Annotated in this window: 93 protein-coding genes (1 of these 93 only partly in view); 35 read left to right on the forward strand and 58 right to left on the reverse strand. The window is 57.0% G+C overall.

Features of this window, described 5'->3' with window-relative positions:
- The 5 genes from SVU69_00555 to SVU69_00575 form a co-directional block, all read left to right on the forward strand.
- Positions 1–540, forward strand: the 3' portion of a protein-coding gene (locus SVU69_00555; protein ID MDY6941484.1) for a tetratricopeptide repeat protein. The gene continues 1,677 nt to the left of window position 1, outside the view; 540 of the gene's 2,217 nt are visible here — the last part of the coding sequence; its start codon lies beyond the left edge, outside the window; the stop codon is at positions 538–540.
- A 106-nt stretch (positions 541–646) separates the two neighbouring features.
- Positions 647–1,855, forward strand: coding sequence for an HDOD domain-containing protein (locus SVU69_00560; GenBank protein ID MDY6941485.1), 1,209 nt, complete (start codon positions 647–649; stop codon positions 1,853–1,855).
- Positions 1,856–2,110: 255 nt separating this feature from the next.
- On the forward strand, positions 2,111–3,292 hold the full coding sequence (locus SVU69_00565) for an acyl-CoA dehydrogenase family protein (GenBank protein ID MDY6941486.1): 1,182 nt from the start codon (positions 2,111–2,113) through the stop codon (positions 3,290–3,292).
- A 12-nt stretch (positions 3,293–3,304) separates the two neighbouring features.
- A complete protein-coding gene (locus SVU69_00570) occupies positions 3,305–4,441 on the forward strand; it encodes an acyl-CoA dehydrogenase family protein (protein MDY6941487.1) in 1,137 nt (378 codons plus the stop codon).
- Positions 4,442–4,777: 336 nt separating this feature from the next.
- Positions 4,778–5,860 (forward strand): beta-galactosidase, encoded by a 1,083-nt coding sequence (locus SVU69_00575; protein ID MDY6941488.1) that lies wholly within the window; start codon positions 4,778–4,780, stop codon positions 5,858–5,860.
- 41 nt (positions 5,861–5,901) lie between these two features.
- Here the strand turns inward: SVU69_00575 and SVU69_00580 are convergent, their stop codons facing one another.
- Positions 5,902–6,483 carry a hypothetical protein gene (locus SVU69_00580; GenBank protein ID MDY6941489.1) on the reverse strand — a complete coding sequence of 194 codons (582 nt, stop codon included), beginning with the start codon at positions 6,481–6,483 and terminating at the stop codon, positions 5,902–5,904.
- Positions 6,484–6,605: 122 nt separating this feature from the next.
- Here SVU69_00580 and SVU69_00585 point away from each other — a divergent pair, with 122 nt between their 5' ends.
- A complete protein-coding gene (locus tag SVU69_00585) occupies positions 6,606–7,010 on the forward strand; it encodes an MAPEG family protein (GenBank protein MDY6941490.1) in 405 nt (134 codons plus the stop codon).
- Between the two features lie 357 nt (positions 7,011–7,367).
- On the opposite strand, the gene SVU69_00590 is transcribed toward SVU69_00585, so the two are convergent.
- The 4 genes from SVU69_00590 to SVU69_00605 all read right to left on the reverse strand — a co-directional run bounded on the left by SVU69_00590 (position 7,368) and on the right by SVU69_00605 (position 12,595).
- Positions 7,368–10,055 (reverse strand): cation-translocating P-type ATPase, encoded by a 2,688-nt coding sequence (locus tag SVU69_00590; GenBank protein MDY6941491.1) that lies wholly within the window; start codon positions 10,053–10,055, stop codon positions 7,368–7,370.
- Between the two features lie 45 nt (positions 10,056–10,100).
- On the reverse strand, positions 10,101–10,685 hold the full coding sequence (locus SVU69_00595) for a hypothetical protein (GenBank protein MDY6941492.1): 585 nt from the start codon (positions 10,683–10,685) through the stop codon (positions 10,101–10,103).
- A 21-nt stretch (positions 10,686–10,706) separates the two neighbouring features.
- The gene (locus SVU69_00600; protein ID MDY6941493.1) at positions 10,707–10,970 is read right to left on the reverse strand and encodes a DUF211 domain-containing protein; all 264 of its coding nucleotides are present in this window, start codon (positions 10,968–10,970) and stop codon (positions 10,707–10,709) included.
- Positions 10,971–11,356: 386 nt separating this feature from the next.
- Complete coding sequence (locus SVU69_00605; GenBank protein MDY6941494.1) at positions 11,357–12,595, reverse strand: macrolide family glycosyltransferase; 1,239 nt, start codon at positions 12,593–12,595, stop codon at positions 11,357–11,359.
- A gap of 511 nt (positions 12,596–13,106) precedes the next feature.
- On the opposite strand from SVU69_00605, the gene SVU69_00610 reads away from it, so the two are divergent.
- Positions 13,107–13,799 (forward strand): hypothetical protein, encoded by a 693-nt coding sequence (locus SVU69_00610; protein ID MDY6941495.1) that lies wholly within the window; start codon positions 13,107–13,109, stop codon positions 13,797–13,799.
- Positions 13,800–14,234: 435 nt separating this feature from the next.
- Here SVU69_00610 and SVU69_00615 read toward each other — a convergent pair whose 3' ends face one another.
- The 5 genes from SVU69_00615 to SVU69_00635 all read right to left on the reverse strand — a co-directional run bounded on the left by SVU69_00615 (position 14,235) and on the right by SVU69_00635 (position 19,242).
- On the reverse strand, positions 14,235–15,002 hold the full coding sequence (locus tag SVU69_00615) for a TIGR01458 family HAD-type hydrolase (protein MDY6941496.1): 768 nt from the start codon (positions 15,000–15,002) through the stop codon (positions 14,235–14,237).
- 547 nt (positions 15,003–15,549) lie between these two features.
- Entirely contained in the window at positions 15,550–16,293 is a 744-nt protein-coding gene (locus tag SVU69_00620) for a CsgG/HfaB family protein (protein MDY6941497.1), read from the reverse strand.
- Between the two features lie 137 nt (positions 16,294–16,430).
- Positions 16,431–17,027, reverse strand: a complete 597-nt coding sequence (locus SVU69_00625) for a hypothetical protein (protein MDY6941498.1) — start codon at positions 17,025–17,027, stop codon at positions 16,431–16,433.
- 56 nt (positions 17,028–17,083) lie between these two features.
- Positions 17,084–17,863 carry a TerC family protein gene (locus SVU69_00630; GenBank protein MDY6941499.1) on the reverse strand — a complete coding sequence of 260 codons (780 nt, stop codon included), beginning with the start codon at positions 17,861–17,863 and terminating at the stop codon, positions 17,084–17,086.
- Positions 17,864–17,940: 77 nt separating this feature from the next.
- Positions 17,941–19,242: a succinylglutamate desuccinylase/aspartoacylase family protein gene (locus SVU69_00635; protein MDY6941500.1), complete on the reverse strand. Its 1,302-nt coding sequence runs from the start codon at positions 19,240–19,242 to the stop codon at positions 17,941–17,943.
- A 250-nt stretch (positions 19,243–19,492) separates the two neighbouring features.
- Between SVU69_00635 and SVU69_00640 the strand changes: the two genes are divergently transcribed.
- The 5 genes from SVU69_00640 to SVU69_00660 are packed head-to-tail and all read left to right on the forward strand — an operon-like array spanning position 19,493 to position 22,582.
- Positions 19,493–20,563, forward strand: a complete 1,071-nt coding sequence (locus SVU69_00640; protein MDY6941501.1) for an FAD-binding oxidoreductase — start codon at positions 19,493–19,495, stop codon at positions 20,561–20,563.
- Complete coding sequence (locus SVU69_00645; GenBank protein ID MDY6941502.1) at positions 20,553–21,146, forward strand: class I SAM-dependent methyltransferase; 594 nt, start codon at positions 20,553–20,555, stop codon at positions 21,144–21,146. The genes SVU69_00640 and SVU69_00645 overlap by 11 nt, the downstream gene beginning before the upstream one ends.
- Before the next feature lie 56 nt (positions 21,147–21,202).
- Positions 21,203–21,565 (forward strand): hypothetical protein, encoded by a 363-nt coding sequence (locus SVU69_00650; protein ID MDY6941503.1) that lies wholly within the window; start codon positions 21,203–21,205, stop codon positions 21,563–21,565.
- Between the two features lie 14 nt (positions 21,566–21,579).
- Entirely contained in the window at positions 21,580–22,293 is a 714-nt protein-coding gene (gene sfsA, locus SVU69_00655) for a DNA/RNA nuclease SfsA (protein MDY6941504.1), read from the forward strand.
- Between the two features lie 31 nt (positions 22,294–22,324).
- On the forward strand, positions 22,325–22,582 hold the full coding sequence (locus SVU69_00660; GenBank protein MDY6941505.1) for a hypothetical protein: 258 nt from the start codon (positions 22,325–22,327) through the stop codon (positions 22,580–22,582).
- Positions 22,583–22,726: 144 nt separating this feature from the next.
- Here SVU69_00660 and SVU69_00665 read toward each other — a convergent pair whose 3' ends face one another.
- Entirely contained in the window at positions 22,727–24,475 is a 1,749-nt protein-coding gene (locus SVU69_00665; protein MDY6941506.1) for a class I adenylate-forming enzyme family protein, read from the reverse strand.
- A gap of 185 nt (positions 24,476–24,660) precedes the next feature.
- On the opposite strand from SVU69_00665, the gene SVU69_00670 reads away from it, so the two are divergent.
- Complete coding sequence (locus tag SVU69_00670; protein ID MDY6941507.1) at positions 24,661–25,224, forward strand: DUF99 family protein; 564 nt, start codon at positions 24,661–24,663, stop codon at positions 25,222–25,224.
- A 63-nt stretch (positions 25,225–25,287) separates the two neighbouring features.
- Here SVU69_00670 and SVU69_00675 read toward each other — a convergent pair whose 3' ends face one another.
- Both SVU69_00675 and SVU69_00680 read right to left on the reverse strand, forming a co-directional pair.
- Positions 25,288–25,608, reverse strand: a complete 321-nt coding sequence (locus SVU69_00675) for a hypothetical protein (GenBank protein MDY6941508.1) — start codon at positions 25,606–25,608, stop codon at positions 25,288–25,290.
- A 126-nt stretch (positions 25,609–25,734) separates the two neighbouring features.
- Positions 25,735–26,415 (reverse strand): rhomboid family intramembrane serine protease, encoded by a 681-nt coding sequence (locus SVU69_00680; GenBank protein MDY6941509.1) that lies wholly within the window; start codon positions 26,413–26,415, stop codon positions 25,735–25,737.
- Between the two features lie 236 nt (positions 26,416–26,651).
- On the opposite strand from SVU69_00680, the gene SVU69_00685 reads away from it, so the two are divergent.
- Positions 26,652–27,557 (forward strand): alpha/beta hydrolase, encoded by a 906-nt coding sequence (locus SVU69_00685; protein MDY6941510.1) that lies wholly within the window; start codon positions 26,652–26,654, stop codon positions 27,555–27,557.
- A gap of 102 nt (positions 27,558–27,659) precedes the next feature.
- Here SVU69_00685 and SVU69_00690 read toward each other — a convergent pair whose 3' ends face one another.
- The 7 genes from SVU69_00690 to SVU69_00720 form a co-directional block, all read right to left on the reverse strand.
- Positions 27,660–28,406 carry a DUF72 domain-containing protein gene (locus SVU69_00690; GenBank protein MDY6941511.1) on the reverse strand — a complete coding sequence of 249 codons (747 nt, stop codon included), beginning with the start codon at positions 28,404–28,406 and terminating at the stop codon, positions 27,660–27,662.
- Positions 28,407–28,467: 61 nt separating this feature from the next.
- The gene (locus tag SVU69_00695) at positions 28,468–29,376 is read right to left on the reverse strand and encodes an OmpA family protein (protein ID MDY6941512.1); all 909 of its coding nucleotides are present in this window, start codon (positions 29,374–29,376) and stop codon (positions 28,468–28,470) included.
- A 79-nt stretch (positions 29,377–29,455) separates the two neighbouring features.
- The gene (locus SVU69_00700) at positions 29,456–30,610 is read right to left on the reverse strand and encodes an ABC transporter permease (protein ID MDY6941513.1); all 1,155 of its coding nucleotides are present in this window, start codon (positions 30,608–30,610) and stop codon (positions 29,456–29,458) included.
- Positions 30,607–31,761 carry an ABC transporter permease gene (locus tag SVU69_00705; GenBank protein ID MDY6941514.1) on the reverse strand — a complete coding sequence of 385 codons (1,155 nt, stop codon included), beginning with the start codon at positions 31,759–31,761 and terminating at the stop codon, positions 30,607–30,609. Before SVU69_00705 ends, SVU69_00700 begins: the two co-directional genes overlap by 4 nt.
- Positions 31,758–33,734, reverse strand: coding sequence for an ATP-binding cassette domain-containing protein (locus SVU69_00710; protein ID MDY6941515.1), 1,977 nt, complete (start codon positions 33,732–33,734; stop codon positions 31,758–31,760). The genes SVU69_00705 and SVU69_00710 overlap by 4 nt, the downstream gene beginning before the upstream one ends.
- Positions 33,731–34,840 (reverse strand): efflux RND transporter periplasmic adaptor subunit, encoded by a 1,110-nt coding sequence (locus SVU69_00715; protein ID MDY6941516.1) that lies wholly within the window; start codon positions 34,838–34,840, stop codon positions 33,731–33,733. Before SVU69_00715 ends, SVU69_00710 begins: the two co-directional genes overlap by 4 nt.
- A 35-nt stretch (positions 34,841–34,875) precedes the next feature.
- Positions 34,876–36,228: a TolC family protein gene (locus tag SVU69_00720; protein ID MDY6941517.1), complete on the reverse strand. Its 1,353-nt coding sequence runs from the start codon at positions 36,226–36,228 to the stop codon at positions 34,876–34,878.
- A gap of 314 nt (positions 36,229–36,542) precedes the next feature.
- Between SVU69_00720 and SVU69_00725 the strand changes: the two genes are divergently transcribed.
- Entirely contained in the window at positions 36,543–36,734 is a 192-nt protein-coding gene (locus SVU69_00725) for a hypothetical protein (protein ID MDY6941518.1), read from the forward strand.
- A gap of 10 nt (positions 36,735–36,744) precedes the next feature.
- On the opposite strand, the gene SVU69_00730 is transcribed toward SVU69_00725, so the two are convergent.
- Positions 36,745–37,734 (reverse strand): BtrH N-terminal domain-containing protein, encoded by a 990-nt coding sequence (locus SVU69_00730; GenBank protein ID MDY6941519.1) that lies wholly within the window; start codon positions 37,732–37,734, stop codon positions 36,745–36,747.
- A 404-nt stretch (positions 37,735–38,138) separates the two neighbouring features.
- Between SVU69_00730 and SVU69_00735 the strand changes: the two genes are divergently transcribed.
- Positions 38,139–40,664, forward strand: a complete 2,526-nt coding sequence (locus SVU69_00735; protein MDY6941520.1) for an EAL domain-containing protein — start codon at positions 38,139–38,141, stop codon at positions 40,662–40,664.
- On the opposite strand, the gene SVU69_00740 is transcribed toward SVU69_00735, so the two are convergent.
- Positions 40,644–41,183 carry a macro domain-containing protein gene (locus SVU69_00740; protein MDY6941521.1) on the reverse strand — a complete coding sequence of 180 codons (540 nt, stop codon included), beginning with the start codon at positions 41,181–41,183 and terminating at the stop codon, positions 40,644–40,646. The genes SVU69_00735 and SVU69_00740 overlap by 21 nt on opposite strands.
- A 129-nt stretch (positions 41,184–41,312) precedes the next feature.
- Here SVU69_00740 and msrP point away from each other — a divergent pair, with 129 nt between their 5' ends.
- Together msrP and SVU69_00750 are read left to right on the forward strand one after the other, a co-directional pair.
- The gene (gene msrP, locus SVU69_00745) at positions 41,313–42,251 is read left to right on the forward strand and encodes a protein-methionine-sulfoxide reductase catalytic subunit MsrP (protein MDY6941522.1); all 939 of its coding nucleotides are present in this window, start codon (positions 41,313–41,315) and stop codon (positions 42,249–42,251) included.
- A complete protein-coding gene (locus SVU69_00750) occupies positions 42,251–42,871 on the forward strand; it encodes a protein-methionine-sulfoxide reductase heme-binding subunit MsrQ (GenBank protein MDY6941523.1) in 621 nt (206 codons plus the stop codon). Before msrP ends, SVU69_00750 begins: the two co-directional genes overlap by 1 nt.
- On the opposite strand, the gene ppnN is transcribed toward SVU69_00750, so the two are convergent.
- Positions 42,861–44,234 (reverse strand): nucleotide 5'-monophosphate nucleosidase PpnN, encoded by a 1,374-nt coding sequence (ppnN, locus tag SVU69_00755; GenBank protein ID MDY6941524.1) that lies wholly within the window; start codon positions 44,232–44,234, stop codon positions 42,861–42,863. The genes SVU69_00750 and ppnN overlap by 11 nt on opposite strands.
- Positions 44,235–44,487: 253 nt before the next feature.
- On the opposite strand from ppnN, the gene SVU69_00760 reads away from it, so the two are divergent.
- The 5 genes from SVU69_00760 to SVU69_00780 all read left to right on the forward strand — a co-directional run bounded on the left by SVU69_00760 (position 44,488) and on the right by SVU69_00780 (position 49,316).
- Positions 44,488–45,102 carry a class I SAM-dependent methyltransferase gene (locus SVU69_00760; GenBank protein ID MDY6941525.1) on the forward strand — a complete coding sequence of 205 codons (615 nt, stop codon included), beginning with the start codon at positions 44,488–44,490 and terminating at the stop codon, positions 45,100–45,102.
- Between the two features lie 140 nt (positions 45,103–45,242).
- Positions 45,243–46,934 carry a carbon starvation protein A gene (locus SVU69_00765; GenBank protein MDY6941526.1) on the forward strand — a complete coding sequence of 564 codons (1,692 nt, stop codon included), beginning with the start codon at positions 45,243–45,245 and terminating at the stop codon, positions 46,932–46,934.
- Between the two features lie 200 nt (positions 46,935–47,134).
- Positions 47,135–47,419 (forward strand): cory-CC-star protein, encoded by a 285-nt coding sequence (locus tag SVU69_00770; protein MDY6941527.1) that lies wholly within the window; start codon positions 47,135–47,137, stop codon positions 47,417–47,419.
- A complete protein-coding gene (locus SVU69_00775) occupies positions 47,410–48,411 on the forward strand; it encodes an ArsA family ATPase (protein ID MDY6941528.1) in 1,002 nt (333 codons plus the stop codon). The genes SVU69_00770 and SVU69_00775 overlap by 10 nt, the downstream gene beginning before the upstream one ends.
- Positions 48,412–48,431: 20 nt before the next feature.
- Positions 48,432–49,316 (forward strand): SDR family oxidoreductase, encoded by an 885-nt coding sequence (locus SVU69_00780; GenBank protein MDY6941529.1) that lies wholly within the window; start codon positions 48,432–48,434, stop codon positions 49,314–49,316.
- Between the two features lie 163 nt (positions 49,317–49,479).
- Here SVU69_00780 and glmU read toward each other — a convergent pair whose 3' ends face one another.
- The 13 genes from glmU to rsmG all read right to left on the reverse strand — a co-directional run bounded on the left by glmU (position 49,480) and on the right by rsmG (position 60,422).
- Positions 49,480–50,847, reverse strand: a complete 1,368-nt coding sequence (gene glmU / locus SVU69_00785) for a bifunctional UDP-N-acetylglucosamine diphosphorylase/glucosamine-1-phosphate N-acetyltransferase GlmU (GenBank protein MDY6941530.1) — start codon at positions 50,845–50,847, stop codon at positions 49,480–49,482.
- A gap of 113 nt (positions 50,848–50,960) precedes the next feature.
- Positions 50,961–51,380 carry a F0F1 ATP synthase subunit epsilon gene (locus SVU69_00790; protein ID MDY6941531.1) on the reverse strand — a complete coding sequence of 140 codons (420 nt, stop codon included), beginning with the start codon at positions 51,378–51,380 and terminating at the stop codon, positions 50,961–50,963.
- A gap of 142 nt (positions 51,381–51,522) precedes the next feature.
- Positions 51,523–52,899, reverse strand: a complete 1,377-nt coding sequence (gene atpD, locus SVU69_00795; GenBank protein MDY6941532.1) for a F0F1 ATP synthase subunit beta — start codon at positions 52,897–52,899, stop codon at positions 51,523–51,525.
- Between the two features lie 88 nt (positions 52,900–52,987).
- Positions 52,988–53,854, reverse strand: coding sequence for a F0F1 ATP synthase subunit gamma (atpG, locus tag SVU69_00800; protein ID MDY6941533.1), 867 nt, complete (start codon positions 53,852–53,854; stop codon positions 52,988–52,990).
- A gap of 31 nt (positions 53,855–53,885) precedes the next feature.
- Positions 53,886–55,427 carry a F0F1 ATP synthase subunit alpha gene (gene atpA / locus SVU69_00805; GenBank protein ID MDY6941534.1) on the reverse strand — a complete coding sequence of 514 codons (1,542 nt, stop codon included), beginning with the start codon at positions 55,425–55,427 and terminating at the stop codon, positions 53,886–53,888.
- A gap of 12 nt (positions 55,428–55,439) precedes the next feature.
- Positions 55,440–55,976, reverse strand: coding sequence for a F0F1 ATP synthase subunit delta (locus SVU69_00810; protein MDY6941535.1), 537 nt, complete (start codon positions 55,974–55,976; stop codon positions 55,440–55,442).
- A gap of 11 nt (positions 55,977–55,987) precedes the next feature.
- Positions 55,988–56,458: a F0F1 ATP synthase subunit B gene (locus SVU69_00815; GenBank protein ID MDY6941536.1), complete on the reverse strand. Its 471-nt coding sequence runs from the start codon at positions 56,456–56,458 to the stop codon at positions 55,988–55,990.
- A 34-nt stretch (positions 56,459–56,492) separates the two neighbouring features.
- Positions 56,493–56,762 carry a F0F1 ATP synthase subunit C gene (gene atpE / locus SVU69_00820; protein MDY6941537.1) on the reverse strand — a complete coding sequence of 90 codons (270 nt, stop codon included), beginning with the start codon at positions 56,760–56,762 and terminating at the stop codon, positions 56,493–56,495.
- Positions 56,763–56,798: 36 nt separating this feature from the next.
- Positions 56,799–57,569, reverse strand: a complete 771-nt coding sequence (atpB, locus tag SVU69_00825) for a F0F1 ATP synthase subunit A (GenBank protein ID MDY6941538.1) — start codon at positions 57,567–57,569, stop codon at positions 56,799–56,801.
- 11 nt (positions 57,570–57,580) lie between these two features.
- Positions 57,581–57,973, reverse strand: coding sequence for an ATP synthase subunit I (locus SVU69_00830; protein MDY6941539.1), 393 nt, complete (start codon positions 57,971–57,973; stop codon positions 57,581–57,583).
- Positions 57,974–58,092: 119 nt separating this feature from the next.
- Positions 58,093–58,959, reverse strand: coding sequence for a ParB/RepB/Spo0J family partition protein (locus SVU69_00835; protein ID MDY6941540.1), 867 nt, complete (start codon positions 58,957–58,959; stop codon positions 58,093–58,095).
- 23 nt (positions 58,960–58,982) lie between these two features.
- Positions 58,983–59,771 (reverse strand): AAA family ATPase, encoded by a 789-nt coding sequence (locus SVU69_00840; protein MDY6941541.1) that lies wholly within the window; start codon positions 59,769–59,771, stop codon positions 58,983–58,985.
- Positions 59,772–60,422 carry a 16S rRNA (guanine(527)-N(7))-methyltransferase RsmG gene (gene rsmG, locus SVU69_00845; protein MDY6941542.1) on the reverse strand — a complete coding sequence of 217 codons (651 nt, stop codon included), beginning with the start codon at positions 60,420–60,422 and terminating at the stop codon, positions 59,772–59,774.
- A gap of 210 nt (positions 60,423–60,632) precedes the next feature.
- Here rsmG and SVU69_00850 point away from each other — a divergent pair, with 210 nt between their 5' ends.
- Both SVU69_00850 and SVU69_00855 read left to right on the forward strand, forming a co-directional pair.
- Positions 60,633–61,625 carry a serine/threonine protein kinase gene (locus SVU69_00850; protein MDY6941543.1) on the forward strand — a complete coding sequence of 331 codons (993 nt, stop codon included), beginning with the start codon at positions 60,633–60,635 and terminating at the stop codon, positions 61,623–61,625.
- 90 nt (positions 61,626–61,715) lie between these two features.
- Positions 61,716–62,711 carry a DUF523 and DUF1722 domain-containing protein gene (locus SVU69_00855; protein ID MDY6941544.1) on the forward strand — a complete coding sequence of 332 codons (996 nt, stop codon included), beginning with the start codon at positions 61,716–61,718 and terminating at the stop codon, positions 62,709–62,711.
- Between the two features lie 158 nt (positions 62,712–62,869).
- On the opposite strand, the gene SVU69_00860 is transcribed toward SVU69_00855, so the two are convergent.
- The 6 genes from SVU69_00860 to SVU69_00885 form a co-directional block, all read right to left on the reverse strand.
- Positions 62,870–63,658, reverse strand: a complete 789-nt coding sequence (locus SVU69_00860) for a hypothetical protein (protein MDY6941545.1) — start codon at positions 63,656–63,658, stop codon at positions 62,870–62,872.
- Between the two features lie 403 nt (positions 63,659–64,061).
- Positions 64,062–64,508 (reverse strand): SRPBCC family protein, encoded by a 447-nt coding sequence (locus SVU69_00865; protein MDY6941546.1) that lies wholly within the window; start codon positions 64,506–64,508, stop codon positions 64,062–64,064.
- A gap of 50 nt (positions 64,509–64,558) precedes the next feature.
- Positions 64,559–65,170, reverse strand: a complete 612-nt coding sequence (locus SVU69_00870) for a hypothetical protein (protein ID MDY6941547.1) — start codon at positions 65,168–65,170, stop codon at positions 64,559–64,561.
- A 139-nt stretch (positions 65,171–65,309) separates the two neighbouring features.
- On the reverse strand, positions 65,310–65,600 hold the full coding sequence (locus tag SVU69_00875; protein MDY6941548.1) for a hypothetical protein: 291 nt from the start codon (positions 65,598–65,600) through the stop codon (positions 65,310–65,312).
- A gap of 75 nt (positions 65,601–65,675) precedes the next feature.
- Positions 65,676–66,866: an HDOD domain-containing protein gene (locus SVU69_00880; protein MDY6941549.1), complete on the reverse strand. Its 1,191-nt coding sequence runs from the start codon at positions 66,864–66,866 to the stop codon at positions 65,676–65,678.
- Between the two features lie 319 nt (positions 66,867–67,185).
- Positions 67,186–67,545: a DUF3135 domain-containing protein gene (locus SVU69_00885; GenBank protein MDY6941550.1), complete on the reverse strand. Its 360-nt coding sequence runs from the start codon at positions 67,543–67,545 to the stop codon at positions 67,186–67,188.
- A gap of 239 nt (positions 67,546–67,784) precedes the next feature.
- Here SVU69_00885 and SVU69_00890 point away from each other — a divergent pair, with 239 nt between their 5' ends.
- Positions 67,785–68,834 (forward strand): ion transporter, encoded by a 1,050-nt coding sequence (locus SVU69_00890; GenBank protein MDY6941551.1) that lies wholly within the window; start codon positions 67,785–67,787, stop codon positions 68,832–68,834.
- A gap of 48 nt (positions 68,835–68,882) precedes the next feature.
- On the opposite strand, the gene SVU69_00895 is transcribed toward SVU69_00890, so the two are convergent.
- The 7 genes from SVU69_00895 to SVU69_00925 all read right to left on the reverse strand — a co-directional run bounded on the left by SVU69_00895 (position 68,883) and on the right by SVU69_00925 (position 81,494).
- The gene (locus tag SVU69_00895) at positions 68,883–74,978 is read right to left on the reverse strand and encodes a diguanylate cyclase (GenBank protein MDY6941552.1); all 6,096 of its coding nucleotides are present in this window, start codon (positions 74,976–74,978) and stop codon (positions 68,883–68,885) included.
- A gap of 402 nt (positions 74,979–75,380) precedes the next feature.
- Positions 75,381–75,854: a hypothetical protein gene (locus SVU69_00900; GenBank protein MDY6941553.1), complete on the reverse strand. Its 474-nt coding sequence runs from the start codon at positions 75,852–75,854 to the stop codon at positions 75,381–75,383.
- A gap of 52 nt (positions 75,855–75,906) precedes the next feature.
- A complete protein-coding gene (locus tag SVU69_00905) occupies positions 75,907–76,710 on the reverse strand; it encodes a hypothetical protein (GenBank protein ID MDY6941554.1) in 804 nt (267 codons plus the stop codon).
- 210 nt (positions 76,711–76,920) lie between these two features.
- The gene (locus SVU69_00910; GenBank protein ID MDY6941555.1) at positions 76,921–78,369 is read right to left on the reverse strand and encodes a bifunctional 2-methylcitrate dehydratase/aconitate hydratase; all 1,449 of its coding nucleotides are present in this window, start codon (positions 78,367–78,369) and stop codon (positions 76,921–76,923) included.
- An 83-nt stretch (positions 78,370–78,452) separates the two neighbouring features.
- Entirely contained in the window at positions 78,453–79,583 is a 1,131-nt protein-coding gene (gene prpC / locus SVU69_00915; protein ID MDY6941556.1) for a 2-methylcitrate synthase, read from the reverse strand.
- A 107-nt stretch (positions 79,584–79,690) separates the two neighbouring features.
- Positions 79,691–80,569 (reverse strand): methylisocitrate lyase, encoded by an 879-nt coding sequence (prpB, locus tag SVU69_00920; GenBank protein ID MDY6941557.1) that lies wholly within the window; start codon positions 80,567–80,569, stop codon positions 79,691–79,693.
- Positions 80,570–80,711: 142 nt separating this feature from the next.
- Positions 80,712–81,494, reverse strand: coding sequence for a hypothetical protein (locus SVU69_00925; protein MDY6941558.1), 783 nt, complete (start codon positions 81,492–81,494; stop codon positions 80,712–80,714).
- 153 nt (positions 81,495–81,647) lie between these two features.
- On the opposite strand from SVU69_00925, the gene SVU69_00930 reads away from it, so the two are divergent.
- Together SVU69_00930 and SVU69_00935 are read left to right on the forward strand one after the other, a co-directional pair.
- A complete protein-coding gene (locus SVU69_00930) occupies positions 81,648–82,826 on the forward strand; it encodes a flagellar hook-length control protein FliK (protein MDY6941559.1) in 1,179 nt (392 codons plus the stop codon).
- Positions 82,823–83,110, forward strand: coding sequence for an EscU/YscU/HrcU family type III secretion system export apparatus switch protein (locus SVU69_00935; GenBank protein MDY6941560.1), 288 nt, complete (start codon positions 82,823–82,825; stop codon positions 83,108–83,110). The genes SVU69_00930 and SVU69_00935 overlap by 4 nt, the downstream gene beginning before the upstream one ends.
- 33 nt (positions 83,111–83,143) lie before the next feature.
- Here the strand turns inward: SVU69_00935 and SVU69_00940 are convergent, their stop codons facing one another.
- A complete protein-coding gene (locus SVU69_00940) occupies positions 83,144–84,070 on the reverse strand; it encodes a histone deacetylase family protein (GenBank protein MDY6941561.1) in 927 nt (308 codons plus the stop codon).
- A 103-nt stretch (positions 84,071–84,173) separates the two neighbouring features.
- Here SVU69_00940 and SVU69_00945 point away from each other — a divergent pair, with 103 nt between their 5' ends.
- Entirely contained in the window at positions 84,174–84,740 is a 567-nt protein-coding gene (locus SVU69_00945) for a GNAT family N-acetyltransferase (GenBank protein ID MDY6941562.1), read from the forward strand.
- Between the two features lie 48 nt (positions 84,741–84,788).
- On the opposite strand, the gene SVU69_00950 is transcribed toward SVU69_00945, so the two are convergent.
- Both SVU69_00950 and pepF read right to left on the reverse strand, forming a co-directional pair.
- Positions 84,789–86,003: a DsbA family protein gene (locus SVU69_00950; protein MDY6941563.1), complete on the reverse strand. Its 1,215-nt coding sequence runs from the start codon at positions 86,001–86,003 to the stop codon at positions 84,789–84,791.
- Between the two features lie 67 nt (positions 86,004–86,070).
- Positions 86,071–87,954: an oligoendopeptidase F gene (pepF, locus tag SVU69_00955; GenBank protein ID MDY6941564.1), complete on the reverse strand. Its 1,884-nt coding sequence runs from the start codon at positions 87,952–87,954 to the stop codon at positions 86,071–86,073.
- Positions 87,955–88,180: 226 nt separating this feature from the next.
- Here pepF and dsbG point away from each other — a divergent pair, with 226 nt between their 5' ends.
- The 6 genes from dsbG to SVU69_00985 all read left to right on the forward strand — a co-directional run bounded on the left by dsbG (position 88,181) and on the right by SVU69_00985 (position 94,471).
- Positions 88,181–88,975: a thiol:disulfide interchange protein DsbG gene (dsbG, locus tag SVU69_00960; protein ID MDY6941565.1), complete on the forward strand. Its 795-nt coding sequence runs from the start codon at positions 88,181–88,183 to the stop codon at positions 88,973–88,975.
- 33 nt (positions 88,976–89,008) lie between these two features.
- Entirely contained in the window at positions 89,009–90,073 is a 1,065-nt protein-coding gene (locus tag SVU69_00965) for an esterase-like activity of phytase family protein (protein MDY6941566.1), read from the forward strand.
- Positions 90,074–90,075: 2 nt separating this feature from the next.
- A complete protein-coding gene (locus SVU69_00970; protein ID MDY6941567.1) occupies positions 90,076–91,662 on the forward strand; it encodes a mucoidy inhibitor MuiA family protein in 1,587 nt (528 codons plus the stop codon).
- A 66-nt stretch (positions 91,663–91,728) separates the two neighbouring features.
- Positions 91,729–93,288: an FMN-binding glutamate synthase family protein gene (locus SVU69_00975; GenBank protein MDY6941568.1), complete on the forward strand. Its 1,560-nt coding sequence runs from the start codon at positions 91,729–91,731 to the stop codon at positions 93,286–93,288.
- 272 nt (positions 93,289–93,560) lie between these two features.
- Positions 93,561–93,974: a phage holin family protein gene (locus SVU69_00980; protein ID MDY6941569.1), complete on the forward strand. Its 414-nt coding sequence runs from the start codon at positions 93,561–93,563 to the stop codon at positions 93,972–93,974.
- Positions 93,971–94,471 (forward strand): C40 family peptidase, encoded by a 501-nt coding sequence (locus SVU69_00985; protein MDY6941570.1) that lies wholly within the window; start codon positions 93,971–93,973, stop codon positions 94,469–94,471. The genes SVU69_00980 and SVU69_00985 overlap by 4 nt, the downstream gene beginning before the upstream one ends.
- Positions 94,472–94,502: 31 nt before the next feature.
- Here SVU69_00985 and SVU69_00990 read toward each other — a convergent pair whose 3' ends face one another.
- From SVU69_00990 to SVU69_01015, 6 genes are all read right to left on the reverse strand, one after another.
- The gene (locus SVU69_00990; protein ID MDY6941571.1) at positions 94,503–95,114 is read right to left on the reverse strand and encodes a class I SAM-dependent methyltransferase; all 612 of its coding nucleotides are present in this window, start codon (positions 95,112–95,114) and stop codon (positions 94,503–94,505) included.
- Positions 95,115–95,127: 13 nt separating this feature from the next.
- Positions 95,128–95,514, reverse strand: coding sequence for a hypothetical protein (locus SVU69_00995; GenBank protein MDY6941572.1), 387 nt, complete (start codon positions 95,512–95,514; stop codon positions 95,128–95,130).
- Between the two features lie 164 nt (positions 95,515–95,678).
- A complete protein-coding gene (gene ggt / locus SVU69_01000; GenBank protein ID MDY6941573.1) occupies positions 95,679–97,235 on the reverse strand; it encodes a gamma-glutamyltransferase in 1,557 nt (518 codons plus the stop codon).
- Positions 97,236–97,306: 71 nt separating this feature from the next.
- The gene (locus SVU69_01005) at positions 97,307–98,107 is read right to left on the reverse strand and encodes an MBL fold metallo-hydrolase (GenBank protein MDY6941574.1); all 801 of its coding nucleotides are present in this window, start codon (positions 98,105–98,107) and stop codon (positions 97,307–97,309) included.
- Positions 98,100–98,930, reverse strand: coding sequence for a glycosyltransferase family 2 protein (locus tag SVU69_01010; GenBank protein MDY6941575.1), 831 nt, complete (start codon positions 98,928–98,930; stop codon positions 98,100–98,102). The genes SVU69_01005 and SVU69_01010 overlap by 8 nt, the downstream gene beginning before the upstream one ends.
- A gap of 84 nt (positions 98,931–99,014) precedes the next feature.
- The coding region (locus tag SVU69_01015) for an OsmC family protein (protein ID MDY6941576.1) at positions 99,015–99,275 on the reverse strand (261 nt) is incomplete at its 5' end.

The raw sequence follows: 99,275 nt of genomic DNA on the forward strand, positions 1-99,275 counted from the left end.
ATCCTGGCGCGTTTACTGGCCAATCTCGCGGAGATCTATCGTCAACAACAACTTAGTGAGGCCGAACCCCTTCTTTTACAAGCACTCGCCCTAGCAGAAGATACCTGGGGACCCGGTCATCCCGAAACGGCCAGCATTTTGCTTAATCTCGCGAGTTTCCGTCGTGATCAAGGCGAAACACAACAAGCACTGCCACTCTACCGACGCGCCCTCGAAATTTGGGACGCCAATCTGATACCCGAACACCCGAAAATCGCGCTGGCGCTTTACAATCTCGCCACCACACCCGGTCCAGAATCCGATCTTGACCCCGAGTCTTCGAGTCGACTGCGTCAGTGGCTGGGCGGATTTGAGGAAGGCGAAGAACCGACCGAACCTCTGCTCGCCAAGCTCTGGAGACGCTTGAACGCCTCGGTCCAGATCGAAAACAAGAAACCGGACCAGAGAGATCCCACACCCACCGACACAGATTTACAACTTCTTGCCTCGCCATTGTCGACGACACCCCCAGCCGGGGTGGTCGATACCCCTCCCAGTTGACTTCGTATTGAAGAAAACCGGGCTCCGTGCCGATAAGGCGGTCATGCGTTAGCTCGGTCTTTCCACGACCGGGGTGTCATTCAGCCGTCGGTCCTTAAGTATAACGATGAGCCAAGCCTATCTCGCCCGACAACCGATATTCGACAGCCAACTGAACGTGCTCTATTACGAGCTCTTGTACCGTCATATGGTGGCTGACACCGCCGTGATTGACGATGACGACGAGGCAACCGCTGAGCTGCTGAACACCGCGATGGTGGAAATCGGCCTGGAAAACCTCACCAACAACCGCCAAGCGTTCATTAATCTGAGCCGCAACTACATCCTTGGCAAATGGCCTGTGCCCCTGGACGCCAAGCGCATCGGTCTCGAAATCGCCTATGACATGACCTTTGATAAAGAGCTGTTGGATGCGGTCAGAGGACTGAAGTCCAAGGGCTTTACGATCACACTGGATGGATTTGAGTACAGCCCTTCACTGGACGCCATTTTGAAGTTGGTGGATATCGTGAAGCTGGATGTTCAGCAACTCGGGCGCGAAGGGACCGTAGCTCAGTATCGAATTTTACGCCGCCTTCCCCTCAAGGTGGCGGCGAAGAAGGTAGAGAGCAAAAGAGACTTTCGGCTCTTTCGCGAGCTGGGCTTCGACTATTTCCAAGGCTTCTTCTTCGCCCATCCAACGGTTGTAGCCGCCCGTAAACTCGCTCCCAACCAGATCAACACCATGCAACTGTTGGCGAAGGTGCAGGATCCCGGGGTGTCGGTCGACGAGTTGGAAGAAATTATCAGCCACGACGTCGCGCTCAGCGTCAAGTTACTGAAATACATCAACTCCGCGTTCTTCGGGCTCCCGCGAGAGTTTGAATCCATTCGTCAAGCAATCGTCTACTTGGGACTCAAACCGCTGAAAACATGGGTGAGTCTGATCATCATGTCCGGCGTTGAAGACCAGCCGGTGGAACTGATGCGGCTTTCGCTGGTACGGGCCAAGATGTGCGAGACACTGGCCGGTACTATGGGCGACGCGGAACCGCAAAAGTATTTTCTGGCAGGACTGTTCTCCGCGCTCGATACTTTGCTCGGCGTGCCGATGCTGAAGATTCTCGAGTCACTTCCGCTAAGCGAAGGCGTTCAAAAGGCCTTACTCAATCGTGAAGGCCCCATTGGCCATGTCTTGCAGTGCGTGGTCGATCACGAACGCGGTGGCTGGGATGGCGACACCTACGAAGAAATCGATCCCGAATCCGTCACCCGTTCATACACCGCTGCCGTCGGTTGGGCTGACGATGCCCTTCGCGTCGTTAGGGCATTGTGACACTTTGGCTTTCACCCCAGACGGTTGACCGCAACTTCCTTCGGATAAACATTTCCTAAACTCGCAACCGTTCCGGTTCGAACACGACGAACGCTCGCCGACTACCCCAACGCCGCTGGCCTCACCGTAAGCCGAATCATGAAGCCCTCGGCCTTGCCGATATCGCTGGATTATGGGGCAGCATGCGCCCATTCCATTGTGATATTCTTCTTCGTCTTTCTGATCCATCGGCATGCCTGAATAGCGAGGAGATTCATGAACATCGACTATTCCCAAGAGGAGTTGGAGTTCCAACAAGAAGTTCGGACGTGGTTCGCAGAAAACACGCCACCGGAACTGAAACACAAAACCGAAACCGGCGTGATGCTGACCAAAGACGAAATCGTCGCGTGGCAGCGCACTCTCAACGAGAAAGGCTGGCTGGTCACGGGATGGCCGGAACAATACGGCGGCCCGGGCTGGACCGCCACCCAACGTTATATATTTGACTCAGAGCGGGCACGCGCCAACGCACCGATCGGCCTGTCGATGGGTATCGTGATGTTGGGACCCGTGCTGATGGCTTTCGGTACCAAAGAACAAAAGGAAACCTACCTGCCCCGGATTCGCACCTGTGACGATTGGTGGTGCCAAGGCTATTCCGAGCCGGGCGCGGGATCAGACCTGGCAAGCCTCAAAACATCCGCGGTTCTGGACGGCGACCACTATGTGGTCAACGGTTCCAAGATCTGGACGACCTATGGACACTGGGCCAATAGGATGTTCTGCCTGGTCCGCACCAGCACAGAAGGCAAAAAGCAGGAAGGTATCTCGTTCTTGCTGATCGACATGGACACCCCTGGACTGGAAGTCCAGCCCATCATCTCCATTGACGGCGAACACCACCTGAACCAGACGTTCTTTGAAGACGTCCGAGTTCCAAAGGAAAATTTGGTGGGCAAAGAGGGTCAAGGTTGGACGATCGCCAAATACCTCCTGACCCACGAGCGCACGACTATCGCCGGTGTTGCCGACTCCAAGGTCCATCTCTCCAATCTCCGCGCCATGGCCCGGAAAAACACCAGTAACGGTCAGCCGCTGATCGAAGATCCGCAAATGCAGATTAAATTAGCCAAAGCGGAGATCGATCTACTGGCTTTGGAATACACGAACTTTCGTACCCTGGCCGCAACAGCGGCAGGCAAAGCACCCGGCCCGGAATCATCCCTGTTAAAACTCTCCGGCACGGAAATCCAACAGAATCTGGCCGAACTCGGCGTCGATATCTCCGGTCACTACGCGTGGCCATGGCAGACCGACAGCAAAGTCGGACCCGAGGAACTGGCCCACACCATGCAGCGCTATTGCTTCTCACGAGCTGCCACGATCTATGGTGGCAGCGACGAGGTGCAAAAAAACGTGCTCGCCAAAATGATGCTCGGCCTGAACTTCAAGTAAGGATGCTTTGCGATGGATTTTAATCTCTCCGACGAACAGAAAATGATTCGTGATGCGGTCGAAAAATTCGTCCGCAATGATTATGCGTTCGATGCTCGCCGAAAGATCGTCGACTCCAAAGACGGTTTCAGCCGAGACATCTGGCAGCAGTTTGCTGAGTTCGGATGGCTGGGTGTCGCCCTGCCTGAAGAGTATGGCGGCTTCGATGGCAGCATGATCGAAACCATGCAAGTCATGGAACCCTTCGGCAGCGCCATGGTGGTGGAGCCCTACTTGAGTACGGCGGTCCTGGGCGGAAACGCCATCAACTTGGCTGGAACAGCCGAACAAAAGCAAGCGCTATTGCCTCAATTGATTGCCGGCGAGCTGATTCTTGCGTTGGCCTACCACGAAGAAGGCAGCCGCTACAATCTGGCCGACGTGAACGCCAAAGCCGAGAAAACGGGCAACGGTTACACCATCACCGGCGGAAAGAGCGTGGTGTTGGCGGCCCCCTGGGCCGACAAGTTCATCGTCAGCGCCCGAACCAGTGGTAGCCCCTTGAGTGAAGACGGTATCTCGCTGTTTCTGATCGATGCCAAGGCCACCGGTGTGTCGGTCACACCCTACAAAACCATGGACGGATCTTGTGGCGGGAACGTCCGTCTCGAGGGAGTGCAGGTCGACAGTGGCGCCTTGTTGGGCACGGAAGGCCAAGGCTTATCCGTACTGGAGGCCGTTGTCGACATGGGAACCGCTGCGGCTTGCGCAGAGGCTCTGGGCGCCATGCAGTCGGCCTACCAGAAAACGCTGGAATACGTCAAAACCCGCAAACAGTTCGGTGTGCCCATCGGTTCGTTCCAAGTACTCCAGCACCGGTTGGTCGACATGTTCTCGGCCGTGGAGATGAGCCGATCCATCAGTTACATGGTAGCCATGCGCGCGGCAAGTAACGATCCCGTCGAGCGCAAGAAAGCCGTGTCCGCCGCAAAGGCCTATATGGGAGACAAAGCGCGTTTCGTCGCTCAGCAATCCGTCCAAATCCACGGTGGCGTGGGTATGACAGAAGAGCTGGATATTGGTCACTATTTCCGGCGCTTAACCATGTTCGGCCAACTGTTCGGTAGCACGGACCATCATCTGCAACGCTTCGCTGATCTTAGCGAATAAGCGTGAATCGATAGACGGGCGTGGGGATATCAGCCCACGCCCGTTTTTTAGCCAGTCGGCCGTTGAGCTGGCCGCCGAATACGATAGACACTATTCAAAGCAGCGAACACGCTTACCTGACGAGTGGGTCGATCTTTCTTCCGCCCCGTTAAGTTTGCGAACTTTGTGTCACAATAAAACCAACGATTGTCTCTAGGCTTTCTACTCAAGAAGGTCCCCCGGCCGCCGATCTTAGATAAGTGGGCATATCAAGTTCTCGTCGCAGCCTTCCGATTGCCCTCCACAGATATGGTCAAAACGAAAGTGCTCAATCGAATCCGCATACGTGTTCTGGTCATGGGTTTGATACTTTCCGGGATCGTCATTGCTGCCCAGCACGATGAGCTATCTGACGGCATCGAACGAACCGATTCGATGGGATGTTGCCTGCGCGCAGAACACACCGTATCGCCGACCCCGCAAGCCCCCGCTGACTTCCGATGGGGTTTGGTCGCCTATCATGTCGCGTTTCCCAGCTACGACTTGCGTCCCGAAGATTTCGCCCTGATTGCCGCCAACGGCATTGGATGGCTCAGCGTGGATTTCGCCTGGGCAAAAATCGAGCCGATTCAAAACGGCGGTTATGACTTCTCATATTTCGACATGATCGTGGCGGAAGCCGAACGACATGGCATCGAGGTCATGGCGAAGCTTGGCTCCGGCTACAACGGCAATCGCCCCATAGCCCCGGCCTGGACCCGCACCCTGGAACCCGGGGCGTACATCAGTGAACTAAAGGATTACACCGAAGCCACCGTGAGCCGTTACCGGGATCACATCAAATCATGGTCGCTGGAGAACGAACTCAACATCCCCAACGTCCATACCGTGATCGGCTGGCGAAACGGTATTTGGTTACCAAGTCATATCGATCAAATCATGGTGACGCTGTCGGAAACCGTGCGGGCGCTCGACCCGACAGCAGAAATCGTGATCAGCGTAACGCCGTTGACGAACTACGAACGATCCATTGAGCGGATGTCGCAACTCATCGATTATGACACGGTCGGCGTCCACACTTATCCGGCTGGCTTCATCCCCGAACCCGGTTTGGCTAAGAACGTCATCGGTCAAATCGAGCGCGCTCAACAAGCCAGCGGCGGCCGCGAGGTCATTATTCTCGAAACGGGTTTTCATACCGAGGGCGGCGACTGGAACGTTCACGCGCAAGCCGAATACATCGAAGCGATGACCCGCGCCACGATTCGCGCCGGTGCTAAAGGAATCTTCTTCTACCAACTGCTGGACAGTCCAGAGGAAACTGGTCGGGAGCGATTCTTCGGCTTACTCACGGCCGAGCGAGAACCCAAGCCCGGTTGGTATCGCTACGGATCGGTCATTGAAAACCATCGCGCGCGAGAGGCGCTAACCTGGAATTAACACGCCCAGACCAGCCTAGTCTAGCAATCCGGTATCGGAAACTATCGTGTTTCCCGGTACACGCCGGCCCCTAGGTAGAGCGCAACACCGCCGAGTAGTGCGACTAGGGATAGGAGATGTCCTTCCGCGGTGACGAGTCGATGCCCCATGACACTCAAGTCAATCCCCACACCAAAGCGAACTGCCATTTCAAGCACCGAAACGGGAAGCCATCTAGACAAGGCAAAGAAAATCCAATCGCCTATCAAATAAAACAAAGGTAAAACCCCAAACCACAGCAGGCAAGCTATCGCCCGAGTGAATCGACTGCGATGGGGGCCGACTGGCGGGGGCGACCAAATCGCCACCAAAACTGCTACAACCACCGCCGGGGTGAGAAAAGATGTGACCAACCCGAGTGCCGGGCCGGAAATCGTGGCGCCGAAAAAAACCACATCGATTCGCAGGCGGCTCAATCCGATCAACGATGGAAAACGATGAGCCAACAAGAACAAGTCGCCAGCCAACGCCGCCGCAAATACCAACGGTGTCAGGAACACCATTACCCAAGCGCGCAAATCATGATCCCCCAATAATTGCATGGCATGGTGGCAGAGCGACTCCAGTATGCCACGGCTTCTCACCCAAATTCCCAGAACCTTGCCCACAACCAAGAACCGTCGTTTCCCCGGTGAGCGACTTTGGACTACACTTCTGGCGCTCGGTTATATCTTCAAATTCTTAATTAACCAGAAGGAGACGGGAAATGACTGCTTCGGCTACCGCCATACTCGGATACGCGGGCTGGATGCTGCTCTTACTGGTTCTTGTCGTTGTTATGAGAACCGTCATCTCTCAGCGCACCGAAAAACAAGTTAACGAATTTTCACCTGGTGGCGAAGACGTACCGGGGTTCGGGCATCGTGTCACCCGCGCCCACTTAAACTGTGTGGAGAACATTGGGCCCTTCATTGCGATCATCGTCGCAGCTTACCTCAGCGATCAACTGGCGGTCACCGACCAACTGGCCATGTGGGTACTGTATGCACGAATTGCTCAATCGGTCGTTCACTTGATATCGACGGCACTACCGATGGTGATGATTCGCGGCACTTTGCTTCTCGTTCAGATCGCGCTTCAAGGATGGATGATCTTCCAACTGGCTTTCTGACGCCCCACCTGACAACGCACTGGTACCAAAAAACGATCAAGCAAAATAAGAAAGGCCCCTGGGCAAGGGGCCTAACTGAATCTGCAAGCTGGGAATCACGCCTATCAACAGGGGGTCATCCGACAGAGCTTTATTGCATTATGGGTGCTCGTGCTTTGCTTCGTGAACGGAGTATGCTGTCTCATTACGATGTCTTCACAACTTAAGTAGATGCACAATGCGTACCAAAGTTCAATTTCAGCACAGAATTCAGCTATGAGGTTGATTTTAAAAACCCTCGTCTATGAACATTCGATTCCGACAACTTTCATCGAGCCAAACTGACCACCCGTTGCGTCAACTCGGTGACGCTGAGCGTCAACAAGTGACGGCATCGGCTTGGCGCTCCTCGCGACTCACAATCCGATATAGGCCCTTATTCCGGACAAACCATTTTTCCGCCTCCACGGCAACGAAAATGACCAATGGCAAAGTGAAACACACCGCCAGTTCCGTGAGCGTTAACGGTGCCGTATGGAAAATTTCGTTCAAGGCCGGAATATAAATCACGGATAGCTGCAAGCCCACCGTGAGCAACACGGCACCCAGCAGGGACGGATTTGAGAATAATCCCAAAGTGATTAACGAATCTCGCTCCGAACGGATCACCAAAACGTGTACCAATTGGGAAAACGTCAAGACAGTGAACACCACCGTTTGCCATTGCGGCGACCCACTGTGATATGCCCAGGCCTGAGAACCGATCGATAGAACACCAATAAGCAAGCCGACCCAGATGATGTGCTGCCAAATGCCATAGGCGAAGACAGTTTCGTTAGGTGATCTCGGCGGCCGCCTCATAATTCCCCGCTCCTGCGGCTCCGCAGCCAGCGCCAATCCGGGCAAACCGTCGGTTACCAGGTTGATCCATAAAATCTGAATCGGTAACAAGGGAATCGGTAAGCCCAAAAACGGTGCCAGGAACAGCGTCCAAATTTCACCGGAGTTGCTGGTCATCGTGTATTTGATGAATTTTCGGATGTTGTCAAATATCCGACGACCCTCCCGAACGGCCGTCACGATGGTTGTAAAGTTGTCGTCGAGCAACACCATCTCGGCCGCTTCACGCGCCACATCCGTACCTTTCTGGCCCATGGCTACACCGATTGCCGCGCGCTTGAGCGCGGGGGCGTCATTGACCCCGTCACCGGTCATAGCGACATACTCGCCTTGCGACTCCAACGCATCGACGATGGCGATTTTTTGCTCCGGCGACATGCGCGCGTACACTTGAACGTGCGTCACCCGTTGGGTGAATTCTTCAGGCGTCAACTTGGCCAGCTCCGCGCCCGTCATGACCTCGCCGTCGTGATCCATAATCCCCAAACGATGCGCGATCGCCCGAGCCGTCCCCGGATGATCCCCGGTGATCATGACCGGTGTGATACCCGCCGTCAGGCAATCCTGAACGGCCTGCGCCACACCTTCGCGTGGCGGATCAATCAAGCCGACCAGCCCCAGAAAACTCAACTGGCCTTCCACAGATTCGGAGATCAACTCGCTCGGCTGATCATTGAACAAACGCTGCGCGTACGCCAACACCCGATATCCTTGGTCGGCCATCGACTCGGCCTGGGCGAGGATACCTTCAGCGTCCAGTGGTTGCGGCCCGGAATCCGCCAGGCGATCGCGACAACGTCCAACGATCTGTTCCGGGGCCCCTTTAGTGTAGGCCACAAAGTGATCGTCAACGCGATGGATCGTGGTCATCATTTGCCGATCAGAATCGAAGGCCAAAACGGCAACCTGGGGGAACATTTCCAACAACGCCGCCTTGTCATAGTGGGCGAGTTTGGCGGCTTCGAATAGCGCAACCTCGGTAGGATCACCGACGATCTCACCGGACTGCCCGGCCTCGATTTCGCTGTTAAGCGCCATCGCTCGGCCGAAATGCGTCCACCGGCCAACGTCAGCGACCGATTCCGGCAACTCACCGCGTTGCTCACCTTCCGACCAGAGCATCTCGGTGCGCATGCGATTCTCGGTGAGGGTGCCGGTCTTGTCCGCACAAATGTAGGTCACAGAGCCGAGTGTCTCGACCGCCGGCAAGCGACGAACCAGCGCCTGACGGCGAACCATTTTGGCCGCACCGAATGCCAGCGCGACAGTGACCACCGCAGGCAGCGCTTCCGGAATGGCGGCCACCGCAAGACTGACCGCCGTTAAAAACATGAGCGTCGCCGACTCCCCCCGTAAAACTCCGGTGACGAAAATCACCACGCAAATACCCAGCACGGCAATGGCCAGCCGGCGTCCGAATACCGCGAGACGCTGTTGCAACGGCGTGCGTCCGCCAGCAGCCCCGCCCAACAACGTGGCCACCCGCCCCAGTTCGGTCTGCATCGCCGTGGCAACGACCAAACCCCGAGCCCGACCGCGGGTCACGACGGTGCCCTTGTAGGTCATATTGCGTCGATCGCCGACGGGTAAGTCCGCTGTCGACAGTGTCTCTACTCGCTTTCCGACAGTCTGGGATTCGCCAGTCAGGGCCGATTCATCAACTTCCAGATCTCCCGACTCGAAAAGACGAATATCCGCAGGCACCACATCGCCCGCAACCATCTCGACGATATCTCCGGGTACCAGACCAACGGCTGGCAGCGTTTGCCATGAACCATCCCGCATGACCCTCGCTTCCGGCGCCGCGAGCCGCTTGAGCGCCGCCACGGCCCGCTCGGCACGATATTCCTGCGCGGCACCGATGATGGCGTTCAGTAACACAATGACGACGATCGCAATGGTGTCTTCCGGTTCACCCACCAGACCGGAGACGACGGCTGCGGCGATCAGCACCATAATCATGAAGTCGGCAAACTGACTGAGAAGTATCCGGACGGGCCCGCGGCCGCCGGTCTCTCGAATTTCATTGCTGCCGAATTCTTGCAGACGTTCTTCGACCCTCGCGCTCGGCAATCCGGTGGCCGGATCAACCTGCCAATGTTGCTGAACCGCTTCCACACCGCGGGTATGCCAAGGATGATTTTTCGTCGTTTTCTCGCTCACCATTACTTAGCTCTCCGTCCGGGTAACTGAGAAAGGGCGTTGCCAGCCTCAGGAAGTAAACCAGTAGACCAAAAGCGCGGTAAAAATCGCTACCGTCACTGTCTGTAGTCCACTCCATAACCAGAACCGACCGCTCACCCTTCCGAGGTACACACCGAGCAAGAACAAACAGCAAAACGCCAACCCAATAGCGGCAGGGATGGCAGCGTTTCCGGACAACAGCCCCACGCGCGCCAATGCCAACGGGGAAATAATTACGACGGCCAGCGAAAAAGGCGCTAAACCGTTGATCAAAGAAATTAGAACGGGGACCACTCGGGCGGCATCGCCGTGTGGAGTACCGGAAAGATCCATCGCCATGGCACGCTCGAGCTCCATCAACGCCCGCCGCCGCTCCGATGTTTCGGCGATATAGGCGCTAGTCAGCCCACTCATGCCCAAAGCGATCGCGGCGCCGAGACACGCGCTGAGAACAACGCCCACCGGCGTTTCGTCTGCGGCATAAAATCCCATAAGCACGCCCAACGTGGTCAAAGCACCGTCAAATCCATTCACCACGAAATAGCGGCGTGCGATACCTTGCGCGCGGGCCAACCGCAGCCAGTAGCGAAATCGAGCGGGAACCAAGCTCATCTCATACCGATTGGGAAGTGGCTAGCCTTCCCGACCGTCAACCTCCACTTCGTCGACACTGTGCAACGAACCGCCGAGTTGGGCGATCGACTCGAACAGGCGACCCACGGGAATATCCCGGCCCTCCACAGTGACCAGTAGCGTCTCGGTTTTCTCATCCATCTCAACCATGTTGAGTCGAATCAGCACGCCGGGAACGTGCTCGGAAAGTTCGGCCGCGAACTCTACTAACGTGGGATGATGGGGTTTTAAAATATCCAATACAACACGAGTGATGGCAGGCATTACGAGATGTTCCTCATCCAATCATCCTGACCCCATTATGAAAGAAGAAATTGGATATCCCGTGACGGAAGTCAATGACCTGATACCCAGGGAGCGATGGGCGCAAGAGTTCGACCGGCGGGTCGGCGTTCCCTCGTCGCCTCCTGTCGCAAAACAGGATTCGATAGCAGGAAAGGAGGAAATACGGGCGCAGAAGTACCCGAACGGCGCACCCGCGAACGCTGCATGACCATGCGATGGCGCACGAGAAGTGTTACGCGCATTCCGCGAGTACCAAGCACGAACCCGCCGTCATTAGAACGACGGTGGTAACGGACGGGTTGGGAGCGGCCGCGCATCACGCGACCGCTCTCGTCCATTGTCGCGCGGTGCGGCGAGTACCTCCGCTAGGCGAGTTTGCGCAGGCTGCTATTGTCGTTCTCACCGACAAACTCAAGAATCTCAGCTGCTGCCCGGCGATAGCCACCCGCGGCTCTTAGACTCTCACCGAACGCTTCGGCATTTTTCGCGTATTGCGGTTCTTGCAGCAGCCCATCGACGGATTGCCGCAGCGATTTGACGCTCACTTTGTGACGGGGAAGAACAACGCCGGCACCATTTTTACGGACCCGGCGCGCATTGAATTCCTGCTCCACTTGCTGGGGCACCATCACCATGGGAACATTGAAATACAAGCTTTCGTTGATGCTATTCATACCCGCATGGGTCACGAACGCATCGGCACGCTTGAGCACCTCCAGCTGCGGGACGCGATTACGTACCGTAAAGTTGGAGGGAATCTCCCCCAAATCGTCCACGTCGGTGTTTCGGCCCACAGACATCACAACGTGATATGGCGCGCCCTCGAATGCCTTGAGACATTGTCGATAAAAATCGGCGCGCATATTGTGAACAGTACCCAGCGATATATAAACCAGCCGCTCCCCCACCGTGTTCGGCAAATTCAGGTCGACATTATCCCGACCTTCGGGAATGGATGCGCCGACCAGTTTGTAGTTTGGCTTGAGACGGTTGCTGAATGGCTGATACTTCGGTGAGAGGAAAACGATATTGAGATCACCCTCGTTGGCGAAAATATCGAAGGCATGATGGACAATGTTCCGGTAGGGAAGCCCCACACTGGCCAACATATCCATCAAACGCCGACGAGCTTCCACCACCTTCGGAACCGCCAGCACCAGCTCTTTCGCCACATGGGCACCCAACGGCAAGTCCGCGATCAGCAGCAAGGGGGTGCTAACCACGGTGGTAATAATGCATATACCCGGCACACCCAATCGTTGCGCCAGATATTTGCCGTAAAGGCAACACGAATCGTAGATGATGTAATCCGGCTTATCGTCATCCAGCTGTTTCGCCAATCCAACAACGGAGGCCTCAGCCAGCTCTAACAGGGTAAACGCCGCACCAATGAGTTCGGCCGCCGCCTGCGCATTGTGATGATAATCAAAGTACGGTTGATAGTTGCGGAAAACGGCGCCTCGCGATTCAATCGCGGATCGACTGTCCTCACCGGCGTAGTAAATCACCTGTTCGCCGCGCTTGACCAATTCGGACACCAACCCCAAGCTCGGATTGATATGGCCCACTGCCCCGGGGAGATTAAAAAATACCGCTTTACCCATGACTGTACCCTTGCGTTATAGAATTGCTTTCGCCAAAAGGCGACCGCTCTCCCCCTTGCACCCCCATCAGTTGTGATGGCATCGCCAACGGACCCACGGCCCACTGCTGACTCCTCGATCAATGGAGCCAGACGAGACGATGTACGGTATGTTGAATGTCGGCTTCGTAAAACTCGACTTTATAGTGGCTGTCAAATGTGACCATTTTTCAAGCATGGGGCGCTTACTGAAGCGCCCGTCGCCGCACGGTGAATTTCCTACGCCGACGCTTCAATCCTTTTCTCGAATCTTATCGGCGCAACCCGGCTGTTTTTATCAAACCCTTGACAGTATATATCAGCCCGCATTTTCAAGGCGCACGTCTACTTGACCGATATTAAGATATGAGGGTTCCGCGAGAACGGACGTGGATTTCACGCGTGCAGTTACCACCGACCCAATGTGAGGCGATTAGAGCTCGCTGCGGCATAATCGACATTGAATGCGAGCGGTTTTGAGAAGGAGGGACGAGATGCCTTCGAACTTCGATTTCGCGAATACCACACTGAAACCACTCACGCCGAGAGATATTGGTTTTCTCATGGCCCACTTTCCGCGATCACGTACAGACGCTTCGGAAACGGCGGTGATTGCAGATCAGTTCCCCAATACGCTGGAAACACTTCTCGAGAGTAACTTCGTGGCCCACGCCATACTGGATGAACAGTCGGCGTTACTCAACGTTTCCCCGTTTTTGTTTTTCAACGTGCTACTTCGGCAAACCCTCACGGATCATCGCGACAAAGAGCGGCGCAAGATCGTGAATTATCTAGCCCAGACCCTCACCGTATTCATCGACACCGAACGAATGCTCAGCCCGTCAGCGATTGCACCTCGACAGCAATACATCACCCAGATGATCCAAACAGCCCAGCAGTCGTCCCCCCACGAGCGATTCCGAATTCATGTCCATATCGGTAACTACGCCTTGTTTCTGACCAGTGTGTTTCCCGATTGGATCGCCCATACCCATCGTTTTCACAAACGGGTCATTGATCGCCGATTCTATATCGACTTTGGTCGCGCCTATTACGCCGAAGCCGCGAACCATTCGCTGGCCCGAATCTACGGCTTGGAGAAGGTACTTCAGCAACTGGCGAGGCTGTTCGATCACTACATGCGTGAGCTCAACCGTCTCTCGGAAAACTACTTCCACACGCATTAGGGAGTAGCAATCTGACGAATCATTATGAGCGTCAGAAGTAGAAACTTAAAAGCGGACAAAAAAAGACCCCTGTTTATCAGGGGTCAACTCCTTGTATCGGCGCCTCCCCAAAGACGCCGGTTTTTATTATACGGAATGTCAGAAGGCCTTTGTTGTTATGGTGAGACCCATGCCACGGTACGTTTTGGCTAGCGACTCGGTGATGTCTCGGGAATGGTATTGCAGATCGCGTGCCAGTTTTTCGACACCCAATGACGCGCATATCTTGTATAATAAAAACAGTAATATAGGATTATTCGCGAGTCGACTCGAAGATACAGAAAGGCAATCAGAACGATTGTGTTGATACCGGACGGCAATAAGTGACGCGGCTCGTCAGCCTTTCGTCTGCGCGCTGACCTCAATCGGACACCGAACGATGGTCAATGCACGTACTCAGAGCTGACAGGCACGCTCCGCGACCCAGTCAACCGCTGCGGAGATATCGTCAAGCAATACTGCCCCATCGACCAACTGACTCGCGTCGGCTGGCCGGAACTTTCCGGTTCGAACAAGTATCGCCTGCAAACCAGCGCCCAACGCCCCCAAAACGTCGCTCTCCAAATCATCCCCCACCATCACGACCTCTCCCGGCTCGCATCCGATGGCGGCGCAGGCGGAATGAAAAAGCGTTGCCGAGGGCTTACCAAAGACCTCGGCCTGAGTCCCAGTGGCAAATTCAAGTGCCGCGACAAAAGGTCCGACATCCAGACTCAGACCCGCCGCTTCTCGGAAGTAACGGTTTGTTCCAACGGCCAACAGGGGCGCTCCGTCCATCAGCAAACGAAACGCACGGTTCATCCGCTCGTAGGTAAAATATTCTCCGGCATCGCCGACCACCACAGCATTGGGCGGTTCTTGCCGTAAGCCCGTAAACTCCGACTCAAGATCCGGGTGAATCAATAAAAAGGGCCGGAGACTTCGCTTCTCGATCTCCGCCCTCACTGCGATCGGGGCCGTGATAATGTCCGCGCCGTCGATCTCGAATCCCATCGCCCGAAGGCGCTCGGCGATCCGCGCACGCGGGCTCCGGCTGGTGTTGGTGATGTATCGGACCGGAATACCCAGCCCTTGAAGCTTAGCCAAGGCGGTCGCCGCCGAAGGAATAGGCGAATCGCCGACGTACAATACGCCGCTTAGATCCAGTAGGCATCCTCGTATCATCACGACCACCTCCACTCGACCACGGGCTGGCAGATTCTTAAATGCCACTCCATTGTATCTCTGCCCCGACGGGATGAAAGAACGGTTGGTGAAGGAAAAAGAAAAGCCCCTTTCGGGGCTTAGCTATTTGTCTATCGTGGTGTCAAAGACCAGCGGTTTTTATGATTGCTCGACAATATTGTGCTTAGTTTATGTGCTCTCTTCTTTCTCTTACTCGGCTAAACGCTTGTTGTGCACGGGACTCTAGCCTTGTCATCACATTTGCAAACAGCGTGCCACATTCCGCATAGAGAACAACCGGAGTAAAAATTATCCAAAAATATCATCGTGTTAAAAAATAATTTAGCGGCCACTCCCACGCTGTTAGATGATCTAATTCCACATTCCCCGCGCCCAAGTCCGCCAATAAACTGACGTCGGGGGTCAATATTTGACAGCCAGAGTGTGACGCATATCGGCCAGCCGGCACCGCAAAAAAGAACCCGCCGGTTGGTTGACCGGCGGGTTCTGCCCAGGGCTACGAAATGTGCCGGGGCATGAGCGTTTATCAATACTTGAATTGGTCCTGCGGAGTCGCCTCCGCCAGATACTTGACGGCCTCGCCAATGCAGATCCGAACGGCTTTTTCCATCGGGGTATTGGCATACATCTGCAGGCCGCCACCCATTGCGGCGCCACCTACAAATCCTCCGAGTAAAGAGCCGATACTGGCATCGCGTGCCTCACCTTCCACTTTCTTCGCGGAAAGAATGTCGGTGGTCCGACTATCGATGATACGGATATCAATGGCGAGGTGGGCCCTATTCATTCCGGCACCGACAGCGCCGAGAACACCACCGCCCCAACCGCCGATGCCACCACGAGCACCACCTGCTTTGCCTTCGAATTCGGTCACTGAGGCCGCCACCAGCAAATCGGCACCACTAATCTGCCCGGTCTGCACACGCGTTTCCTGGCTGACGGCACCGCTTGATGATAACTGTTGCTCCTGCATGACCGCATCCAAATCCTGACGCTCCACCACCCGGAAGCGGTTGGATTCGACGAGAGCGGTCACCAACATATCGCGCAGACCGTCGCCAATTTCTTGATTGGCTTGGTTTGCCGCCGAGACATTGAATCGCGCCACGGCGATTCGCGCTTTCGGGCCGTTGTAGGGCGGCAAGCCTTCGACGGTTTCGACCGTTTTCGCGGTGGGTTCAGTATAACTCTCCATGGCAGCACAACCCGCTAACGCCAGCGATACCACCAACATAGTGAAGAGCGATTTGGTATTTCTAAGCCAGTTCATTTTTCCCGTCCTTAGTATAGATGCCCGTAGGAGCTATCTTAGAAGATCCAACCGGTAAGATGCGACCCAGCTGGAGATTCGCGTAAAAACACGTATAACAGATTAAACGACAACAGCCGCGCGCTCGCCACCTTCGATCAGGGGCCAGGTGCTGCTCTCGGCGCGGTTTTCTCGAGAAACTTTGCCAACAACTGTTGCCCACCTTCCTCCAACGCTTCGCGTCCTCCGGTGAGGGAGTCAATGTGCAAGGCATCGCCCGAGGCACTGAAATAACCGAGCACTTTCCGATCACTGATTCGAACCAGCTTTGCACTGATATTGGCGAAAGCGGACATCATTCGGGTACCGGCAATCTGACTCGGCGTGGCCTTGGCAACAGCCTGGCCGAACAGCACCATATCAGCGCCGTAGTTTTGGGCGACGGATACGGCCTCGTCCACCCCTAGGGATACGGTCTTGTAAGCTTTTTCGACGCGCAGCTCCTCCAATACGGAGGGATCGATCACATCAAACCCCGCCTCAGTGAGCCCTTGGGCCAAGACCCCTTCCACCACCGACAGATCGACTTCTGTTCGGGTATGACCTGTCCACCAAGCGAGGTACTCACCTTGCACATTCTGCTCAGCCATCAAGATGAGAATCTTGCCTTTGGACTGGGCCCAACTGGTGCCCGGCGCAGCCATCAGTAGACAAAGTCCGAGGACGATCCAGTTAAGCAGACGTCGTTGTTTCATGGATAGACTCCTTTGATATAGGTCCGGAGCATCGGGCTACCCGAATGCACACCGGATTATTCGCGCTCCCCGTTGCTTGCCCCGTCTCTGGAATAGGGTTGACGTAAATGCACGGGTTCAACTGGCCCGGCCGCTCGTCGGGCGCGAATGTTGATCATCTCGACGAACACGGAAAACGCCATAGCGAAATAGATATAGCCTTTAGGAACGTGAAAATCGAGCCCCTCCGCCACAAGCACGACGCCAATCATAAGCAAAAAACTCAAGGCCAACATCTTGACGGATGGGTGGCGATCCACGAACTCGCTGACCGGATTAACCGCAATGAGCATGAACACAACCGCCACGACCACGGCAATCACCATAATCTCAATCTGATCAACCATTCCGATGGCGGTAATGACCGAATCCAGGGAGAAGACGATATCCATAATCCCGATCTGTATGATCACGCCAAAAAATCCGCTGACGGCGGCATCGGCCGCACCGCCACCTTCCGCACCTTCCAACTTGTCGTGAATTTCCATGGTGCTCTTGGCCAACAGAAACAAACCGCCGGCAATCAGAATCAAATCACGCCCCGATAGCTCAACATCGAAGATCGAAAACCAGGGCGCCGTCAGCCGCATAATCCAGGCGAGGGACAACAGCAGCAGAATTCGCGAGATCATGGCAACAAACAACCCGATGCGGCGGGCTTTGGGCCGTTGTTCCGGGGGAAGACGATCCGCAAGGATCGAAATAAACACGATGTTGTCGATCCCGAGAACAATCTCGAGAGAAACGAGGGTCACCAATGCGATCCAGGCTTGTGGGTCGGCGAGCCATTCGAGCATATAAAACTCCACTGACATCAAAAACCGTCCAATGCCCGGTTTCGAGCGAACATTTCCAGCAATTGGACCGAAGTAGCCTACTCTGGCCGCTCTTCGACTTCCACCGGCCCATCACCCCCCAACGGCGGCGCGGGCTCTTCATGCTGATCGGATGAAACCTCATCGAATGTATCAGGTATGTTTTCAACCGCCACTGTTTCCACCCCCACGCGGTATGCGGCAAACCCCGGCATCACGACTTGATTGACCGCCATGCCGAGGATACGACCGGCGACGGGGCTCTCAATAACCGTGCGCATATTGGTAATCGGATCGGTAACGGTTCCCAACGTGTCGCCCAAGGAGACACGGTCACCCAACGCCACGGCTGACATGAGAATTCCGCCGCTACTGGTCCGCACCCACACCGATTCGTAGAACACCGGCTGAGGCCCGCGCCAAAATGCGTAGCTGTGAATCATTTGCCGGTTTCGAAGCAGCGATTTCAAGGCTTTAACACCCAGCGCCACTTCTTCTTGCTGTAACCGGTGGGGCTCCCCAGCCTCCAGCGTAACCGCGGGAATTCCCGCCTCGCTGGCGGCACGCCGGAGTGTGCCGTGTTCACCATCACTTTGCAGCACGGTGATCGCCCCGAAATCCTTAATGAACTCAAGCACGTCGGGATGTTTCAGATCCGCTCGCAGTTGAACTAAATTGGTCCGAAAGAAAGAGCCGGTATGCAAGTCGACGAGTAAATCGCAATGACGGATCACCTTCTGGAAGAACGAGTGGGCGATGCGTGAGCCGGCGTTGCCATTGGCATCGCCCGGAAAAAAACGATTGAGATCGCTGCGATCCGGCAAATAGCGGGAACCCCGATAAAAGCCGTGCAGATTCACAATCGGCACCCCAACGACCGTGCCCGATAGCTCCGTCGGCTGGATCTCGAAGAACACCTGTCGAACGATCTCAATCCCGTTGAGCTCATCACCGTGAATGGCGGCCGTAAGACAGAGCACTGGCCCGGGTGAAGTGCCGTGGGCGACCAACACCGGTGTCGATACCGGCATGCCGGCAAAGGATTGGCTGGCAGACCAGGCAACGCGCCGGGTGGTTCCGGGCCGAATCCGAACGCCTAAAATCTGGAATGAAGCACGCTCTTCTCTGGGCTCCAGTTGCACCACCGCCGGTTCCGTCGGTGGTGCCGGCTTCATGACCGGCAGTGGCGTCTCATCCGGCGTACCGCGTGGTTCGAGGGGCGCTGGATCTCGGGATTCATCAGTCGATACCGCGGTATCAGGCGCGGCGGGCGGCAGCTTCTCACCCTGATCGATCTCAGCCGGAAGCGCAGGTTCATCGGCTGCCTGCGCGTAGCATCCGGTGAAGAGAAGCAGCGTCATAAGTCCGACGCGCAGTGCTTGACGAAACCGAAGTGCCTTATGAGCGCGCCCCAGAGTCGCAAAAAAGATAGATTTCGATGTTCGCCTATTCAAACAGACCTCGGCCAGTCGGAACCCGGCCCACGGCGCGACATCCCATTCGAATGGTATTAATCTTGGCTGGCTGTGGCGATGCACAACCGCACGCGCTTTCTCGGCCATGATCGCCTTGTGTCGCGAGACGTCAATCAACAAACTATCAGCTGACTGCATGACCAAGCCTTTGGATGTTCTTATCGTCGGCGCCGGATTGGCGGGCCTTCTGATCGCCTGGGAACTTAACCGGCGTGGTTGGGGAGTCGGCATCCTCCGCGACCGGTCTCATCCGCCCACCTCCCGGATCGCTACCGGCCTGATAAACCCGGTCACCGGCCCTCGCCTGGCAGCCCGGCCGGATATCAAACCAACGCTGGCCAGCGCCGAGAGGTGCTACCGAGAACTCGGCCGAACCCTGGGACGGGCAATCTATGAACCGATAGAGATCCGACGTATCTGCAAAGACTCCGCCGAGATCCAACGCCACCGACTCCGCTCCGCGAGCTCAGATTATCAAGACTTCCTCGGGCCATGGGAAGTACCGGGTAGCGAGCAGAATCGGCTGCACGATCCTGAAGGTAGTTTCAAAATTCTGGGTGGCGCCCGTGTTCGGCTCGATTCCCTATTGGATGGTCTAACCGAATACTTCGAACAGCGCGGGGCAATAGTCTCCGGCATCGCAGAGCACTCGTACTCGTCCCTTCACCTTCAACGAGAAATCGTTCGTTGGCACGCTCTGAGTGCCAAGCGCATAATTTTCTGCGAAGGCTGGCGGGTATTGAACAACCCTTGGTTCGACTGGCTGCCCATTCAGCCCGCCAAAGGCGAACTCTTAACCGTCGTCACTGAGGTCTCAATGCCCAAGCTTACCCTCATCGGCGAGAAAACGCTGTTACCGCTGGGCAACAACCAATGGCGGATCAGCGCCACTTATGACCGCGAACATATCGACACCGAACCCACCGATGCCGGCGCGCGATCCCTGGTGACCGGTTTCAAGCGTCTGTTGCGTGAACCAGTCCAAGTACGAATCATCGCCCACGAGGCAGGCATTCGCCCCGGCACACCGGATCGATACCCTCTGATCGGCTGTCATCCCGAATACCCGCAACTTACCGTCTTCAATGGCTTGGGGTCACGGGGTGCGCTGCTAACGCCCTTGTACGCTACCGCGTTAGCGGATCATTTGTCAGCAAATACCCCCTTACCGCCTCAGGCCGATGTGGTCCGCTACCATGCCCGCTGAAAGACAACGCCCCGACCGCGCGGTGTTGTCCGCCCACCAAGCCATCGGTGACGTATTGCGGACCGGCGATCTGGCTATTGACGCCACCGCCGGCAACGGCCACGACACGGTCTTTTTGGCCGCGCGCGTGGGACCGGCTGGTCACGTTTTCGCGTTCGACGTTCAAGCGGAAGCGCTCTCAAATACCCGAGAGCGCCTGGAATCAACAGGCGGCTTAGCATGGACATCGCTCATTCACGCCTCGCACGCGGAGATGGATCGTCACATTTCCAAGCCCTGTCACGGCCGCATCCGGGCGGTCATGTTCAACCTGGGATACCGCCCCGGAAGCGACAAGTCGGTCGTCACCCGCCCCGCAACCACCATCGCCGCGCTGGATCGAGCAACGAAACTGTTGATGCCTGGCGGGCGTTTGTCCATCGTGGCGTACCCGGGGCACGTCGGCGGGATGGAGGAAACCTTCGCGGTGACGGAATGGATTGAGCAGCTACCGTCTCAGGGTTACCTCTCCACCCCGGAACCAGCACGTTCGCAAAGGGCTCCGCGCCTGCTTATAGTGGCCGTGCGCGAAGCGGGCACTTGAATCGCCAACCTCGACAAGGCACGCTGGATTCGCCACCGAATTCGGAGATCAGAACGATGATAAACTGGACCATGGGCACAATTCCCTCATTCGCCATCGCGCTTGCCATCTTCTCCACCGCGATTCCCTTCGCTTATGCAGACGATACCGTGGGTCTGCAGATGGAAATCCGGATGGATGACAACCGCCTAAGATCCCAGTTTTTCCTCAACACCACGCTGTCACGGCCCCACGCGAACGGCGCGGAGCTTCCGACCCTCCGTCTGCCTTTAAAGCGGCCTGTTAGCCCACCCCTTCCATCACGTTATGAAGGCACCATCCTCGACCACCCCTTGGGACTCACTGCAGCCTTTGTTTTCGGCGCCGCGCTGGTTTATCTGGTGATCGAGCACGCTGAGGATGACTGGGAAGAGGACTGACCATCCGCCCCATAATGACCGTCAAGTTCGATCAGCCTCTGATTGCAGGCCGGTTGATTCGTCGCTACAAACGATTTCTCGCCGACGTTGAACTAAGCGACGGAACCGTAGTGACCGCTCATTGCCCCAACTCCGGCCGCATGACCACGTGCATCGGACCAGATTGGCCGGTTCAACTGAGCCGAAGTGACAATCCGCGCCGCAAACTCCCCTATACCCTGGAGATGACCCATAACGGCCATTGCTGGATCGGCGTTAATACCCTGCGCACCAACGCCATCGTCCACCATGCTCTCAGACAAGGACATATTCCGGAACTGGCAGGATTCGACCAGATCCGAACGGAAGTGCCCCTCGGCGGGAACAGTCGAATCGACTTTCTGCTCACTTTCGGCAACAAAAAATGCTATCTGGAAGTCAAAAGCGTAACGCTGAAATCGGATGCAGATTTTGTCAGTTTTCCCGATGCCATCACTCGGCGAGGACAGAAACATCTACTGGAGCTGAGACAAGCCCAAGATCAAGGCGATCAAGCCGCCGTGTTGTTTTTGGTACAACGAACGGACGCGGAACGGTTTCGTCCGGCGTGGGAAATCGACCCCAGCTTCAGCGAAACCCTCGCAAAACTTCACAGCGAGGGCTTGACCATCATGGCGTATCAAGCGCAAGTCACACCGCAGGCCTTTGCGTTCAAGGGGTCGTTGCCCGTCGTTCTTGCCAAGAGATGAGGCCTCGTGCCAACCTACAGTAGTAATAACAATGCCAATCATTACTATTGACAAACAGTGTCACTTTAAGACGCGTTTCGTGACACGTTCCGGCAGCCCGGCGCATGGCCGGGTAAGCTTCAATAGACAAAGCGATGCCGACCTGTTTAACACAGCTGGCAATAAAACCGATTATCCGCGAAATCCGACCGTTCATGCGCCATGGCACACGGATTGCAACATTGAAGGCGTTACAAAAATCCGTGTGCAGTCATTTGGAATAGAAAAAGATAATAACAACGATAATTGAGTTCGCATGCCCCGAATAACAACAAGTGGCGCAGCCATGGCGCCTATAACCTGGGAATTGACCCCTCCGATGTGGAGGGGTTTTTTTTACCCTCCACATCGAAGGAACTTTGCGCGCGTCCCTCGGACGGAATGGTCGGGCGAGCTAGGAACCGGCTGCTACCGCAGCCTCTGATTGGCCATAGTTTTCCTTCACCTGCCGCCGCTGCACCTTACCGACGGGGCTGATGGGCATCTCATCGACGAAGACTACGGATCGGGGCTTCTTGTAGCCCGCCATTTTCCCTTCGCAAAAACCGATAATCTCCGGCGCCGTCAAATTCTGGCCCTGCTTCAAAGCCACCACAGCCCGCACGGAACTCCCCCACTTCTCGTCCGGAACGCCGATCACGCATACCTGGGCGATTTTCGGATGCTCCAGCAAAATTTCTTCCACCTCATGGGGGAAGATCTTTTCGCCACCACTGGAAATACATTCTTTCTTGCGTTCGACGATTCGAAGATCGCCATCCTCGTCGAAGTAACCCAGATCACCGCTATACAACCATCCTTCTCGCACGGCTTCAGCCGTTTTGTCGGGCTCGTTGTAATAGCCCTTCATCACCGACCCGCTGCGATAGATGATTTCACCGATTTCACCGCGCGCGACATCGCAATGGTTGTCGTCGACGATCCGTGTTTCCACCATGGGTTTGCCGACACAATGGTCTTTCAACGAAGCCGGACTCGTATCGAAACGGAAGGAGGTCACCGGGGTCATTTCCGTTTGACCGAACCCATCGGCAATCACGACCCCCGGGAAGCGCTCAAAAATCTGCCGTTTTAACGCCGCCGGGCAAACGCCGGCGCCCGTGGCGCAAGCCATCACCGAGCTCTTGTCGAAGCGGTCGATATCGGCGTATTCCACCAACATACGCCAGGCCGTGGGGACATTCCCCAACAGCGCCGGCCGCTCACGTTCCACCAGCCGCATTACTTGCTCCGGATCGAAACTGATCCCATCAGGAACAACCAAGGTCGTGTTGCCGAACAAGGGACCGAGAATACACAGCTGATAAGCGGCGTCGTGGAACATGGGAAACGATGGCATCATCACTTTGGTGGCACGCCTAGACGCCAAGCGCACCGCTAGCGGACTGCCGATCCCCCGCAACGCGGCGCCGATCATAAGCCGATGCAGCAAGGGCCGACCCAACACCCAACGCGTGACGGATGATTTCGCCAGGGAAACAGCAATACCCGGCACGCTTTGGCGCAAGCGCTGTTCCATGTCCGGCGAGATTTCCAATCCACCGAGTCGGGGTACTACCGATTTCACGATGGACTCGACCATCCGGACATGATTGCCATAAGTGAGCATCACGCCCTTGGGCATACCGGTGGTACCACCCGTGTAGCACAGGACACACACATCCTCGAGGCCGGTCTCGCCCACCGGAAAGTCGCCACTGGCTGCCGCCATCAGTGACTCATAATCCGCCATGTCATCCCGGGGCGTGTCGCTGGACAGGATGAAATGCTCGACATGAGGCATATCAGGCCGGGCGGCTTGCACATGATCCAGCCACTCCGCCTCCAAAATGAAGGCCTTGGCCTCAGAGTGGTTGGCCTGAAAGGCGATCTCCCGCGGCGCAAAACGATAATTCATGGGCACCGGGATGGCGCCGAGCTTCTGGATCGCGTAGTTGGACTCGAAAAACTGGGGGCAGTTGTGGAACATGATGACCACTTTGTCGCCCTGACCAATACCCAACTTGGCCAAAGCCGATGCCACGCGGTTGGCCCGGTCGTCCAATTCTCCCCAGGTGACGCGGCGATCCCCATAGACTAAGAACTCGCCATCCCGGTTGTACTTCACGCAGCTGCGCAGGGCGTCCTCGATAAAATTCGCCATAATCTCCTCCATGATCGGTCATTTGTCCTGGCCATCCGTGTCCGCCTCCGCAGTTGCACGGGACATCGCGCCAACCGCTGAAACACACCGAAAGAACCGCATTCGGACTTTTTTCAATATTCTGTCATCAAGTGTAGCAACGGCGCGGCGAGATGCCCGTCGATAACAAGGGAGATCAACGCACGATGGCATTGTCGAATGTGGTGGGCTTTGACGATGCGCCGTTTGCGCGAAATCATCGAGGAAATGTTCGGGTGATCGGCACCGTCTATGCGAGGAGCCGATTGGATGGGGTGTTAAGCGGAACCGTGCGGAGGGATGGTATCAACGCCACGGCGACCCTGATCCATATGATCGAGAATTCTCACTACCAGGACCATTTGCAGGCGGTATTTCTTCAGGGGATCGCTTTGGCGGGCTTTAACATCATCGACCTGGCACGGCTTCATCGCGCCCTGGGCCTGCCCATCGTCGTGGTGGCGCGGAAAAGACCGGACCTGGCCTCGATCCGATCCGCGTTACTCGAGCGTGTTCCCGGAGGTCAACGAAAATGGGCCCTGATTGAACGCCTCCCCCCCATGACACCCGCCGCCGGTGTGTTCATCCAAACCCTGGGATTAACGCTTGAAGAGGCCACCACCCTGGTGGAGCGTTTCGCCCTGCACGGCAAACTCCCCGAGCCAATCCGCACCGCCCATCTCGTCGCCCGGGGGATTACCGCGGGCGGACGCCACCGCCACCGGCCGTAAGCCAAACAAAAAAAGGGGAGCCGAGAAACGGCCCCCCCCCTTCGACGCGGTCTTGATCCGAAATCAAGGCATACTGGGAGTCGAAATCTCATTGAGGTACCAACTGATGAATCCCAATGCTTTCGATTTGAAAGAAACAATGTCGGAAAGGGTTCCGACTTTGTCACCGATTTCCAAATTGTCGACGATATAGCTACCCAGCCCCACGCCATTGACATCGATATCAATGAAATCTGACAGATCGATCAGAATATCTAGAACCACACCTTCACCGGTTACCGCTTGCAGCTCCATATCGCTCATCGGCTCGAGTTCCGCCTGGGCCGCAAACGGGGCCACCAGAAGAACACCAGCCAGTAAAGTTCCTTTTAGAATCTTGACCATGGATACACTCCAGCTATGTTGTGTCGGTAAAAAACTTGGGGATGAGGCAGTTACGCCCCATCAAAATGATACGCCATCACAAAAATGTCACAACTGTAATTTTGGCTATACAAACCATATCGGCAGTCAGCGGCTATGAAAAGGAAATCGCCCACGCCAGTACTGAAGGAGTAAAAAGCCAAACAACATACCCCCAAGATGGGCGAAATGAGCCACCCCGGTCGCAGCGCCCGTGACACCGAACCACAACTCGATAACGCCATAGCCCAGAACAAACCACTTGGCCTTGATCGGAATGGGTGGGATCAACAACAAAATCCGCTGTTCGGGAAACAGCATGCCAAACGCCAGCAGGATTCCGAACACGCCGCCCGAGGCGCCGACTGTGGGATGCGGGGTGATCGGCTCCCCCTGAACCAATGGCGATAAGACCAGCAGCTGCACCAGCGCCGCCCCAACGATACAAACGAAATAGTAGGCCGCAAACCGGCGCGAACCGATGGCTCGTTCGATATTGGTACCGAACATCCACAGCGCAAACATGTTGAAAAACAAATGACTCAGGCTAGCATGTAGGAATCCGTACGTGACCAGCTGCCATGGGATAAATCCAGGTAAGCGCACGATGCCTGAGGGCGTATTCAACACCGCTGAAGAATCCAGCGGCCACAGAGCGAAGTAGGCGATCAAACTGGGATCACCACTGAACGCGTGCAAGGCAAAAACAGCGCCATTGGCGATCAGCAGGGCGCGGACCACCGGTGAAAATGCAGAGACAGGCGGTGAGATTCTGGTTGGCTGTTGCATCAGAAGGTTTCTCTACACATAAGCCGATTTCCGGCGAATTTTGGGTGCGTTGTGGCGTCCGTCATGGACGATCGTGGGTCATCCTCACTCTGCTGGCAAAGCGCCTTGAATACTTGCACACAGCGCATGCCACCATACTTCATCGATCAAGCTTTCGCGAATTGGGGTATGATTTGCCGTACGCCCGTGCGTAGCCCCAACGCCCGATCCTAGTTTGCCAGGGAGGCTGAATTCACATGTTTATTTCCACCCACCCGTATCGACTCAAATTACTCAAACGGGTGCTCGAACGCCAAACGTTCTATAGCCAGGATTTCACTCAATCACGGCGCAACATCAACCGCGCGGGAACATTTCTCCGCCCACCGCGAGGCGTACACGGCAGACGTCTGGACGTTTTCGGCGTTCCAGCAGAGTTATTGACGCCGGCCAACCTGGATTCGCCGCGACATATCCTCTACCTGCATGGCGGCGCATTTGTCAGCGGCGGAATCGCCTCTCACCGCGGACTGGCCGGGCGCATCGCCAGATTGGCCGATGCCCAGGTGCTGCTGATCGATTATCGTCTGGCGCCCGAGCAGCCTTACCCAGCCGCTATCGAAGACACCCACTCGGCTTACAACTGGCTGCTGGAACAGGGTGTGACCGAAGCTCAGATCGGATTGGCGGGCGACGCGTCGGGTGCAAACCTGGCGTTGCGACTGATGCAGGATCTAAAACGGGATGACAAACCCCTCCCGGCCTGTGCCGCGTTTTTGTGCCCCTGGCTGGATCTCACCTGCTCGGGTGAGTCCATGACGGCCGACAACGGCCAGCATCCCCTGATTTCAACGGGCGATTTGAGCAAGCTGGCACAAATGTACGCCACTCATCATGATCTCGCATCGCCTGAGATCTCCCCCTTATTTGGCGACCTCTCGGGCCTACCCCGTATTCTGGTACAAGCGGGCGCGGAAGACCCCTTGCGCGACGACGCCATACGGTTTGCGGAAATGGCTCGAGAAGCCGGCACCAGCGTATCGTTCGAGATGTGGGCTGACATGTTCCACGACTGGCATCTGTTCGCACCCTTCTTGGAAGACGGCCGCTGGGCGCTCAATCGCGTGAGCTATTTCTTAAAGATCCACTCGGCCAAGCACTAAAGCACCCGCGAACGAACCATGTGTCTCACCGGGCTGTATCACGGCCCGGTGAGACAAAACCGAAACTCGACGCCCACCCGTACCAAGCTGCACCACGACACATTAGCCGGCACCCGAATCAATCAATAACCGCTGAAGTTCAAGCGCGTTTTGAACCGCGAATCCCTGTTCATCGTTGTCGAAAAAACAGTAGGTCGCATGCCCTTCGGTTCGCCACTTTTGCAATCGTTCCGCCCATTGTCGCAATCGACCCGGCGAGTAACAGCCCTGGTAGGCATCTCCCGGACCATGCAAACGCACATAAACCAAATCCGTCGTCACAGCCTTCGGCGGCTGCTGGCCAGCCAACTCAAATAGACAAAACCCGGCTTGATAATCTGCCAGCAAATCGAAGATTTCATTCGTCCACCAGCGCTCGTCCCGGAATTCGAACGCGTAGCGATAATCGCGACCGAGGGCGCTGAGAAACCGGCGCAGCCGCGGCACGTCGGGCGCAAGCCCTCTCGGCAATTGAAATAAAATGGGTCCGAGGAACCCGTCGAACAGCGCCAAGCGCTCAAGGAAAGGGGGCAGGGTTTGCTGTGGGTCTTTCAGCCGCTTCATGTGGGTGATGTACCGGCTGGCCTTGACCGCGAACTGAAACTCCGAGCCCACTTGCGCCAACCAACCCTCGATCGCATTCGCGGACGGTAGCCGATAAAAGGAACTGTTGAGCTCGACCGTGCTCAACCGCTGCGCATAGTAGGCAAGCCAGCCTTGCGAAGACAGCGCTTGCGGGTAGAAGGCACCACGCCAGTGGGCATAATGCCAGCCGGACGTACCGATCCGTGTGATGGGATTGGATGTCATCACCGTTTTCTCAACCTCACGACGCCGATCGATCTGACGCCGTAAGGTTTAGGATACCGGCTCAGTAGCTGGCGATCACGGAAACCCGGCGGTTCGAAGCCATCCCGTAGCGGGTGTCGTTGTCCGCGACGGGTGAACGCTCACCTCTTGAGCGAACTCGGATCTGGCGCCGACTGAGTCCGCAAGAGATCAGATACTCCCGGACGGCTTTGGCCCGCGCCCGGGCAAGCCGATGGTTGTATCGCTTGCTGCCGCGGCTATCGGCATGTCCGACCGCCACCACCACCTCCGACAAATGAGGATTCTCACCCAGGCGTTCGACGAAGACCCGTAGCGTGTCCATCGCAACCTTATCCAATTCCCAGCTGTCGGTGACGAAATACACGCTGGTTTCCGGCGGCTCGGGCAAACCCGCGGCCAGAACACGTGCCGAGTCGATTCGTTCTGATTCTAAAATAGGATCGGCTTTCAACAAATTCTCGAGACAGATCAGATGCTCGCGGTAACTGGGCATAAAGCGCACATTGGACAGGCGAACCTCTACTTGACCTTCGTTGTACCAATCACGGAAGTAAAGACTCGGCATGTGTGCATTTTCGAGCTCACTGATCAGCTGCTGCGCTTGCCGATGACCGAACCGGAATGCCCGCACATCCGGCGAGATCGTGGTCACACCGAGCTCCCGGATGCCCGGCGGTTGCCAATCCGGGCTGATGCTATAGAGTTGCGCCTCACCGGATGTCATCGGCGGGCGGCGAACGAACAGACTCAAGGCCAGGTCATGGGGGCCGGTCTGGGAAAAAAGCGCGGTCCCGAACTGCGGGATGTCATGTCGCAGATGACAGGTGCCCATACCCGGCAAACTCACCCAACGGGCCACGTCCGGCGGCGCCATATACACGCCGGCCGCGCAGGTAGCCGACGCCCAGCACAACAGCCCGAAGAACGACATGAGTTTTTGAATACGCATGCCGTTACAGTCGGCCCAGCTGAGGATCAGCTTTAGACCCGGTCGTGTATCGGTGCTAAACGAGCACGTCTTAAGAATACTAACCGAACTGCCGCCGAAACCGCCAAGCGCCAAAAGCAAACACGCCACTTCCGAGCAATATCATGCCGACGACCGAAGGCCAAAGCACATCAAGGCCGGTACCCTTCAGAAGAATACCCATGCTGATTTCAATGTAATGGTGCAATGGCGAGAGCAGCATCACTTTGGCCAAAAATTCCGGCATCGCCTCTGGCGGAACCCAGGTGCCGGACAACAACAGCATGGGCGAGAGCAACATAATCACCATCATGCCCACCTGAGCCAAGTTCTGAACGACCGTTGAAATGGCCAAGCCAAAACCGGCGGTACTGAACACGTAGATGGCCGTCAGGACATAGAACAGCGGCAAGTTGCCACGAAGAGGAACGTCGAACACCGGCCCTAAGACGCCATATACGGCAATGGTGACACCGATGAGGATGACAAAGGTCATGGCAATCACCTTAGGCAACATGATTTCCAGGGGAGAAAGCGGCGAAACCAATAGTTGTTCTACCGTACCGCGTTCTTTCTCGCGCACCATCGCGGCCGCAGGCAACATGATGGACAGCATGGTGATCATGGTGAGCAATTCGGTGATCGGCACAAACCAGACATCTTCGGCGTTGGGATTGAACCAGAGCCGATGGGCACTCTCCACCACCGGTAACCCGCCACCGCCACCGGCCTGCAAGCGCGCGGTCGCCATCTCGATCCCGAACCCGCCGACGATTTGCGCGGCGTAGCTGGTGGCCAGAGAGCCGAGCACCGAGTTACTGGTGTCGACAAACAATTGCACTGCCGTCGGCCGCCCCAAGATCAACGACTCGTTGAAATCGGGCGGAATTTCCAACAACAACATCGTATCGCCATGATCCAGCAACGACATCGCCGCGTCCGGATTGAGTTCGGTCCCCTGGATTTTGAACAAAGGTTCGCGAAAACGGTAGATCAGCTCACGGGACGCCGGACTGTTGTCATGGTCAGCGATGGTTACCGCACCATTTTTAAGCTGGATTTCGATCCCCGAACCGGCAATCAAAAGATGGGCCGAAAACGCATAGACCACGACAATCAGCAGAAAAATATCCCGCCGGAACTGCAACAGCTCTTTCCAGGTCATCACCCGAAGATGTTGGAACAGGGCGAGACGATCGGACGTTTGATCGGTCATGCCGACGGTCTTTTGGTAAACAGCCAATAGGCCAATATGAACAACACACTGGCATAAATCAGCAAGGCCAACACGGCCGGCCATAAGATCCCTGGACCGATTCCCTTAAGAAAAGTCCCGTCGATAATCCGGGCGTAGTGCATCGCCGGGGCGAGGTAGGCCATCACTTTGGCTTCCGGCCCCAGCGAGCTCAAGGGAATCAGCAACCCCGAATAGAGCATCGCTGGCACCAGCGTGACCACCATTGTCATCACGATGGCCGCGATTTGTGTTCGCACAAAACTGGAAACGAGCAACCCGATGCCCGTGGTGCACACCGAGTAGATGACGGTGACGACCAGGAAAAATAAAAACGAGCCCTTAAACGGTGCACCGAACAGATAAACGGCCAACACCCAGAGCAAAACGCCGTTGACCGTCGAGATGGCCGCGTAAGGCGCCAATTTACCAACGAGAAACTCACCACGGGAGACTGTCGACGCATAGATGTTGAGTATCGAACCCCGTTCTTTCTCCCGCACGACACTGACCGCCGTAAGCAACGGCGGCGTCATCATCAGCACCAGCATCACCAACTTCGGGGCCATGGACCAGATGCTCTTGCCGCTTTGGTTGTAGAGCAATCGGACTTCCAGCGCCAAATTCCCCAGTTGATCGCGTGCCTGCTCCCGCGTCAGGCCCGCCCCCTGCGCCAGCAAATCGGCAATGCGATTTTGATTGTAGGCCCCGTTGATCGCAGCGACGTAACCACGCGCGATGTTGGCCCGCAGAGGAAAGGTACCGTCCAACAAGGTCTGGACGGACACGGGCCGGTGACTCCCGATGCGTTTAGAGAAATCTGGCGGAATCACGATCGCGGCACGAATCGCGCCGGCACTTAACAAGTGATCGATCTCCGACTCCGATTGCAACATGCCTTTAAAATCAAAATACCGCGAGTCAATAAATCGATAAGCATAATCGCGGCTGTCGGGGGAGCGGTCATGGTCTACGATGGCTAACGGGATGTTCTCCACGTCCATGTTGAGACCATAACCAAACAGCAGCATCAGCGCCGCGGGCACCACAAAGGCCAAGCTGGTAAACAGACGATCCCGGGTGATCTCCGCCCACTCCTTGGCCACCACTGCCCACAAGCGTCGCGGATTCATGCCGATGCCGCCGCTCGTTGTTCCAGATCCAGTACGTTATGCACGAAGACGTTCTCCATCGTCAGAGGCAACCGGGCGATACTCCGAACGGCTATTTGGGCATCCACCAGCCGGGATCGAATCTGCGGTTCGGCCTCGTCCGGATTCGGGGCCAATAACTGCACCCGGCGACCAAACAAGCTGGCATCCTCGAAACCACTTTCTCGCAACACCCGCTGCGCCTGATAAGGCCGATCACAACGAATCTCGAGCAACCGGCCGAAGCGCTGCTCCACGTCTGCTTTCAAACCCGCCGGGCTATCGTAAGCCACCAGTTTTCCCGCATGCATCAGGGCGATCCGATCACAGTACTCGGCCTCAACCATGTAGTGAGTAGTCACCAGGATGGCGACATGCTCTTGCCGGGAGAGTTGAAACAGAACATCCCAGAACTCCCGCCGACCCACCGGGTCGACGCCGGACGTGGGCTCGTCCAGGAATAAAATCGGCGGACGATGAACCAACGCGCAACCCAACGCCAAACGCTGACGCTGCCCCATCGGCAACGAGCCGGTCAGGGTATTTTCAAGCCCCCCGAGGCCGGACAATTCGATGATCCACGCCAAACGTTTGGGAATCAGCGCGGGTGAGACGGCGTAAATACCCGAATACAAGCGGATATTCTCCGCGACGGTCAGGTCCTGATACAGGGAAAACGCCTGGGACATATAACCGATACGCTGTTTGATCATGCGTCCTGGGCGCCGCATGTCCACCCGGGCGACCATACCGCTGCCACCGGAGGGGCTGAGAATTCCGGTGAGCATTTTGATCACGGTGGTCTTGCCCGCGCCATTGGCACCCAGCAGTCCGAATATCTCGCCGCCGCTGACCTCGAAGCTCACTTCATCAACAGCCCGGAATTTTCCGAAATCGCGGATCAAGCCATTGGCCGTGATGACCGATCCATCTGTGGTCAAGGTGATATCGACACCGTCCGGGGATTGCGGCAAGGGGCGTGCGGCAGCCGAGGTCTCACCGTTGGAGGCCAGCAAACTGACGTAGACGTCCTCCAACTCCGGCGAGTCGATCACCAGATCCCGAACCACCATGCCGTCCAGTGTCTCGCGCACGATCCGTTGACTGTCGTCACCCACCGACTCGGGAACAAAAACACGCAAGTAGTTGCCGAGTGCCACCACTTGGTCGAACCGGCGAAGAAGACGGGCGCGGGCCTCGAGTTGTTGCTCGACGGCGACGGTGACGACGGTTCCCGGTGCACGCGCCAACAACTCTTCGATTTCTCCTACCGCCAGCACCCGGCCATGGTGCATCAACGCCGCCCGGTGGAATCGAGACGCTTCGTCCATGTAAGCGGTGGAAACCAATGCGCTGATGCCTTTCTCGGCCAGCAACTCCGCAAGGATAGCCCAGAAGTCCCGCCGTGAAACCGGGTCCACCCCGGTGGTTGGTTCATCCAGAATGACCAGCTCGGGCTCGTGGATGAGTGTGCATACCAAACCCAGCTTCTGCTTCATTCCGCCGGAGAGTTTTTTCATCGCCCGGTTACGGAACCCGTCCAGCCGGGTAATCCGCAGCAAACGGTCTTTGCGCTCGGCGAGATCCTGGGAGGAAACTAACCGCAGGCGTGCAAAAAAGTCGATATTCTCTTCAACGGACAAATCGGGGTAGAGGTTCTGCCCCAGGCCTTGCGGCATAAAACCCAGTCTTTGCTTGACCCTTTCGGCCGCTAATTCCGAGTCGATGCGCTGCCCGAAAACTTCCACCTGACCGTCGTCGTAACTCATCACGCCGGCGACAGTTTTCATCAGGCTGCTCTTGCCTGCACCGTCTGATCCAATCAAACCGAACAGGGTCCCGGGCGGAACGTCCAAATCCACACCCCGTATGGCCTGCACCTCACCGTAGTTCTTAACGAGCCCGCTGACCCGGACGACCGAACCATTCGGTGCAGTGACCGCGTCTGAACTCACCAGCGGGGTTCCTGCCATGGCACAGATTCATCCCATCGAATAACCGCATCCGCCGGCATACCCGGAGAAAGCATGTAATCCGGGTTCTCGGCGAGATACAACTTGACGGCATACACTTGCTTGGTGCGCTCGTCCGGGGTTTGAACTTCTTTCGGCGTAAACTCCGCTCGTGAGCTGATGTAGCCCACTTCAGCGGAGAAAGCCCGTTCCGGGAACGCATCGACATAAACCCGAGCCGGCAAATTCAAGCGCACCTTACCGATATCCCCGCCAGCGACGTAAACTTTGAGGTACAGCTGGTCCAGATCCACCACTTCGAACAGCGGCCGCCCGGCAGCGCCCACTTCCCCTGGCTCCGCAAGGCGGGCGGTCAACACCCCTGAAATGGGCGACGTGACGGACAAACTGTCCAGCGCGATCACCGCCTCGTCTCGCATCGCCTTCACTCGCTCGAGCTCGGCATCGACGGCTTTCAACTCCACCTCTTTGGCGGCGATCTGATCCAGGCCCAATGTCGCCCGCGATACTTGTTTTTGTGCCGCCACCACGCCAGTGTTGGCCGATTGAAGATCGGCCGCCATGGCCTTCCAACGAAGTTCGGCCTCTTCCAAGCGATGACCTTCCACTGTTCCTTTCGCCGAGAGGATGCGAATGCGCTCCAGATCCTTGCGAAACTGGGCCTCCGCCGCCTTCGCTTTTCCCAGCACCGCTTTCATGTGAACGAGGTTCGACTCGGCGAGATCAATTCCGAGCGGCACTTCTTTTCGTAGCACATCCAAACCGTCGTGGGCCGCCGCACGGCGCGCTTCCAGTGCAGCAATCCCCGCATCCGCCTGACGAATCTTGGCTTGGACTTCTTGGTCCTCCAACCGAACCAACAGCTGGCCCTTGTCGGCAGCCTCACCCTCGCGCGCCAGAACCTCGGCCACTTTGCCCGGATACTTCGCCGCGACCGTAACCGTATCGCCCTCGATACGGCCATTGGCCTGGATTAGCCCCTCCGGCAACGGCGCGTTCGCGATACGGTGGTAAACGACCAAGACCCCCAACACCACCAAAGCGAGCACTATCAGGCCGAATCCGACTGGCCATTTCCGCTTTTCCATCCTAATCACCTTGCCTTTAGCTGCTCGAACGCGGCTCAAAGCCCGCCTGAGACGTATTGCAATTTAAGTTCCGCATAAACCGCGTCATAGACTGCGTTGTTGTAGCTCGAAAATGCGGCCGTCCGGCGTGTCTGTGCTTCCAGTACCTCGGTATTGGTCGCCAGGTTGTTCCGGTATCGATCGGTGGTCACGCGCAGGTTTTCATCCGCCGCCTCAAGAACCGTCTGGGCTACTTCGAGCCGGAACAAGGCTTCCTCCAGGCTCAACCAGACCTGGCGAACCTGCAACTTGATCAGCTCACTGGCTTGAGCCAACAACTCAGTAGTCGACAAGCGACGGTTTTCTAATGCTTCGGCCTGCTTGCGTGTGCCGCCGGCATCGAAGAACGACCAATTCACCGCCACGCCGCCATACGCCACGGTGTTATCTTGCAACGAATCCAAATCGAGATACATCAATCCGCCGAGCAAACCCACTTGCGGCAGAAGACCGGCTTTGATGATCTTGCCGGCATGGCCGAGCGTCTCCACTTGCGCCTGTAACGCCTTGAGTTCCGGGCGTTCCTCCATCGCGCGGTCCAACAACGGTCCCAGCTCGAGCCGAGCCACCGGCGGCTCGAGGGCAGCCAAGTTAACCGGTGTACTCAAATCCCGTTGCATCAGCCGATTGTAGGCGGCCTGAGTCAACTCCACCGCATTACGGGCCTGAAGGTTTCGTTGTTTGGCCTCCGCCAGAAACACTTTTACCGACAAGACGTCGTTTTTCGCCACCAGTTGCTGTTCGTAGAGATTATTGACGTCTTGGACCAATGCCCTGACCGTGGCGATCTCCTGATCAGAAATCGTCACCGCTTCCTCGGCCCGGAGCACATTGGTGTAGCTCTCGGCGACCGCCAGTTTCAACTCTTGCTCGGTCTGGCGCCGTCGCCAGCGGGCGGCAGTCAACTGTGCATCGGCTGCGTCGATGCTTCCGCTGATCCGCCCACCGGTATAAACCGGCAAACTGGCCATCACGCCAGCTTGCCCGAAGCTGTCGTCGACGATCTCGAACTCGCGTAGCTCAGGCGGGACAGCGAAGGTCGGCTGCAGTATTCCAGGCAAACCGGGGAGATTGACGCTGACGTTTTCGGGAATACCCGGGTCGATACTCGGTGCCTCGTCGAGCGCCAAGTACAGACCCAAAGCCGACAGCGCTGGATAACGGACCCGTTTGGCGGCCTCGCGGGCGGATTCGGCTGAATCCACTTGTAGCATGCTGGCGCGCAACCCGAAGTCGACTTCCAGCGCCCGCTGCCAAGCGTCCTGCAATGTTTCGGCAGAACCGACGGAGCCGAATAACATCAGCACCACCGGCAAGCCACTGATTACTTTTCTCCCAGGTAACCTCATCGACGCCCTCCCGACATCTTAATCTTGCCCCGACCGCCATTGACCGACCCACCCCGCCAAGCAATCCCAGGACTTTTCGTTCCGCTGCCGCGGCAACCTCGCAGTTTCCATGAGTCATTGAAGCGTATACCCGCGTGACGACTCCTGACCTAGCGCAAGCGTTCCCTGAGAGACGCGGTAACGCGATTCCGCGCTTTCTTAAAGTGGACGTCGCGGTGACGACCCGCTTATCGTTACACCTCACCCACGGTGGGCACGGCCGTCTGCGCCACGGGACCGAAACGATACCTTCAAACACGGAGACGCAAAAAACCATGCCTGTTACGTCGACCTGGGAAACGCTTCTGCTCGGGCTCCTGGCCGCCGCGGTTCTATTATGGATGTGGCCCGGCGTACGAGAAGCCACACGCCGCAGCCGCAAAGTAGAAAACCCCGACTGGCGCGGCGTTTTACTGCCCCTGGCTGTGGTCGTGCTGTTCGTCGCGCTGTTGATTCTAATGGTGTAAGCGCTCAAAGCTAGCGCTGCTCATCCACCTGTAATGCCAAACGATGATAAGCCGATTCATGTTCCAACAATGCCTTCAAGCGGGATCGTGCCTCCTCGAACATGGGCCGATCGCCTTCGGAAATCTTTTTAAACGCTGTCGCGGTATCTGTCCATAGACTCGCCAGCTCGCGCATCTGACTGGCCAGGCCCAACTGTTTTACCGCCGGAACATCATCAGACGCCTCGTCCAAGAACTCACTGTACATCAATCGAAACGCACCGCCACCGGTACCTCGCTTCTCGATCAACTGGTAGGCGAATCGAGCGGTCCATTGCCAGTCCGGAAACTCGGCCCACTGCGGCAACTCAGCAATCCAGGTCTCCAAGGCCCTGACACCTTGCACCGGAATTCGCGACCCGAGTAGGGAGCGACTGTTTGCCACGATCGCCTGAAGAGTGGCACTCGGCAGGTCGTCGGGAGCGGAAAGTGTCGCGGGAGCAAACATTTGCCCTTGCAAGGGAAACGGCCCCTTTTTGGAATGTCGCGCATCGCGCATCGCGGCATAAGGAACCTCCAGCAACGCGGGGCGCTCGGTATCGGTCACCAGGAACACGCCGGCGGCGTCATCGTAGCCCCAAACCGCGATCAAATGCCCGGGGAAATGGGTGGAGGATTCATAGTACGGCAGGTAAAAAATATCGGTTTGAACGACGGCCGGACGGCCATCATCCAGCGCCAAACGCAGATCGCGCTCACTCACGGCGGGGTCGGCGGCGGTCTGCCAGCGAAAGGATTGACCCAACCGGGTAAAGGCATTGCGCTCGAAATCAGTAGATCGCACGTGAACCAAGCGACTGGGGCTCATGCCGGGGAAGTTGGCATAGAACAAACCAAGACCGCCACCCATCCCGAAACAAAACGCTTCCGACCACTTGATTCCATGGTAGTTGGCAAGGTCCGCAATGGCGGTGCTCCCGCAGTGGCGTCCGGGCTGGTGGCATATCTGAGTTTCTGACATGGCTGACTCCCTGCGACGGGCGAACATCCCATCGTTCCGTTCTCATAGAACAAGGTTTTAATCGTGCGGATAAGGGGATATCGATTCCGACTTTACGCCGCCATCAATCAACCCCCAACGCTTACGCCGTGACAATGCCGCGACGCGTTCATCCGACATACAAAATGGCATACTTCGGCACAGCCAACACAGTCATCTCTCCCACGAGTCCGATTTTGTGATTTTCGCTCAGCCCCAAAGGTTGCGAAGGACTCGAAAATCCCCTATAAGTTTTCGATAGTTGCGGGCATTCGATTGCGCCCGACGACCACTGAAAAATATAGAACATCTCGGTTCACGTGCCGATCGACGCGACGGAAGGGACGAATGGAACCAGTCAACGCAGCCGCAAAAGTGATGCCGCCATGAACCGCGATCAGCAGGCGACCATCGGCTTCAACGCTGATAAGAAGGCGGCGCCTACGCGCGCCGATTCACCCGAAAACCTCCGCGATACGTTTGAGCTACTGAACCGAAGCGGTAATGTTTTTTTTACGTGTGACGCTGCTGGGCGATTTATCAATGTCAGCCGCTCGTTAGAAGAGATTAGCGAATACGATCAGGCGGATCTGACGCAAGCCCACTTCGCCGACTTGGTGGTTCCAGAAGATTTCACAAAAGCTATCGATTTGTTCCGCTGTGCCCTGGACGGCGATTACGGTCAGGGCGAAATTCGCGTCTTGACTCGGTCGGGCAAACGCCGCTGGCTTCGCATCGTGAACATGCCCGTCTGTGATGAACAAGGAACACCGGGCGTGTTCGGCCTGGCCACCAACGTAACGGAACTGCGTGAGAGCCAAGCCCGCCTGGAACACGCCCAGCAAATCGCGCAGCTTGGTCATTGGTACTACGATCTTGGCGATCGAAAACTCAGCATATCGGCCGAAGTTTCATCAATTCTCGGCATTCCGCAGAACGATTTCGACCTGCGTTATAAGCGCTTCCGTGACTTGATTCATGCCGAAGATCGCCCGCGGGTTGTCAGGGAATATCGTAACGCGGTGGTCAACCGCTCTCCGTTCGAGCTTGAGTTTCGTGTCGTACGCCGCGACGGTCAGGTCCGGTGGGTTCGGGAACTGGGTGAAATTGCCTTTGGTGGCGATGGACGCCCCAAAAGTGTCGCCGGCACACTACAGGACATTACCCGGCAGCGGCAGACGGAAGATGAACTCCGCCTAGCGGCGAAGGCCCTTGCCAGCACCGGGGAAGGCGTTATTATCGCCGACCGCAAGCGTCGTGTAGTCTCTGTCAATGCCGCTGTGACGCGCATTACCGGTTGCTCCGTCGCAGAGATCAAAGGCCAGAATCTGGCGCAGTTCGCCGACCGCACACTCCCGACGGAATTCTACGAGGCCATCCTGAAGGTCATAGACGAGTCCGGTTATTGGCAAGGCGAGTTGCGGGCTCGCCGCAAAAACGGTGAGCTCTTTCCGGTATTGGCCAGTGGTAGCGTGGTCCGCGACGACAACAACCTCGTCGCCCAGTATGTCTTTGTTTTCAACGACATCTCAACCAACAAAGAACTCGAACGACGCCTGGAGTATCTCGCGCACCGAGACATGATCACCGGATTGCCGAATCGGACATTGTTCCTGGACCGACTCGAGCGGGCCGTTAACCGTGCCGAGCGCTTGGGCGGTCGACTCGGCGTCCTGATCATCGATTTGGATCACTTTAAGACGATCAACGATTCTTTGGGCCACGACGTCGGGGACCGCCTGCTCCGAAAGGTCGCCGAGAGGTTCCAGACTGCGCTGCGAGAGAGCGACTCCATCTCTCACACGGGCGGAGACGAATTCGCTGTCCTGGTTGACGACAACCGCGATACCCAACAATTGGCCCTGATTGCCGAAAGCCTGCTGGACGCCCTCAGTCATCCGTTCGAGGAGCAGGGACGGGAGCTATTCATTTCCGCGAGCATCGGCCTGAGCAGCTACCCCGATGACAGTCGGGATATGCACACGCTGCTCCGACACGCTGAAATCGCGATGTACCAAGCGAAGCAGCAACGCCACAGCTACCAATTTTGTTCGCCCGGGCTGACCAGCCAAGTGAGCGAATCGCTTCATCTCGCCAACAGCCTCCGACATGCCCTGCGGCGAGACGAGTTCGTCTTGTACTACCAGCCCATATACGACATTCACCACGGAAACGTGGTCGGAACCGAAGCCCTGATTCGCTGGCAACACCCCGAGCGAGGGCTATTGGCTCCCCACAGCTTCATTCCCTTGGCAGAACAATTCGGCCTGATCGGCGCCATCGGCGAGTGGGTTCTGCAACAAGCGAGCGCCCAATGCCTGGCCTGGGAATCGGCCGGTGGTCCACCCGTTCGTATGTCGGTGAACTTATCGGCCCAGCAATTTAACGATCCTGCCTTGGCGCCACGGGTGGCAGACATCGTCCGCGCCTCGCGCCTTAACCCGGGACGCTTGGTCCTGGAGATTACCGAATCGACCCTGATGAAGGACCCCGCCCGAATCGGCCAAACACTGCGTTTACTGCATCAACAGGGCGTGGAGATTGCGATTGACGATTTCGGTACCGGCTACTCGTCGCTGAGTTATCTGAAACACTTTCCCTTCGATTACCTGAAGATCGACCGCTCCTTCACCCACGGCGTGCCGGACGAAACGGACAGTGCGATTATTGTCGAGTCCATCATCGCACTGGGACAAAAGTTGGGGCTTGAGGTGGTGGGCGAAGGCGTGGAATCCCTGGAACAAAGTCGATTCTTAGCCTCGCAAGGCTGCCGGTACGCCCAAGGCTTTCTGATGGCTCCACCGCTGGATGCCGAAACGATCACCAGGCAACTCCTGTTACCCCAGGGCTGCTTGGTCGAAGGCCTCGTATCGGATGTGGCGACGGATACCTCAGGAGCCGGTAATTATTGACTGCCACGCGCTTTCGAATACCGTCCGATCCGACGTCCGATGAAGCACGAATCGAATTCGCTTGATGGACTTTAGGTCTCCAAGCGCGTCTTTTACTGCAGCGAGTGCCACCAAGGCCGCAGCCTCCAACGGATAACCGAAAACTCCGGTGGAAATCGCGGGAAAGGCGATGGACTGAACACCCGCCTCATCGGCAATACGCAGGGCGTTGTGGTAGCACTGCGCAAGCAACTCATCACTGGGTTCGTCACGCCCGTAAACCGGACCCAGGCAATGAATGACCCAGCGATTGGGTAATTGATGCCCGCCGGTGATCACCGCCTGACCCGGCCGGATGGGTGCCAGCGGCTGACATTCCTCGGCCAAGCCGTGTCCGGCCGCGCGATGAATGGCACCGGCCACACCGCCACCCGGTAACAGTTGCGCATTGGCCGCGTTGACAATGGCATTGAAAGCCGGTTGGTTGGCGATATCCCCTTGAACGAACTCAACCCGGGTTGTTGCGGTCTGTTCTGACATAGAACCTCCTTCGACTCGACGACCCTAGCCGCCGGATGGTTGCGTCGTTCGCCCACATGGTAGGGCGTGATGCTTTTAGCCAATGGGCGGTCTATTGCGTATGAACAACAAGCGCCCGAGGAGAACAGTATGCCCGGCAGCCACCAAGACGACATCAAACCCTCCGAAATCACACCCGAAAAGGTGTACCGTGATCGCCGAAAATTCCTGGCAGCAGCCGGCGCCACAGCACTGGCCGTCACGGCGGGCGCCTATGCATTCGGTTTCGGCAATGAGCCACGAACTCAGGCCTCAGCGGCGCGAAACGTACCGGATGACACGCCCACGGACTTCGGAAAGGCATCGGGCTATAACAATTTCTACGAGTTCGGGACCGATAAGACCGATCCCGCCCGCTATGCTCACACGCTCAAAACCAGCCCATGGACCGTCACTGTCGACGGCGAATGCGCCCGCCCGGGAACGTATGCTCTGGAAGACGTCCTTGAAGGCCACGCCGAGGAAGAACGGATCTATCGATTGCGTTGCGTCGAAGCGTGGTCCATGGTCATTCCCTGGATCGGCGTTCCGCTGGCGGACATTTTAAAGCGCTACGAACCGACCTCTCGGGCGAAATACGTCGCTTTCACCACCTTGCATGATCCGGAGCAAATGCCGGGCCAGAAGCGTCCGATTCTCGATTGGCCCTACCGAGAAGGGTTACGAATCGACGAGGCGACGCACCCTCTGACAATTTTGGCGACAGGCATGTACGGCCAAACGTTACCCAATCAGAACGGCGCTCCTCTCAGATTGGTGGTGCCTTGGAAATACGGTTTTAAAAGCATCAAATCCATCGTTCGCATCACGTTCACCGAACGCCAACCCGCCACCACGTGGAACGAGATGGCACCGCGAGAGTACGGTTTTTACGCCAACGTCAATCCCACGGTAGATCATCCGCGCTGGAGTCAAAGTCGTGAACGGCGGATCGGCGAAATATTTCGCCGCGAAACCTTGATGTTCAACGGCTACGGGGATCAAGTCGCGAGTTTGTACCGCGGCATGAATCTGCGGCGCTACTTCTAATGACAACATCCGGGGGTCGGCTGGCTTGGACAAAACGGCTGTTGCTACTGGCTCTACTGCTGCCGGCCGCACGGTTGATCTACGGGGTCGCGGCCGACAATTTGGGCGCCGATCCCATCGAAACGCTGGAGCATCAAACAGGATGGTGGGCCTTGCGGATTTTGCTGCTTAGCTTGCTGATGACGCCCTTACAGCGCCTGTCGGGTTGGGCCTGGCCGATTCGGTTCCGCCGCCTGTTGGGGCTGACGGCGTTCTTCTACGCGCTGGCGCACTTGGGGATCTATGCCTTGTTTGACCAGTCCTTGAGTTGGCAAGCCATATGGGAGGATGTCGTCAAACGACCCTATATCACCGTCGGCGTCGTGGCGATGCTGATCCTGACACCCATGGCGGCAACCTCCACCGATCGAATGATTCAACGACTCGGCCACCGATGGAAACAACTCCACCGGTTGGTTTATCTGGCCGCCCCGTTGGCCTTATTGCATGTATTCTGGCAGGCCAAGACACTACAACAAGCGCCTTGGATTTATGCCGTCATATTGACCCTGCTACTCATGGCCCGCCTGCCCAGCTGGTCGCATCGGCTGGCACGTTTTGCCGGCGCTGCTAAGCGGTAATTTCGTAGCACGGGACGTAGCGGTTTCCGGGCAAGCGCATCCGCTGCTCATCGACGAACCCGCTCAGTAAACGGTCTAACGGGGTCATCAATTCCGGGTCCCCCTTTAACTGGAAAGGGCCATGCTCGGCAATAGCCCGTATGCCGTAGTCCTTGACGTTCCCCGCCACGATACCGGAAAAAGCCCGACGCAAATTGGCCGCCACTTCGTGGACCGGTTGTCGCCGATGAAGCGCGAGCGCCGCCATGTTCTCATGCGTTGGCAGGAACGGTTGTTGAAACTCCGGCTCGATTTTCAACACCCAGTTAAAGTAAAACGCATCGCTCTTCTGCCGTCGGTAGGCTTTGACTTCATCCAGGCCACGCTTCACGGCACGCGCCACCTCCGCCGGATCGCCGATGATCACCTCGTAGCGCGCCCGCGCTTCGGGCCCCACGGTGGCCTCCACAAACTCGTTGAGCCGGTCAAAGTACCCACGGGTGTGGTCGGGACCGGTCAGAATCACCGGCAATGGCATATCCGCATTGGCCGGGTTGATCAAAATCCCCAGCAAATGCAGCAGCTCTTCCATGGTTCCCACGCCACCGGGAAAAATCACGATAGCGTGTCCCAAGCGGACGAAAGCCTCCAGACGCTTCTCCATGTCCGGCATGATGACGAGCTGATTCACAATGGGATTCGGCGGTTCTGCGGCAATGATGCCCGGCTCGGAGATCCCGATATACCGACCCGCCCCGCGACGTTGTTTGGCATGACCGATTGTCGCGCCCTTCATGGGACCTTTCATGGCACCTGGACCACATCCCGTACAAATGTCGACCTCGCGCAAGCCCAGTTGGTGCCCGACCTCTTTGGTGTAGTCGTACTCCTCTCGACTGATGGCGTGCCCCCCCCAACAGACGGCGAGGTTGGGGTCGACGCCCGGTGACATCGCGCGCGCGTTGCGCAGCACATGGAAAACAGCATCGGTGATGTTGCCCGGCACCTGCGGGTTGAAACGCGGATTGCCTTGAATCTCGTTGTGCACGTAAACCACATCACGCAGCACCGCGAACAGATGCTCGCGGATCCCGCGGATCATTCGCCCGTCCACGAACGCGCTCGCCGGCGCATTGATCAACTCCAGCCGAATACCGCGCTCTTGGGGAACGACGGTGATGTCGAACTCCCGGTGATGCTCCATGATTCGACAGCTGTCGTCGTCGTTCGCACCGCAGTTGAGCACGGCCAACGCGCAGCGCCTGAGCTGCTCCTTCAAACCACCGTGACTGGTATCCTTCAGCCGAGCGACTTCCAGCTGAGAGAGGCATTCCAAACTGCCTTCCGGCGTGATCAGAGCATCGATGACGTGAGAAGAATTCATAGGGTTTAATCACACTTCGCGGCTCACGCCGCAGCGGTCGTATTGAGACAATCCCCTAGTGTATCTTGCAACTTTGTTGAATGCTTTAGGTCAAACGCACGAAATTTCGAGCACCCGACTTTTTGTAACTTTGAGTTAGAATACGTAGAGTTCGGGTGACGGGAACGTCAACGCGACTACTTTATGCGTGCTCTCTCCAATGAGACCACAAGCGCACAATGATTGGGTCATATTGCAAGATTAGGGACTGATCGTGGATCAAACATCCGTCATCAAGACGTATAATCGACTGGCCTCCACCTACGACCATTTATTCAGCCCGATCTTCAATCCGGGCCGCAAACGCGTGGTGGACCGCATGGCCTGCCAACCGTCGGATCGGGTCTTGGAAGTGGGCGTCGGAACCGGCATGTCGTTGCCCTACTACCCCTCCGATACGCGGGTGTCCGGCATCGATCTTTCCGAAAATATGCTGGAACGTGCTCGACAGCGCGTTGCGCGGGAACAACTGCGTAACGTCGATCTGCGTATCATGGACGCCCAGCAGCTTGACTACCCGGACAACTATTTCGACAAAGTCACCGCGATGTACGTCGCCTCGGTGGTGCCCGATCCGGCACGCATGGTCTCCGAGATGAAGCGGGTGTGTCGCCCTGGGGGCGACTTGTTCATCGTCAATCACTTCAGTCACAGCAACGGGTTTGTCCGAACTTTGGAGAACATCACCTCCATTGTCACGCCCTTTTTTGGGTTTACCTCGGTGTTTCCGCTGGACAAATTTCTGGAAGCGGCGAACTTCCAGCATTTCGAGATCGAGCCCGTTAATCTGTTCGGCTACTGGCTGCTTATTCACGCCGAGAACGAGTGACCCGAAACCCGAAACGGATTGAGTACGCGCTGTGAACTACCCAATGACAGAACCCACGACTTATTTCGGCAACGCCGGGTACCCAAGGGCCTTGCACACCAAAACCCTCGACTGGATCTCACCCTGAGTAGATCAATTTCATGGGTACCTTATTCGTCACCTTAGGCGGTTTACTGGCATTTTTTCTCGGCTATCGGTACTACGCACGGTTCCTGGCAAGCCGCATTTTCAAACTGGACCCGGATTTCCGCACGCCAGCACATGAACTCCAAGACGGCATCGACTATGTGCCCACCAGCCGCTGGGTACTGTGGGGCCATCATTTTGCTTCAGTCGCCGGTGCCGCACCTATCATCGGCCCCGCCATCGCGATGATCTGGGGGTGGCTACCCGCCCTGTTGTGGGTGCTGTTCGGCACTGTATTTATTGCCGGAATTCACGACTTCGGAACACTGTGGGCTTCTGTCCGCAACAAAGGCCAATCGGTTGGCAGTATCGCCGCCTCCGTGATCAACCCCCGGGCCCGCAGTCTTTTCCTACTGATTATTTTCTTCCTTATTCTCATCGTAAATGCCGTGTTCGCCGTGGCGATCGGAACGCTGTTCACAAAGTTCCCCTCCAGCGTTCTGCCCTATTGGCTGCAAATTCCGGTCGCCATGGCGATCGGATGGCTGGTTTACCGGCGCGGCGTGGATATCGTCTTGCCGGCGCTGGGCGCGCTTGTGTTGCTGCTGGGTTTTGTTTTTCTCGGCAGTGCGGTGCCGCTCAGCCTGCCCGCATCATGGCTCGGACTGCCGTCCACCGCGTGGTGGGTACTGATCATGCTGGCGTATTGTTCGTTCGCGTCCCGCCTCCCGGTCTGGCTTTTGCTCCAGCCGCGCGATTTTATCAACTCCCATCTGTTGTTTTTCTGCCTGGCCGTGCTGTATCTGGGGCTATTCGTCGGCCGTCCGGACTTTGTCGCACCGGCATTCAACAGGGCCGTACCGGCAGATGCCCCACCGCTTCTGCCGTTATTGTTCGTCACCATCGCCTGTGGCGCGATTTCCGGATTTCACGGCCTGGTCAGCTCCGGCACCTCATCGAAACAACTCGACAAAGAAACCGATGCCCGCTTGGTGGGATATTTGGGCTCCATTGGAGAAGGCTTGCTGGCCTTGATCGCCATTATGGCCACAGCGGCCGGCTTGGCCTCCACCGATGCATGGCAAAGCCACTACGGCAGCTGGGCGGAGGCCAGTACGGGCGGAATCGCGGTTTTCGTCACCGGCGCGGGCAATCTGCTTAGCCATCTCGGCATCGCACCGGCGATTGGCACGACGCTGGTGGCCACAATGGTGGTCGCCTTTGCGGCCACGTCGCTGGATACGTCCATGCGACTGCAGCGGTTTATCCTCAAAGAGATCGGAACCGAGTACCGAATGCCGGCACTGCAGAACACCAACATTGCCACGGCTATCTGTTTTTTTGCGTGCTTGGCACTGGCCTTCCTCGCCGACCCCAGCAACCCCGGTGCGGGCGGTATGGTCCTCTGGCCGCTATTCGGAACGACCAACCAGCTAACCGCTGCCCTGTCGCTGTTGATTCTGACCCTGCTGTTACATCGTCTTCGTCGGGGCTATATTTATTCCTTAATACCCTTTGTGTTGGTCGCCACGATGACGCTCTGGAGTATGGTTTTCAATATTCGCGCCTACCTGTCCGCCGGAAATTACCTGCTGGTGAGCATTGGGGGAATCATATTCGCACTGAACGTTTGGCTGCTGCTTGAGGGGTTCGGGGCCGCTAGACGCGCGCGGTCTCAAGCACCAGCAGCGCAAGATTTATCGTAACCGGTGCCGGGAAGCCTACTGAGATCATCGATGTTTCGGTCCCTGCCGAGCCAGATCGGATACGCAATACAGTGATCTGCGATAATCCGCGTAACAGCTCGCCCCCGTTCGACTCGTTACGGAGGCAAGAATCGGCCCACATAGGCCCAACTGAGGACGCTTAGTACTGTCCGATTATCGAAATCGTGCTGACGTAAACCGTGATCAACCACTCTAGGGCCTCCCTCTGGTGGCGACGGCTCCACCGTCTGAGCCATCTATACCGGGAACTTTACTACGCCCCCCACCGCCGGATGCTGGCCCGCCAGAACCGGCAGCAAGCCGATCTCTTTCGGCTACTGATTTCCATGGAAACCCTTGGCTTGCCCAATCCCGCCGCCTTTTACACATTGGAACTCACGCCTTTTCTGTTGGAAGATTTTCATGACTGGCATCGACGCATGGGCATGGAGAAATCGCCCCTGGAGGGCTACCGGTGCTGTTGAACTGGAAGCGCCGGGCCACCAAGCCCAACGCGACGGGCAATCCCCATTGGATTCGTTTTTTTGGCGGCAAAGGCGGGGTGGGGAAAACCACGTGTAGTAGTGCCTACGCCCTTTCGATGGCAGGGGCGGGCCATCGAACGCTGCTGGTTTCCACCGATCCGGCCCACTCCTTAAGCGACCTGCTAGAACACGCGCTGAGGGGACAGCCGCAGCAAGTAACCCAAAACCTTTGGGCATTTGAACTCGACCCCCATAGCGCAGCGCTCAGGTATCTGTCGGAAGTAAAGCGTAATATCAGTGCACTGGCTGCGCCGGAACTCCTGAAGGAAGCGCACCGGCAGGTGGATTTGGCCGCACACTCACCCGGAGCGGAAGAGCTCGCGTTGTTTGAGGAATTGGTCAGCACCCTGCTTGATGTCGCACCGGCTTACGATGGCGTGGTCTTCGACACCGCACCGACAGGCCATACGCTCCATTTGCTCGCCCTACCCGAACTGATGCAAGCCTGGGTAGATGGTCTGTTAGCCCGGCGCCTCCAAGCGCACGCCGTATGGTCGGACACCGGGCAAGGTCAATCCCCCAAGCTCGATCAAGCGCAACAAATTCTCAATCGCCGGCAGCACAGGTTTGACCGCGTCAGGCACTTGCTGATGGATCCCGAACGCTGTTCTTTCACGTTTGTGATGAACGCGGATCGTTTGTCCATGGCCGAGACGGAACGTGCCATGAAAACGCTGCGCCAAAACCACGTTCCGCTTGGCGGTGTCATCATCAATCGCACGACGCCCGCCAGCGAGCACAGCGCCTTGATGACTGCTCGCCGCACGGTCGAAGCAGGCTATATTGAGGCGACCCGCAAACGATTGGGTCGGTATACCGACGTGTATGTCATCCCCATGGCGAGCAGCGAAGTTCAGGGCTTAAGCAATCTGCGCGATCTCGGCGCCACTTTGAACAACCAAGGACTGGGCCCCAGCCAGACGAAACGATAACTAAGCGAGGAGACAGGCACATGTTTGAAAATGACGTATTAGCCCAAAAACGCATTCTGATCACCGGCGGCGGAACAGGCCTCGGGAAGGAAATGGCTGAGGAATACCTACGCCTGGGCGCCGATGTCTACATTTGCGGGCGACGCAAAAATGTGCTGGATGCGACCGCCGAACAACTGATGAACAAGCATGGCGGCTCAGTTAAAACCTTTGCGGTGGATATTCGCCAAGCCGATCGGGTCGATGCCATGATCGAGGAAATTTGGGAAGACGGCCCGCTCACCGGTTTGGTTAATAACGCCGCCGGCAATTTCCTCAGCCGCACCAAGGATCTCTCGCCGCGGGGTTTCGATGCGATCGCCAACACCGTTTTACATGGCACGTTCTATGTTACGCATGCCGTCGGCAGACGATGGATCGAAGGCGGCCACAGAGGTTCCATTATTTCCATCGTGGTTACTTGGGTATGGACCGGTTCACCCTTCGTCGTTCCCTCTGCGATGTCGAAAGCTGGAATTGATGTGATGACCAAATCCCTGGCGGTCGAGTGGGGTCCGCACGGCATTCGCCTCAATGCCATCGCACCTGGCCCGTTCCCCACAGAAGGGGCTTCCACCCGCCTCAGCCCGGGCATGGATAAGTCGGGGATGTTTGCCGGCGCCGGTGCCATGACGCCCTTGGGTCGGACCGGTGAGATGCAAGAACTCAAGAACTTGGCCACTTTTCTTATGGCCGACGGATGCGAGTACCTCACCGGACAGACCATCGCCATTGATGGTGCCGGTTATCTCGCCAACGGTGGCGGTTTCAACCAATTAAGAAATCTGTCCGACCGGGATTGGGACAAGATACGCGACATGATTAAGTCGCAAAATGAGCGCGATAAATCGCAACGATCGGTATAAAGAAAACCGTAGCCCGTCCGTCGAGCAAGGCGAGATAGCAAACCTGGCGACGCAAGTGGCCGTACCCAGGCCGTCGAATGGTTCAATACAGCCCCGAACGCGACCGCCAATCTCATTCAAAGGAATCGCATGACAAATCCCTTACTGCAGCAGGGACGGCCCGTTAGGACTTCTTCACGGGCCGCTTCCAGCCGTCGACGGTCCTTTGCTTAGTGCTCGAAAGGGTGAGTTTGTTCGCCGGTGCATCCTTGCGAATAGTGGACCCCGCACCGATATTGGCCCCGGCGCCAACCGTGACAGGGGCCACCAGCTCGGTGCCCGAACCAATGAAAGCACCGTCTCCAATTTCAGTCTGGTGTTTCCGGGCGCCATCGTAGTTACAGGTGATGGTACCCGCACCGATATTAACGTACTGGCCGACACGGGCATCACCCACATAGCTCAAGTGACTGATTTTGCTACCTTTGCCGACGGTGGATTGTTTTACTTCGACAAAATTACCCACATGGACGTGATCCGCCAAGTCTGCGCCCGGCCGCAGGCGGGCATACGGCCCAATCCTTGCTTCCGATCCAATGGTCGCGCCATCCAAATGACTGAAAGGCAGTACCTCTGTACAGGCTCCAATACGACAATCTCGGATCACACAATGCGCACCCACATGCACCCCATCCTCCAAGATCACCGTACCTTCAAAGACCGCGTTGACGTCGATCACCACATCCCGACCGCAGCGCAACTCCCCACGGACATCGAACCGCGAGGGGTCCATCAACGTCACGCCGTCATTGAGAAATCGCTCAGCCAAACGCAATTGATACGCGCGTTCCACCGCGGCCAGCTGCGAGCGATCGTTGACACCCAATACTTCCGAAGAATTTTCCGCCGCCTGGCTTTGAATAGGCCTGCCTTCGTCAGCCGCCATACCGACCACATCAGTCAGGTAATACTCGCGCTGCGCGTTCCCGCGCCCCAATTTTCCGATCAACGCTCGGAGTAACGCGGCAGGACAGGCCAAAAGACCGGTATTCACTTCAGGAATACGGCGTTGCTCCTCGTTCGCGTCCTTCTCTTCCACAATGCCGACGATTCGTTTTGTGGCGTCGCGGACGATGCGACCGTAGCCGGCAGGATTTTCCGGCCGGGTGGTGAGTAGGCTCAAATCACGATCACCGGCCTGAACGAGGGCGGAAAGGGTATCGGGCGTGACCAAAGGAACGTCCCCATACAAGACCAAAACGGAGGCATCGTCGGGAATCAAAGGCAGCGCCTGGGCAACAGCATGACCGGTTCCGAGTTGTTCTTTCTGCTCAACCCATGTGAAACCACAATCTGCGAAACGCCGGCGCACACTCTCGGCCCCGTGTCCGACCACCACACAGATTTGCTCGGGATTGAGTGCACTTGCCGTCTCAACCACGTGCGCAAGAAGAGGACGCCCTGCCAGCGGATGTAACACCTTGGGCAACGCCCCATTCATCCGGGTGCCCTTGCCGGCGGCGAGAATGACGACAGATAACGATGAAGCCATAGGAGGGCTAGAGACCTAATCAGGCAGTTAACGAGCCTCTATTATACGCAGCCGACCCCGCAAACGTGGCCGAAACAAAAAAGCCTGCAACGTGCGGGCTTTTAAGTGAAAGGCTAGCGTCGTATTTTTTTGAGACGCTCAAGCATCTGAAGTTTGGCGATCGACTCGGCGAGCTCGGTTTGCACCATCGTATAGTCGACATCCGCGTGCTTCTGATCGAGCGCTTCCTCGGCTCGCTTCTTCGCTTCCAATGCAGCAGCCTCATCAAGATCATGCGCCCGTGTAGCGGTATCCGCTAACACGGTGACCTTGTGCGGCTGGACCTCAAGCAGCCCGCCGGAGACGAAAAAATAGTTTTCTTCGCCGCGCTCATCACGAACCCGGACTTCACCCGGCCGCATTCTCGTTAACAACGGTGCGTGGCGAGGCGCGATGCCAACATCGCCCTCTGTCGCCGGCGCGATCACCATTTGGGCAGCGCCGGAATAGATCTCGCCCTCGGCGCTGACGATGTCGACATGAATTTGACTCATACTCTAAATACCTTTCGCCGGGCCGCACCGAGAATGCGATTCGAAAACGTCCCTTGAGGCGTACGGAAAACCTGATGGTACCGGCTCTTCATCAGCTAGCCACGCCAGTGGCCTTGAAGAAAACAAGCCGGTTATCTTCTCATCAAAGATTTTTCGCTTTCTCCACCGCCTCTTCCACGCTACCGACCATATAGAAGGCCTGTTCCGGCAATGAGTCGTACTCGCCATCCAAAATGCCTCGGAAACTGGCGATCGTATCCTTAAGCGAGACGTACTTGCCGGGAGAACCGGTGAACACCTCAGCCACGAAAAATGGCTGAGAAAGGAATCGTTGGATCTTGCGGGCCCGCGCCACGATGAGCTTGTCTTCTTCCGAAAGCTCGTCCATACCGAGAATCGCAATGATATCGCGCAGTTCTTTATACCGCTGCAACACGTTCTGCACGCCACGGGCCACGTTGTAGTGCTCTTCGCCAACGACCAACGGGTCGAGCTGACGCGAAGTGGAATCCAGCGGATCCACGGCCGGGTAAATACCGAGCTCCGCAATTTGCCGCGACAACACCACGGTAGCGTCCAAGTGTGCAAAGGTCGTGGCGGGCGAAGGGTCTGTCAAGTCGTCCGCGGGCACGTAAACCGCTTGGATCGAAGTAATGGAGCCGGTCTTGGTCGAAGTAATACGCTCCTGCAACTGCCCCATTTCTTCCGCCAGGGTCGGCTGATAACCCACCGCGGAAGGCATCCGGCCGAGCAACGCGGATACTTCTGTTCCGGCCAGGGTGTAGCGGTAGATGTTGTCTACAAACAACAACACGTCCCGGCCTTCGTCACGGAAATATTCGGCCATGGTCAAGCCGGTCAGGGCCACACGCAAACGGTTGCCTGGGGGCTCGTTCATCTGCCCGTAAACCAGCGAGACCTTGTCGAGAACGTTGGAGTCCTTCATTTCGTGGTAGAAGTCGTTCCCCTCACGAGTACGCTCCCCTACACCGGCAAACACCGAATATCCACTGTGCTCGATGGCGATGTTACGGATCAATTCCATCATATTGACGGTCTTACCGACGCCGGCGCCGCCGAACAAACCAACCTTGCCACCTTTGGCGAACGGGCAAAGCAGATCGATCACCTTAATACCCGTTTCGAGCAGCTCCTGACCGCCAGCCTGCTCCTCATAGGAAGGCGCCTTGCGATGGATCGCCCACCGATGTTCAGTTTCAACGGGCCCAGCTTCATCTACTGGCTCACCCAAGACGTCCATAATCCGCCCCAGAGTCGGCTTGCCAACCGGGACGGAGATCGGTGCGCCCGTGTCTCGTACCGCCACCCCGCGTTGCAGACCGTCGCTCGAGCCCATCGCGATGGTTCTTACAACACCATCGCCCAACTGCTGCTGAACCTCTAGCACGAGGTTACGGTCTTCTACGACCAAAGCGTTGTGAACGGCGGGAATGCTGTCACGCGGGAACTCCACGTCGACAACCGCACCAATAATCTGAACAATCTTTCCGGAGCTCATGCTTACTGTTCCCCTAAAGGCATCAAGCCGCTTCTTTCCCTTTTGGAATCCGCGAGTTGCATTCGGTAATGGCCGATATGATGATCCGTCAGCTTACTGCCGCGGCACCACCGATAATTTCAGAAAGTTCCTGCGTAATCGCAGCTTGCCGTGCCTTGTTATACACAAGTTGGAGGCTACGGATAATCTCACCGGCGTTGTCGCTCGCACTTTTCATGGCAACCATTCGTGCCGCCATTTCACAAGCCACGTTCTCAACAACCGCCTGGTATACCTGCGATTCGACGTAGCGCATCAATACGTCATCCAACAACCCTTCGGCACTCGGCTCGTAGATGTAATCCCAATTATCGAGCATGGCCTCTTCGACCACCGGCTCGACGGGAAGAACCTTACGGACTTCCGGCCGCTGGGTCATGGTGTTCACGAAAAAGTTTTGAACCAAGAATAAACGGTCGATCTCTTCATTACGGTACGCGTCCAACATGACCTTAATGGAACCCACTAAGTCATCAAGATGCGGCGCGTCGCCCAAATGCGTGTTTTGCGCGACGATGCGTCCGCCAACACGCCTAAAAAACGACACACCCTTACTACCGAACACGCACACATCGATTTCGACGTCCCGATCCGCCCATTCTTTCATCGCTGCCGCAGCTGTTTTGAACAGGTTGACGTTGAGGCCGCCGCACAAACCGCGGTCCGTCGAAACCAGGATAAACCCGACTCGTTTGACGTTTTCGCGCTCTACTAGGAACGGATGCCGGTATTCAGGATTCGCTTCGGCAAGATGGCCAATCACGTCTCTCATGCGCTCGGCATAAGGACGGGTCGCAGCCATTTGCTCCTGTGCTTTACGCATTTTGCTCGCCGCGACCATTTCCATGGCTTTGGTGATTTTCTGCGTATTTTGAATACTGCGAATCTGAGTTCGGATTTCTTTCGCGCCAGCCATGGGATCTCCTACTCGTCAAACAACCGATCAATCACCAAGTCCCATTGGCCTTGAAATCCTCAACGACTTTACGAAGCCCATCGGCGATCTCATCGTTGTAGTCGCCCGTGCTGTCAATCTGGCCCAGCAAATCTGAGAAATTCGATTTCGCATGATCTTGGAGGGCGCGCTCGAAGCCTCCGACCTGCTTGACATCCAGATCGTCGAGATAGCCTTCGTTAACCGCAAACAGAGACAACGCCATCAATGAAATCGATAGCGGATCGTACTGTTTCTGTTTCATCAACTCAGTCACACGCTGACCGCGGTCGAGCTGTTTCCGCGTCGCTTCGTCCAGGTCCGAGGCGAACTGCGCAAATGCAGCCAACTCACGATACTGAGCGAGGGCAAGACGAACACCGCCACCAAGCTTTTTGATGATCTTGGTCTGCGCCGCGCCGCCGACACGGGACACCGACAATCCGGCGTTGATAGCCGGCCGAATGCCCGCGTTGAACAAATCCGACTCCAGATAGATCTGACCGTCGGTAATGGAAATCACGTTGGTAGGAACGAAAGCCGATACGTCACCGGCTTGGGTTTCGATAATCGGCAACGCAGTCAATGAGCCAGTTTGCCCTTTTACTTCCCCGTTGGTGATGTTCTCGATGTGCGCCGCATTGACGCGAGCTGCACGCTCTAGCAAGCGGGAATGCAGGTAGAAAACGTCCCCGGGGTAGGCTTCACGGCCGGGCGGACGCCGAAGTAAGAGCGAAATCTGGCGATAGGCCCACGCTTGCTTGGTCAAGTCATCATAGACAATCAGAGCATCTTCGCCACGATCGCGGAAGTACTCGCCCATGGCGCAACCAGAATACGCTGAGATATATTGCATCGCAGCCGGATCGGATGCCGTCGCCGCAACCACGATCGTATGGTCCATGGCGCCGTGTTCTTCCAACTTACGCACCACCGAGGCGATACTCGATGCCTTCTGCCCGATCGCAACGTAAATGCACTTAACTCCGGTGCCTTTTTGATTGATGATGGCATCAATGGCAACGGCGGTTTTTCCTGTCTGGCGGTCGCCAATAATCAATTCACGCTGGCCACGGCCGACCGGGACCATGGCGTCGATTGACTTCAGGCCGGTTTGGACCGGCTGTGACACGGACTGTCGCGCAATAACGCCGGGAGCGACCTTCTCGATTGGGGAGGTAATTTTTGATTCCACCTCACCCTTGCCGTCAATACCCTGCCCAAGCGCATTGACGACTCGACCCAAGAGGGCCTCTCCGACGGGGACCTCGAGGATTCGGCCGGTGCATCGAACCGTGTCACCTTCACGAATATGCTCATAGGCACCAAGCACCACGGCGCCGACTGAGTCCCGCTCGAGGTTGAGCGCCAAGCCGAAGACGCCACCGGGAAACTCCAACATTTCGCCCTGCAGTGCGTCGGCCAAGCCGTGAATCCGACAGATTCCGTCCGCCACACTCACCACGGTACCTTCGGCCCGAGCCTCGGCGACGACTTCGAAATTCTCTATGCGCTGCTTGATTAGCTCGCTAATTTCGGAAGGATTGAGTTGCATCATGCTACCTCATCAATGAACCAGAGCGCCGGACAATCTATCCAGCTTGCTGCGTACGGACCCGTCGATTACTAAGTCACCCGCTCGGATCACGGCACCCCCGAGCAGATTTTCGTCTACGGAACTAGTCAGTCTGACCTCACGTCCAAGCTTATCTTTAAGTGCCTGGGCGAGCTTGGCGCTTTGCTGTTCTTGCAGCGGGACCGCCGAACAGATGTCGACGTCGATCGTGCCTTCCGCCTCAGCTCTCAGCACTTCGTAGATTTCAGCAATCACTGAAATCAATTTAAGACGGCGGTTTACGAGCAACAGTCTGACAAAGTTCAGACCGTCCGCACCCAATTGTTCGCCGATCGCCGACTGGATCACGCCTTGAACGACATCGCGTCCGTAACGAGGATCGTCGATCAACCGAGCCAAATCGTCGTTACCCACCAATTGGGCCAACAAATCAAGCCGCTCCGACCACGCCCCGAAGTTTCCGGCATCACGCGCTAGCTGAAAAATGGCCTTGGCGTAAGGTCGTGCCAAAGTTGTCTGTTCAGACATACGGCACCCACCTAGACCTGAGATACGAGATCGTCGATTAGGCGCTCGTGACTCGCCGCGTCGACCTCCCGCTCGAGGATACGGCCGGCAGCGGTCACCGCAAGCGTCGCGACCTCTTTACGGAGAGACTCTCGAGCCCGAACCCGTTCTTGCTCGATCTCGGATTGCGCGGCGGTAATCAGGCGCTCACCCTCGGATCGCGCCTCAACCTTCGCCTGCTCGATGGTCTCGTTGCTGCGCTTGTTGGCTTGAGCCAGGATCTCAGAAGCCTGATCGCGGGCCGCGCGAAGAATCTTGTCCGCTTCGTCTCGCGCCTTATCCAATTGCTCCGACCCCTGCTCGGCAGCCGCAAGACCATCAGCAATTCGCTTTTGCCGATCCTGCATCGCCTGCGTAAGGGGCGGCCAGATAAATTTCATCATGAACCAAACGAACACCGCGAACGTGATCATTTGGCCAATTAAGGTTGCATTGATCCCCACGATCTAACCCCCGTTTATACTCTCCGTTGGTACCTTAGAGCCCAAGCGCAGCCAAGAACGGGTTAGCGAACATCATGAGAAGACCCATTGCAACGCCGATAATGGCCACGGCGTCCAAAAGACCGGCGATGATAAACATGCGGGTTTGGAGCATACCCGCCAATTCAGGCTGACGAGCTACACCTTCAAGGAACTTGCCACCCAGCAGTCCGAAACCAATCGCGGTTCCAATGGCGGCGAGACCGAAGATAAGACCAACGGTCAAAGCGGTGTTGGCTTGGATCTGGGCAATCAGGGCTTCCATCGTTCCTCCTAATAGACAAAAACGAGTATTTACAAATTAGTGGGATTCGTACGCCATCGCCAAATAGACGATAGTGAGCGTCATAAAAATAAAGGCTTGCAGCGGTACGACCAGGATGTGAAAAATCGCCCACGCACCGCCGGGAATAAATTGGGCCCAAGCGGGTAGCAGCGCGATCAACACAAAAATGAGCTCTCCAGCGTACAAGTTGCCAAACAACCGGAGCGCGAGAGACAAGGGCTTGGCGAGCAGCTCAACGATATTCAACACGACGTTGAAAGGAATCAACCACTTACCAAATGGGTGGAACAAGATTTCCTTGGCGAACCCACCGACGCCTTTGCCCATAAAGCTATAAACGAATATCAACAGAAAGACCGATAGCGAGAGAGCGAAGGTAGCGCTCATGTCGGCCGAAGGGACAGGGCGGAAATACTCGACACCGAACATGCCTGCAATAAGAGGCAATAGATCGACCGGAACCAAGTCCATGGTATTCCACAGCAATACCCAGCAGAAAACCGTCAAGGCCAACGGTGCAATCAGCTTACTGTCAGCATGGAAAGTCTCTGCGACGACGCCATCTACGAATTCGATAACCGACTCGACAAAGTTCTGCAGCCCGCCCGGCACCCCGGACGTTGCGCGCGCGGCGGCGACTCGGAATAGCGCGACAAACATGACTCCCAAGGTGATCGAAACCAGAAGGGTATCGATGTTGAAGGTCCAAAAACCTTCGCCGACGCTCCAACCGGTGAGATGGTGCGTCACGTATTCTTGAGGTGAATGACCCGCCTCAGCTGCCATGCAAAAAGCCCTTACTTTTGCTTACGTTTGTCGATTGGGGTCGATTCGGAGTCGCCCCAGAGCAGTGAAAACCAGTAAATACTGGTCGCCGCCATGTAAGTCAGAATGAGCGCCACGAACTGCTCGTGAAAGTAGCGAATCGCCACAATGAACAGGGCAATAGTAACTACCCACTTCATCGCTTCACCCCGCACCAATGCTGAGAGCAGTTGGTCGGGGGGAGCGCCGGGACTCGGGGAAAACAATCGCAGAGCAAAATAGCCACTTGCGATAACGTTGATTCCGCCTCCGGCCAGCGCTGCCAGCGCGTTTCTCACATCCCAGACAAAAAAAAACGCCGTCGCGGCAGCCAAAGACACTCCGATCTGCCACAACAGGATCCGACCTACTATGGTTTTAGTCATAACCGACTAATCGTGCCTAGGCCTACGCCTGCGTCGCCGGCGATCTGGGCTGACCTCATTCAAAGGCGCCGCAAGTATATAGAGTTGGAGGTTGAGGGTCAACGCTCTGTGACGGCGAATCATTTTAGATGACGAATGATGCCGTCCAGCTCATCGAGCGAGTGGTAATGAATCACCACTTTGCCCTTCCCCTCGCGGTGCTGGAGAGTGACCCGCGCGCCGAGACATTCAGACAACTCCTCTTGCAAACGAGCCACATCCGCGTCGACGCGCTCTGACCTTGAATCGGCTCCTTTCTTCTGCGGTGGATCGATTGTCGCTCGAACCAGCTTTTCGGTCTGACGAACAGTCAGACCACGGTCCACCACCGCCTTCGCGGCCTCGGACTGCGCTCGACCATTCAAACCCAACAACGCCCGCGCATGGCCCATTTCGAGCTCGCGGTTCTGAAGGCGCTCCTTCACATCTGAGTTCAACTCGATCAGCCGCATCAGGTTAGTCACGGTCGCGCGGGAGCGACCGACCGCATCGGCGACCTGTTGATGCGTTAACTCAAATTCGTGGCGCAGCCGATCCAACGCCTGCGCCTCCTCCATGGGACTGAGGTCTTCACGTTGAATGTTTTCTATGAGAGCAATGGCCGTAGCCGCGCGGTCGGAGACTTCCCGCACAACGCATGGCACGGTCGCCAGCCCGGCCAATTGAGCCGCCCGCCATCGCCGCTCGCCAGCGATGATTTCATAACGATCCGCCCCTAAAGCGCGAACGACGATCGGCTGCACAATGCCTTGGGCTCTGATCGACTCAGCCAACTCTTCGAGTGCTGCCTGGCTCATCACCTGACGCGGCTGATGAGGCCCTGGAGACAAGAATTCGATGGGTAGGTGCTGTAAGCGCTCCGCGCCTCCAGGGGCTTCGCCTTTGCCGGGCACGGTGCCCAGCAGCGAATCCAGCCCTCGCCCCAGCCCTCTCTTTTTTACCGACATCCCTTGCGCCCTTCCCGATCGACTCAAACCGCAAGCCGACCGACAGGCCGACCGTCCCGACGCAATAGCTCGCCGGCCAAGGCCATATGGGCAACGGCACCACGCGCAGTGCGATCATAGTGCACGACCGGCAATCCGAAACTCGGCGCCTCTGCCAGTCGAACGTTCCGCGGAATAACGGTCCGATAAACTTTGTCGCCAAAATGCTCCAACAACTGCATCGATACTTCTTTCGATAAGCGGCTGCGGGGATCAAACATCGTGCGTAACAAGCCTTCAATGTGGAGCGCCGGATTCAGCTGCTCCTGGACACGCTCAATGGTATTGAGTAGGGCCGTAAGACCTTCCAGCGCGTAGTACTCGCATTGCACCGGAATCAGCAACCGATCAGCGGCCGCCAGGGCATTGATCGTGAGCATGTTCAAAGACGGGGGGCAATCGATCACGATGTAGTCGAATTTCGGGCGGACTTCTTGCAAAACCGCGCGCAATCGCAACTGTTGATCGGTGCGCTCCATTAACGCGACTTCCGCAGCCGTCAAATCCCCATTCGCCGGCAAAACGAAAAGCCCGTCATCGCGCGGCGCGACCATCGTCTCCTCAACGCCCGCCTCACCCAACAACACTTCACAGGTGGTGAGATCCACTTGATGCTTATCCAAACCACTGCCGACCGTTGCATTACCTTGCGGATCCATGTCGACCAGCAGCACCCGCAGCTTGGCCATGGCCAAGGCGGCCGCCAGATTGACGCTGGTGGTGGTCTTACCCACCCCGCCCTTTTGGTTCGCAACCGCGATCACAGCGCTCATTTAGCCATCAACTCCACCGTCACGAAGGGATTCAGAATCATCAACGCGGATCCATTCCACGACATGCCGCTCAGCTTCCAGGTGCGGCACGTCCAATCGACGAATGACGCCCTGGCGGTAACCGCAAAGATTCAAAGACAATTGTTCTCCTGGTTCCGCGCCTTTCATTAACAACAAACGCCCCCCTAACGCACAATGGGGCTTGGCCAGCGCCGCCAGCTTACCGGATGCCCCGACCGCCCGAGCGACGACTGTATCGTATCTCACTTGGGATTTGTGGCTCTCTGCCCGCCCTTGGACGGCCTGGACATTGCCCAACCCCAACGTCATGATGGCGTGCCGGACAAAGCGTATCTTTTTTCCATTGGCATCCAACAGCACAAATTGCCGCTCCGGCGCCATGATGGCGAACGGAATCCCAGGCAGACCCGCACCGGTCCCCAGATCCAGTATCCGCGCCCCGGACAAATACGGGAGCACCGCGAGGCTGTCCAACAGGTGGTGCGTGACCATTTGCGCGGGTTGTCGAATCGCGGTCAAATTGTACGCGGCATTCCATCGCGCCAACTCGTCGACAAAACGAATCATCGTTTCTACCTGACGATCCGACGGACTCAGCCCCAATCGCGCACAACCACGCCGCAAGCTCATTTTGTAATTTTCGGTCGACGCCACGATCACCATTCGCCCACCACGACTCTGCTCGACACGCGACCCGCGATAATGGCTCGAAACGGCGCGCCCCACGGCCCATCATACATCGCTTGAACCGGCAACCTACGATCCATGAGGCCCACGAAAAACCCGAGGAATTCTCGTCCAGTTGATATCCCATGGACGATTGCCTGACGATAGAACGCTATGAGCATAAACGAAGCGCACCCCTACGATAAATTGAGCCCGGATGTCATTCTCGACGCTACGGAGAGCGCGGGCTATCTCTGCGATGGCTTTTTGCTCGCCATGAACAGTTACGAAAATCGTGTCTACCAAGTCGGAATCCATGATGAAAAACCCGTCATCGTAAAATTTTATCGTCCGGGCCGGTGGTCCGATGCGGCGATACTCGAAGAACATGAGTTTGCGCGAGAACTCGATCGTTTGGAGATCCCGGTCGTTGCGCCGCTGGCAGACCGTCCGGGGGAGACCTTACACTACTTTGCCGGCTACCGATTTGCCGTCTTTCCGCGCCGGAGCGGACGCCCCCCGAACCTTGAAAACGAGGACACGCTTAGCGTGCTTGGCCGATTCCTGGGGCGCTTGCACGCGTGCGGATCGTCACGACCGTTCCGACATCGAACATCGATCGATAGCCGACGATTGGGGCACGAGTCACGGCGCTATCTGCTGTCAACGAACTTCATCCCTGAGTTCCTGACCCAACGGTATTCAAACATCACGGCCGACCTGCTTGAGACCATCGACTCCGCGTTTGCGAAATTACCTCACATTCGCCCCATCCGTTTACACGGCGATTGCCACCCGGGAAACCTCTTATGGTCCGACCGCGGCCCGCACATCGTCGATCTCGATGACTGCGCCACGGGTCCTGCCATACAGGATTTGTGGATGCTAATCTCCGGCGACCGGCAGAGCCAGGCACGACAACTGGCCACCATCCTCGAAGGATATCAGCAGTTCAACGATTTTGATTTTCGTGAAATCACGCTAATCGAAAGCTTGCGTACGCTGCGCATGATCCATCATAGCGCTTGGTTGGCGCGCCGATGGAATGATCCAGCGTTTCCGCGCGCGTTTCCGTGGTTTGACTCCCCGCGCTACTGGGAAGAGCAGATACTTATACTGCTAGAACAGCGGTCGTTACTGGACGAACCCACGCTTGAATTGTATTAGTCATGGGAAACAACAAATGAACTGCGCGCAGCCACGCGCATCGTCCTCCCTCCAACCACCAAACTGTCTGTCAATTTGCCAGAATCCACCATGAACCCAACACTAAGCCCAACCGGTGCGAGCCACTCCCCACCGCGCGTAAATCACGAAATTTCCATCGGCGTCAGCTCATGCCTACTGGGCGAGTCGGTTCGGTACAACGGCGGCCATAAACGCGACCGCTTCGTGGCGGACATCCTCGCATCCTATTTTCAGCTGATTCCGGTATGCCCTGAGGTTGCTGTGGGCATGGGCGTGCCACGGGAGCCGATTCGACTGGAACTCAGAGACGCTCAGATCCGCGCGGTCGGCGTAAAAGACAAAAGCCGCGACATGACACAGCCACTCCGCGAATATGGGCGCCGGATGGCGGCGGAGCTTCCATCCATCTGCGGTTATATCTTTAAAAGCAAGTCTCCCAGCTGCGGAGTCGAACGCGTGAAAGTCTACGTACCCGGTGGACGCCCACTCAATGATGGCCGAGGCGTGTACGCCGCAGAAATCGCTCAAGCCCGACCTCTTCTACCCATCGAGGAAGAAGGGCGGCTTAACGACTCCGTGCTCCGCGAAAACTTCATTGAGCGGGTTTTCGCCTTCCACCGCTGGCAACAATTCTTGGCAAATAGCGCAACGGCCGAACGTTTGGTTGAGTTCCACACGGCTCACAAACTGGTGCTGATGGCCCATGGCACACAACGGCTTCGCGAACTGGGTCGACTCGTGGCAAAAGCGGGAAGCGAACCCATCGCCGACCTGGTCGAAGAATACGGTAGGGCGTTTATGCTAACGCTCAGTTATCGGGCAACTCGAAAGCGGCATAGCAACGTGCTGTTCCATGCCATGGGCTACCTCAAGAAGCACTTAAACACGGAGGATAAGCAGGAGCTAACGAACCTGATTCACAGTTACCGAACTGCCGAGGTTCCTTTGATTGTCCCCGTGACGCTGCTAAGACACCACTTTCGCGTACACCCACATCCGTACATAGAAAAACAACTGTACTTTCAGTGGGCGCCCGCCGGACTCAGTCTCTGGAACAGCATTTAGCTGAACCGGTCCTGGGGTGAAGTGAATCAGTCGCCCGGCCAATCTCAACCGGGCGACTTGTCGTTAGAAAGGCGCGGGTTGTAGCAAACAACACACGGAACTGGTCCGGCGCTTACGGCCGAAAAAGCCATTCGCTTTCACCCAACGGCCTGGGTTACTCATTTCAGATTTCGGGCGATCAATTGCGCAATCCCGTCAGATGCCGCACGCAGCCCCCGGACCGCGGGACTTTCATCGCATTGTTCTTCATCCGCACACAGCCAGGCAAAATCCCTTACGCTGTACTGAGGATCAGCCGGCATATCCGTCGCCCCCTCAACCGGGATCGGGCCGCCGTAAACCATGCTTGTCGCGTACAAACGCTCCTTGGAATCAGCCGACACCAAATCGACAAACACTTCTAACGTGGGCACATAGGGTTCGTTCGGACTCAGCGCCGTATAGCCCGCAAACTCCACATAGACATGCAGGTAAGCATCGAAGCTTTGGGATGGCTGCGCCGGATAGTCACCCAAAAACCTGAAACCCCGAATCGAACCCGCATGACGCTGCTCATCGACCGGGACGTCCAGCACATTATAACCCACGGCCTGCAGGTGACGAGCAATGTTCTCCGTGAGATCCTCCGCCACGCTGAAATTCCATTGTTCAATGGTTTGAGTTAACTCGTAATTGCGGCTCGCCCTGTCTGCTTGACGAACAGACTGACTGACGCCCGCTCCGACAATACGGCCAGGCAATGTCACACCGGGGTTCGCTGGCAAAGGATACCGCAGTATCCTTGCGTCATAGAGGGCGGGATCCTGGATCGTGAGCAGACCTATCCGACTGTCAGGCCCCAACAGGGATTCCGGTGGTTCTTCCCGCGTTAGTTGTGGCGCAGGCCCACAACCTCCAAGACCCAGCAATAGGACCGCGATCAGTACCCAGCCAAATCGCTTATACATATTAGCTATCTCCTTGCTTCGTTTCAGGCCCTGACTCCATCAGGTTCACACTGTTTTCGCACGCGGACCATCTCGGAAACATTTTGTCGGCCAGACCCGGTTTAATCGAGTGGTGCTTGCTGTTTCTCGAATCGGCGATTTGAAACCTGGGCGTGGGACCAAAAAGTCTCAGCCCTGAGACCTATGAAGTCATACCCTGGACGACACGCCCTTAATAATATAGTTCGCAACGTGGGAATGCGCCGTTTCGCTTTTCGGGCGACGCCCTTCACGAAACATGGCCATCATGGTTAACCCGAAACGTTTGCGTCCCCTCATCATTTATCTCAGACCACAAGGTCTGGTAGGCAAAACTAGCTGAATGCTAGCCAGGTCGCAACTGCAATGAATCACTTACAGGCAACTAATCGCTCTTTTCGGCGATTTTTTTGATGCTCTGCAGCTGCGTATTTGCCACCTTTTTTGTATACCACGCCATCAAAGAGGCCAAGCGGGCCGCGGTTGGATCGGACTCAATCATCTGAGTCCGATAGACCAATCGGGACAAATGGTCATCTGTCTGCTCCAGCTCGTACTGAACTTCGACGGTAGCACGAGGGTGCTCCAGTCGAATGGCCAGATACCGGGGCGGTTCGTAGCGGATCACCTTACCTAAGTATTCAACGGCACGACCGAACTCGCGGACCCGCTGCCGAAAACGCGTTCCCACAACCTCAGGTGGTTCAGGCCGGGAGAGATAGACGGTCTCCTCCAACCCCACCATCCAGCGCTGCACAGATGCATCATCATCCAGCACCGAAAACACCCGCGACGCGGGAGCCGCAATCTGCGCACTTAACTCAATATTCACCGGCCAACTCGGACCACGGGGGCTGAAAAAAACGGCAACATTGGCCGCCGCTAAAAGTCCTGCAAGCCTTTGTAGTCGATGGCAGCGGCATAATCCAGCAGTTCTTGTTCCGAAACATCGTCGCCCTGAATCGTAACCAGAAATCGATTCGCAACAGCCATCTGTATCTCACCACTGGAATCTTGCTCATCATAGGTCACCATCGCTTTCTGCCCCGCGATACGCTTCATTTTGGCTCCCTGCGACGACATGGCCATGGGATTCGATAGCAGCATCAACATGCCCTGCAGCATGGGAGAATCGGTAGCAATCGTGACCTCAATCCGCTGACCGTCCTTCCCGGTATACGCTCGATTTGCCGTCACGCCCCCGCCGAACATGGCACCGGCCATGGCCTCAGAGTTTGACCCTTCCGCAGTCCAACCCGACAAGGGCGCCGGCAAAAATTCAACCAGTTGTTCTCCGCGCTGCTGACGTATCAGTTGAGCGGCATATTCGAGGCTGCTGACGGCTTCCGCGCGATCACCTTCGGAATAGTAGTTCAACGCTTCTTCAATGGTGTCGGACACCTCATCCGCAAACGCAGGAATCCCGAAAGCCATCATCCAAATGGCACAAAATCCGCAGACGAAGATCACTGACTTCAATCGCTTACTCAGCACGGCGTACTCCTTGTCTCACCCAAGCCATTGGACGATGTATTAAGCCAAACGGGATTCATCCTAACAAGGTCCGCTAGCCTTTGAAATGCATGCCACGTCGCAGGCGACTCGCCTCGCCCAGGACAACTCCCCTATGATTTTAATCGTCTTCGTTGGGCCAAGCGTGAACCACAAACGCCGGCTCTCCCTGCTTTGCCTGCTCATAACACGCGAGCGCTTCCGGCTCTTCCGGCCGTCGGTCGTGTGAAACGTGTTCGCAATGCTCCAAGGATGCAACCACCCATTCCGCTTGGTCGAGTTCGGAGCGCGCTATCTGCTCGGCCGCTGTTAAATCGTCGCGATTGATCCAACAGTGCACGTATGCGCCACCGATGGTCGCCCGGAAACTTGCATTGTCTTTGGGGTAAACATGGTAGATCAAAAACTGCATGATGAGACTCTGGGTTCGCAAGTCGACCGACGGATTAGCTATCGGGTGCAATATTGAAACGCGATCTGTCGGCAATCAATTCAAGATAGACTCTGCCCAGCGAATCGACTGCAGATACTCGCGGGCGGGCGATTTGGGGCACACGGCGAGCAACGACGGACTATCGAAGTCGCCGCGCTCATAGGCCAGGACAGCGCTGAGAATACCGCCTAAAGGGCCCTCTTGACGGATCAGTGCAACCTTGAGAACGTCGTTAAGAGAAAGGTTTTCCATGACCCGCTCCATGGAGCAATCCATCATCGCGTCGAGCGTGGACAGCAAGCCCACCGTAAACGCAGAATCGGTTGCCAACGAGACACGTGCCGCTATGAGTTCGCACATTTTGGCACGAATCAAACTCAACCTGTAAAGCTCATCCGGATGGTCGTCCAAACCACTGAGCACGATGACCGTGGCAATACTGCGCACAACATCGAGCCCTAGCATCACAATCGCTTCTTGAATCGATGAAACATTACGCCGAATTCCAAACTGAGCCGAGTTAATCAACTTAAGCAACCGAAAACTTAATGAAAAGTCTTCCTGCGCGATAGTCGCCAACTCGGTAACCTTCACATTCGGATCCGACAATCGCGCGAGCAGTTGGAGTATCCGTTGCCGCACCACGGGAATCCTACGCTGGTCGACACGGCGCGGACGACAGAAAAAATACCCTTGAAACAAATCGAACCCCAATCGCGTACAACGGGCAAACTCTTCGGGCGTTTCGACCTTCTCGGCTAACAGCTGCACCGGCCACTGACGCAGTGCCTGGACCTGACTTGGCAATTCGTCCGGAGGAATTGCTTGGATGTCGACTTTCACGATATCCGCCATGGCCACCATGGAATCCATCCCCGCGCGGTAGACGAAGTCATCCAGCGCCAAGCGGTAGCCGACGCCACCCAATCGAGAGAGCGCGTGCAACAAATCATCATCGATTTCGATATTTTCCAGCACCTCCAAAACGACCTGATTCGGCGGAAAAGGAAGCGGATCGGTATTGACCAGAAAATGGCGCGTCATGTTCACAAAGGCGATTTTATCGCCGATCAAGCTATGCAAACCAATCTCCGTCAACGCCGCCATGATGACCTCTGACGTCGCTTTGTCGCCGTCGACATCGGAACATTCGTCGTTGCCGGGTGTGCGATATAAAAGCTCATAAGCCACCACACTCATCGATCGATCGAATACCGCCTGTCTGCCCACCGAAATCGAATGCATTCCCAATCCTTTCCTTTCACTATCTCCCTGCCAAGACACCCAGACAACTCTCAGGGGCGACGAACATCGCCCGGCGTTTAACCTGGCTAACAACCCCTATCGGCGAAAAATTCGACGACTGTATGGATTGGGCAACAATAAAATTAAAGCGGAAGAGTTGCGGGACCAAGAATGGATCGCTTGGCCGCAGGGATGCGGCTGACGGCTATCTGGCCTTTGAATCGAAAGAGGATGATGAGGACAAAAAGTTTCGCGGCCGCTTAACCGGAGAAGACTACAAGATGCTGTTTACAGAAAAATCAGAGCTAGGACGCCGGCGTTAATCGCAACGACCCGTCTGATCACGATACCGATCCATTGAAATCACGGGCGCACGAGTAAGATCCCTTGGCTTGGAAGGATCGATATCGCCGACGATACACGGTACAAACTGATTGTGAAAAGCGTCCATCATCAAATGAGACAACCGAACGCAACCGCCGATCGGTGTACGCGACCGGCGACGCTCCATGTCGATACGAAACTGCAACCCGCGAAGACGACAGCGATTTGCAGCGGACGCAGAGCCAATCAGCCGCTCGATTTCCTCACAGCGCCGCGCCTCGAAAGCCTGTGGGTCGCTTTTTGCGAGATCAGCCCAGGTATCAAAATCGAATTTCCCGGTTCGTTCACTTTCCATGTCGCTCTCCCTCTACCCCATAACGAGGGGAAATCCTGGAACCCATATCGGTTAATTCTACACGAATCCCTTTTTGCTCTCATGGATAGACCGACTTCTGTTCCCCTGGCCCAATCGCTTAACGACCCGGTCTATTGCAAGCGCCCCAAAGACCTGATACCGACCTGACCGTCAAGAATGATGAAACATGGGCCGATAACGAGAGACATCGTGGACTGTGTACTTCTGATTAAAACACTATGCACCGCCATACCATTCGCCACCAGACCTACCGCCTACTTGACGAAGAGCTGTTCTCTAGTCGGGAAAGCCGCTGGTTGCATAGCGCCATCGTCGTTCTGATCGCGCTCAACGTGGTCGCCGTGATTCTGGAGTCGGTGGATTCTTTCTCGGTGCGGTACGGAGCTCTGTTCTCGCGCTTCGAGGATGTGTCCGTAGCGATTTTTACCGCTGAATATCTTTGCCGTTTCTGGTCCTGCGTCGAGAATCCGAGAAACTCCCGCGAACGCCCACTTGCTGCGCGGCTTAGATATATCGTGTCTCCCGGTGCGCTGATCGATCTATTAGCGATACTACCCTACTTTTTGTCCATACTCGTGGCACTCGACCTGCGATTCCTGCGCGTACTCAGGCTCCTTCGAGTATTCAAACTGACCCGCTACTTCTCGGCGTTGGAAGTTGTTTTATCTGTATTAAAAGAAGAAGCTCGAGCTTTCGGTGCTGCGCTGTTCGTACTCATGGTCATCTTAGTGCTCGCATCTAGCGGAATTTACATTTTCGAACATGAAGCACAACCAGATGCCTTTGGCAGCATTCCGGCAGCCATGTGGTGGGCAGTAGCAACTCTAACCACCGTTGGGTATGGCGATGTAACACCCATTACTGCTGGAGGCAGGGTATTCGGTGCTACCGTAACGATTGTCGGAATCGGCATGGTCGCCCTGCCGGCCGGCATACTGGCCTCGGCGTTCTCCGACCAACTACACCGTCGAAAGGAGACCTATGCGGCAGCGATAGACCAAGCGCTGGGCGACGAAACCATAACGCGGCCGGAGGCAGACTTTTTGGAAGAGGTCCGCGTTCGTTTGGGGCTCAGCCCGGAGGAGGCGCTCAGGATCTACGAGCGACGGATGAACCGAAAAAGCGCCGGATATCCAATCGATGAGAATACCCCCCCTCCTTGTGGCAATTCAATTGCAAGCTGCCCATACCGAAGCGGCACATTGCAATCCAATACAAAGCCCTCGGGGAATCAAACCGGCAGCACACCACCAGTACAAAACAACTGAAGTCTCACCCTCGGGAATGGACCTTCGTCTAGAAACCGTCGCTGCGGACTAAGCGGCGGCCCAGCGGAGCGACGACAGGGTATGCGGCTCATCGACCACGCTCCCTTGAGCATAATCAACGCCCAGCGCTCTCCATGTTTCCAATGAAACCTCATCGGAAACATGGGTTGCGACTAGCTGTATTCCCGAAGCGGCCGTGAGGACTCTGACCGCAGAGACATAGGCTTTATGAACTGCGTCCTTTGCCAAGTCCTCCGATGACCCGACATCAATTTTGACAAAATTCACAGCGAAATCGCGAAGCCGGTTAATCGAACCGATCTGTGCGCCGAATCCGTCGATCGCAAAGCGACATCCCAAAGGCCTCAACAGTTGGACGAGCGCCTTAAATGCCAACTCGCAGCTGATCGCATCGACCTCACTGATCTCGAAACATAGACGCGCGGGATCCACGCTGGATTCCGAAATCGTTTGGTATAGGTGGGTACGGAAGGCTGCGTCGTTCAAGGATGCTGCCGACAAATCAACGCTGCACAAGGCAACCGTGCGCTTTTCCTTGGGCATGGATGCTAACCAGTCGAGACTTTTTCTGACCACCCACCCGTCGAAACCGGCCGACGGACCGTTGGCGGCAAAGACCGACCTCAAGCGTTGGGACGAAGTATCTTCACCATCAGTGGCACCCCACTGGAGAAAGGTCTTACACCAGTTAATCTCTTGCGCTCCGTCTAGGGGGACGATGCGCTGCGCGAACAACTCCAAGCCTTCGGCGCTGATCGCTTCCCCGACCTTCGCAACCACTTCCGGGTCATCAGCCGCCCCCTCCTTCTCGGAAACAGTGCTATGCAGCTGGTGTATTCGGTTTCGCCCCAGCTTCTTGGCTTCATAGCATGCACTGTCAGCCAGACTAAGCAGCCGCGACAAGTTCATTTTGTCACCGACGATGGGGACCACGCCAATACTGACGCCGATCTGGAGCAACTGCCCATCCCAGACAAACTCGAAATCCTCAACGGTCCGCCGGATATTCTCTGCGATAATCAAGCCTCGCTTGACATCACAATGCGCCAGCAACGCGGCAAATTCGTCCCCACCAAGACGCGCCAGGGAATCCGTTCGACGGAGCTGCCCTTTCAATGATTCGCTGACTTGTTTGAGCAACTGATCGCCAGCGCCATGGCCGCAGGTGTCGTTCACCTGCTTGAACCGATCCAAATCTAAGTACAAGAGACAGTGATGCGCTTCTTCGGACTTTGCAGAATCCAGACACGACTGGCATCGACGCTCGAACTCTCGGCGATTGACCAAGCCGGTCAAGGCATCGTGGCTGGCGTAGTAGGCGATTTCCTCGGCCATACGCTCAGCGTCGGTGATGTCCCGGAAAACGACCACTGCGCCAAAAGCATTGCCATCCTGCCCCCGAATCGCTGAAGTCGACGCTTGGATCGTCAATTCCCGTCCGTCGCGACTCAGCAACTGGTTCTTGCCAAACGCCCCGCCATCACCCCCAATGTCGTTATTGAATTCAAAGGGATGCGAACCCGTCGCTGCGGAACTCTGATGCCCCGTCAGCCGCAGAACCTCGGCGACGGGATGACCTCTTGCGTCCCGCAACTCCCACCCAGTCAATGCTTCCGCCGACGAGTTCATATATTCGACACGATTATTCCGATCAAGGGTGATCACGCCATCCGCGATCGATGCCAGAGTCACCTGGGCGCGCTCCTTCTCTCGATACAGCTCCTCCATTGCCCCGGTTTGCGCCCGATACAGACGAGCGCTCTCCAGCGCGCCAGCAACTTGCGACGCGACAACGTCGACAAACTCTAAATCGGACTCGCTAAAGACCCCCGAGAGCAAATTGTTCTGCAGATACAGCAGCCCCAGAACTTTGCCGCGACTGATGAGCGGATAGCAAAGTACGGACCTGAGCGAAAGCTTTTGAACCTCCGGATCGTCTGTAAACAGTCCCGTTCGGCTGGCGTCCTCCAATTGCACAGACTGTCGTGTCCGCTGGGCATGGCGAATAATACTGCGCCCAAACAAGTCTTCGACGTCGGCAAGTGGGCGCTCCATCAGCTCGACGTCGACCCTTTTGTTCTTGCGCCCAACCGCGCGTAAGAACAGTGCGCCGTCTCGACTGGCGATCAGATAACAATCCAGAGCGCTGAGGCGATCTAACACCACTTCGATGATGATTCGGAACAGTTCGTGCGGATTTGGCGTATTTGAAATGCGGTGGGCAATATCAAGCAATAATGCCGTGTCGAAGGAACGATCGGATGCCTGATCGTGCTCGTCAACGGTACGAATCCGATCCCGCTCGCTGAGCTGCGCAACCAATTTGTCTGCACCTAACTCTCGATAAACACGCGCCGCTGCCTGCAAATGATAGGTCGCCTGGCTTTTTTGACGGTCCCGCAGGAAATGACCGAATCGTTCGTGAACATGACCAAGAAGCAGGTTGTACTTCGCTTCTTCGGCCAAATCGATCGAATCCAAGTACAAATTGCGCGCACTGATATCATCTTGCCGAAGTTCCGCGAGGCGCGCTTCGATAAGCGCCAAATACGGGCGCAAAGCCGGTCCGAGCCCTGCCCAGCCGCGAATCAGTTCCAGCGATTGGCCCACCGGACTTTCCGATATACTGCCGGGCCCATCAGGGCTGGATGAAATCTCATCCAGTGCATGTAGCACCCGGACGATGTGCCACTGCCGTTCCGGGAGAATGGATCGGGCAATTGACAACCCAGGCTCCGCTCGCTTGAGCAATTCCGCGGTCGCCGCAACATCACCGAAAAAATAAGCCGATGTGGCGCGGAAGCCATAATAGGTGGCCAAACTCCCCCATTGCTGGGTTTCCATCCAATGATTGACTGCGTTTTGTTCTTCGTTGGGATCCGCTTCGGATACCAACGGATTGACGAATCCGATACGGACGGACGCGGCCATCTCCTTGGCCCATAGGAGCTCGTATGACTCGGCGTAAGCTTCTGCCGAGCGTGCGGCCGAATGCAGTTCGGTCAGATTAGTAGCGGAAAAGGCTTCCGCAAACAAAGACAAAACTTGGCAGTTGCAGACGACCAATCGGTGCCGGAGTTCCTCTCCCACCGCTAAACTTGTAGATGCGGCGCGGCGAGCCTCCTCCATCGTATGTCGCCAATGAAACCCCAAACCGACAAATTGACTAAAAGAAAACGCCGACTCTAGGGTTCCCGGACGTTCACGACAGAGCCGGAGTTGAATATCCTCCAGCAAATCCGCCAGCGCATGCTGCTTGAACTCCCGCGCTCCAACGCTACAAACACCCACCAGAAAATAGTGACGCCAAGCGCGACTATCAGAGTCGATCTTAGCTTGAAGATGGGTTGCCAACGTGCCCACGTAGAAATAGTGATCGAGGCTACCAGTCAAGTAGTAGCAAGGCGCCAGTTCACGACAAACATTGAGAATGAGTTCGCGTCGCGGATCTTGGCTGCGCCGCGGCACTGACCGATGCCCCGGCTGAATATCCAGTAACATGGCATTCAGCTCGGACAGCAGTTCCACCGTCGCTCGTCGCACATCCCGCCCCTTGGGCTCGACGCTGTAGCCCAGCAGGGACAGTGCCTCAAGAAATGCCGGAATCGCCGCTTGGAATTCATTACGGTTGGAGAGCGTGACACCCTTCTCATGCAGAACTGTGGCACGCCAAGCAGGGCTCGCATCGTCGCGCGACAACAGCCGATCCAGCAGCACTTCAGCCTCTACGTCATTCCCGAGCAGAGACTCAACCACCGCGTGTCGTAAAGTCACCTCTTTGACCAACTCAGCGTCTTGATGCGCAATCTCGGGGGTAAACAATTCGTGAGCGGCTGCGAAGTAGCGCCCAGCCGACTCGATGGCTTTTTGTCGATAGGCGTGCTGCCCGGCCATCAAATTGATGCGAATGTCCCGAAGTCGTTTTTCACCACTCAGACAAGCGGGTCTTCCAGCGTTCAGATAATCCGCAGCCCGGAACAAACCGCGATCTTCCCTCAACCCAGCCTTTCCATCGATCAAAGTGGCGTAGTGCTCCCCCAGTCGATACCTCAAAGTAGCGCATTTTTCCGCACCCACGCGCTCCATCGCCGCTTTCTGAATGCGGTCATGGACAAATATCCAGTTGACTCCATTTACTTGGATGAGATTCTCTTGCTTAGCCGGCTCCAACGCGAACTCGATCTCCGCCAAATCCCGACCCGTGGCTAACGACAACTCTGATAGTTTGAATCGCCGCCCAATCGCGGCTGCTGCAGCCAACATTTCCTCAGAACGACCATCAAGCGCGTTAATGCGACCACGAACCAGCCCCAGGTCCTCTGCCGGCACGTCGGCCTGCGAGTAGGCCAAGGCATCGAATCGCCAACCGCGAGCGTCACTGGTCAGGAGGTTTTCGCTTCGAAGCCAACGTAGCAGCTCGATAACGAATAACGGATTCCCCCGTGAACGTTCCAGCACCAGTTGGCAAAGCGCTTCCCTGCCGGAGATGAGCGGCTCCGTCAATGCCATAATCAACGCCCGACAGGCCGATTCATCCAGTCCAGCCAGTTGAAGTGCGACCGGCGAAGTTTCCGCTAGCGCCAAAGTGCGCAACAGCTTTTGCAGCGCAGGCTTCTCAGACATTTCGCCACGACGATAGGCGCCGATGAGCATCAGTCCGGACAGCTCACCGGTCCGGCCGGAGAGATACCCCCAGAACTCCAAACTTTCTTTGTCGGCCCATTGCATGTCGTCGAAGAACAACACCAGCGGTTTTTTCGAGGATGCGATGACCGACAATAGACGGGTCAAAACGCGAAAAGTCCGCTGCTTGGCCTCAAGCGGACTCAATTCCGGCAACTCTGGTTGGGTCCCAACCAGATGCTCAAGATGAGGCAACAAATCGGCGAGGGCACGCCCTTCGTTTCGCACGCCTTCCTTAACACGCCGAGACCAAGTCTCGACCTGCTCATCATCTTCGGTGAGGAATACTTGTAATAACTTGTCCAAGGCGCCGACCCACATTTCGTAGGGACGTGCGTTACGACTCCCGTCCAGACGGGTCGTCATGAAATAACCATGGTGGAGAACGATGGGAACTTGCAGTTGATCAACCAGTCGGGATTTTCCGATTCCCGCCACACCACTGATCAGCACCACCCGAACGGCGCCTTTGGCAACGGCGTCGTATGTTTGGGTGAGCGTCTTGATCTCTTCCTCACGCCCGAAGACCGGAATCTCAGGCACATCCGAATCAGGCACCCAATCCACGTCGAGCGCAAATGCGGAAACGACACCGTCACTCAAAAGCTCAGCTCGGGCGCGCGCCAAATCTTTCAGAAGACTGGCCGCACTGGAGTAACGTTGGTTCGGCTCCTTGGCCAACAGGCGAGCCACGACCATACTCACTGGCTCGGGCACGTCCGGACGTTTCCAATGCACCGGGTCCGGCTGACGCGCCAGCACCGAATGCACCAAGGATGCGGGCTCCGAGCCCTCAAAAGGCGGCGAGCCGGTCAGCAGTTCGTGCAGCACGACACCCAGCCCGTATAGGTCTGTCGCTGGCGAAACCGATTGGCTGATTCTCCCGGTCTGCTCTGGCGCCAGATAGGGCAACGTGTGGCGTAAGAAATGAGGATGGGCACTAAATATACTTTGCCGATCCATCGGCACAATTCGTATGACATCCGTGAGCCGAACTTCCATCGACTCCGGGCTGAGCAAGATATTGCTCGGCTTGACCGCGCCGTGGACCAAACCCTGACTGGCAAGCTGACTCAATATCGACGCCAGTTGCATGGTAATTCCAAGGGCTACCTCGACGGCCAGCGAGTCGTCTTGGCACAGCCACTCCTGGAGCGGTACACCCTGGCCATCGGGCATGACCAGCGCAAAACGTCCTTGGGAAAAAAGCAAATCGGTGGGCAACACCACTTGATTGGGGTGTAGCCGCTCCCACCGGCTAAGCTGCCGACGAATGGCATCCTGCAAGTCCGGCACCACAAAATTGGGCCGAATAAATTTTACGACGCACTCGTCTCGCTGACGTCCAAATCGGCGGGCTTGGTAAACTTCTGCGTGGAAACTCTCACCCAACTTTACGGTGGGTTGTAACTCGCTAATTTGGGGAAGAAAATTCAGCATGCGCCCCACCACCGGCGTGACCCACGGACCTTATAATACGGCGAGGCGAAGAGCGCGTAGACGCTACGCCACGGAACCGCAACGTCAAAAAGACGCGTCATGATACCGCCCCCGCAATCGTTATTATTTTGCAATCGGTAGATCTTGTATCGACCTTTGGCTGCACAACTGAACCGCGGAAAGTAATGCCGCTAATCAAGCAAAATGCGGAAACGCCATCCAACTAAATCGGCCGGCTGGCGCGAAATAACCTGACGTCACGAAACACTTCACGACAACCAAAACACAAACCCAGGCACAAATCCACCCAAATATGATGAATTTAAGATAGCAAAATAGCGAAAATACGAGGCCAATGTTGAGCGACACTGCCCAGACAAGTCAATCCAATGTCACTCCGTTCTAATTCGGTACGCCTTGCCGACGGGCTTGAAGATATAACTGCACACGACACAAATGGGAGGCGAGCTCGGAATCAACGCACTGCTCGAGATGAACAAGGGCGTCTGCAAGGCTGGTATTCTCAAATCGCCAATGAATCACAAATAGCGCACTGGCGATCACGGTCATGTCATCCAATGCGTTACCCCGGGCGATACTCGTCTGCCCGGTGATCTCGCTCAATTGCCTTGATAGATCGTACGACCCGAACGACGGGAACCGTCGTTCGACCACGTCACGAATATTTTGATACGGGAGTGCCGGCGGGGCAGGGAAAATACTCTGATCGGGTCGTGTTACCAGTCCGCGAGGCATTTGGGTCAGCGCGGAAAACAGCAAAGCCAGCCGCTTCTCATCCTCTTCCGACGACCCGGACCCGCGACGGACCAAAGCCAGGAATTCAGTCACGACCTCCTTGAGTTGGTACACGTTCACGGAAACGCCAAGACCATGCTCCCCACCTCAACGATGCCGCGGACCAGCCAGATTAAGGAGCCCGCACCAAAGACACAGGCAATCGTGAACGTCGCTGTTGATATATTTTCTCAAACGGATACCAATGAGCGATGTAGGCTGGAGAATTATGCGCTGAGGCGATGTAGCGATTCAGACTGGGAATGGTCAAACCCAACTCGCGAAGTTTGACGTCGGGCACTCGATCATCAAACCACGCGATGACCGCATTAGGGCCAGGCGATGCCGTCGGACTCAGTACGCCGAACAGGAACGGAACCACATCCCGTTGATTGACATAATGGACATAGCGCGGCCCCGGCGGAAACCACTTTGCTACAGAGCCGAAAGTCTCCACCTTGATGAGCGCCATGCGGGCATCCACGTCGGAGATCCTGCGTGACTGCCTGAGCAGCTGCAAACGAATTCGCCGCAGCGCCTCCACCACCACGAGAGGACCTGCACTGCCACTGCGAATGTAGGTTTCCTCGCCTCGCCCGACCCGATCGAGCACCAACCGCACCAGGGTATCAACTGCCCGGCTGGTCTCAGCGAATGGGCTAATTTCTGAGAACGAGTCGGTGCGGCCCTGGTTGCCGAAGAACACGGTCACGATGTCAATTCCCGTTCGCGCGTGGAGCGGCCGAAGTGAATTGTTTACTCCCGTTGTCCCAGCCTGCCTTTGGTCAGGTAGCGCGGCATTGACATAGAACATCAGCGCCGAGGAGGGCGTTCCGGCGCTACCCAGGCGCGGAACCAATTCCAAACGAACGCTGGCGGGGTCATAGAAACACCCGTCCCCACCCAACAACAGCCCGTCGTAATCACTGGCCGTCAAACTAGGCGCAATACCCGCCGGACCTTTACAGCTGGCGCCGTGGAGGACTGTTGCGACCATCGCCAAAGCAATGGGGACCACGCACCGCAAAACTGTCTTAAAGGAAAAACCCATAAGGAGCTAGCACCTAATCCGATCACAAGAAGCTTACGCCACTAACCACGTTCCCGTCGGTTCGTTGGGAACGTGGCTTCTAATTTACAGACAACATCATACGATGAGCAGATCCATAAACTCATTGACTGGCGTCTCTTCCAACGCTTTTTGTTTGGAACACACCGCCTCGAGTGCGGAACATTGCTTCGGTGACAGGCGAGTGGCGATGTTGTGACGAAACTTTTCCTCCAAAAGCGGAATTCCGTCTTTACGTCGCCGACGATGGCCGATGGGGTATTCCACAACCACCTTTTCCGACTGACTACCATCCTTGAAGAAGATCTGCACCGCATTGCCGATGGAGCGCTTTTCCGGATCGAGATAATCCTTACTGAAACGCTTGTTTTCTACCACTTCCATTTTGTCCCGCAAAGCGTCGATTCGAGGATCCCTAGCGACGTGATCCTCATAATCGTCAGCGGTCAGGCGACCAAAGGCCAATGGCACTGCAACCATGTATTGAATACAGTGGTCTCGGTCCGCCGGATTGTCCAACGGCCCGGTTTTATCGATGATTCGAACCCCCGCTTCCTGAGTTTCGATCACGATTCTATCGATATCATCGAGTCGGTCTTTCACCTCGGGGTACAAAGTCAACGCTGCCTCGACGGCAGTTTGAGCGTGAAATTCGGCCGGAAAAGAAATTTTAAACAGCACATTCTCCATCACATAGGTGCCGAAGGACTGTTTGTATCTCAGTTTCTTGCCGCCGAAAAGAACGTCTTGAAAACCCCATGTCGGAACCGACAAAGCCGACGGATAACCCATTTCGCCCCGGGCGGCAATCAGCGCCAGACGCACGCCTCTGGAAGTCGCATCGCCGGCCGCCCAACTCTTGCGTGACCCGGTATTCGGGGCATGGCGATAGGTTCGTAGTGCGGAACCGTCAATCCACGCATGGGAAACTGCGTTGATTACCTCTTCTCGCGTGCAACCCAGCATTTCCGCGGCTACCGCAGTGGTGGCGATCCGTACCAGCATCACATGGTCCAAGCCCACGCGGTTGAAACTATTTTCCAGCGCGGTGACGCCCTGAATCTCATGCGCCTTGATCATGCCCTTAAGCACATCGCGCATCAGCAGAGGCTTTTTGCCCACAGCCAATCTTTGCCGACTCACATAGTCGGCCAGGGCCAAAATTCCACCCATGTTGTCGGAGGGGTGCCCCCATTCCGCTGCCAGCCAGGTGTCGTTGAAATCCAGCCACCTAATCATGCAACCGATATTGAACGCTGCCTGAACCGGATCCAGCTCATAGGACGTTCCGGGAACACGGGCGCCACCCGACATCGTCGCACCCGGCACCACTGGCCCCATCATCTTGGTGCAGGCCGGATAAGAAAGGGCCAAAAGCCCGCAACCCACTGTATCCATCAAGCAGTAACGCGCTGTTTTCATCGCCTCGCGACTGCTTTCGACTTTGTAATTGAGAACATAATCGGCAATTTCCACCAAGGCCTTGTCGGGCTTGGGACGCTTAGCGGAACGAATGTCGTGAGCCATTGATTTTCCTTTATCAAATCGGGTGTCGGTACGGCGGCCGACATTGATATTCTATTGTGGAACCCACTGAGTGCGGGTCTGGGTCAGCCCCTCTGGTCGATCGGCGCATAAGGCCGCAAGTCCGGCCCCGTATACTCCGCGCTAGGGCGAATAATTCGATTATTGGCGCGCTGTTCCATCACGTGAGCGGCCCATCCGGTCAGTCGCGACATCACAAAAATGGGTGTAAACAACTTGGTGGGAATTCCCATGAAGTGATAAGCGGAGGCATGGTAGAAATCGGCATTGGGAAACAGCGATTTAGTATCCCACATGACGTTTTCTACGCGCTCAGACACAGGATAAAGCGTGGTATCACCACACTCTTCCGCCAGCTTGGCGGACCACGCCTTAATCACCTCGTTTCGGGGATCGGAGGTGCGGTAAATGGCATGGCCAAACCCCATGATTTTGTCTTTGCGGGCCAGCATCTCTTTGATCGCGGCCTCGGCTTCATCGGGATCGGCCCACTGTTGCAACATGTCCATGGCGGCTTCGTTGGCTCCACCATGCAACGGCCCCCGCAGCGAACCAATCGCGCCAGTGATACACGAGTGCATATCGGACAGCGTCGAAGCACAGACCCGGGCGGTAAACGTCGATGCGTTAAACTCGTGTTCCGCATACAGGATCAGGGACACATTCATGACCTGTTGATGCAGATCGCTGGGCTTGCGGTCATGAAGCAAATGGAGAAAATGGCCACCGATGGAATCGTCATCGGTTTGTTCATCGATACGAACACCGTCGTGCGAATACCGGTACCAATACGTGATGATGGAGGGAAAAGCGGCCAGCAATCGATCGGCAACGTCTTCTTGCTCCGAGAAATCGTTCTCTTGCTCCAGGTTACCTAACATCGAACAACCGGTGCGCATCACGTCCATAGGATGGGCCGATGCGGGAATCCGCTCCAACACGTCTTTGAGCGCTTGGGGTAAACCTCGATTCTCTTTCAGTTTGGCCTGATAGTGCGATAACTGGGATTGGGTCGGCAGTTCCCCGCCATGAAGCAACATATAGGCAACTTCTTCGAACCGGGCGTTTCGGGCAAGATCCCGAACATCGTAGCCACAATAGGTCAGCCCTGCTCCTTCCTTACCCACGGTACAAAGTCGGGTCTCTCCAGCGACTTGGCCGCGTAGGCCAGCGCCACCTAGTTTTTTATCTACCATAGGATTATGGACTCCTCCTTGGTCTTGAATTTGTTGACACCACTGCCAAGCGGTGATGAACCGAAGGCCCAATCACCTCGCCGCTTGGCGTCGCGTTCTTAATTGCTTTACTTGGAAAAAAGTTCGTCGAGCTTTTGCTCGTACTCGTGATAACCGAGCACTTCATATAACTCGGCACGGGTCTGCATCAACTCGATCAAATCCTGCTGCGTACCCTGCTGGCGAATCCCTTCATAGACCCGGAGGGCAGCCGCGCTCATGGCACGAAATGCCGATAATGGGTAAAGCACCAGACGAATGCCGACAGCACCAAGTTGCTCGACGGTGTACAAAGGTGTTTTACCGAACTCGGTGATATTGGCCAGCACCGGCACCGGCACGGCCTGCGTAAACGCCTCGTACTCATCCAGCGTGTGGAGTGCTTCGGCGAAGATCATATCCGCACCCGCCTCGACGTAGGCCGCTGCACGCTCCACCGCCGCACTGGCCCCTTCACTGGCGTGGGCATCAGTTCGCGCCATGATCACGAAGTTATCGTCGGTGCGGCCATCCACGGCCGCCTTGATCCGATCGACCATTTCACCCAACGCCACCAACTCCTTGCCGGGCCGATGGCCACAGCGTTTGGCGGCGACCTGATCTTCGAGATGCATGCCGCCAGCACCGGCCCGAATCAATTCCCGGGTGGTGCGAGCGATCATGAATGCATGCCCCCAACCGGTATCCGCGTCCACGAGCAAGGGCTGCTGCGTGACCGAGGTGATTCGTCGGACGTCTTCACATACTTCGGATAAAGTGGTCATTCCCAAATCGGGCAGACCAAAAGAAGCGTTGGCGACACCAGCGCCTGAGAGGTATATCGCTTGAAAGCCGGCTCGCTCCGCCAGCAGTGCGGAAAAAGCATTGATTGTGCCGACCACTTGTAGCGGACGTTCGGTGTCTACCGCCCGCCTCAATCGTGCGCCCGCGCTATCCTGTGCGGCCATGCCACCTCCTTGTGATCGGCCATTGACATTAGGTCAATCGAGCGATCCATTCTAGATCATCGAGATAAGCCAAAACAATTCAATAGTCCACCAACCCGCCGAGCGCCGACATGATCTCGGTTTAGCGACGGCCGCGGAAGACTCACTCGGTCCAGTTGATCTCGCGCGCAGTGCGGGGGCCGATCAAGACGGCGTCGAGGCTGGGGGGGATATCAGCGCGATCCGCATTGACCACAATACGGCCGCCCATAATTTCCGCGAATCGTTGGGGCAACAACGGCTCCCTGTCCGGCTGGGCGTACCCATGGGGGAACAAGGGCATATTGGTTTCCGGATCATACTTATCCGTCGCACCGAGTGCATGTAACAACTCGTGGACCATAATCACTTGATTCGACGGCGCCAAGCGTCGGCTGGCAAACGCATTGACCACGCCAATCCGGCCTTTGGCAAGACCGAACGAATGCGCAAGGACTTTCCCTTCATCCGCCTGATGGTAAAGCACAAACAATCGAACGTTCGGAGTAGGACCATCATAGGGATCTTCCCGCCACGACCAAAATCGCAAACGCAGACTCCACAGCGCAACCCGGAACACGGATCGACTCTCCGGAGGGGGCGGCGGCAACTGGCCAATCTCGGGCGCCAAATCAACGATCACAGGAGTATCCAAAGGCAGCTCGTAGGCACGGGCTTCTTCTTCGAAAAAGCGAACAACCGGGTCGAATGCAGCCTTCTCCAAGCCGCTAATATAGCTGCCAACGCCATCGCTACCCTCAGCGTTGATAGGATAAATCACCACCCACAGCGAACGATCCCAATCGCGAACGCGCCAGCTATCCACCGCGGTCGTGGCCGCAACGAAAAAGAGGATAAGCAGTAGGAAGAAAATTCGAATTCTACGATTCGGGTCCACTGACGCCATGCGAATCACTCAGTCCCTGGCACGATTGTGATATCTAGACCTCTTTATGTCGGCTGCATTGTGAACCGCTTTAAACGCCGCTTCTCAAGCAAAATCATGCGTGGCCGATAAAACCGCCATGGCAGACTCCAACAAAAACACCGGTGCGGCCGCATGATTACCCCAACCAAAGCAGCGCCGGCCACACTCAGCACGGCAAACCTGGTTGCGGTCACCGGCGCCCGATCACAGTCATTGGGCTGGAACATCGGTGATGTCGTCACAGCCCGCGTGTTGGCCCAAACCGCCGAGGGCCTGCTCAAGCTGCAAATCGACGGCCAGCAAATCAAAGCACATACCCAACTGCAGTTGGATGCCGGCCGTTCGGTCTTGCTCCAAGTGTTGCAAGCAAAAGATGCGCCGATCTTGCGCTTACTCACATCATCCAACGACGCGCTGGCGCAGCACACGCTGAGACAACAACTATCTCGGCAAACCGATCTTCCATCTGTTTTTAGACAGTTATCCCAAGCCAACGTATCGGGCAAACTGCCGGGATCGGTCGCGAATGCTTCCAGCCGGTTGATCGCAGCCCTACCCACACCGCAGCAGTTAACGGATGCTGGACGCCTAAAACAAGCCTTGATGGACTCCGGCCTGTTCCTGGAATCCAAATTGGCGCATCAAGGCGCATCGCTAAAGCCCGGCGAGTTTAACCAAGACCTGAAGAATATGCTGTTGCGCCTGTCACGACTGCTCGGAACCCGGCCCGGCAGCGGATCGGCAGTGACCGCGCCCGGGCAGTGGGTGGTCCAAACCGATAAGCCACCGCCATTACCCGGACATCAGCCCCAACCCCAACCCCCCGCTGTGCCCAATGCGCCAGCACCGGCAGATGAGGCGACCGCACTAAAGACGGTAGCCGATGCCGGCATAGCCCGAGTGGAAATGGCTCAACTCACCAGCGCGATAGAACAGAGCCAAGGGCGAACCGCTTGGTTTTTTGAACTTCCCGTCCGCCATGGCGAGAACACCGACCTCTGGCAAATCCGTATTGAACAAGAACATCAGCGCCGGACCCCATCGCAATTGACGCCCTGGACCGTCCAACTGGCGGTTCACTTAGAGGCGCTCGGGGACGTCCACGCCCGAATAAGCCTGTATGGGAAAACCGTGTCCACCATTCTGTGGGCCGAACGAGACACCACCCAAGCGACCATCAACGCCAGCATACCCCGTTTAAAAACCGCACTCGAGGCCCGAGGCATAGCGGTTAATGCGCTGGTTTGCCGAGGTGGCCAGCCTCCACCGAATGGCGCTGCCAGCGTCGATCTTCTGGACACCCGCGCGTGAGCACATCAAAAGAACCACGCCAGCCGAATCAAGCTGTCGCCGTGGACTGGGACGGCAAAGGCGCTCCTCGGGTGGTCGCCAGTGGCGCAGGTGAGGTGGCTGAAAGAATTCTCGAAACCGCGAAGCAACACGATGTGCCGATCGTTGAAAACAAGGATCTGGTCACTTTACTCGCACAAGTCGATCTGGGACAGGAAATCCCCACCGAACTCTATCTCGCAGTGGCAGAGGTGTTGGCCTTCACCTACTCGCTTACCGGCAGAAAGCCGCCGGAAACGACATAAAAAACCACTATGAACTTTGGCACATCATCTGATCTACGCGAGATCCGCCAACACTTTGATATGGGCGGATGCACTGCCCGCCAGCGCGGATAGATTGTAGCCACCCTCCAGACACGAAACGATGCGCCCGGCCGCATGACGTTTAGCCAACGCCACCAATTCGTAGGTAATCCACTCATAATCGCGTTCTGTGAGATTCAGATCCGCCATCGGATCATCCTGATGGGCATCGAACCCGGCGGATACCAGCAGCAATTCGGGTTCGAAACGGTTTAGCGCAGGCAACCAGCAATCGGCCACCACTTCACGAAATTCCATCCCGCGCGTACCGGCTGGAAGTGGCACGCTGACCACTCGTGGATTACTTTGAGCAATGGGTGTGTTGGGATAAAAGGGATGCTGGAAACTCGAGCAGAACAACACCCGATCTTCTCGACGAAAAATATCTTCGGTGCCGTTGCCGTGATGGACGTCGAAATCCACAACCGCCACGCGGGAAAGACCGTGCTCGGCCAGAGCATGGGCGGCGGCACAGGCGATATTGTTAAAGAAACAAAACCCCATGGCCACCACATTCTCTGCATGGTGACCGGGTGGCCGCACGTTACAAAACGCGTTGGCCACTTCTCCGCGCATCACCAAATCCACACCCAACACCGCCGCGCCGGCGGCGCGCCGAGCGGCGGCGAGCGTGTAGGGGTTCATGACCGTATCCGGGTCGATGGCGACCGTGCCTTCAAGAGGAGCCAAGCGCTCCACCTCATCGATGTAGCTCGCTGGGTGAACCCGTTCTAACTGTTGGCGAGTCACCTCCGGTGCTTCATAGTGACGCAGCAGATCGTAAACCCGGTCGGCTACGAGCCGATCCTCAATGGCCGTCAGACGCGCCGGCCGTTCAGGATGATGGGGCCCCATGTCGTGTTGACGACAGACAGCGTGAGAAATCAATGCAGTGACCATCGTCTTGATCCAAAATCCCGGGTAAAAACGATTATCGTGTTCACTTGATGTTAGCGCCGTACCGATGCGCGGAATAGTCTTCGACCACAGCGAGGTTGCGATTATGACTGACACCACCCGGTACTACCCGGAGCATCTAACGCAACAATTTCACCTCAAAGACGGCCAACTGGCCACTCTGCGCCCCATTCATCCGGAAGACGCGGAAATCGAACAAGACTTTGTTCGCCATCTCTCGGCCCAAGCACGGCACTACCGTTTCATGTCTTACCTCAACGAATTGCCGCCCTCGATGCTCGAACGGTTCACCCACGTCGACTTTACCCGCGACATGGGGTTGATCATCACCGTCGGCACGCCGCCCGACGAAACGGAAATCGCCATGGCCCAATATTCACTTCGGGACGACCGCACATCATGCGAGTTCGCCGTTGCCGTGGGAGATGACTATCAGGGGCAAGGCCTGGGCAGAAGGCTAATGGAAACCATGATTCGAGCAGCCCGGGAACACGGCTTAAGGCACATGTTCGGTTTGACCCTGCATGACAACGAGTCGATGAAACAACTCGCCCGCGAACTCGGCTTTCGTATTCGCATTCACCTTGATGAACCACGGCTGGTGGAAATGCTCCTGGACCTGCACCCGAGCAACGAGGGCGAGTTTCGTTAACGCACTTCGAAATACCGATGGATTGGTATCGATCGCGTCCCAACGCAGTCATAAGATCTCGTCGGCCTTGGGCGCCCAGCCATCCAGCGCCCGCGCCACCATCCCCAGCCGGTCTTGCCCCCAGAATGCGTAACGCCCATTGACCACAAAGGTTGGCACACCACAGGCACCGAGGGTAATCGCCCGCTCCAAATTGGAGATCAGCGCCTCCCGGGCCGCCTGTTCACCACTGCGCTTTAAAACCCCTCGCGCATCGAAGCCGGCATCCCGGATCAACTCGGCAAGCACGTTAGGGTTTGCGATGTCCCGGTTATCAACCCACGCGGCCCGATAAATCACTGACGTGGTAGCCGGTTCCGCGTATGCGACGCGCAAGGCCGCATCTGTCTCCATGGGAAAATGGGTACTGAACTGAAACGGCGTACCGCGCAAATCAGCCCACGCTTGTAAATCACGGGCGGTGTATTCACGCAGTGGGCGGGTCATCTGCCGCATGGGCACGCCGGGGGTTCCCAGAGCCGCCAGCAGCAGCGTCAACGAAACCGGCCGGCAAATCAATCGTGCGCGGTGGGCGGCGGCCAATTGCGGCAGGGTACTCCATGCCAGATAAGCGTAGGGGCTGACGAAATCGTGGAAGAACTCCAGCTGCCCCCCTCCCTTGGGAGTCGGCTCGACCACCGGCGGATGCCCACCCAGTGCACGCTCGACGAAATGTAGCCGGTCCACCCCCCACCACATCTCGTCGCCCACCCGGAAGCTCGGCACGTCAAAAACCCCCTTGCCGAGCGCAATTTCGGTAGCATCCTGCAGCGCCCTCAGGGACTCGGCGCGATCGAGATGTTGCACGTTGACGCCACAATCTTCGGCGATACGCACCAATATGGATCGGGAACCGATGTCTTCGCCATCAACCCAACGAGCCTGGAACAAGGCCCGTATCAACCTCGGTTGATACTCGCTGGACGCCGCCATGATCAGCCGCATGGCATCCACCGCGTGCTTGGTTTCTTTGGTGGGCTCCACCAGGCGCTGCCCCAACAGTTCCGCCTGGCGCAACAAGTCCAACTCCCGCATACGATGCCGAGGTGCGCTTTCCCGCGCGGCGGGCGGCTCTGGACTCCCGTACAAGGCACGGTACATCGTTTCCGCGTGAACCGGCTTGTAGATGAGATTGGCCCCGGTCCGCTCCGCCAATGCTTCCACCTGGGTAGAGGCCAAGTAGGCGTTGGGTGATGCGATATCGAGGTAGAATTCCAAGTCCATGACCAGCCGCCCCTTTTCTGTGTTATTGCCCGGCTCCGCCGTGCATCATTGACTGGTTTGCCGACATTCAGAGTATTGACTCAATCTCGTCCATGATTCGGTTCATGCGGGCAAACAACGCCCGGTAGGGGGCGGGAGACGCCATATCCACACCCGCCCGACGCAACAACTCGTAGGGATAATCCGATCCTCCGGCCCGCAACAAATCCAGGTATTTCTCCCGAGCGGCCGGTCCGTTGGCCCGGACATCTTCGGCCAGCAGCGCGGCCGCCGCGATAGATGTGGCGTATTGGTAAACATAGAAGTTGTAGTAAAAATGGGGAATGTAGGCCCATTCGATGCCATAGGCTTCGTCAATGGTCACAACTCCCTGGTCATGGCCGTGATAACGCCGGAGTAAATCCAGGTAAATTTGGGTAAAGTCCGCGCCGGTCAAAGACTCGCCACCGTCCACCCGATCGTGGACCACCTTTTCGAATTCCGCGAACATGGCTTGGCGGAAAAACGTACCCCGCAGGTTTTCCAGCGCAGAACCCAGGTAGAACAAGCGTTCCCGGTCGTCTTTGGCTTGGGTCAACATGTGATCTAGGAGCAGATCTTCGTTGAAGGTGGACGCCACCTCCGCCAAAAAGGTCGCGTATTGGGCGTTCAGAAAGTTTTGATGCTGATTGGCCAAATAAGAGTGCAGCGCATGACCCCATTCGTGGGCCAACGTGGACACCGACTCATAATCGTCATGGTAGTTCATCAGCACGAAAGGATGAACATCGAAGGCGGCCCCCATCATATAAGCACCCGATTTCTTGCCGGGACGGGGGTAAACATCCATCCAACGCTGATCAAAACCGCGACGCATGGCATTGACATACTCATCGCCCAACACCGCCACCGAACTCAAAACCAAGGTTTTGGCCTGATCGATGGGGTAGGCCCCGGTGCCCTGGACCAGGGGCGGATAGATATCGTAGTAGGCCATCTGGTCCACACCCAGCAATCGTGCCCGCAGCCGGAAATAGCGATGGAGGGTATCCAAATGGGCATTGGTCTCGGCCACCATGGTCTCGTAGACGACGGGCGGGATATGGTCATGGTTGAGGCTGGCCGCCAATGACCCCTCGAAACTGCGTGCCCGGGCGATGAATCGATCACTTTGAAGTTGGGAATACAACGCGACCCCCAGGGTGCGCTCGTAGCGGTCCCAGGTTCCCCAGAAAGCATCAAAGACCTGCCGGCGGTCTTCCCGGTTTTCAGCTTGTCTGGCCTTGGTATAGCCCGCCTGATCGAGGACCAACTCGCGACCATCGGACAGCGTCACGGTCGGCCAGGGCATATCGGCGTTGGCCAGAATCGTATAGAAGCTTTGGGGTGCTTCTCGAACCAGGGCCGCCATGGCCAATAGCTGCTCGCCTTCCGTCGACAAGGTATGTGGCGCGCGGCGCAAAATATCGTCGAGGAAATGCGCGTAGGCCTTCAAACGCGGCGCCTGCTCTGTCAGCGCTTCCACCTGGCTGGCGCCCAGAGACTGAATCTCGGGCTGAATATAACTCACCGTCTCCGAGGCACGTGCGAACAACACATCGGCGCGCTGTTTCAGCGCCAGGTTCTCGGCATCCGTGGCGTCCTCATCGGACAACAACTGGGCATAGGCATAAAGCCGATAAACGGCTTTCATCAAATCCGAAAAAGCCTCCAAACACCCGGCAAGCGTCTCACCACTTTCACCCAGGCGTCCCTGGCAGGATGCCGCCTGTTCACTCAATGCGTCGGTTCGAGCGTAACTGACTTCCCACGCTGCCTCGTCGGGAAAGATCCCGCTCAGATCCCAGCGGTGGGGGTCTTCCAGAACCACCGCGCCCGTTTCCACCTTCGTTTCTGGCGGCGCTTCCTCCCCGCAACCGCTCACGATCAGGGCGGCGCCGAGGCAAAGAAGTAGGCTGAATTGTCGGGGCATATTCGTCTCCATCGGCCCAGAGTGTGTTGAAAATCGCGTTCGCTTGGCCAAGTCAGGCCCTTTGCGTTTGCGGGCAGAACCGTGAGACGGTCTTGGATTAGGCGCAATGGGTCTCGCCACGTCGCGGTCTTACGATAAAGGCGCCGACCCGTTCAATCCGGTTCACAACTTCCGCGTCTGTATAATAAGCGCGCCGGACCGAAACGGGCCAATTCAGGAATACCCAATGACCATCATCCGCCGAACCCTAACAACCATCATGCTGCTTGCCGGCTTCAACGCCCACGCCGCCGAACTGCCACCGCCGGTTCAGATGCTGGTGGAACAAGGCCTCGAAATTGTGGCGTCTTTCGACGCGCCGAGCGGGCTCACCGGCTACGCCGCGCGGGTCAACGGCAGGGCGATCGTCTTTTATGTCACGGCCGACAACGCGTACCTTTTGGTCGGCGACATGGTCGACGCCGAAGGAAACAACCTCACCCGAGAACACATCGAAACCTATCTGCCGGGCCCGGACTTAAATGCCCTGTGGAATGAGTTGGACAAGGGAAGTACTTGGGTTGCCGAAGGCGCGGAAAGGCCAAAACAGGTCGTCTACACCTTCACCGACCCCAACTGCCCGTACTGCCATCTACTCTGGCTGGCTTCCTCTCATTACCACGAGGCCGGGCTGCAAGTTCGCCACCTGATTGTCGCCACCTTGAGCGAGAGCAGTCCCGGCAAAGCGGCGGCCATTTTCGAAGCCGACAACCCCTCACAAGCCTTCGACAATCACCAACAACGCTTCGAGCAAGGCGGCCTGGAATCGCAAACCGAGATCGCGCTGGACACCCAGGCGAAACTGCAACAAAATCGGCAGTTGATGCTGCAGCTGGGGGTCTCGGGCACACCGGCCATCCTCTATAAAGATTCCGACGGCAAGGTTCAGTTGCAAGGCGGCATGCCACCATTGTCTGAGCTAGCGGAGATCTTCGGTTTGCCCGAGCAGTCGATCACCGATCCGCGACTCGTTCGACCATAACGGATATCAGCCAGCCCGCGCGAACGAACGCCAGTGACCACACCGGGGCCAGCAAATCGGGAGATCGAACGACGGAACCGGCCATACCGCGCTTGGACGGCCGCCGTTTGCGCCGCGCTGAGTTTACTCGTCATCACCGCCTTTAGCTGGCCGATTGTCCTGCCGGGCCCGGAGCGGCCGGAGCCCGTATCGCTTCACCCATCCACGGATTCCGAAGGCGCGGCCACACTGCTCGGCGCCTTGTGGCTACCCCGCACGACACCCGATGGATCACCGTTCCGGGGACTGTCCGGCCTGGCGTGGTCCGGTGATGACCAACTGCTCTATGCGATCTCAGATTTCGGTTGGCTTTATCATCTTCGACCCGAGTTCCGAGATGGCCGCCTGGTCAACCTGGAATTCGTCTCGGCGATGAAACTGACCGATCGCCAGGCACGCCCCTTGAGCGGACAGTGGGCCGATGCGGAAGGGCTGATCGCTCTGGAGAAATCGGCCCACGGACAGCACGAAACACGCTTAGTTGTATCCTTCGAACGGCATCCGCGTATACAAGAGTTCGACACGCAGGGACTGTTCAAGAAAGACCATCCACTGCCACCCCCCTACAACACAGCCAGCCGTTACAGCGAACGTAATTACGCCTTGGAAGCCGTTGCTTTCCTGCCCCAACACGGTTTGCTCAGCGCGCCGGAGAGGCCATTGCGAGGCGCCCCCGCGCATGCGACGGAGATCTTCTTTTTAAACGGCCAACGCTTTGACTACCCCTTGTCGCCGGACAAGAACTGCGGTTTGGTCGCCGCGGAGCCGCAAACGGAAAACCAGCTATTCATCATGGAACGTTGTTATGCCGGAGGAAGGATGGTGATCGCCCTTCGTCAGGTAGAATTCCTGACCGAGAACAGCGCAACGCTCGAGCCCCGGACCCTCGCCCGTTGGGATACCCTTGACGGCTGGTTGCTCGACAATTTCGAGGGACTCACGCGCGTTGGCGAGAACACCTACCTCGCGATCAGCGACGACAACGGTCAAGATCGGCAACGCACCTTGCTGGTATATTTCCGAGTCAATAACCCAGTTGCGCACCGGGAGACGCCCTGATCATGAGAAAAGCCGCGATCGGAATCATCCTGTTCTTTAGCATCGGCTCGCTGCCGGCCGCCGAGATCCCCCTGGATAGTGAAATCGACCGGGTCACCATTTCACCCGGCGGCGTGGCCACCGTGGAGCGCAAAGCCGAATTGCGGATACCGGCGGGAAAACACGTACTGCGGCTCGATGATCTGCCGGGGAACGCCGACGCAGCCTCACTCCAGGTTCAATTGGGTGATACGCAAGTGAGGTTGGGCACCGTCGACGCCGCCCGGGTCACGATGACGGAACTGACCGCCGAGCGAGAACGGGCGCTGGAACAGCAGCTCTTTGAGCTCAAGAATGAACAACAAGCCTTGAGCGATCGACAGTCGGCTTTGAACACCCGGCTCAATTTCATTGAAAACCTCGCCGCCTTGCCGTCTAAAGCCGGACCCGCCCTGCTCGAGCAAGCCGGCGATCCCACCGGTTGGGCCGCCATGTGGGAAGCCATCGGCCAAGGGGCCGAACAGACCCGATCGGCCATGCGCGCGGCGGCCTTGGGACTCGCCGATGTCGAGCGACAGATCAAAAAAGTCCAAACCGATTTGGCGCAAATCCGCACCGGTCAGCGGGCGTTACTCCGGGCGCAGATTCAGGTCAGCGCTGCCGCGGACACCCAAACCGACATCCGGGTAAGCTACCGGGTGCGTGGTGTAAGTTGGCAGCCGCGTTACGAGGCCCGGCTCGACACCGATGCCCGCACAGTCAATCTCAGCCAAATGGCGGAGGTCCGCCAGAAAACCGGCGAGGATTGGAGCGACGTGATCCTCACCCTCTCATCCACGCAACCGCAGTACAGTCATCCGCCCGAGCTACCGGATATCTGGTGGCTGGATTATCAAGTCGAGCGTCCGCCGATGCCGGTAGCCAAAACCGCCGCACTGGAACGGCTGGCACCTGAGCAAGACATGGCCACCCAGGTCATCGATACCGGTTTCGGCGTCAACTACCAAGCACCCACTCGCGTCAGCGTCGCCGCCAACAATCAACCTCAACGACTCGAATTACAAAATCACCAGTGGCCCGTCGCGCTGCGCGTGCGCATCATTCCCACGATCGCCGCCGAGCCGTGGATCGTGGCCGAAAGCCAATCCGTGTTGGAAACAGAACTGCCGGCGGGGCCCATTCACAAGTACCGCGATGGAGCCTTTGTCGGCCAGAGCCACTTGGCACTATGGGCCCCGGGGGAAACCCGCGGCCTGTATTTCGGCGTCGACCCGCGGGTGGAGGTGACCCGCCGGCGTCTGCAGGACCTCAGCGGCCAACGCGGCGTGTTCAACAAGCAAAAACGGGTCGAACATCATTACGAAACGAAGGTCGTCAACCGTCACGCCGAACCGATCGACATCACCGTGGTCGATCGAAGGCCAGTCCCTCGAAACGAGGAAATCTCGGTGTCGCTATGGGATCAGGGCACCCCACCCAGCCGCAAAGACGTGGATAATCGCCCCGGCGTTTACGCATGGGACTGGAAGGCCCAAGCGGGTCAGGAGCGGATTGTCAATTTTGGATACACCGTGACCTATCCGGTCGACCGTGCGGTGCCCGGCTTTTAGCCGCCGGCGGTTAAGATCGTTTGAAACGCCGATGGCGTCAGTCAAAAAGGCCAGTTCAGAGACCTCATGGACATCGTGTTTACCGTTATCTCCCTGGGCTTACTGGCACTGGCTGGCGTCGCCCTATTCGACCTGTTCCAGCGACGCCACAGCTTGTTGCGTATCTATCCCATCGTCGGCCGTCTGCGATATCTACTCGAATCGGTCGGCCCGGAGCTGCGTCAGTACATCGTCACCAATAACAACGAAGAACGGCCCTTCAGCCGGGATCAACGGCGCTGGATCTATGCCTCGGCCAAACAACAAAACGACTATTTCGGTTTCGGTACCGACAACGCCCTCGATCAGGCGGAGAACCACATCCTCCTGCGCCACAGCGCCTTTCCGCTGGAGCAACCGGTGGCCGGCCACCCGCTGGAGGTCGCAGGCTATCCTTTGCCCTGCGCCAAACCACTCGGGGCCGCGCGTGGACGACGCCGGGCGTTTCGCCCGGCGTCGTTGATCAACATCTCCGGCATGAGTTACGGCGCCCTGGGCGGACCCGCCGTCGCCGCCCTGAATCAGGGCGCTCGCTTGGCCGGTTGCCTTCAAAACACCGGCGAAGGCGGTATCAGTCAATACCACCAGCAAGGAGGCGATTTAATCCTCCAGATCGGTACCGGTTATTTCGGCTGCCGAGATGACCAGGGGCGGTTCCACCTGGGCCGGCTGCGCGAATGCCTGGCGGCCAATCCTCAGGTCAAGGCCCTTGAAATCAAGCTCAGCCAGGGCGCGAAACCGGGTTTGGGCGGTATGCTACCCGGCGCCAAAGTGACCGCCGAAATTGCCCAGGCCCGCGGCGTCCCCGCAGGCCAGAATTGCGTCAGCCCGGCGACTCACAGTGCGTTTTCCAATGTCGACAGCATGCTGGATTTCGTGGAACGTCTGGGCGACGAAACCGGCCTGCCGGTGGGCATTAAATCTGCCGTGGGCGAGCGGGATTTCTGGGCGGACTTGGCCCGTCAGATGGACCGTACCGAACGTGGCGTGGATTTCATCACCATCGACGGCGGCGAAGGCGGAACCGGCGCAGCCCCACTGGCCTTCAGCGACCATGTGGCTTTGACATTCAAAATCGGGTTTGCCCAAGTCTATCGGGTTTTCCTGGATCGTGGACTGGCCGATCGCATCGTATTCATCGGCTCGGGTCGTCTGGGCTTACCCGAAGAAGCGATGCTGGCATTGATCATGGGTTGCGATATGGTGCACCTTGCCCGCGAAACGATGTTGTCCATCGGCTGTATTCAAGCGCAAAAATGTCATACCGGCCAATGTCCGACCGGGATCACCACCCACCATCCCTGGCGCACACGGGGCATTGACCCCGAACTCAAAGGAGTTCGGGCGGCCAACTACATCATCCATCTGCGCAAGGAACTCATCCGCCTAAGCCGGGCCTGTGGTCAGGTTCACCCAGCATTGGTGGCCACCGACCGATGTCAAATGTTGGACGCGGGCCACGTCCTTCGCAGCCTGGAGCACACCTTCGGCTACGAAAAGCCGGCTTTCGCTCTGTCAGAGGACGATCGGGCCGACATCACCGAGCTCATGGAGCGACTGGAACCCCCAGCAGCGGCGCGCCAATAATCGGCGCGCTGAAGCCATCCGACACGCCCACAGCTTGGGCAACTCGCAAAAACACTCGAGATCACCCTCCAACTCCCGGTGAGCGTATGGAGGTTGCCGCGCACTTCCGTTGATGTGAGCGGCATGACCGAAACGAACAACATCAGACGAATGGGAGGGACAGAAGCCGCCCGCTTGTCACATACTGACCGTAACGGCCATCGACTGGCCGCAGCACCGGCTCGCAACGGGCCGATGGACACCCCGTACTTTCAGCCGAGGAGGAGGACGTGATGTTTTTCAAACGCCATCAGGGTCCAGTCCACTACCCGATCCTGCGACCGAAGCGTTTTTTGCGCGGCTACATCGACGATTTGTCGGCCCGCGCACGCCAAGTGGGACAAGAACTCGCGAGGGAAGCCAAACAAGCCGGAATCTACCTTTCTTTGATTCTGGCGTTGGGTATCGTCCTTGGGAGTCTGTCCGTCATTGCCTTTTGCCTGTTGAATACCGCGCTGCTTTTGTACCTTGTTCACTTGGGATTGCGATGGGAATTGGCCTTGTTGATCGTGGGCGGGATCTACCTACTCGCGGCCGCAGCGGCCGGGATTGGCATGGCCGTGATATCCCGTCGTGTGGATTTTTCCGAAACGCGGGAGCGCCTCAACCAAAGCCTTCCGCCATCGACGGGCGATCCGGTCCCGTGACACGCGTGATAACCATTGGCGCCCGCCCTCATCTGGCCGCGCTGATTTTCATCACCGGCGCTTTGCTGTTGGCCGGTTGCGCCACACCGCAGCGCCTAGAAGAACCCCGCACTCGCCCCCACGGCGTTCACGCGGTCTTGGTGGCGGAGGCGCTGGTGGGAACACCTTATCGGTACGGCGGCTCGCGGCCGGAGGAAGGATTCGATTGCAGTGGCTTAGTACACTACAGCTACGGTCGGACAGGTGTAAGCGTCCCGCGCACAGTCCGCGACTTGCGGGACCACACCCAACCGGTACGACCACGCGAACTGGCGGCGGGCGATTTGGTGTTTTTTCGAATCGGCCGCAAACGCAACGCGCATGTCGGCCTGTACACCGGCGACGGGGCATTCATCCACGCACCCTCAAGCGGTAGCCGGGTTCGCAAAGATCAGCTGGACGACCCCTACTGGAAGAAACGCTACGAGCGCGCCGGCCGCATTCCTGATCAGAACTGACGCGCGTGCGCCGGCGCGAATCGTCTAACCGCTAACGGGACTTGACCGCACTGATGGTTCGAACGACATCCAAAAACACGTTATTGACCTCAGTGACCTCGAACCCCGCGGCCTTCACGTTCGCGACCGTGTCGCGGTTCATGTCAGGGCCCACGCGGCGCGATAGCGGCGTCATGACATCCATCATCACGTTGAACGGAAAATACTTGCTGCCGGTGTGCTCGAACATGTGTAGCTCGCCACCCGGCTTGAGTACCCGTTTCAGGGAGCGCAGACCCTCCACCGGACGCGGAACCGAGCAAAACGTGCACGAAGTGAACACCTGATCGAAGGTTTCATCCTCAAAACTCATCTCGTGCACGTCCATCTCCAGCGCTTCCATCGTGCCGGGATAGGCAGCCACCCGCTCGGCCGCATGGGTCAACATTTTTGGGCTGATATCGATCCCCACGATATCCTTCCCCGGCGGGAAGAATGCAATGTCCAAGCCGGTTCCGACCGCCAGAAACAGAATCTTGCCGCCGCCCATTTTGGAATACAGCTGCCGTTTGTAATAACCCCAGCGCTTGTCCGCGCCGATACCGCACATAAAATCGAACGTCGCCGATGCGCGGTCCCATTTGTTTCGCGTCGCAGTATCCATGCCAGCACTCCTCTCAAGCCGGTTCGACCGGCCCGCTGATGCGTTGGTTCAAAAGATAAATCCCCGTAAACACGACCACTCCGATCAGTCCGCCGAAGGTGGCGCCCGCACCCACCGTCCAGGGACCCATGGCCGCGGCCATGGCGACGAACATACCCGCGAGCATGCCCGTCCACATGGTTTGAACCATCACCTCAATCAAACCGAAAAAACGAAAGAACACCAGGCTGCCGGCAAAAAACGCCACCGCCATCCCGATGGGCATGCCAATGAGCATCGCCACAAACATGTTCCACTGAACACCCACGAGTAGCGCGCAAACGGCGCCGGCGAGCATGCCCACACCCACATTAGAGATCAGATCGCCAAGCAAAAAATACGTCTGCCGATCGACATTCATATCCCACATCTCCATATCCGCGATTATTCTACGCGCCGATCCATTCACAACCCGCCGAGCGCGGGCGCCGCCAACGCCGATTAGAAAGACAGTCTATGTCTACGCTCCGGCCCACAACAACCGCGCCAGCGAATCTGAGCAAACGCGGCGAGCCGAACCGACCTTCAGTCAACATGCACCACCACGCCGCCCCGGCGCGGATCGCCCGCGCCGTCCAAAAGGCCATCCGCCTGGCGCATCACGCCGTGGACGCCACCGAAGAACAGGTTTCTCGAGGACCACACTTCAGTATCCGGCCACAGCTCGCGAAGCTGACCAGTCAGTGATTCGTCAAACCCGCCCTCGATACTCAACCGTCGCCCTTCCAGGTGGATGCGAGGCCGACTCACCGCTTCGGCAATAGGCAGGCCGAAATCAATCAAATTGACCAATACCTGCAAAATCGCCGTGCGAATCCGGTTGGAACCACCCGAACCCAAGGCCACCGATGTGCCATCGGGAAACACGGCCAGGCTGGGCGCCATCATGGAAGTCATGCGTTGGTTGGCCGGCCAGGCATGAAAGCCGTGGGGATTGAGATCTTCCTCGCCGAGCATATTGTTCAACATCACGCCCGTATCGGGAATCAAACGGCCGCAACCCTCGCCGTTGCTGGCTGTTAAGCTGGCGATATTGCCCTCGGCATCGATCACACTGATATGCGTGGTGCCGCGTGAAGAGCGCGCCCGACCCAAAAGCTCCATCCGATAGCGACGGAGGTAGTCAACATCCAGCAAACGTAAGGCATGGGGATGATTCGCCTGATCCAAAGCCGCCTCGATGCGCGCCTGGTTGGTGAGATCCATGACCCGGGCAAGTTGATGTAAGTGGCTCGGATCATCCGCACTACGCACTGAGAAGTCGAGAGCCTCCATCAGACGCAAGGCGAAAGCGATCAGGATGCCACCGGACGACGGGGGTGGGTTGGTCGCCAGTGACACGCCGCGGTAGTCCAGGCATAAAGGGGACCGGCGGGCCACACGGTAGTTCGACAAATCCTCCCGCACCAAATGGCCGCCGCCGGCCTGACACAGCTCGGCGATGGCGGTGGCAATTTCACCCTCATAGAACCACTCGGCACCCTCCCGGGCCAGCGCTTCCATGAAATCAGCCAACTCCGATTGGCGCAGGATCTCTCCTTCGCGCAACAGCGAACCGGAGCCATCTCGGCCAGCGTAGGTGGCGCGCGTCTCCGCGTGCGCTGTATAGATGGGCGCGACGATGTCGAAAATCATCGCCTGAAAGCGATTCATTTCCACCCCTTCCCGTGCCGAGGCCACCGCCGGTGCCACCAGATCCTGCATGGGCAGCGTGCCCAGATCCTGGTGAACGGCGAACAAGCCTCGCGCCACCCCGGGCGTGGCCACCGAACCCAAGCCCATATGGAAGATCTGACGCGCGGTGCCGAAGTCAGCGGAGATGGGAAAAAAATCCAGGGCGTCCTGCGGCCGGGGCCGTCGCGGCGTTTGGGCGAAGAAGTCGTAGAGTAGTTGCTGGCCGGTGGCCGTGCGGGCGAGTAGAAATCCGCCTCCGCCGAATGAGGCCAGAACCGGCTCGGCCACACAAGCGGCGCAGAACGCCGCCACTGCGGCGTCGAACGCGTTGCCTCCCGCTCGCAATACCTCTTCCGCCGCGTGGGCCGTCACGGGATGGCCGCAAGCAATGATCCCTCGGGTTGTCACAGACGTCTCTGTCAGGTGTTGTGGGAGTCGACCGCCCCCCGTACGGCGGGGCGAAGAATCGGCGTGGAACGTCAGGCGCTGAGTCGGGAGAGTGGAACTGACCGTTCCGCACGCTCGCCATACGCCTCGCCCAGAACAATGCGCTGACATTTGCTAACAACCCGGTAGCCATGGGCCTGTAGCGTGCGCGCATCCCCTGCCGAATGGTAATGATACAACCACATCCGCGCGCGTTGCTCGGCGGTGTATTCCCGCGCCAGATCGGCCATTCCGGTATGGGACGGATTCCCGTGCAAGCCGCAGTCGTGGAAGATGGTCTCGCCTGCGCCGGCGTGGGCGACCAACTGCTCGGGGATCGGACGGGTATCGCCGGTATAGAGGAATTTTCCCGGCAGGCAAAGGCCGAATGCGCTGTTCGGCGCATGATGTCGGGCCTCAAACACATGATAGCAGCGGTGATTCAGCCAGAAGCGCTGACCAACGGGACACAAACGAAAAACGTCCCAGAAGTTCCCATCACCTTCCGCCAGCGTTTCTGGATAGGCCGCGATGCGCTGGTGTAACCAGGCCACCAGAGATACCGGCACGAACAAGCGGATGGGCGCAACCGCGCTTGCGCCAAATCGCGCCTGATAGAAAAGCGCCTCCAATCCGGCGACGTGATCCATGTGCACATGGGTGATGAAGATGGCCTCGGGAAGCGTCCCGTAAGCGGCGAGATAGGCGGCTAACGTGTCGTGACCACAGTCGATCAACAGCTCGGGACGCCCGGCTCGCTCGAGCACGCACGCGGCCGAACCCAATGCCGGATGACTTGGCGCACCCACGCCCAAAAAGTGAACGCAATCGGCAGGCGCGGCAACCTCAGTCACCTTCGTCACGCCAGGACAGGTACCCGGCCGGCCGGCCGGAAATCGCCTCGGTGTAGGCCCGACTCAAGGCCCGTTTGTGAAACAGCATATTGCCCGCGGCTTGACGAAAAGACTCCGTCCAGAAGCCCAAGCCATTGATCTCCAGCTTGTGTAAACAATATGTGTAGGCGATCTCGGCGCGGCGTTGGCGGGTCAGGCGGGCGGAAATACCTTCTCGGGCAATGAAATGGTCATGCAGTGGCTCAGTGAGCACCACGGCCTCGCCCGCACGCTCCAGGGCACGGAGCATGAACAGCGAGTCATCTTGCAGCACCACGTCTTCGTCCCATTGATGCCGGAGCACGCTGTGATGAAACACAAATGACAAGGGGTCGTCGATGCACAGGAACCGCTCCAAGTCCAACACCACGATCGTCGGCTCGAGTGGCAACACGGTGCGAAGACATCGTCCGGAGTCAATCTCGACGATGTTCACGTTGTCCGCCGCCATTCCGTGGTCGCTGGCCAGCGGCACCAGCGAAGCCAAGCGCTCAGGGTGATAACGGTCGTTCGCATCCATCAAGGCCACAAACTCGCCGCGCGCTTGATGCAAGCCCGTGTTGCGGGCGACATTCGGACCAGCATCGGGAAATGGCGAGGCAATGAAACGAATCCGACCGTCGTCGCAACCCCGTCGGGCCAATTCGCGCCGGCATGACCGGTCATCATCGCTCACGATGAGCAACTCCCAGTTCTCATGGGTTTGATTTCGCAGCGAGGCCACTGCGCGCAGCGCAGCGCCCTCGATGGCACGAACGGGAAACACAATGGAAACAAGCGGCATGGCCAAAACACCGTCGTCTGTGAAAACGGCGTTAAGGTAGCGAACGAAAACGACGAGTTGATGACAAAACGCGCGCTGAGCGACTTATCCCATCTCGGTTCGGACCTGAATGTCGGAATGCAATGTTCGATGCACCGGGCAGCGATCGGCGATTTCAATCAGGCGCTGGCGCTGGGTATCGTCCAAGGGACCATCGAGGGAAATCAGGCGATCGATTTGATCCACGCGGGTATCGGGATCCAGGCAATCCTCGCAATGCACTTTGCGGTGACGAAGCCGCACCTTCACCGCCTCCAAGGGCCATTTCCGGCGGTCGGCATACATTCTGAGCGTAATGGAGGTACA

The sequence above is a fragment of the Pseudomonadota bacterium genome (assembly GCA_034189865.1).
GTDB lineage: Bacteria > Pseudomonadota > Gammaproteobacteria > UBA5335 > UBA5335 > JAXHTV01.

Excerpts from the sequence above, each read along its gene's own strand:
- SVU69_00560 (MDY6941485.1), top strand. The coding sequence starts at position 647 with ATGAGCCAAGCCTATCTCGCCCGACAACCGATATTCGACAGCCAACTG.
- SVU69_00565 (MDY6941486.1), top strand. The coding sequence starts at position 2,111 with ATGAACATCGACTATTCCCAAGAGGAGTTGGAGTTCCAACAAGAAGTT.
- SVU69_00570 (MDY6941487.1), top strand. The coding sequence starts at position 3,305 with ATGGATTTTAATCTCTCCGACGAACAGAAAATGATTCGTGATGCGGTC.
- SVU69_00575 (MDY6941488.1), top strand. The coding sequence starts at position 4,778 with ATGGGTTTGATACTTTCCGGGATCGTCATTGCTGCCCAGCACGATGAG.
- SVU69_00585 (MDY6941490.1), top strand. The coding sequence starts at position 6,606 with ATGACTGCTTCGGCTACCGCCATACTCGGATACGCGGGCTGGATGCTG.
- SVU69_00590 (MDY6941491.1), bottom strand. The coding sequence starts at position 10,055 with ATGGTGAGCGAGAAAACGACGAAAAATCATCCTTGGCATACCCGCGGT.
- SVU69_00595 (MDY6941492.1), bottom strand. The coding sequence starts at position 10,685 with ATGAGCTTGGTTCCCGCTCGATTTCGCTACTGGCTGCGGTTGGCCCGC.
- SVU69_00600 (MDY6941493.1), bottom strand. The coding sequence starts at position 10,970 with ATGCCTGCCATCACTCGTGTTGTATTGGATATTTTAAAACCCCATCAT.
- SVU69_00605 (MDY6941494.1), bottom strand. The coding sequence starts at position 12,595 with ATGGGTAAAGCGGTATTTTTTAATCTCCCCGGGGCAGTGGGCCATATC.
- SVU69_00610 (MDY6941495.1), top strand. The coding sequence starts at position 13,107 with ATGCCTTCGAACTTCGATTTCGCGAATACCACACTGAAACCACTCACG.
- SVU69_00615 (MDY6941496.1), bottom strand. The coding sequence starts at position 15,002 with ATGATACGAGGATGCCTACTGGATCTAAGCGGCGTATTGTACGTCGGC.
- SVU69_00620 (MDY6941497.1), bottom strand. The coding sequence starts at position 16,293 with ATGAACTGGCTTAGAAATACCAAATCGCTCTTCACTATGTTGGTGGTA.
- SVU69_00625 (MDY6941498.1), bottom strand. The coding sequence starts at position 17,027 with ATGAAACAACGACGTCTGCTTAACTGGATCGTCCTCGGACTTTGTCTA.
- SVU69_00630 (MDY6941499.1), bottom strand. The coding sequence starts at position 17,863 with ATGCTCGAATGGCTCGCCGACCCACAAGCCTGGATCGCATTGGTGACC.
- SVU69_00635 (MDY6941500.1), bottom strand. The coding sequence starts at position 19,242 with ATGACGCTGCTTCTCTTCACCGGATGCTACGCGCAGGCAGCCGATGAA.
- SVU69_00640 (MDY6941501.1), top strand. The coding sequence starts at position 19,493 with ATGACCAAGCCTTTGGATGTTCTTATCGTCGGCGCCGGATTGGCGGGC.
- SVU69_00645 (MDY6941502.1), top strand. The coding sequence starts at position 20,553 with ATGCCCGCTGAAAGACAACGCCCCGACCGCGCGGTGTTGTCCGCCCAC.
- SVU69_00650 (MDY6941503.1), top strand. The coding sequence starts at position 21,203 with ATGATAAACTGGACCATGGGCACAATTCCCTCATTCGCCATCGCGCTT.
- sfsA (MDY6941504.1), top strand. The coding sequence starts at position 21,580 with ATGACCGTCAAGTTCGATCAGCCTCTGATTGCAGGCCGGTTGATTCGT.
- SVU69_00660 (MDY6941505.1), top strand. The coding sequence starts at position 22,325 with ATGCCAATCATTACTATTGACAAACAGTGTCACTTTAAGACGCGTTTC.
- SVU69_00665 (MDY6941506.1), bottom strand. The coding sequence starts at position 24,475 with ATGGCGAATTTTATCGAGGACGCCCTGCGCAGCTGCGTGAAGTACAAC.
- SVU69_00670 (MDY6941507.1), top strand. The coding sequence starts at position 24,661 with ATGGCATTGTCGAATGTGGTGGGCTTTGACGATGCGCCGTTTGCGCGA.
- SVU69_00675 (MDY6941508.1), bottom strand. The coding sequence starts at position 25,608 with ATGGTCAAGATTCTAAAAGGAACTTTACTGGCTGGTGTTCTTCTGGTG.
- SVU69_00680 (MDY6941509.1), bottom strand. The coding sequence starts at position 26,415 with ATGCAACAGCCAACCAGAATCTCACCGCCTGTCTCTGCATTTTCACCG.
- SVU69_00685 (MDY6941510.1), top strand. The coding sequence starts at position 26,652 with ATGTTTATTTCCACCCACCCGTATCGACTCAAATTACTCAAACGGGTG.
- SVU69_00690 (MDY6941511.1), bottom strand. The coding sequence starts at position 28,406 with ATGACATCCAATCCCATCACACGGATCGGTACGTCCGGCTGGCATTAT.
- SVU69_00695 (MDY6941512.1), bottom strand. The coding sequence starts at position 29,376 with ATGCGTATTCAAAAACTCATGTCGTTCTTCGGGCTGTTGTGCTGGGCG.
- SVU69_00700 (MDY6941513.1), bottom strand. The coding sequence starts at position 30,610 with ATGACCGATCAAACGTCCGATCGTCTCGCCCTGTTCCAACATCTTCGG.
- SVU69_00705 (MDY6941514.1), bottom strand. The coding sequence starts at position 31,761 with ATGAATCCGCGACGCTTGTGGGCAGTGGTGGCCAAGGAGTGGGCGGAG.
- SVU69_00715 (MDY6941516.1), bottom strand. The coding sequence starts at position 34,840 with ATGGAAAAGCGGAAATGGCCAGTCGGATTCGGCCTGATAGTGCTCGCT.
- SVU69_00720 (MDY6941517.1), bottom strand. The coding sequence starts at position 36,228 with ATGAGGTTACCTGGGAGAAAAGTAATCAGTGGCTTGCCGGTGGTGCTG.
- SVU69_00725 (MDY6941518.1), top strand. The coding sequence starts at position 36,543 with ATGCCTGTTACGTCGACCTGGGAAACGCTTCTGCTCGGGCTCCTGGCC.
- SVU69_00730 (MDY6941519.1), bottom strand. The coding sequence starts at position 37,734 with ATGTCAGAAACTCAGATATGCCACCAGCCCGGACGCCACTGCGGGAGC.
- SVU69_00735 (MDY6941520.1), top strand. The coding sequence starts at position 38,139 with ATGAACCGCGATCAGCAGGCGACCATCGGCTTCAACGCTGATAAGAAG.
- SVU69_00740 (MDY6941521.1), bottom strand. The coding sequence starts at position 41,183 with ATGTCAGAACAGACCGCAACAACCCGGGTTGAGTTCGTTCAAGGGGAT.
- msrP (MDY6941522.1), top strand. The coding sequence starts at position 41,313 with ATGCCCGGCAGCCACCAAGACGACATCAAACCCTCCGAAATCACACCC.
- SVU69_00750 (MDY6941523.1), top strand. The coding sequence starts at position 42,251 with ATGACAACATCCGGGGGTCGGCTGGCTTGGACAAAACGGCTGTTGCTA.
- ppnN (MDY6941524.1), bottom strand. The coding sequence starts at position 44,234 with ATGAATTCTTCTCACGTCATCGATGCTCTGATCACGCCGGAAGGCAGT.
- SVU69_00765 (MDY6941526.1), top strand. The coding sequence starts at position 45,243 with ATGGGTACCTTATTCGTCACCTTAGGCGGTTTACTGGCATTTTTTCTC.
- SVU69_00780 (MDY6941529.1), top strand. The coding sequence starts at position 48,432 with ATGTTTGAAAATGACGTATTAGCCCAAAAACGCATTCTGATCACCGGC.
- glmU (MDY6941530.1), bottom strand. The coding sequence starts at position 50,847 with ATGGCTTCATCGTTATCTGTCGTCATTCTCGCCGCCGGCAAGGGCACC.
- SVU69_00790 (MDY6941531.1), bottom strand. The coding sequence starts at position 51,380 with ATGAGTCAAATTCATGTCGACATCGTCAGCGCCGAGGGCGAGATCTAT.
- atpD (MDY6941532.1), bottom strand. The coding sequence starts at position 52,899 with ATGAGCTCCGGAAAGATTGTTCAGATTATTGGTGCGGTTGTCGACGTG.
- atpG (MDY6941533.1), bottom strand. The coding sequence starts at position 53,854 with ATGGCTGGCGCGAAAGAAATCCGAACTCAGATTCGCAGTATTCAAAAT.
- atpA (MDY6941534.1), bottom strand. The coding sequence starts at position 55,427 with ATGCAACTCAATCCTTCCGAAATTAGCGAGCTAATCAAGCAGCGCATA.
- SVU69_00810 (MDY6941535.1), bottom strand. The coding sequence starts at position 55,976 with ATGTCTGAACAGACAACTTTGGCACGACCTTACGCCAAGGCCATTTTT.
- atpE (MDY6941537.1), bottom strand. The coding sequence starts at position 56,762 with ATGGAAGCCCTGATTGCCCAGATCCAAGCCAACACCGCTTTGACCGTT.
- atpB (MDY6941538.1), bottom strand. The coding sequence starts at position 57,569 with ATGGCAGCTGAGGCGGGTCATTCACCTCAAGAATACGTGACGCACCAT.
- SVU69_00830 (MDY6941539.1), bottom strand. The coding sequence starts at position 57,973 with ATGACTAAAACCATAGTAGGTCGGATCCTGTTGTGGCAGATCGGAGTG.
- SVU69_00835 (MDY6941540.1), bottom strand. The coding sequence starts at position 58,959 with ATGTCGGTAAAAAAGAGAGGGCTGGGGCGAGGGCTGGATTCGCTGCTG.
- SVU69_00840 (MDY6941541.1), bottom strand. The coding sequence starts at position 59,771 with ATGAGCGCTGTGATCGCGGTTGCGAACCAAAAGGGCGGGGTGGGTAAG.
- rsmG (MDY6941542.1), bottom strand. The coding sequence starts at position 60,422 with ATGAGCTTGCGGCGTGGTTGTGCGCGATTGGGGCTGAGTCCGTCGGAT.
- SVU69_00850 (MDY6941543.1), top strand. The coding sequence starts at position 60,633 with ATGAGCATAAACGAAGCGCACCCCTACGATAAATTGAGCCCGGATGTC.
- SVU69_00855 (MDY6941544.1), top strand. The coding sequence starts at position 61,716 with ATGAACCCAACACTAAGCCCAACCGGTGCGAGCCACTCCCCACCGCGC.
- SVU69_00860 (MDY6941545.1), bottom strand. The coding sequence starts at position 63,658 with ATGTATAAGCGATTTGGCTGGGTACTGATCGCGGTCCTATTGCTGGGT.
- SVU69_00875 (MDY6941548.1), bottom strand. The coding sequence starts at position 65,600 with ATGCAGTTTTTGATCTACCATGTTTACCCCAAAGACAATGCAAGTTTC.
- SVU69_00880 (MDY6941549.1), bottom strand. The coding sequence starts at position 66,866 with ATGCATTCGATTTCGGTGGGCAGACAGGCGGTATTCGATCGATCGATG.
- SVU69_00885 (MDY6941550.1), bottom strand. The coding sequence starts at position 67,545 with ATGGAAAGTGAACGAACCGGGAAATTCGATTTTGATACCTGGGCTGAT.
- SVU69_00890 (MDY6941551.1), top strand. The coding sequence starts at position 67,785 with ATGCACCGCCATACCATTCGCCACCAGACCTACCGCCTACTTGACGAA.
- SVU69_00895 (MDY6941552.1), bottom strand. The coding sequence starts at position 74,978 with ATGCTGAATTTTCTTCCCCAAATTAGCGAGTTACAACCCACCGTAAAG.
- SVU69_00910 (MDY6941555.1), bottom strand. The coding sequence starts at position 78,369 with ATGGCTCACGACATTCGTTCCGCTAAGCGTCCCAAGCCCGACAAGGCC.
- prpC (MDY6941556.1), bottom strand. The coding sequence starts at position 79,583 with ATGGTAGATAAAAAACTAGGTGGCGCTGGCCTACGCGGCCAAGTCGCT.
- prpB (MDY6941557.1), bottom strand. The coding sequence starts at position 80,569 with ATGGCCGCACAGGATAGCGCGGGCGCACGATTGAGGCGGGCGGTAGAC.
- SVU69_00925 (MDY6941558.1), bottom strand. The coding sequence starts at position 81,494 with ATGGCGTCAGTGGACCCGAATCGTAGAATTCGAATTTTCTTCCTACTG.
- SVU69_00930 (MDY6941559.1), top strand. The coding sequence starts at position 81,648 with ATGATTACCCCAACCAAAGCAGCGCCGGCCACACTCAGCACGGCAAAC.
- SVU69_00940 (MDY6941561.1), bottom strand. The coding sequence starts at position 84,070 with ATGGTCACTGCATTGATTTCTCACGCTGTCTGTCGTCAACACGACATG.
- SVU69_00945 (MDY6941562.1), top strand. The coding sequence starts at position 84,174 with ATGACTGACACCACCCGGTACTACCCGGAGCATCTAACGCAACAATTT.
- SVU69_00950 (MDY6941563.1), bottom strand. The coding sequence starts at position 86,003 with ATGGACTTGGAATTCTACCTCGATATCGCATCACCCAACGCCTACTTG.
- pepF (MDY6941564.1), bottom strand. The coding sequence starts at position 87,954 with ATGCCCCGACAATTCAGCCTACTTCTTTGCCTCGGCGCCGCCCTGATC.
- dsbG (MDY6941565.1), top strand. The coding sequence starts at position 88,181 with ATGACCATCATCCGCCGAACCCTAACAACCATCATGCTGCTTGCCGGC.
- SVU69_00970 (MDY6941567.1), top strand. The coding sequence starts at position 90,076 with ATGAGAAAAGCCGCGATCGGAATCATCCTGTTCTTTAGCATCGGCTCG.
- SVU69_00975 (MDY6941568.1), top strand. The coding sequence starts at position 91,729 with ATGGACATCGTGTTTACCGTTATCTCCCTGGGCTTACTGGCACTGGCT.
- SVU69_00980 (MDY6941569.1), top strand. The coding sequence starts at position 93,561 with ATGTTTTTCAAACGCCATCAGGGTCCAGTCCACTACCCGATCCTGCGA.
- SVU69_00990 (MDY6941571.1), bottom strand. The coding sequence starts at position 95,114 with ATGGATACTGCGACGCGAAACAAATGGGACCGCGCATCGGCGACGTTC.
- SVU69_00995 (MDY6941572.1), bottom strand. The coding sequence starts at position 95,514 with ATGAATGTCGATCGGCAGACGTATTTTTTGCTTGGCGATCTGATCTCT.
- SVU69_01010 (MDY6941575.1), bottom strand. The coding sequence starts at position 98,930 with ATGCCGCTTGTTTCCATTGTGTTTCCCGTTCGTGCCATCGAGGGCGCT.